This is a genomic window from Tissierella sp. MB52-C2 (genome assembly GCF_030931715.1).
Classification (GTDB): domain Bacteria; phylum Bacillota; class Clostridia; order Tissierellales; family Tissierellaceae; genus Tissierella.
Window position 1 is genome coordinate 2768233 of sequence record NZ_CP133261.1, and the last position, 115343, is coordinate 2883575.

Here is a 115343-nt window from a genome sequence, read left to right on the forward strand (position 1 = left end):
CATAGCATCATCTACTATTACTCTTTTATTCTTATAAGTTTTCATTACTACATTACCTTCTGAATCTCTTATAGTTTCAATTTCATCCTGTTTAACTAGATGATTCTCTACCTCAGAGTGCATCATAACACCAGTTAGTAACTCTTTAGCATCCCCCATTAATTGCTGTGCATCTAAGAATGAATGTGAGTTCAATATAGCCTTTGCACCTAATCCTGCTGTTATATCATGCACCTTTTCTTTCATTGAAGTTGATGAAAATACTCCATCTAATATAGAAATTAAAATTGATTGATAAGTTCTATTCCAGTAAGCTCCAAATCTATCTGCTATTACTTTCATAGGATCATCACCTGCTAAATGTCCTGCTAAAGCGTTCGCACCAAATGACTTAACAAATGCCAGCTTTCTAGCTATATCTTGTCCAGTCGTTAATTTACCTGGAATAGTTTCCCCATCATCATCCATTATTTCTACTTCACCAGTAAGATCATTCCAAAATGGCATATGAATAAGTACATTAGGGCCACTTGCTAGTGCATCAAACTCTGGGTCATTCTCTGCTATTCCTGATTGAATTAACTCTGATAATTCCATTGTTCTTTTAACTACATATGGAGTAAATACTTCTGGTTGTATTACATCAGCTACTTTAGTTGTAGTAGATGCGAATAATTGTAAATTCATTTTAAGACTTTTGTTCTTCATAAACTAATCTCTCCTTTTAAATTATTTAGCTGCAGCTTTTAATTTTGTTGCAAGCTCTGGATCTTCTCTTAGTATTTTGCCTTGTTCTGTTAAGTTGAAGTGCTCTTTACTGAATGGATTATTTTTATACTTTGGATCCATTGGGTCTGTTGGTAGTTTTGGATCTCCTCTTCCTCTTAGTGAATCTTCACCAAATAAATAAGACTCTTTTTCTTTAAGAGTCTTTAACTGTTCGTCTAACCCTATTAAGTTATCTCCATCTAATGAAACTCTTTCTAAATCTAACAAAGCCTTTACTGCTCTAATATTTTTAGCTTTTTCATCTTTGAGTTTTAACTCTATAGATGTTTCTTTCCTTAATGCTATAATCTTAGTTTCATATTCTTCTTTGGTTTGACTATTGAGAGTTTCTAATTCTGTAATCTTTGTTGTAAGTTCTTCATTGCCTGCTGCCTTAACCTTTAATTCTTTTAGTTGCTTATCTCTATCCTCTATTTGAGTCTTTAGCTCCTTCTTTTCTTCATTTACTTCGTTAAATCTTTCAATAGGTATAAACTTATCTTTCAATGAGTCTTGATAGGCCTTTAATACCTTCTTAGCTGTTTCCTCATCTAGCCCCATTTCCAATAGCTGTTCTAAAGTCATTTGTACATTCCTCCTTAATATTCCTATTCGTTTTTTACAAGTAACCGCCCTTGTGTGGTCTCGTTCTTTTACATCTTCGATACTAAAAAGATGATTTTAAGCATAATAAAAAGACTTATTCCTAAGCCTTAAACAGTTCTGGGTTATCTTTAATCACTTGATATAATCCTTTTGAAATTTGATCTACAATAGTTTCCTCTCCATCATTTTGAAAATCTAATTCTCTATCATATACAATCCCATGTATTACTTCATGTAATAAGGACTGTTGATGACCCTGAGTATCTTGCAATCCTTCATCTATAGATATCTCTTTGCTCTCGTAATTAATATGGGCATATGCCCTTTGGTTACTACAAAACAAGGGCTTATCTTCTAATTTAATTTTATATTCCATTCCACTAATAACTAATTTATCTGGTATATTCATATTTTCCTCCTTTTATTAGACCACATGCTCTTTATACCAATCCTTATATTTCATATCCCCGGGTACATAGTATCCTTTACCAGTCTTAGGGTCTCTTGCCCATCTTTGCTTAATATTACCTTCAAAGCATGGAACTACTGTACTTCTACACCATACATGTAAAGGAGGCCAATTAACTCCTATTTCTCTTTCTGATAGTTTAAATATCCTTAAGTCCATATCTTGACATATATCAGAGGTTCTCATATCCAATGTAGCGAGGAATTGATATTCCTCTACTCCTAACTCCTTAAAAGCCCTAGCCCTAGATTCATTAGCAAAGAAAGCACTCTCAGTCATAACTAATCTTCCTGCTGCCCTCTTAGATACTTCCATCTTCTTTGATATATTCCTTATGGCCATATCTGGACCATCTCCTCTAATAAAAGATTGAGCTAATTCCTTTTGTAATTCATTCATAAGGACTTCTCTATCTCTCCATACCCTTTCAGAGAAATTGGAGCCATCTGGTACCCATGGCTTAGCAATAATTGATTCTACTGTTCTGGTATCTAATACTGTGAATGTGTCTCCTATACCAAAACCCTTCTGTACCTCATATATTGACCTATAGTAACTCTCTCTGATTAACTCCTCTGATAATCTAGTTAATCCCTTTAATCTAGTGGCTGATATAATGTCTATCTGCTGCCTTATTTGATATTGTAAAGAGTGGAGCCTGCTTATTCTCTCTCTATCTGCTACATCCATATAATCGCCCATATTTAGCTTGAATTCTCTTAGTTCCTGAGGAGTTAGTAGCTTTTTAGTATCTGCATAAGATATATCTTCACCATATCTTCCATAAAAATCTCTTAAATCCTTTTGTATACTAGATATAGCTCTCTTGTATTCTATTTCTAGATATTGATAATATCTTTCACCCTTTTTAAGCAAGGATTCGGTCAATAAAGTAAACCTATCATTCCAATACTTATTCGTCCTGGTCATCTTCCTCACCTAAATTCTCATAATTACTATATTTATCTATTTCTGTTTCCTCTTGCTGCTTTAATCGTTGCTGTTCAACTGCTACATCTTCAACCCATGGATGGTTAGCTATTATTGTTTCATCTGATATTATTCCCTTTGAATCTTTAGCTATCTTTACATCTTCCTCATCATTGGTAATCATAGTTTTTCTAAATGTAACTTGGACCGTTGTATTGTCATAATCTTTTTTATCTATGATATTGATATATTCAGTAGTAAACCATAAGAGCCTTTTAACTGCCTTTCGAAACTTTCTTTCCATAATACTAGCCTTTAAGTCTAGTAAAGAATATAAAAATTTTAAAGCCACACCTGATGGACTGTTTCCAAATTTATCAGTTTTCATATTTACGCCTTGTCCGAAAATGAATATATTCTCTTCTAATCTGTCTAGCATTTCCTTTTTAGCTTCTATAGGTATATTTAGTTCTACTTTGTCAACTCCACACCCTTCACCATATACAGTTAATGCTTTGTAATATCTTATGTTTTCCTTAAACTTGTCTAAATCTTCTCCTTCATATCCCTTTAGCACCATTATTATCTCTTGCACTTCATCAAGGTTATTACCTAGATCTGATACATTCAAATCATAACTATCTATTAACGCTTTATAGAATTTTAAGTCTGATACTCTTTTTTCATTATTAGGGAACTCAATAAATGGAACTTTAGTCCATCCATAGCCAGCATCATTATAGTAAAAATGATAATCTGGATTACTAAGCTCTGTATCATCTAATACAAAATTTCCTCCCTCATCCTCTATATAGAAGGTTACGTTCTCCCTAGTCCACCATTCAACTCTAATTCTTTCCTCTCCGTTTACTTCTATCAAATAATGTCTTAATACGGCTTCTAAATTTTCCTGGAGGCTTGTATCATAAATGGGTATTATTTCCTCTGCTGGAATTACAATAAACTTGAATAGTCCCTCTTGGTTAATATATACATGTAGCCATTCAGTCCCTTTATTAGATGAATTCTTTGCTAATTCATTTAAACTATCGTGCCATTCTTCTCCTAATATAAGGTTAAGCCTATCTCCATACTGTTTTTGTCCTTCTTCCGCCTGTAGCACTGGAGGCTTACCTACCAAATATCCTACCTTCTGGTCTACTAATAATTTGTGCCAATTATGAGGTATTTTATTATTAGCCTTTGTCTCATCTTCAGTCCTGACTCCTTCTTTGTAGTAATATTGTTTTCTGTCTAGGATGTCATTTTCATTATAATAGTACTTTTCACCTTCTCTCATATGACTAATGTTATGCCCATTTATTAAATCTCGTATAATGTTAGAGTCCATTATCCTCCTGTCATTTTTTAATTTCTGTTTCTGCAATTTATTAAATGTTATCAACTTATCACCTTCTTATTTTAAGAATCTTATTCCATTTTTATTGAATAATATTGTATTAACAAAGTATCTATCTCCATCCATGTGATGGTCATTCTTTTCTATAGGTTTATCTTCTCCCCTATCAGCTGCCCTTTCATCCCATACATAGGAACTGAATTCCTTAAATGTTTCTTTACAGCAATCATTATACTTAATTAATCCTTTATTTAATGCTGCACCTACATTCCTAATTCCGTCTACCACATCATTATTAGCACTCCTTATAATATGCCCTCTTTTTTTTAATTCTGCTATAAAGGATGCAGCACTAGGATCTACTATAATTGTTCTAATCTTAAGGTTGCCTATAAATTTTTCTAAGTCATCTGCATATTCTGTATCTGTTTTTTGCTTATTCTTCTCTCTGCCTGAATAGTGATATTCTTTGACTTTGTACCATACCCCATCAAAAAGACCCCACAATCCAAATGTTGTAGGGTTTTGAGTTCCATAGTCTATAGATATATGGTATCTTGTATAAGCTCTATTCTTAGTCTTAGCAATATGTTTATCCTTGTCAAACATATCATATATAATTCCCTGGGCCATTACCCATAGGCCCAAAATATATCTCTGAAAGAATACTCCACTATACATGGATCTATATCTAGTTTTCGTTTTTTCAGATAAACTTAAATTATCGTCCATAGTGAAGTGTAAATGTATTAGCTTTTTCTTATCTTTTTCATCTATCCAATTAACCTTAAACCAGTGATAAGGTCCGTCAGGGTTACAGTTGAACCAAAACTTAGAACCATCAACTGAACATCTACCAGTAGCCTGGTTAACAAATGATTCAGGCATTAATGCTACTTCATCAAAGAACACTCCCGCTAATGTAATTCCTTGAATTAGGTCTTGTGAACTTTCATCTTTACCGCCAAAGATATAAAAATAGTTAGCAACTTCTCCTTTGCTAACTATAACTAAATTATCTGCCCTATGGTCTTTTACCTGGTATCCTCTAGCTTTTAGCATTAATTTTAACCAGAATAGTACATTTCTCCTAAAAGAGCCTATTGTTTTACCACACATTCCGAAGTTCTGTTGATCGAATGTCTCCATTGCCCACATGACAAAGGAGAGTGACATTGATAAAGTCTTTCCAGAACGAATAGCTCCATCTGCAATTATTCCTTCTTTATCAGATACTGGAGATTCCGGCAGCCACCAAGTCAATACCTTTAACTGTTTCTTGGAAAATGGTTTGAATTTGAACACAGCTTTTTTAATCTTCTTCAGCATCTTCCCAAACCTCACTTACTTGACCTTTTAATGCTTCTAAGAATCCATCATCTTCATATTCTTCATCTTCCCCTTGTACTCTAAGTTTTTCTAACTCTAGATTTTCCTTCTTAAGCTGCAACTCTATTTCTGTTTTATATTTATTGAATTCAAATTTTTCTTTATCAAGTTGTAATTTTTCTGTATCTCCTAGAGTTTTAGCTTTTGTTTCTATCAATTTTCTAAGTTGGTCCATACAAGCATTAATACCTGACACTCTATCTTCTTCTGAAATATCTTTTTCAACTTTAATTCCAAACATATTATAAAAGAAAGTTTTTTCTCTATTAATAAGTCCTGCAATCTTTAATCTAAGCAACCTTATTTCATCATCTACATTTATAGAAGGTTGTATCATATTAAATAATATTTTATCTTCTGTATTTAACATATCTGCATATAAGGATTGATAGGCTCCATGTTTAATTGCATTAATATTACCTGGTGGAGCTCCTCCATCATTTCCAACTGCATTTGTATTATTTAAGGGTGCACCCCTTTTCTTTTTGGGTGCACCCTTTTTATTATAGTTTTTCTTTTCCTCAGACCATCCATATCTTTTTATCCAGGACTTTAAGGTATTTATTGAAATATTGTATTTATCAGCTATATCCTTCTGTCTCATTCCCTCTAAATAGTCCTGCTTTGCTTTTATCCTGATTTCATCCAACAATCACCACCTACTTATTTGAGTTGTTTTATTTGTGTGTTTTTATATGAAAAAAGACACCCTTGTGGATGTCTATATATTACTTATTTGTCTCTTCTCTTAATTTGTTAATAAATTCAGCTATTTTTTCAGCCGTTTTTTCGTTACTATCTCCCGTGTACAATTTGCCTTCTTCGATTAATGCTATAGTAATTTCCTTTATTTGTTCATCAGTCATACTTTCCCCTCCTTCAATCTTCCACTTTTACATTTATACTGTTAAAGTTCCCACAATTTGGACAGTACGCATTTACTTCTAAAGGTATTCTATATCCATTCTTTTTTATAGCTTTAACTACTGTATTTACCACTACTTTATTTTTAGGAACCGTCTCTACATCAAATAAATAACCACTATTCTCCTGGGTAACTTGGTGCCACCACTCATATTCATGATTACATTCTTCGCACTTATGTTTTCCCTCTATTTTCATCTAGTCACCCCTTCCCTTTGTATATACTTCTACAGAAAGGGAAAAAATCCTTCTATAATTGTTCGACATTTTCCGACAATTAGCAGGATTTTTAAAACTTATATCTAATTATATATTTAAAGGTGAAGGGATATAAAATATATCTGAGGTGATTTAATGTCCGATTTTAAAAAACCTGGTGAAAAAGCTAATTATTCTGGCCAGTACGAAATTGTCGGTCCTCGTGGAGGGAGAACCCCACATGGTGAGCGAACTGTAGTTAAAAACGAACCTCTTCCACCAACTCCTGATAAGGGATTGAAGTATAAGCTTGTTGATAAAACAAAACATAAGAACAAATAAATAGTAGAGAGTCCCTTCACCTTTTACCATATTTAAAATATTCTACTATCTTTTAATGTTTGATATAATCCTTTTGCTAGTTGATCTACTATGGTTTCCTCATCATCATGCTTAAGATTTATTTCTCTATCATATACTATCCCATGAATAATTTCATGGATTAACGTTTGAATATGCCCTTGGCTATCCCTTAATGTTTTATCAATCAATATTTGTTTTTTATCAAAGTTAATATGTCCATAAGCTCTGATATTATCGCAAAATAAAGGTTCATCTGTGATTATTACCTTATATTCCATACCACTAATAACAATTTTATCTGGCAAGTTCATATTTAGCCTCCTTCTAATTATTTAATCTGTTTCATCTTACCCTTATCCCTCTTATAGCTTCTCTCCCCCATGCATTCCTTTAGAGAGTCGTATGCTCCGGTTACTATAATCTTTCTATGTTTACCATGCCGAGGGCAAGTTATATATTTACCTTCTTTTTCATCATGCTTCACTTCACTGGCAAGAAGAATAAAACTTCTATTACAATTTAAACATTTATAGGCTATGTACTCTTTTGAATTCATCTTCTCACCTCATTTTTTAATTATCATTTATAAGTATATTTGTTTAGATTAAATAAAAAATCCCACCGGGGAACTTGGTGAGATTTCTTGTAATCCTATTCTTTTCTTACACATGATCATAGAAAAATCTGTATATGCTTACATTTTCTTCCATGATACCATTATATCATGTTATTTTTTTAAAAAACTTCACTTTTTCTTCACTTTTTTATTTTTTTACCCACTTCTGCTGATTTTTTCGTAACATAACTATCACTATATTTTACTTCCTCTGCTATCTGATTGATAGACTTGCCTTCTACAAATCTTTTATATGCTATTTGATATTCTAAGCCTTCAAGTTTACCTAGCTTTTCTAATAATTGTTTTTGTGTCTCTTTTTTGTCCTCAATGATCGATTGTAATATGGCTGCCTCATTGTTTACTTTATGTTTTCTATCTACATATATATTTAAGTCTATATTATTATATTCAATTCTTCTAAGTGCATAATCTTCTCTATATAAATCCTCTAATCTACTTTGATATATTTCTATCTCTCTAAGTAAATCTTGATATGTTGATATAAATAGCATAATCTACTCCCCTTTCCTCTCTGCCTCATCTATTTCATAACTCTGTCTATATTAAGCTTAGGCTTGTATACAACCCGCCTACTCCTCCTCATATAAAATTCCATATACATGATACTTGTTTCCGAATGTATCTCTACCTATTGCATGAGCTTCTGTATGATGTTCTCTACATAGCTGTATCTTTCTTAAGTCACTATCATCTATTTTACTTCTGTCTCTCCCCATACCTATAGCGTTCCAATGGTGCATTTCTCCTTTTCTCCCACATATACAGCACCTGCTATATTTCAAGCACCCCCAAAGATAACGATCTATATCATCAGTTCTATTTAAGGCTTCATCACTTAGAGGTATGCCATGTTTTAATATAAAATCTATAATAAATGTAATGAATTCTCTTGCCTGGCTTATACTGCAATTACTTAAAGAAAAAGGTATCTCCCCTGTTTCTATACAATAATCGTATAATAACCATGCCCTTAATTCCTCTGGATGCTCTCCTGTAAGTAATGCTATATCTTTTACAGTTGCAAATATCTTCTTTCTTTGATCTGCTGTAATAGTTCTTCCATCATCTATTCTTATTTCTGCATTAATTTTATTGTTGTTTCTATATTTAATTATTTTTGATTGGACCCACTCTCCTGGTATATGTAATATTAGGTCCGTTCCTTTTTCCGTTTCTCTTATTCCCGTTATCTGTGAGAAGTACTGCATATCCTCCCTCCTTGGTTGACGAAAAACCTATATTTTCCCCTTTTAGTTGACATCATTGTTCCTATTCAAAAAAGAGAAGCCCAGGGGTTTTACTTCTCCCTGGGCTTCTAGAGCCTCTACTGTTTTATTGAATATAATACTTGTTATGCGACATAAAAATACCGTAAAATTCTTTTCTGAATAATACGGTATCTTTACTAAATATTTAATTCTATTAATTATGACGTTTAATATAGAGCTTGTGTCATAACTGACACTAAAATTATGTTACCTCAGCTTTATAAACTGGAATTTATCCTATTATCCTTTTGTCTATATACTTTTAAAGATATTTCTCCTTTAAGTAGACTAACAAGGTTATTTGTTTTTCTTAATTCTTTTCGAAGTCCCCTGAATTCTTCCTCCCCCACTAATAGCTCATATTCTGTATTTCTGCCACTTCCATCTTCAAATAGTTCCCCTCTTTGTATTTCAAGCAATAATTGGCGTCCTTTTTCAATATCATCTTTACGATAAGTGAGATTGTCAATTCTTGATTCTGCTATAGCATTATAATCTCTTAATTTTCTAATACTGTCATTTATCATTTCCTTTACTTCCTGTTGTGTCATACTTTGTCCACCCCTCCCAAATTCCTATTTTATCAAATTATTCAAACCATTTATCTGTCGCATAATACTACAACTACGACCTACTTATATGATAATTGTAACATACATATCATATAACACCAATAAATCGATGGAATTATTTTACTTTTTAATACCGTATTATTCAGTTTTCAAAGTTCGATTTCATGTAAATGATTAGCTATTTTTCCCTGTGTCAAATTTGTTCTTAGTTTTACACCTGTGGCATATTATTTCTGCTCTCCCTTCAAGTTCAAGAAGTAATTTCCCACATTTTTTACATCTGATTTTCTTCATTGTTTCACGCTCCACTTATCTGCTGAATAAATAGCCTTGTCCCAAATTTCTATATAACGATTTTTCTTTACTTCTCCCTCTACTATCTTTGTCATTTCTTTAAAATTCTTATAAGGTATAGCTTCAGCTACATTGATACTTAATTCTTTAGAGGATTCTATTAGCTTGTCCAAATTTATCCCTCCTTATAAGGAGAGGGTAGTTGTCCTACCCTCTATATTATGAAATAATCTCAATATGTTTTAGTTCTTCTAAACTTCCAGCTAGAAACTCTTTTATTCTTCTCATAACCTCATTCTTCCACGCTCCACCATCTGCTTCATAGAGTGCTGCTCTTGAACCTTCTTGCATTCTGAATATAAATTTACTTTCTACTTGTTCTATCTCTGGGAATGTTCTATATGGGGCCAATATAACTGGATTAGGTACTACTGCTTCGCCTACTGTTGTAATTCCTGTTTTAATAGTTACCTTTTGACTTACGCCATTATCTCCAGTTTCTTTTACTGCTTCATCTCTTATAAGCCCAGTAAATTTTAATAGTAAATCCTTATCATTATTGTCTGCAAAACTAGATTGAAGCATAATGTTAAACATTTCTGTATCAATGAATGAATCGTATCTAATATTGTTTGGTAATATTGCTACTGCTCTTAATATCTCATCTCTTTCTCCTTCTCTTATAGGAGTTAATACTCTTACTTCTCCAGGACTAACTACTTGAATTAATAGTCTTACATCATTGTCATCTATATTTGTTTTAATAAAGTCAATAACACTGGTTAAATTGCTTACCTTTAGAGTTTCTATCTTGGGAAGCTTAACTCTAGTTAAAGGTACCTTTGTAAATAATCCGTTTTCTGTTGATACTAAAACCTCTTCTTCATAACCTAATCCAACTAAATATTCTAAAGCATCTTTATTTAACATTTTCCATTCCTCCTAAATTTTATTATTTTACTAATTTAATTCCTGCTTTTTCTAATTCATTAGGGCTCAATATTTCCCCTGTATCTTCATCTACTTGTAAATACTGCTGTCCTTTAAGCTGATTATTATATTCACTTGCTATTATTCCGCCTTGGCCATCTCTGTCTATTAATATCTTTGTTGCAACTGATTTCGTAGCTGCTAACTTAGTTTTAGTGTCAATGCCTACTATACTAAGTTCTCTGTCCTCACTTGGTACAAAGGTCAATTCTAATGTTAACTTTCTTTTTGTTTCAGGTTTTGTATTAGGGTCTGCTATGTTTTCTAATACTTCTTTTAATGCTAAATTAAATTTCTCTGCTAATGCTCCTCCTGCGAATTTCTCTAAATTAATTGCGTTATTCATCCTTATCCCTCCATTTTTATTCCTTCTAAGTAATCTAGCATTATTCCATCTCTAGATTTTACTTTCTTACAGTTGCATTCAAATTCATTAAAAGCTATACTTCCAAATCCTCTCTTCCCTTTATTTTCTTGATACTGTTTCCAATACCAACTTAAAGTCAACCAATCCAATCTATAAACCTTGTCAAACTTAGTAAAGTTGATTAATAGAAATGTTATTCCTCCATGCTCATACCAATTTTTCATGAAACTTATTTGATGTTCTTGAATATTACTAAGAGGAAATCTATTTTTTTCCCTGGTCTCCTTTGCATCAAAGGCTATTGGTGTACCTTGGTATACTCCAATAAAATCTAATGTGCTTTTTTCTTCATAGTAGGCAGAGATAATTTGCCCTCCTCTCTGAATCGGTTTCATTGGAGTAGATATTTTTTGCACTAATGCTATCCCTTTTCTCTTATAAGCTTTATTTGATATGTTTACTATTTCTTCAAATACATCTCCTCTGTGATAACCCATAAATACCTCCTATCGCAAAATACTACTTACTATAAATTCTTTAAGTAATGTTCCTCTAATTAGCTTTTTTAATATTTTCATTTTCATTAGCTACCATCTCCTTTGCTTTAGCTATAGCTTCATTAAAATTACAATTCAAATCAAGGTACATTATCTCAACTTCTTTAGATATTTCTAATGCTTCTTTATGAGTCATTTCAGGATTCTCCTTTTTTATTTCAGCTGCTATTTTATATTTATCTATTTTATTCAAGTGGAGTCACCTCCAATATTTTAATAGCTCTATCTAACGCTTGTCTGTCTTTTTCAGAAAGATATTTATCTGCACTTCTTTTATATTTCAAACTCATCAACCTTCCTACAATCTCTTCCTTATTCATAAGAATCCTCCTTCGTTCCCATCTCATGAAACACATTTGCAATGCTATACATCTCCTGGTCTTCTTCTTTCTTTTCTCCGAAGTATTTATATAAATCTTTCATAGCATCAATTCCGTTCATAGCTTTCACTCCTGTTTAGAAACTTTGTATATTCTTCATACCAAGTCAATTTAGTTCTTCCAACCCTTCCATTTCTATTTTTAGCTATCACTATATCTGCATCTCTTTTTATTTCTATATTTGTTCTATCATAGTAGTATTCACGATGTAAAAACATAATCACATCTGCATCAAATTCTAATTGTCCCGTTTCTCTTAAGTCACTCATTACTGGTATCTTTACATCCCTCGTTTCATTTGCTCTAGATAAACTAGATACTACCAATACAGGAACATCTAACATTTTAGCCATGTTTTTTATGTCATTTGATACTTGCTCTAATTGTTCTCTCTTAGTTCCCTTAGAGTTTGACTTAACTTTTTGTAGGTAGTCTACTATGACTAGATCTAAGCCTTCTTGTCTTTTTAACTTTCTACACATTGATTGCATATCTGATACCATTTTATTAGGGTCATCATCTATTAATAAGTTTTTATTTAATAAGTAATTAGCAGTATTCTGGAGTTTAGTCCATTCTTTTACGTCCATTTCTCTTTTATATCCTGTTTGTACCAATGACATGGATTTTAATAATCTTTCGACTAGCTGCTCTTTGCTCATTTCATAACTGAAAAATGCTATTGTTTTTTCTTCGGTTAATAAATTTCCTGCTATATTTATAGCTAATGCTGTTTTACCTATGGAAGGCCTTGCACCTAATAAGATATATTCTGAATTTCTTAATCCGCCGATTATATCATCTAGCCTGTCATATCCTGTTTTTAACCCCATTTCTAATTCCCCAGATGATACTTTTTCTATACGTTGATATACATCTAGTAGTATTCCATCGAGTCTTGTAAATTCACTTGTAGATGTTTCCTCTCTAAGTTCAAATATCTCTTTTTCAGCTAACTCTGCTAATTCTTCTCCAGTTTTATTTGGATCCCTGATTCCATCTGCTAATTTATATAACTTTCTTTTAAGTGATACATCTTTTAGTTGCTCTACATACTGCTTAAAGTTTGCTGTAGTTGGTAGTGATTCACTTAGTGTAGCTAAATATGATACATCTACTTGCTTATTTAGTTCTATATATAAAGTTAGATAGTCAACTTGTTTTTCTTTTTTAACTATATTTTGTATTCCTATGAATATTTTTTTGTGTAGCCCATCTGTAAAGTCATCTACGTTTAAAAGACCATAGTCTAAGCTACATTCACCATCAATTATCATACAAGCTAATACCGCTCGTTCTGTCTCTATATCCTTATACATCTAGTAAACCTCCATTCCAGCATATGGATTGTCCCCAGGCTTGGCTTTTTCTACATCCTTGCCTTCCGTCTTCCACTTTTTTAATATTCCTTCTACATAAGTTAATCTCCTTGCATTACTCTTTACTGCCACCTCGATTGCTTCTAAGACCCACTCATCTGTAAAATTATCAACTAAACCTACTAGCATATCTCTAGTCATCATATTTATAGTTCCAAATCCATTTTGTTCAAAAGCTTGTACTATTTTTCTAAAACTATCATCACCATCTTCTGTAGTATTAGTTGTATTATTAAATAATGTATTATTATCCTTGACGTTTTCGTCAATAGGGTCAATGATGTTTTCATCAATAGGGTATTGATTATTTTGTTCATACCTATTGATGTTTTTATCAATAGGGTGGCTACCTATATATATTCTTCTTTCTTTTACTGATTTTGTTCCTTCATGATAGATTAATTTAGTTTTTATATAGCCTAATTCCTCTAATTTGCTAACCCATCTTGATACTGTTGCTTTAGATACGTTATATAATTCTGCAAAATAACTATTATTTGCCCAACAATAACCTTTTTCATTACATAACGCAGTTATCTCTCCGTACAACAATTTTGCATTAGGAGCTAGTTCTTTGTCATACCTTACATTTGCAGGTATTATTGCATAATATGCCTTATTCATAAGTTCACCTCCAAATTTGAGGGGAAGAAATCCCCCTCAATCTAATTATCCTCCTAGTCCCTGCAACATTTCTATGACTTCACTAGCTTCTTTTTTAGTTAGTGCTTTGCTACTGTCTTTGTTATAAGCAGTCTTTATATACTTCTTCATTGCTTCAGATCCATAGTTTTTATCCTCAACTAACTTATACATAAAATTAAGTTGCTTATCACTTGCTAGGCTATTATCTACCATAGCTTGCTTGTCCGGATCTGTTTTATTAGCAGCCCCAGAAGTCACTGGTACTTGTTCATCTTCTTCTCCTAATTCTTCAAATGCTGTCATACCTACATTTGTTAGATCTCTCAGCGCTCTAGCTTTTGCTCTAGTGCTTGCCATTCGGATTATGTGAGGTCTTATCATAGAATTAGTGGAGTTAGGACCTGCATCTCCTATATCTATAAATGTTTCTTTCTCTGTCTTAGCTGTAGCTTTCACTATTGCTATCATTTCATTTTCATTAGTGGGTATCTGAAGTAACTCTACTTCCATAGAAATTAATCCTTTCTGATGTGCAAGATCTAGTAATCCTTCATAAGTTACAAACTGCTTTCCTTTTAAATTTACAATAAACCTTTCATCAATCTTACTCATATTTATACCTCCACCTTAAACTCAGGAGCTCTTTCAACCACTTCTACACCTTCTACTATCTCCCCCTCCTCTGTAACTACTTGTCCATTTACTACTTTAGTAGCTGCCTTTAATTCTCCCCATTTTGCCTGCTTTTTTATCTCTACAAATTCATTCATACTATTACTTTCTAGCCATTCTGTTAACTTAGCATCATCTCTCTCAAAATTAGGTCCAGGGAATTTCTTAATTAATTCTACAGAAGGTAATCTATATTTAGATTGTGTTTTAGTTTTCTTTAACTGCTTTTCATCTATAGATTCAAAATATTCCTGTAGATAAAAATCTCTATTCTGAATGATATTTTTCTCTTCATTTTTAACTGCTTCTAGTTTTTCCTTCAATATTTCTATTTTGTTTTCTAAAGATATTTTAAATCTTCTAACCTCTATAAGGTCCTCTTCCTTCTTATCAATCCACCACTCAGCTTCTTCATCTGACTTAATTCTCCATCTATCTTTTTCTACTTCCTCTAAGTGTTCATCTATGGTATTTTCTAATATCTCTGACATTTACTTTTCCCCCTTATGATTTTTTACATCTGCAACTACTAATTTTTTATATATTTCAACTGCAATAAGTACTGCTCCGCATCTGCAGTTGAACAAATTATTCTTTTTAATATTTACATCTCGACCGCATTTAGGACAGTTCACATCGCAATTCTCTCTTCATCTTGCATAGTCAAGTGAGTTTCAAATAACTTATTAAACATCCTAAATCCTGTAGATCCACTTATATCGCAATGTTTTGTTACCATTAACAACGCTTCTCTAGCTTTGTATACCGACTTATTGGCAGCAGTATAGCTTATTTGATATTTCTCGCTATATATTAGTGGAAGAGCTTGTCTCGATGTTTTCAATATATTATCTTCCACAACGATGCTCCTACACTCCTGCTTACCTCTCTTGACGGCTCTATCATATGTTTCTTTAACTATGAGTTCTTCTTCTATCCATCCATCAGCATGAGTTGTATATGCCTTCATCTTAGTGTAGTATTCTTCACCTTCTAATATATATTTAAAGTATTTCACCCATCTTAGTCTTGCTCTATTATCCTTCGCTCCTGCTCTTGAAAATTTAATCATTGTGCATACCTCCTTGATTGTGGTATAATAATAAAAAGTATTTTTTTAAACTGTTGAGCTTTTCAGATGGCCGTCTGATAGCTCTTTTTCTTTATCTATCAAAGTTAAATCCTTTCCATTACTCCAAATACAACAAATCCCTAAAGGATAATACTCTTGACAATCCTCTACGCATATTCTACTTGCTACATTTTTAAACAATTGCATCATCTCCTACAAAACAGAGTCCTTCAAAATAGAGATTAATAATGTTACTCTTAGTATGAATATCTAATTTATTTATGCGATTCATTGCCTTCTTTTTACTTTCTTCTACTTGCTTTTGAGTTTTAAAGAACTTACAATCCTTACAATTTTTAGCCCTTAAAACTATACAACTCCTACCATTGTCTGCAAAACACTTCTCCATAATATCCTCCTCTATTTCTATTAATATCATTGGGTTATTAGATTTTTTTCTTTTATCTAACTTTCTTCTATAAGCTTGTGTTTTATAGTAAGCTATAGTATCTTTTCTTACTTCTAATTGATTAGCTATATCAGAAATAGTACCTATAGATAAAATGTCTTCCCCTTTATAAAGAGCAAATTCCTTCATTGCTTGTCCACTCCTTTACAGCGAATTGGATTCAAATTTCTTTTATTTGTTAATGATTCAAATTCTGCTGCCTTTTCTGATGGAATCTGAACCCCAACAACTCCAAACCTTTCAAAAACTGAACTTTGTGCTTGAAATAAATTATCAGCATAAACTACCTGGTAATGATTTATTAGTTGCGGAACTTCTGGAAACGTAAATATAAATTTTTTCATCTTATATTGCTCCTCCCTTCACATATCCTCTTTGTCTGCATTTCTCATTATGTTCTGCTATCATTTCTTTCATATCTATAAATCTATTTAATGCTATCTTAAAGATTTCTATAGTATGTTCTGTGTCTAGCAATTCATGAACATTTTTTTTTAGCTTTTCTAACTCTTTATCTGTAAAATCTTTTATACTTTTTTTATTAGTAATTAAGATTAATACCTCTGCCAATACCTCATGGGATTCTCTATGCTCTTCTAATAGCTTCAAAGCTATATTGCTGATATTTAAGTCAATATTATCAAGGATTTCATAACTATATGCCTGTCCTATAGCACAATTGTGCTTACAATATCTTTGAGTTAAGAAAGGTTCTTGATATATTTCTGCAAATTCTACAACTATGCCCGGTGAAGGATCTCTTACTCCTCTTTCATAACATCCTAGACTTTCAGTACTTATCCCTATGCCTTTATCTGCTAGTAGTGAAGCTACATTATCCCTAGTTAATCCTTTATTCTCACGTGGTGTTTGGTAATCAATTAGGTAGCTTGAGTACATTCAATTTCACCTCTTTTCGTGTTAGAATTTAATTAATGAAGAAACTAAGCTGTTTTCTTTTCCTTTTCTTTTTTAATCTTTTCTAACTTTTCCCATTCCTCATTTAGCCTAGGAATTAGGTCTTCTGCTTTACACATGAAACCAATTAATCTAATTTGTTTCATCTCTTCCTTTTCTCCTTCCTTTCTTCAACTTTAATTTTCTTCACTTTCCTCTTTCTTTTTGTTGATTTTCTCTTTAAAATCTTCTTCTCTCATAATTCCAGCTAAGACCTCACGCCAGCCATCAAAACACGTATCACATAAATAAGCTAATTGTTTAGCTGTCTCCCCTCTCTTTCTTCTTGCAAGAATTGCAATCATTTCACTTTTTAAATCAATCTTTTTACAAGATCCACAGCTTGAATATAATCGCTTATAAAGTGCTGTATTTCGAGGAATCTTTTCTAGCTGTTTTAATCCATCTGGAAACTCTTGTATAAACTCTTCTCCCATAAGTTCTCTTAAGCTATTTTTCAATAGTATAGGTATTCCAGATTCTCTACCTTGCTCCATAAGGGTAGTAATCCATTCTTTTTTAGGAACTACTTTATCTTTTCTATTTCCTGTTTCAGCTCCTATGATTATCCAATCTACTTTCTTAACAACTGATGAAGCACCTGGCCATGACTGTAAAATTGGTTCAATACTGACAAATGTATTTAGTTGATCATAACTAAAAAATATATCTTCTGGTGCTGTAGTTGTTGTACCATACCAATAATTACTTCCAGTTCTTAATATCTTTTTCTCAATTAATTCAACATATCTTTTAGGATTCTTAGTTAGAAATAAATAATTATGTTGCGGAGACTTCTCACTTGCTTTAAATACTTCTTCAATCCATTCATCCGGAACCCATTCACCAAATAAATCCGCCATAGATCCTACAAATATATTCTTTGATTGCTTTAACTTCTGCGGTACATCCATGCGGTATCTGTGTAATGTAGGTTCAAATCCGAATGGATAATTTAATGATCTATCTGATCGTGTTATAAAAGGTTTGTCTAATATATATAAATCTCTTTCTTCGTCATACTCATATTCGTCGGATGCTTTATTTAATCTAATATCTCCTGAAAACCTCTTAGACATAGTTCTTGCATAACAATAAGGGCATTCATGTCTACAACCGGTTACTGGATTCCAAGTATGATCAGCCCAATCTATCTTGGTCTTATTCATTTTCTTCTCTCACTCCCTTCATGATATTTTTCTCTTGCTCTTAGATCCTTCTTCCTCAAAGTAGAATTTTTCTTGAAAGTATTTCTTAGGTACTCTACCAGCTATAGTAAAATATCCTTTCTCTTTAAGTTCTTTATTCATATTCTGCATTACTTTATAAGATTTAGATTTAGAGAGCCTTAATATTCTCATTACATCTTCTACAAAATAAAAATCCACTATTCTCACCTCCTATAATTAATCGTTCTATGCTGTGTGGTTGTCACCCTTGTGGCTCTTTGTATCATTTGTATTTAAAAAAATAATTTCTTCTACACTTACATTAAAATATTTTGCAATTTTTTTTGCTATATCTACTCTTGGCATCCTAATGCCATTTTCATAATGTGAATATAAGGCTCTATTTAATTCTATGGCTGTTGATACCTGCTCCTGTGTTTCACCTTTCACTTCCCTTAATTGCTTTAACGTATACTTTTCCATTTTTCCACCTCCGTGATACATCTTGTATCTTAATATTACTATACACTCTGTATCATTGTCAAGTCTTTTTTAAAGATAAATATACTTTTTGTATCATTTGTTTCTTTTTGTATCATTTCATTATAATATATAATTGAGGTGTTAAATATGTCACTATCTGAAAATCTTAAAAAGTTAAGAAGTTGTAAAGGGCTTACCCAAGAAGAAGTGAGTAAGGATTTAAATATGAATAGGGCTACTTATGCTCATTATGAAACAGGACGGAGAGAACCTGACGTTGGTACTCTGAAATTATTAGCCAATTATTTCAATGTAACTACAGATGAATTATTAGGGGAATATAGTTCCATTAGTAAAAACAATTCTCTTGTTACGGAAAGTAAACTTGCAAATAGAATTAAAGAATTAAGAACTGAACTAGATTTGACACAAGAAGAATTTGGAAAAATATTTGGAATAGTTAAATCAACTGTTTCATTATATGAAAGCGGCAAGAGTACTCCTGATGATGAGATAAAAAAGGCTATAGCAGAATATTTTAATGTATCATTAGATTACTTAATGGGTGCTTCTAATGTAAGAAACCCATATAAGGATAATAAAGAACAACAGTTACCAGATAGCTTTGAAACTCCTGAAGAAGCCATAAAATTTCTATTAGAACAAAATGTAATCATGGGATTTGGTGGCTTTGATGTGGATAAGCTGGATGATGATGAAAAGGTAGAATTTGCCAATTCTTTATTGGAACATTTAAAGTTGTTGAGTTTGAAATACAAGAAGTAGGAGGGAGACCAATTGGATAGCGATATTGAAATTCAAATGAAATCATTAGATTACTACGATTATTTTGCATATGTAGATGCTTCTGGTGATGACGGTTTTAAATTTGAAGAATATGGACAAGGTTCATCAAGGTGTTATGCGGTAGCTATGTTTGTAGTAAAAAAAGACGATATAGAATACAATATAGATAAATTAAATAAAATTAAAAAGTTAGTAGGATGTAAGCCTGAACACGAAGCTAAATATACAACACTTAGACGTCATAGAAATAAAGATGAGGTACATAAGATAGTTTCAGAATTAAAAGGTACTTTAGTTTCATGGATAGCTTTCAAGGAAAAGATAGAAGACCCTTATTTCCTAGATATAAAAAATAAGGCTTTATCACAACTTTGCCATGTATTTCCAATCAAAACTGCACATGATGTGTTAAAAGATGAAGTTGGCTCTAATCTCTTTATAGCTGTGGATGTAATGAAGAAAGTTGAAATGGATGGATTAAAAGAATTATTAGAAGACAATTTTATGCCAAGTTCTAATGAATCTAATAAACCAATTAATAATTATAATTTGAAATTTAAAGATTCTAAAGATAAAGACTTTCAATTAATACAAGTTGCAGATATTTTAGCTGGTATAATAAGAAATAGTTTTGAGAGTTGGCCTTTTGATCATGAGATTTGGAAGCGATGTAAAATTTGTGATTCATTAGTGAATACAAAGAAATTAAAAAACCTATGTAAGTATAAAAACAAAGGAATACATTTAGAAAACAGTAATAATTTATTTAAAATATTGCCACTATTTTTAAAAGATGAGGACCATCATCAGGTTGTATTATCTGGAATTTGTCCATTCCCATTAGAGTTATATAATGATATGTCATTTGTAGATTGTCTTTTAAATAAGGACTATAAATTAGGTAAAATTAATCCACGGATTAGAAAAAAACAAAAAAATAATTAATGTGGTCCCTTTCCTCCCAGGTGATAACTTTACACCCTGCCCCGAACTAGCGGAACGAACCACATTAACATTAGTACATATTATGTATCTTTATACACATAATATACCTTAAACTAGCAAAAAGTCAACTTCGTTAGTGTTTTTTATGATTTTATTTACATTTTGTAAACATTATGTTGATAAGTAGGTGTTATAATGAATAAATTTTCTGATAGGCTAAGATACTTAAGAGCTTCACATGGATTAACTCAAGAAAAACTCTCTAAAGACATTGAAGAAGTCTTTGGGTATCCCATCGCAAAAGCTACTATATCTCAATATGAAAATGGCAATAGAGAACCAAGTATATCTATGTTAATTAATTTGGCCCAATATTTTAATTGTTCCATAGATTATTTAGTCGGAATATCGGACCATATATCAATCATAGATAGCTCTGAATTTATGAATAAAATGTTGCTATTAAAAACTATTGTTGATATACTTCCTAAAATGGATTATGTCCAATCTCATAACTTAAATAAATTGATCTCAGAGTATTTAGGATCTAACGATTTAAAATAAATTATAATTCAAACTAATCACAACAAGGTAATATGACTAGAACGAGAGCTATTAATAGACACAAATTAAGCAACAATTAATTTTTGTGTCTTTTATTTCAATACATAACAGAACATAAGTTTTAACGAGGTGATATTATGGATTTATCATGGATTGACCAATATATAAATGGAGTCATAGAATACTGTGGCTCCAGTGACATATATGAAATATATAGTGCATTAAACATTGAAATAAAAAGAATTGATAAAGATGATCCATTGCTCAAAGGAAATGAGGCTATATATATTAGAAATTACTTTGGAATAGAAGTAGTATTTATTAGAGATGATCTTCCTTACCAATATGAGAAATTTGTTTTATCCCATGAGTTAGGACATGCAGTACTGCATATTGAAATTACTACTGCTGCTTATAATAACAAGTTAGTTAATAAGGGGAAATTAGAACGTCAGGCTGATTATTTTGCCTTAAAATTGCTTAATATCTCTATAGATAAGGATTGTTATGAAGGATATAATTTTGAGCAGTTAGCAAAGGAATTTTACGTTACAGAATCAAGTTTACAATATAGCTATTAAGCTTTATTATTTTTTACACCCAATAGAACATAAGTTTATTTATAAAGGAAGGTGGTTAGATGCCTGCATATAAAGATGAAGACCGTGGAACCTGGTATTGTAAATTTTATTATACAGACTGGAAGGGAGAATATAAACAAAAGAAAAAAAGAGGATTTAAGCTAAAGCGACACGCAGAAGATTGGGAACGTGAATTCCTTCTAAAGAACGCCGGAAGTCCCAATATGACATTTAAAACCTTGGTAGATTTATATTATGATGATTCAGATCTTCGAATAAGAAACTCCACAATAAAAACAAAGATGAGTATAATTGATACTCATATATTACCTGTTTTTAAATCCAAAATTATTTCGGAGATTACAAAGGGTGATATAAGGCGTTGGCAGAATCTTATGCTAAAAAAGAAAAATCCACGTAACGGTGAACCTTATAAGCCTACCTATTTACGTTCAATCAATAGTCAATTGAGTGCGATATTAAACTATGCGGTTGAGTATTATAATCTGCCCCAAAATCCTTGCTCCCGGGTAAAATCCATCGGGAAAAAACGGGCTGACGAAATGAAATTCTGGACACTTGATGAATTTAATGAAGTAATCGTCCATGAGGAGTCACCAGCATATCGTATTGCATTTATGACTCTGTTTTGGACGGGAATACGGAGTGGAGAATTATTAGCCCTCACTCCTAAGAAAATACTTGATGATATAGAGTCACTTGACATTTGCGAAACATATAAGCGAGAAGATGGAGAGGATGTTTTTGACGAAACTAAGAATGAAAATCCTCGTATCGTATCAATGCCCGATTTCTTATATAAAAAATTTAAACAATACATGAACTCTTTATATGGCTTAGAAGCAAATGACCGTATATTCTACTTTACTCGTACAGCACTTAATAAGGAATTAGACCGATTAATAGAGAAAGCAAATATAGAACGTATACGAGTACATGATCTAAGACATTCTCATGTAGCTTTATTAATTGAGCTTGGATATAGAACTCATGCTATTGCAAAACGAATTGGAGATACTCCAGAAGAAGTGGATCGCACTTATGCTCACCTCTATCCAAACAAAGATCAAGATATTTCTAAAGAGCTCAGTCGACACAAAGATGGTATTATTGGAAAAGCAAAATTCGATGAACAGGACTCAGAAGTTTATAATGACAAAGAGATTGCTGAAAGTCTTAAAGCTGAACGTGTTTTCCATGATTTAAAAGCTGTTTAGATTTTTTAGTACCAAATTAGTACCACAGCCTAAAAAAACAAGCCAGAATCCTCGCTAATGCAAAGGGTTCTGGCTTTTTCATGATTATTCCCACTCAATTGTCGCAGGTGGCTTATTAGTCACATCAAATACCACCCTGTTTACTTCCTCCACTTCATCTGTAATTCTTTCTGAAATCTTTCCTAATATATCTAATGGAATTGGGTACCATTTTGCTACCATTGCATCTTTAGTAGTTACGGCTCTTAGGCCTATTGTATGACAATAAGTTCTCTCACCATTTATAACTCCTACAGATTGGATATTTGGTAATACTGCAAAGTATTGCCAAATTTCCTTATCTAGTCCTGCTTTTTTGATTTCATCTCTGTAGATATAGTCAGCTTCTCTTAGTATGTCTAGTTTTTCTTTAGTTAACTCTCCTAAGCATCTAACACCAAGTCCCGGTCCTGGGAAAGGCTGTCTGCTTACTAGTTCTTCATCAATACCTAATGCTCTACCTACTTCTCTAACCTCATCCTTATATAGTTCTCTAAGAGGCTCTATAAGCTCAAAATTTACATCTTCTGGTAATCCACCTACATTATGATGAGATTTAACTGCAAGTTTTCCATCTTTATTTACACTTTCAACTATATCTGGATAAATTGTTCCCTGAACTAAAAATTCTATATCTTGAAGTTTTGATTGTTCTTCTTCAAATACTCTAATAAATTCTTCTCCAATTACCTTTCTCTTTTGTTCAGGATCAGTAACTCCATTTAATTTACCTAAGAATCTTTCTTCTGCATCAACTACAATTAAATTCATATGAAATTTATCTCTAAATACTGTCTCTACTTCATATCTTTCATTTTTTCTTAGAAGTCCATGATCTACAAACACGCAAACTAAATTATCACCTATAGCTTTATGAACCAATACTGCTGCCACAGAAGAATCCACTCCACCAGATAATGCACATAATGCTTTTTTATTTCCAACTTTATTCTTAATTTCTTCCACTTGTTTACTTATAAAATCTTGCACTATATCACTCCTTAGCGTCTACTATAATTTGGTGCTTCTTTTGTAATATGAATATCATGTGGATGATTTTCAATTAGAGATGCTGATGTAATTTTCATAAACCTTGCCTTATCTTGTAATTCTTCAATATCTTTAGCACCAACATAGCCCATTCCTGATTTCAATCCACCAATAAGTTGATAAACTACATCTCCAATTGGTCCTCTATAGTGAATTCTACCTTCTACACCTTCCGGCACATATTTTTTAGTATCTTCTTGGAAATATCTATCTTTACTACCTGAATCCATGGATGCTAGAGAACCCATTCCTCTATATTCTTTATATCTTCTGCCTTCATATAAAACTTCTTCTCCAGGACTTTCATCAGTTCCCGCAAATAAGGAACCTGCCATTATTACACTTGCCCCAGCTGCTATTGCCTTTGTTATATCTCCTGAGTACTTTATTCCACCGTCTGCAATAACAGGAATACCATATTCTTTTGCTGCCTCAGCACAATTAATTACTGCCGTTATTTGTGGTACACCGATACCAGTTACAACTCTAGTAGTACAAATAGAACCAGGTCCTATACCTACCTTTACAGCATCTGCCCCTGCTTTTATTAAATCTACAGTAGCTTCAGCAGTTGCCACATTTCCAGCAATTACTTGTAGATTAGGATATTCTCTCTTTATCTTAGTTAATGCATCTAATACTCCCTTAGAATGTCCATGAGCTGTATCAACTACTATAACATCTACCTTAGATTTAACTAATGCAGCTATTCTCTCTAACATATCTGCCGTTACTCCAACCGCCGCTCCTGCCAATAATCTTCCTGTATGATCTTTAGCAGAATTTGGATATTGAATAGATTTTTCTATGTCCTTAATAGTTATAAGTCCTGATAACATAAATTCATCATCTACTAAGGGAAGTTTCTCTATCTTATGTTGTTTCATAATATCTAAGGCTTCATCCATAGGAATGTCTATTCTTGCCGTAACTAAATTTTCTTTAGTCATCACTTCATGGATTTTCTTTGAGGTTTCTTTTTCAAATCTAATATCTCTATTAGTTATGATTCCTACTAATTTTCCAGTTTCATCCGTTATTGGAACTCCTGATATATGGTATCTTTCCATTAATTCTAAGGCATCTGATACGATATGTTCTGGAGATAAAAAAAATGGATCAGTAATTACACCATGTTCTGACCTCTTTACCTTATCTACTTCTAATGCCTGCTCCTCTATAGTCATGTTTTTGTGAATAATACCAATTCCGCCTTCTCTAGCCATGGCTATTGCCATTTTAGACTCAGTTACTGTGTCCATTCCAGCACTCATTAGAGGTATATTTAGTTTTATATTCTTAGTTAAATAAGTATTAATACTAGTTTCTTTTGGCAATACTTCAGATTTTCCTGGAACTAACAAAACATCATCAAAAGTCAAACCTTCTCCTACAAATTCCAATATAAACTCCTCCTTAATTATACTTATATCCTTAGTATGTGAAATATATATATTAATAATACTTCGCTATCTTAATACTATATTTTAATTTATAAATCTACAAAAAACAAGTTAAAAGTAAATTTGGAATTTTTGAAAAACAATATGCTTATCCTATTCTAAACTTGCTTTTCGGAAAATACTATTATATCATATAACTAAAACTTTAAATTAGGGGGTATAGTTATGAATTATGAGTTTTGGGTAGAAGCTGAAAAATTCTTGTATGATGCTTTCTTTCTTCGATTAATCTTACTAGGTATTGTCCTCACATTTATAATTATCAGATTAACATTCATAGGAAAAGAAAATAGTAAGGTATCAAATATCATACTCTCCATCTTTATTGCTTTTTTCATTATTTTTGGTATAGACACTACAGTAAAGTTTAACAAATACAAGGAATTGTATAATCATAATATATCTGTTAATTATGGCATAAGAAATAATAGAAAAACATTTTTCAGATATGATTACCCTGGTCATTGGGAAAAGAATATCTATAGCACATTATATTTAGTAGATAGTTTTAGAAGTGTTGGAATATATGAAGAGGAAATATTAACTCAAGACGTTGAATTTCTTGGAAGAGATGATGACAACTTCTACTTTCAAGACAAAGATCAGATAATATCTAGAAAATTAGGAGATCACTTGGAAATTGTTGATGATATTTCAACTCCATTAAGAGAAGGAGTAATATTTCATTTAATAGACCCACGATTTGAAAATATTGGTTTTAAGCTAAAATCTCCTTATACCTATCTACTAAATTATAAAATACCTAAAAGCGAGTCAAATAAAAAATTTGAGAATATTGAAAATCTAAAAGTTGCAATGGAATCAGAAGTTACCTCAGGTTGGCTAAACCCTCTGTTCTCCAATATACTTCAAGTCGATAAAAGAGATTAATAAATTTATTTCTTTCAAAAATAACTCCGATTTCTAAAGCCTGGCTTCAAAAATCGGAATTATTTTATTCTATATAATTTTCATATCTATAATTTGTTTCTTCTGAAACTCTTACTTTAATATAATCCATGATTCCTGTTTCTACAAATCCATATATACATATATTTACAAATAGTACTACCATTACTATAAACATAGAAAATATATCATACCTTATTAGGAAGCTTTCATTTTCCTTTTTCTCTTTAAAGCTAACCCAAAGAATCTCACCGCCTAATACTATTAATGTCATTGGCCAAAATTTTACTGCTAATTCTACAGCTGATAGACTGTTTATTTGTGATATAAATATTAGTATTCCAAACCCAATGAGAACTATGGCCATAGATATAGTACCTACCCTTCTAGTTTTCATGGTCCTCATCCTCCTCTATAATTTCTACTTCTCTCTTCTTTAACATCTTTATACCAGCAAATATAAATATTAGAGATACTATAGATGTTTGAATATAATTTACTATATAATCCTCAATATATTGATTTAATAGGGGATGAATTATTCTTTGGAATCCAACGATAATTCCTATTCCAATCAAACCCATGCCTATATACTTGGTTTTAACAACTGGTATTAGTTTTTCTATATCTATTTCTTCCACCTTGTTTCCGTTTAATGTATGGAAAGCATCAAAGAAAGAGTAGAACCAAATCAAAGGTAGTAAAAATAACAGAAAACTTAGATTAAGCCATCCCATAAAAAATATTGCAAAGAAGAATCCGCCCATTAATACTAAGCCTTTCCTCTGATATCCTAAATACATATGTCCTGCTCCTGGAATTATAGATAATGCAAGTGTAATAATCTTTTTATTTGAGTCCTTTGTTTCTTCAGAATTCCAGCCATCTTTTATTTCTGCACTATTATTATATCTTAAGCTATTAGCAACAGAAAAAGCATCTACTAAAGCTACTAGCCAAAGGACACAAGCACCTGTCATTCCTATGATTACAGGTCCTTCATTACCTAACATAATAGTCAACCCTATAGAACCTGCTCCTAACATCCCAAGAATTATTAAATAAATAAGCCCCCTATCTGCATATCCTAAATAGAAGTGAGATAGTCCAGGTAAAAATGATAATATAAATGTAATAAACTTACTTTTTTGTCTCATACTATGCCTCCTTATTTCCTATTGAATTTAAAATCGTTTATAAAACTTGATGTTCTATTAGTAATCTTTTCTGACATATTGTATATTGTATTTGCCTTTAATCTACTATCTTCCATAGTTATATTTGAAGCTATTTGAGGTACAGCCTCTACCATTCGTCCAAAAAAGCCGTTTGCCGTTAAAATAATAGCTACAGATGCTACTGCCACATAGTACATAAAGAAATCATTAGTTAATTTTATCTTTTTCTTCACAGGCTTTTTCATAGGCCTAATTACTTTAACATTATCCATTACCTTATCGGTGAAATCTTCTGGTACTATGGATGCAGCTATTTGGATTTCTTCTTCATCTATAAGGGAGAGAAAGATTTGCATACATTCATCACATAGGTAAAGATGTTCTTCCATCTCTTCACGGATTCCATCGTCAAGAAGATTATTTTTATATAAAACCCATTCTACATAATCATAGTGTTTCATAACCTTTCCCTCCATTTCTCTTTTAACATATTTCTTCCTCTATATAATCTTGAGGCTATGGTTTTAACTGTAACCCCTTCTTCCTCTGCAATTTCCTCGTAAGATTTTCCCTCTAAATAAAACTTTTTAATTACATCTGAATATATAGGTGGAACAGATTTACATAGATTAGAAACTTCCTCTGTTTTTTCCTTTTCTATTAATATCTCCTCTGGAGTATGATTATGGCTAAATCTAGGATTATTCATTAACTCCTCTTCATTTTCCATTGCTTCTTCTCTAAACTTAGCCTTTTTCTTTCTAAGAAAATCTATAGATTTATTAGATGCTATTCTGCTAATCCAACCTTTAAAATTATCAGATTCATAGTTAGGAAGGGAGAGGTAAATCTGTAAAAATACTTCTTGGGCCACATTTTCTACTTCATTATAGTCTTTAATAAAATTAAGAATAATTGCAAATATATAATTTTTATATAAATTTATTATTTCAGCAAAGGAACTTTCGTCTCCCTTTGCCGCCTTTTCAATCAGTACTGATTCCTTATTCATTTCTCCCCTCCTTCCTCTTATTAATTATAACGAAAGTAAAAATAAAAATACTGCAAAAATAATTCCTAAATATTTTATTTATATTATTTTCTTTTTATAATGATATATTTAGAAAAATTTTCATTTCTTAATCTTTTACGATCTGGATCATTAAAAAAATCCTTTGTTAACTTTCTAACTACGCCACTTAAAGCAATAAGAGCGATTAGGTTAGGAATAGCCATCATTCCATTTAATAAATCCGCTAACTGCCATACAAGCTCAAGTTCAGATACACATCCAACAAATACTACTCCAGTAAATGATATTCTAAAAGGAATAATCCCCTTTCTACCAAATAAAAATTCAACACATTTCTCAGCATAATAATACCAAGCAATTATTGTAGCAAATGCAAATAAAACAAGACCTATTGATACAATATAACTTCCACCTTTAAATGCATTTTCAAAAGCTAATGATGAAATAGTATTGCCATCTAGGCCTGAATCAGTCCACAATCCAGATGTTAATATTACTAGAGCAGTAACAGTACACATTATCAATGTATCGAAAAATACTTCAAAAGCTCCCCATAATCCTTGTCTAGCTGGATGATCTGTATATGCTGCTGCATGAGCAATTGGAGCACTACCTAATCCTGCCTCATTTGTGAAAATTCCACGTGATACGCCTATTCTAGTGGCATACATTGAAGTTGCTCCTGCAAATCCACCTACTGCTGCAGTTCCTGTAAATGCATCCCTAATAATAGACATAAAAGCAGCCGGAATATTAGATGCATTAACTATCAGTGCTATAGCAGCACCTAACATATATAATACAGCCATTAGTGGAACCAATATTTCTGCCACACTAGCAATTCTACCAATTCCTCCAATTATAACAAGCCCTACTAATATTGCTAAAACAATGCCAGTTATCCATGTAGGAATACTAAATAAAGATTCAAGACCACCAGCCAATGAATTAGCCTGCACCATATTTCCTATACCATAAGACGCAAGAAATCCAAATATACAGAATAAACAGGCAAGAGTTTTACTCCCCATACCTTTAGTCATATAATACATAGGCCCTCCTACTATCTCATTCTTATTATTCCTACCTCTATAAGCAACCGCTAATGTAACTTCAGCATACTTTGTAACCATACCAATAAGAGCAGATATCCACATCCAGAATATAGCACCTGGTCCACCTAGCTGAATCGCTACAGCAACACCAACAATATTTCCTGTACCCACGGTTGCAGCAAGTGCTGTAGATACAGCTTGAAATGGAGTTATAGTACCTTTTTCTTGATAATCATACCTTTTAAAAATTGTTCTTAATGTATGCTTCATTACTGTACCAAATCTTGTAAAAATTACTCCATTAGTTATAAAAGTTAAATAAACTCCTGTACCAATCATTAATATAAGCATGGGCATATCCCATACAACATTATCATTTAACCATGTGATAATTGACATAAATATTACCTCCTAGCGAAATACTGGGCTTTAATTATCCTAGTAACTTTGCGATTTTAAAATCTTAAGCTATTTTATCTCCTTAAATAATTCCTTTATTTTTTTCCTCCTTTCCTAATACTTTATTAATCTCCCCATCAAAAAATAGCTTAATTTCATAAGTTAAAATTTAGGTACAAATTAACACATGATGAAATAATGTAAATTATAAGATAAAAAAACTCTAAAAATATTTTTTATATTTTTAGAGTTTCTAATAATTATTAATATATATATGATTGCTTTAAGCTATAATCTTGTAAACTCCCCTCATATACAAGATTTAATTCTCTGCATTCTCTAAAGTCTCTCGGTGATGTTAATCCAGTCTCTTTGTTGATTAGTTTTATACCACTACTTTTAAGTAATGAGGATACGAATTGGGAACAAAAATAGTTATATTTCCTCTCAATAGGATAATTTACCATCACACCTAGCAGACCTATTAAATTATAGCCATATTTTTCTCCATCCTTTTTGAACTTATTTAGTTCTCTCATCAATTTCTTATACTGAAGATTATTTATTTCTAGAGAATATAAAGCACACATTGTATTAGGAAATCTTGCATAAGTTCCATTTATTATATCTTCTTTCACAAACCCAGCAAATATTGGATTATTTGGTCTTAATCTTCCAAAACTATATAATTCTTTTAATTCCTCATCAAAGGCTATTGATACATGGGTATATGGCTCCTTTGTATAAACATTAATGCATTTTGAAAGTAATGAACCACTGTGGGTTAGTAAAATGTAAATTATACGCTTTTTTATAAGGATACACCCCCTCTAATATATTATATATATCCTTTCTATCATATTACATCCTTTTAGGAGTTTTTACAATAGAAATATATACTATAAGTTACAATAAATATAACGAAATAAAAATAAATTTTACTGCAAAAAAGAACTATCTTTTTAAAACTTTGATAGTTCTTTTCCATCTAATCTTTAATTTTCTGCTAAGACTTCTTTCATTTCTCCATCTTCTAGTTTATTCTCTCTTTTCTTTCCTATATCTTCTTTATTTATAAAATCAGTTATTATATCTGTTATATCTAATCCTGTTAAATCCTTTACTGTCTGAAATCCATTTGTAGTCACATCTGCCACTAGCTTTGTTAGCTTAGATGCTCCTTCTTTACCACCATTGTCTATTATTGTAATCTTATCTACCTGCTCCATTGGTTTAGCCACTGCGGCCATTATTTCCGGTAATCTATTTACTACTAGTTCTACTACGGCAGCATCTCCATATTTAGCCATTGCCTCTGCCAGCCTATCCTTTGATTCAGCCTCTGCTATACCCTTGGCCTTAATGGCATCAGCCTCTGCTGTTCCTCTTGCTCTAATAGCATCTGCATCTGCCATTGCAGCAATTTTCAAAGCATCTGCCTCTGCTATGGCTCTAATCCTTATGGCCTCTGCCTGAGCTTCAGCTTGTTTTATAGATTTAATCTTTTCTGCCTCTGCATTTACTTCAGTTTCATATTTCTTTGCATCTGCTGGTTTCTTAATTTCTGCCACAAGTCTTTCTTCTACTACAAAAGCATTTTTCTTAGCCAAAGCAGCTTGTTGTTCTGCCACTAAGGATTCATTTTCTATTTCTTTTAATTTATATGCTACGTCGGCATCTGCTTTTGCTCTATCCTGTTCTGCTCTATAGCTTTCAACCTTAATTAATTTATCCCTTTGACTTTGGGCTATTTCCGTTTCAGCTAATAATTTAGCTTTTTCTCCTTCCCTTACAGCATCTGCTGTACGAATTTCAGTATCTCTTTTTCTTTCAGCTGTTGCTATATCTGCATCTGCTTTTGCAGATGCTATTTGAGGTATAGCTCTGTTTTCTAAGTAACTGCCTTGAGTAGATATTCTAAGGATAGAATATGATATTAATAATAATCCCATAGAATGCAATTCTTCCCTAATATCGTCTTCTATTCTCTGTTCAAAGGCAGCCCTATCTTCGTTTATCTGTTCCACAGTAAGAGTTGATATTATTCCTCTTAATTTACCTTCAAGAATCTGTTCTACCATACTACTAATAACTGATACAGTATTTTTTGCTCCCCCACTACAAAATTGCTCTACTGCCTTAAGTATACTTTCGGTTTCATTGTTAACTTTCACAATAGCTGTACCTATAATATTTACAAATATTCCCTGTTTTGACGGTGCTTCATTCACATCTGTTGTCATACTAATATTTTCTAAAGAAATTGTACAAGAAGCCTCTAAGAATGGTATCATAAACCCACCCTTACCAGATAATACTCTTTTCTTTAGTCCTGTAATTACCATTGCCTTATCTGCTTGCACTTTTCTCCAGAACAAAAGCAAAATAGCTAAAAATCCCAATACTCCACCTAGTACAAATATGTATGCCATATCAAAACCCCCTTTTTAAATTATATTAAAACTTATACCCATTATATACCTATATATTCTCATCTTAAATAATATATTAACAAACTTAATTAAATGAGGGTTATTAGGAATTGGGTCAATAAATGGTGTAAAGAAAAAAATAATTAAATATACAAAGCTTTATAACGAAAAAAGATTCCAAAAAATTAAGATGCATGGCTTCTTTAGAATATCGAAACCATGCATCCAGAGGTATATAATATTTTAATCAAATTAACTGTCTACTTGGCTAAGCCAGTTAATAATAGATTCTTTTTTTATATATTTTTATTTTTCTACTCCATCATAGCAAAGACCAAATGCTTTTCCTGGAACAAATTTTCCTTGTCCCTTTTCCCCTATATATTTTCCTTCATTTACTATTAGTTGACCTCTTAAGAATACTTTTTCTGGTCTTCCTATTTGCTCCATTCCTTCATAGGAGTTATAGTCAACTCCTTGTAAACTCGTTTCGTTTGATATTACTGATTTGTGGTTTGGATTATATAATACTATATCAGCATCATATCCTACTCCGATATGACCTTTTCTATCTCCAAGACCATTGATCTTAGCTGGTTTAGTTGCAAATAAGTCTACTAATTGTGATCTTGTTATTTTTCCTGTTTCAACTCCAGTAGTCCATAATACTCCTAATCTATTTTCAAGTCCTGGTGCTCCATTTGGAATATTTCTGAAGTCATCTTTACCCATATGTTTTTGTTCTGCCCAGTTGAATCCACAGTGGTCTGAACTTATTGCGTTTATCCAGCCATTTTTAACTGATTCCCAAAGATAATCCATATCATCTTGTTCTCTTAACGCTGGTGAACATACATATTTTGCTCCTTGGAAATTAGGTTTTGCAAGGTTTTCTTTATCAAGAGTTAAGTAGTGAGTACAAGTTTCACCATATATTGGTAGTCCTTCATCTTGTGCACGTTTAATAGCATCTACTGCACCTTTAGTGGATACGTGAACTACATATAAAGGAGCATCCATAAGTCTTGCAATATTAATTGCTCTTTCTGTAGCTTCTACTTCTACCATTGGTGGTCTAGATACTGCATGATAATATGGTTCAACTTGTCCCTTTTCTACACATTCTTTTTGTAAAACATCTATTAAGTCAGCATTTTCAGCATGAACCATTATAGTAACTCCTGCATCTTTTGCTTTTTGCATTGATTTTGCAATTACATCGTCATCACAGTGGAAGAACATTCCTTTATAAGCCATAAATAATTTTACTGTTGGATATCCTGCTTCAGGAAGCTTTGGAATTTCATCAAATACTCCAGTTGAGGAGTCTGTTATTACACCATGGAATGAATAGTCTACCATTGCTATACCTTCAGCATTTTCTTTTCTATAGTCATCTATGGTATCGATTAGTCCTTTTCCTTTTAATTGGTTAACGAACTCGATTACTGTAGTTGTTCCACCCACTGCTGCTGCATTAGAAGTTTCAAATCCTCTTACTTTTGATCCATTAAATTCAAATGAGAAGTGAACGTGTTGGTCAACTCCACCTGGTAACACATACATTCCTTTAGCATCTACTACTTCATCAGCTTTAGCATCTAAATCTTTTCCTATTGCTACTATTTTTCCTTCCTCTACTAAAATATCTCCTTTATACTCTTCCATTGCAGTTACTATAACACCATTTTTAATTAATAAACTCATTTAAATTTCCTCCCTTATCTTTTATATTATTAATTTTATACTTCACACTTTATACTACTTCTTTCTTTAAAATAATTGTATCAAGAAAAGCACCAAATTTTACAGATATTAGACCTATTATTAGACCTATTGATGTAACTACTATTGCATGAAATAAATTATTTCCTGATGCAAAATAGATATTAGCCCCTATAAATGTAGCAGATGCTACTTGGAAAATTGGAAAACTTTGAGCAATTGTCATAGCAAATCCAAGACCTACTACTACAATAGCAGATGTTATTCCTGAAGTTTCCAATGTGGTCTGAGTAAGGACAGTTAAATATGCTAAAACTGGCCCTAATACTAAACATGGAAAGCTCAATTTACAAGCCTTTAGGTCTCCTCCTGTAAAGAAGAAGATAGACCAACCAATAAATCCAGGCCATGCAGGTACTCCAAGCTTTTCAGCAATTAAAACCCATAAACCAGATAATAATCCTACTGATATAGAGATTCCTAAGTTTTTCTTAATTTGAAACACCTCCTTCTACTATTATCAAATATAAATTTTTAAATCATTAAATTAGATTTTCCTAGCTTAATTACTGTACCTAATAGTAAATCACAACCTAATTTTATATCTTCAAATTTAGTATCTTCCTGTGGAGAATGACTTAGACCATCTATACTTGGTACAAATATCATTCCAACATCAGTTATTTCTGTTAACATTGCTGAATCGTGAACTGCACCACTGTTCATTTTCTTATATGCATATTTCTTCTCTATGGCAACCTCTTCAATAGCACTTATAACTTTAGGCGATAGTTTTACACAATCTGACTCACCTACTAAATCTATAGAATATTTAAGACCTCGTTTTTCTGCTACTTCCTTTGTCTTATCTATTAATTCTTTAGCTACTATTTCTATTCCTTCTATTTCTACATCTCTAATATCTACATTAAATTCTACTTGCCCTGGTATAACATTTGATCCATTAGGTTGACAATGAATTTTTCCAACTGTTGCAACTGTATCCTTTAATGCATTTTCTTTCGCCACTTTTTCCATATAAGTAATTATTTCAGCAGCTCCAACCATAGGGTCTTTCCTTAGATACATTGGAGTAGAACCTGCATGATTTGAAACACCCTCTAAACTTACTTTGTAAGTCTTCATTCCAACTATTGCTTTTACTATACCTATAGGAAGGTTTTCTGAATGAAGTATACCACCTTGTTCTATATGAAGTTCCACCATAGCTTTTGATTCTTCTTTCTTCAACACTTCATTTTCTACATTATCTACATCCAGTCCAAAATCCTTCATAACTTGATATGCAGTAACTCCATCATCATTTTTCAGTTTATTTAAGTATTTTAACTTATATGTTCCAGATAAAAACTTACTTCCAACCATTGTCGTACCAAAGTTTGAACCTTCTTCTTCTGCAAAGATAATTAGTTCAATTGGATTATCCAGTTTAACATTATTTTCTTTCATTACTCTAATTACTTCTAAACCCGTTATAACTCCAGTAAGACCATCAAATTTTCCGCCATTAGCAACTGTATCTATATGAGAACCCATCATTATAGAAGGTTTATCTTCATTGTTATCTATATATTTAGCTCTAATATTTCCTACGCCGTCTATCTTAATGAATAATCCTAAGTCTTCCATTTCTTTAATTAAATATTCTCTGACCTCTTTATCTTCCTTACCATAAGAAAATCTTGTACATCCCATATTGGGAGTAGCCGTTATCTTTGTCACATTTTCTATATCGTTTTTTATTCTTTCAATACAGGACTCCAATTTTGTGCCTCCTTCTATTTTTCTTTGCCATTATGTATTGCAAACTCCGTGCCAAAATAGAAATATTAATTATATAAATTCTTTTTAAAGTCGTTTTTTCTTATCTTATACATAAAATAATATGTTAATTACACGCTTTTCAATGGTTTCAAAATAAGGAGTATTGATAAAATTAAAATAATAATAGTTTTTAATATTCTTAACATTAATAGTTTCTTATAAGATTTTCACATAAAATAAGGTTTTGATGATTTTTGTCATCAAAACCTTATGATTTATTTCATCAACAATATTTTATTTTCAATTTCTTTGCTTTTTTTACTACTGTTGATTGGTCTATTTTTAATACCTCTGCGACTTTTCTAGTTGTTTTATATTTATCAAATGCTGATATTAATATTTTACGTTCTAAATCCTCCACTGCCAATTTTAAAGGAATTATTTCATCAGTATAATTTTGCTCCTGAGGAATATCTATTATTTCTTTAACGTTTGTATCTTCAATTATATTTCCAAGGGTAGTTATTACAAGTCTTTCAACTATATTGCCAAGTTCTCTAATATTTCCTCTGTAATCATAATTTATTAGAATATTGTAAGCCCCCTGAGAGATATATTTTTCTGTATTATGTTCTTTATTATACTTATCAAGCATTTTTTTTATTAATCCTGGTATATCTTCTTTTCTTTCCCTTAAAGGAGGAATAGTTACTGGCACTACATTTAAACGATAATATAGGTCTTCTCTAAACTTCCCTTCACTAATAAGCTTCTTCAAATCCTTATTAGTTGCAGCAATTAGCCTTCCTTCAATCTTTATAGGCTTCTCTCCTCCTACTCTAAAAACTTGCTTTTCTTCTAAAGCATGAAGCAGCTTTACTTGAAGTTTCATAGACATATCTCCTATTTCGTCTAAGAATATGGTTCCTTTACCTGCAATTTCAAATAATCCTTTTTTTCCACCTTTATTGGCACCAGAAAAGGCTCCACTTTCATAACCAAATAACTCTGATTCTAAAAGATTTTCTGGTATGGCACCACAGTTAATAGGAACAAAAGGTTCATCTTTTCTAGTACTACTTTCATGAATTACTCTTGAAATATATCCTTTACCTACTCCTGTTTCTCCTAGTAACAAAACTGTAGCGTCTAAATCTGCTATATGTAAAATTAAATCCATTATCTTCCTCATTGAAGGACTTTTATAACTTACATCAGAACTGTCTATTCCCTGTCTCTTATTTAATTCTTTTTGAAACCACTGTAACTTGCTTTGCACTTCTTTAAGTTCTAATCCTAGATTTTGATTCTCCGTTATATCTCTAGAGATATTTATTATTTTAACTATATTCTTATTTTCATCTAATATGGGGATTCCTGTTACCATAAGGATTTTATTAGCACCAGTTTTTTGTATCAAAGTCACCTTTTTACCTTTTCTTATGACTTCCGCTGTAACTGAAGTATCAAATACTCCTTGTTTTTCTAGTTCAAAGGCACTGATTCCAATTAACCCCTTTTCCTGAACTCCAAAATAAGGCTCACATGATTTACTTACTCTAGTAAATACTCCATTTCCATCTGCTATGGTAATCTGGTCGTAGCTTATATCCATTAATAATTTCAATTCTTCATAGGCCTGTTTATAGAATTCTAGTAGTTCATCATTATTCATTAGTATCGCTCCTGTCTAGAATAAAAAATCTTATATATATAATATCATTAGTTTATATATTTGTACAAATCTACTATATTATACTTTAGTTTATTGTAATTACTCTCTGGTTTAGATATTATAAGGTATAAAAAAATGGATTCAAAAGAATCCATTTTTTTATACCTTAAATTGTTTTACCTGATCGTTTAATTTTTCTGCAATCATTGCAAGCTGTTCACTGGAGTTAGCGATTTCCTCCATAGCTGCTGTTTGTTCTTCTACAGATGCAGAAGCTTCTTCTGTTCCCGCCGCATTTTCTTCAGATATAGCTGATAGATTTTCCATTATATGAATGATATTTTCTTCTTTACTAGTTATTTCATGGCTGGAATGATTAACTTCATTAATAACTATCTTCATATCCTCTATGGCTTCAGCAATTCCAATGAATTTACTGTTTGTTATACTTACACTTTCAGTTTGAGATAAAACTACTTCTTCTAATTCTTCCATAGTTTTTACTGCTGTTAATGTTTTATTATTTAAATCCTCCACAATAGTGCTTATTTCTTCTGTAAATTTATTGGATTGTTCAGCTAATTTTCTTATTTCATCTGCAACTACTGCAAATCCCCTTCCTGCCTCTCCTGCTCTAGCCGCCTCAATAGCCGCATTCAATGCTAATAAATTGGTTTGACTTGCAATGCTCTTTATCATTTCACTGGCATTAGCAATTTTCTCTGCACTTTCATTTGTATTTATAATAACCTGTTGAACTTCTTTAGAAGATTTACTACTAACATCTGTTTTCTCCACAAGAATCTTAAGTATATCTAATCCTTCATCCTTCAGACTATTTACTTTTTCAGCAGAATCGTTTAGGTTTCCTATATAATATTCATTCTTCACCACTATATCTCCAAGCTCAGATATGGATAACACTCCTCTTTCAGTATCCTTAGCCTGCTCAGTTGCTCCAGTTGCTATTTCTTCAATAGCCCTGGCAATTTCATCAGCCGCTGTGGCAGATTGTTGGCTAATAGCTGTAAGTTCCTCTGATGAAGTAGCTAGATTATGAGATGTATCAAGTACATTTCTAATTATACCTCTCATTGAGTCCTGCATTATATTTATGGCATTAGATATTTCTCCTAATTCATCATTTTTATTTATTAAATCCTCTGGCATCTCCTTAGAGAAATCACCTTCTTCCATGTACTTCATTTGTTCCTTTAGTCTAGCTATGATTTTCACAGCATAGTTAGAAGCATTAAATAAGATGAATCCTAAGACTACAAAAGATATAATCATCATTATAACAACAAAAATAATATTTCTACTAATAGTCTCTTGAACCTCATCTACAGAAAATCCTACGGACACAGCACCAATATGTTCTCCATTGATTACAACTGGGTATGAAATATCTAAAACATTAACACCCTCTTCTTCATAATACCATTCTTGAGTAAAAGGAACACCATCTATTGCTGCTGATTTGCTGCCTTCATCATCAAGTATTGTACCTATTTTTTCTTTGTTATTATGAGCCATGATTTGTAAGTTTTTATCTATAAATAATCCATAATAAATCTGTTCATCCTGTGATATTTCGTCTAAAAAACTTTGGTAACTAAAAGAATCTGTTAGTTCCTGAACTTTATTCGCATTTATACCTATTTGTACAAAGGTTCCTTTTGGTCCCTTTAAATATCCATACTTTAAATAATTTTCAGACTCTGAATCTTTTCTAATCTCCTCTATTAATTCCTTATCACTACTTGTCATAAAGTTATGGACAGCATGTCCTTGATTGGCTTTCCAACCTACGTATCCATCAGTATTGGAATAGAGAGTTACTCCATCTGAACTATAATAGTTTATTTGTTCTACTTCTAAGTCTTCAGCTAGATTTTTCATAAGTTCATTGCTTAACCTATCTTCACTACCTATTACCATTTTTGCAGCAGATTTGATTTTATTGTCTAAAGAATTATTGATTATTTCCAATGACCTATAGTTGTCCTCTATATTTGCTATAAATCTTTCTGCTAGGTAGACTCCGTTATGCTCCATCTCGTTGATCAAGCTTGTTCTCAAGAAATAAGAAGAAAAAACGCCTATAGTTGTAATTACAATAAATACTACAATTAATGGAATTACAATTAATTTTGTCTTTATAGAGCCTTTTTTATTTTTTACAATTCCCTTCATAAACTCTCCTCCCAAATTATCTTTTGTGATTTTTATTCAGAACATCATATGAAAATTATAATTACGGCTATTCATACCCAGATTTATCCTTTAAAAACATTTTTCATCATAATTCTACAAATATCTACAATTATTACATTATTTACCTTCCATGGGGAAAAGCTCTTGTATTTGAGATAGATATATAAATTCAATTCCTTCTTCCTTTAACTTCTTAGACATCTTATCTATGGCATCCACAGTAATCTTACCACCTTGACCTCCTACATGGCCAATACCTACAGCATATCCTTTTTCTAATGCTATTTTTCCAAGCTGATTCATAGCATTTGAAATAGAGTAGTCATTTCTCTCATTATCTAAAAAAACATCTCTTTTAAAATATACTATTCCTAGTTCTTTACTTATATCTTCTGTAACTTTAGTTTCGTCAGTTCTACTATTTAAGAAATAAAGGTTTCTCTCTTTAACTACATTTAAAATTTCTCTCATAATTACTTTATCTTTCATAATCTTAGAACCCATATGATTATTTATTCCCTTTGCCCATTTTACTTGGTCTAAAGCATCATTAACTATTTCTTTAATCTCATCATCACATAGATTATCTCGTATTGCCCTAGGTCCCAACCATTTTGGGTCTCCCTTTTCAGGTTCCATGGGTAAATGAAGTATTATTTCCATATTAGCATCATATGCCTTTTTTGCATCAATCTCTGTATATTCTAAAAACGGCATTACCGCTGCAGTAATTGGTATATCAAGCTTAGCCAGTTCATCTATACCTTCTCCGTTGTTTCCAAAGTCGTCTATAACTAAGGCTACATACCCTGTTGGAGTAGTATTAGCTGCAAGATCTTTTTCCAAAAGAATAAATTTAAAAATAAGAAAAAATATAATAACAAGAATTAAACAAATAAGAGCTATTGTTTTTTTATTTGTAACAATAATCATATAAAATACCCCCTAAAAATATTATGAAAAAATAATTCATACATTAATATATGAATTATTCCCTAGTAATATTAAAGAAGCAAACAGCAAAATTCAATTAAATATTAATTCATAGCTGCTTATTAGTTATTGTATTACTACACTTTCGTCATAAAAAAAGAGGCCTCACATAAGTTCTCTAAACTTATGTGTAGCCTCTAATGTTTGTGTTTTGGCAACAAAATGGCAATAAATCAATTCCATCTTGTTTCAAACCTAGTAAATGTAGCAGGTCTGGGGTTTACTACATCATACCGCCCATGCCACCCATGCCACCCATTCCTCCCATGGCTGCCATTGGATCTTCTGTTTCCACATCTACTACTGCACCTTCTGTAGTAAGTACCATTGCCGCTACAGATGATGCATTTTGTAATGCTGATCTAGTTACTTTAGTTGGGTCTGCTATACCTGTTTGAATCATATCTACATATATTTCATTTAAAGCATCAAATCCAGTTCCTGGTGCTTCTGCTTTAACTTTTTCTACAATAACAGAACCTTCTAATCCTGCATTAGTTGCTATTTGTCTAACTGGTTCTTCTAATGCACGAACTATTATACTAACTCCTGTTTTTTCATCTCCATTTGTAGTTTCAAGTAATTTAGCAACAGCTGGTATTGCATCTATTAATACTGTTCCACCACCAGGAACCATACCCTCTTCAACTCCTGCACGAGTTGCAGCTAGAGCATCTTCAATTCTAAGTTTTCTTTCTTTAAGTTCAGTTTCAGTTGCAGCACCTACTTGGATTACTGCTACTCCACCTGATAATTTAGCAAGTCTTTCTTGAAGTTTTTCAGTATCAAATTCTGAATCTGTTTCTTCAAGTTGAGCCTTAATTTGTTTAACTCTATTTTTAATTTCTTCTTGATCGCCTTTTCCATTTACTATTACAGTTGTTTCTTTATCAACTTTTACCTTATCTGCTGATCCTAGCATATCAACAGTAGCTTCTTTTAGATCATATCCTAACTCTTCTGATATTACTGTTCCACCTGTTAATATAGCTATATCTTGTAACATTTCTTTTCTTCTATCTCCAAATCCTGGTGCTTTAACAGCAACACAGTTGAATGTTCCTCTTAATTTATTAACTACTAATGTAGCCATTGCTTCTCCTTCAATATCTTCAGCAATGATTATTAGTGGTTTGCTCATTTGTACTATCTCTTCAAGAATTGGAAGGATCTCTTGTATATTTGTAATCTTCTTATCTGTGATTAAGATATATGGATTATCATATTCCGCCACCATTTTTTCAGTATCAGTTACCATATAAGCAGATACATATCCTCTATCAAACTGCATACCTTCTACTACGTCTAAAGTTGTTCCCATGGATCTTGATTCTTCTACAGTGATTACTCCATCTTTACCTACTTTTTCCATAGCTTCAGCTATTAATTTACCGATTTCTTCATCCCCTGCTGAAATTGATGCAAGTTGAGCTATAGCTTCTTTAGAGTCAACAGTCTTAGAGAATCTTTTTATTTCTTCTACTGCAGTATTTACAGCAGATTTAATTCCTTTTTGAAGAATCATTGGGTTTGCACCTGCAGCTACGTTTTTAAGTCCTTCTCTAATAATTGCTTGAGCAAGTAAAGTAGCTGTTGTTGTTCCGTCTCCTGCTACATCATTAGTTTTTGTAGCTACTTCCTTAACAAGTTGAGCACCCATATTTTCATATTTATCTTCTAATTCAATTTCACGAGCTATTGTTACACCGTCATTTGTAATAAGTGGTGCACCAAATTTTTTATCTAATACAACATTTCTGCCTTTAGGTCCCAATGTAACTTTTACAGTATCAGCTAATTGATTTATTCCTCTTTCCATAGCACGACGTGCTTCTTCGCCAAATTTAATTTCTTTAGCCATTTACATACACTCCTTTTCGAATTTACTCCACAAATTTAAAGTTGATAATTTTTCCTACTCTACTATTGCTAATATATCGGATAATTTTAATATATTTAATTCTTCGCCATCTACTTTAATTTCAGTTCCTGCATATTTTGAAAATATTACTTTGTCGCCTACTTTAATTTGGTCTTTTTTCTTTTCGTCATTTGTAATATCTGCACCAATCGCAACTACTTCAGCCATTTGTGGTTGTTCTTTAGCAGCACTTGGTAAAACTATACCTGATTTTGTTTTTTCTTCTGCTTCAACCTTCTTAATTACAATTCTATCACCTAACGGTCTTAGGTTCATAATTAACTACCTCCCTATGTTAATAGTAATATTTTTCATTTTATTAGCACTCATTGTCGTCGAGTGCTAATATGTACAATATATATGTTACTTAATTAAATTGATGGAATCAAGTTCCAAATTTTACCGTTTTTGACCATTATATGTAATATTTGCAGATTAGCTATCTCAATCTCTCATTTTCTCCAAATTCCTCTATTTTTCCTTACAGAGCAACTAATTCAATTAACATATAGTAAATCAATGGTATAAATACAGCTGGAAGCATATTTCCTATCTTTATTTTCTTTATACCTAGTATATTAATTCCTATTGCTATGATTAAGATACTTCCTACTGCTGACATTTCATTTACAACTTGTGGAGTTAATAATTCATTTACTAAATTAGCTAAAAGAGTAATACTACCTTGATAAATAAATACTGGAATACTAGCAAAAGCCACTCCTATACCTAAGGTTGATGCAAATATTATGGATGAAATACCATCAATAATTGATTTTGCAAATAAAGTCTCATACTTCCCCTGTATACCTGCTTCTAGAGATCCAACTATGGCCATAGCACCTATACAAAATACTAAAGAAGCAGTTACAAATCCTTTAGAGAAATTGCTGTCTTTTTTATCAAACCTTCTCTGTAAATTATTACCTAAATTTTCAAGCATATTCTCTATTCCAATTATTTCTCCTAATAGACTTCCTAATACGATACTTCCTATGACTAGAATAATATTTTCTGACTTTATTCCTCCAGTAATTCCAATAATAATTACACAAAGCCCAATTCCATCCATTATAGTATCCTTATATTCTTCCTTTATTCCTTTTCTTAAACCTATACCCAATAAAGATCCTAATATAATTGCTAAACTATTTACTATTGTTCCTAACATAATTCATCTACCTCCTTTACTTCAGTAAATGGTGAATAACCGAGAATGGTAGTTAAAAAACACAAAATCCTCACTCAGATCTATCCACTTTTACTATATTTAAATAGAATACACTATTTTAAGAATCTTTTCTATCAAAAAAATGGAATCCTTTTAAAGAATTCCATTTTTACTCTATTTTTAATTATATTTCACTTTTCTTATATACATTGTCCTTATTATAATAAAATAAATCATCTGAAATACTAAATATCCCAATGCAACTACAAGACCATTTGTAAAAAGATTTTGTTGAAGTAAATTAGAAAGGGATTTCAATGCAAATAAAGAATGTGTAGTACTAACCACAAAGGGTAAAAAGAATATAGTCCCTATTTGCTTAGTTATTATCTTATTTATCTCCTTCTCCGTTGTTCCAATTTTTCTAAGTATATCGTATTCTACTTTATCCTGTTTTACTTCGTTGAATAGTTTGAAATATATTATACTGCCTGAAGCTATAAAGAATAAAAAGGCTATGAAAAATCCTATGAATAATGTAAACCCGAAATTATTTCTAATACTTTTATATGGAATTGCTTTGGCATAATAGCTGTATTGGTATTTATTGCCCAGCATCTCCTTTATTTCAACTGAAGCATCAAAGGAATTCTTCCATTTATCTAGTTTTATTCCATTGTATATAACCACATCATCATTTTCTGCTATTTCCAGCCAGTTTTCATAGTCTTTGTCATTTAATATAAATGTATCAAAATATCCTAATTTATTTAAGGACATTACATTATCATGTAATTCACCACTTACCTTATATTCTTTTATTTTGTCCTTTAGTTTTAATTGTGCTGTTTCTAGAGGATACCTCTTAATTTTTTCTGGTTTACCATCATAGCCAATTGTCTCATAAGGGAAATTATATACTACCTCATTCTCTTTTACTGTAATTTCATCCTTTCCCTGATAAATTGCTAGCTTATTATAATCTTCATTAGATATAAGTAAAATCTCTTCTCTAATACTATCATTGATTTTTTTAGATTCATTTTTAACCTTTATATTTTTAACTGTATGAAACTCATCTATTTTTAAATCATGTTTCTTTAGGATTTCTTTTGCTTTATCTATACTCTGATTATCCTTTAATGTTTCTCCTTTTTGTATTATTCCAATATCCTCCGGTGTATCAATTCCTGATATACTAGATATTTCTGTAAAAAATGAATATATGGTTTCTGTAGCAGTAAAAGTAATTGCACCTAAAATAGCTGCTGCAAATAATACCTTAGCTGTATCCTGTAATTTAAATATCATTTGAGAATAGGATATCATATTAACCTTTTTATAAAGGATATTTTTATTTTTTAAAATTTTATTAGCCACAGCTATACTAAATTGAGTAAATGTAAAATAGGTACCAGCTACAACTATAAATATAACTGGAAGCATAGCCAAAGGTACAAAAGCACCTTCTACAATCCAAGCTATGCCATATCCTAACGCCAATAAACTAACACCAAGAATTGACTTCTTTCTTGAAAAGTTTGGTATTTCTTTAGGTATCTTACTGCTTTTAATCTGCTGTATTATTTCTTTATTCTTTATTTTAAAAAGCATTAAAGTACTTACTAGCTCAAATAAGGCAAAGAATAATAAAATAGTAAGTCCTAAAGCTTTAAAGGATATGTTAAATGGAAGACTGATATCCATAAATGCTTCCATTGCCATGAGAAATAATTTTGAAAAAGCTATTCCTGATAATATACCTGTTCCTATAGATAAAAGAGATATTATCGTACTTTCTATAAATACATATTTCTTTATTTGCTTTCTAGTCATTCCGTATAAAGAAAGAAGTCCAAACTCCCTTCCCCTAGATTTTAAAAATATAGAGGTAGAATAGCCTACAAATAATACTGAAAATATTACTATTATTACTTGACAAGCTATCATACCGTTAATTACACCCATCTGCGCTACTGGATGTCCTCCTATATTCTTATAATTTAAAGAGGGATGAAATACAAAATTAGCAAATATAAAAAATGCTGTAACAGCAAATGCATTACTTAAATAATACATTACATACCTATATAAATTTCCTTTAACATTGCTAAGAGCCATATTAGATATTTTCATTATACCCACCTCCAAGAAGTGATAATGAATCTAATATTTCCTTGAAGAACAATTGTCTATTGCCGCTCTTTGTTATTTCTAGAAAGAATCTTCCATCCTTTATCATTATTATTTTGTTGCAAAAGCTTGCAGCAAAGGCATCATGAGTTACCATTACTATTGTTGCTTTTCTTTCCTTATTTATCTTCTCCAAGGAACTCATAAGGTCAAAGGATGCCTTTGAATCTAAATTCCCTGTAGGCTCATCAGCTAATATAATAGCTGGCTTATTTATCATAGCTCTAGCACAAGCAGTCCTTTGTTGCTGTCCTCCTGATATTTCATAGGTTCTTTTATTTAGAATGTCCTTAATATTTAATATCGTTGATATCTCTTCTAGCTTTTCTTCAATTTCTTTGTTTTTAAACTCTTCCAGCACTAATGGTAAAATTATATTTTCCCTTACAGATAAGGTGTCTAGTAAATTAAAATCTTGAAATATAAATCCTAGATTATTTCTTCTAAATATGGCCAAATTATCTGGCTTTAATCTATGAGGGTTTTGTCCATTTATTAGTACTTCACCAGAAGATGGTGAGTCTATTGTGGCAAGGATATTTAAAAGAGTAGTCTTTCCACTACCTGATGGACCCATAATTCCTACAAACTCTCCTTCTTTTATACTTATATCAAATTCATCTAAGGCCTTAACAGATAATCCCTTTCCCTTACTTCCATATATCTTAGATAAACCTTTTGTTTCTAATACTGTCATTTTTTTTCCTCCTATAATCAATCTTATGATTATACTATATAAAATTAAGGGAAATCTTCATATTGATTTCCCTTTCAAATTTAATCTTTATCTTACAACTTTGTCATATTAACTATTTTCTAAATTATAAATGCTTTTTCCATTATAAAATGTAACCTTTACTGTAGTTCCTTCCCCTTCCCTAGACTTTATATCTAAGCCGTGTCCCAGTCTTCTACATATATCCTTTGAAAGATAGAGTCCCATTCCTGTAGACTCTAAATACTTCCTGCCATTTTTCCCAGTAAAAAATGGATCAAATACCCTTTCTAAATCTCCACTGGCTATTCCAACACCTCTATCTTTTATGGAAAGTATAATATCATTATTCTCCTTATAGATCTTTATTAATATATCTTTGTTCTCACTTTCTTTAACTTTTGAATACTTAATACTATTGGATAGTATTTGACTAAGAACAAATTTTATCCATTTCTTATCCGATATTACAATTAGATCATTTTCTGAAAGAATTTTAGGAAATATAGAATTTACTATGAAGGCAGATCTATTTTCATTGATTACATTTCTTATGACTTCCAGCAAAGACACTTCCTCTACTTTAAAATCCAACTCAAATTCATTTACTCTAAGAGTATGTAGAGCCATCTCTAATCCATGGGATAATTTTTCTATCTCTTCCTCTATGCTTTCATAGCTTTTTCTCGTAGTTTCATCTATCATCTTATCCTTTTCATTTTCTAACATTAGCTTTATAACTGATACTGGAGTCTTCATTTCATGAATCCATCTATTATTAAAATCCATTTGAGTTTTGGCATTTCTTTTATATTTCTCAAGTTTATCTATGTAAATAGTATAATTTCTAACTAGAGCTTCTCTTAAAAATTTATATTCATTATTTATATTATCTGGAATATTAAATATATATTGTAGATGTTCGTCCTTATCTATGCTGTAATTAATTGGACTATAAAATTTCTTTTTTTTCATATAGTTAATTAATATTATTACTCCTAAGGCTATAAAAGACAAAACAAATCCATAGATAATATTTGATATATTAAGTCTTTCTTTTCTAATTATTAAATCAAGCATCATTATAGTTATAACTAGAAAAATACTAATAAAATATATAATAATATACAATAATTTATCTTTTAAGTAATCTTTAAAATTCATTTCCATCTACTCTCATTTCTTTATCATCTACAAAATCACACTCTGATGATGTCTTTTTTCTTTTTCTAGAAATAAAATCAAATAATGTAAAACATCCTCCTACTATAATACCAAAATAATACTCTATAAATCTAGATAATATCATAATAAATGTTAAAATGTTTTTAGGCAACATACTACTATAAAGAATATAGAATCCCCCCTCAGAAGCCCCTACAGTTCCAGGAGTGGGCATAAAAGAGACTGCCATATAAAGCAATGATTGTATACTCACTATATGAAAATAAGGCACTTCCCTAAGACCAACAGATAAATATACAAAATATGTTATTGAAAAATAGAATGTTAATTGAATAAAGGTTGTTAAAATCAATATAAAAGTAGTCTTTCTATTTTCTTTCATTCTATTTATACTAATGGTAAAATCCAAAATATACTTATCTAATTTATTTTCCAGTTTTGTAATATCTTTTACTATCCTTAGCTTATAACCAAATATAAAAAGCTTAGTAAATATTCTTTTAAATAATCTTTCGTTAAAGAAAAAGCCTACTATTATCAGCAGCATAAAGGCATTTAATAAACAGCCCATTATTATGAAAGGAAATGCTAATCTTCCTTTTCCTGATATTAAGTTAAAGTTTATTATAAACATAAATGCTGAATAAAATGTAACTACAATTTGATAAATTAAAAACTTAGTTAACATTAATGAAGAAGCTGTACCTACATGAACACCATCATTTACTAAAAGATATATTTGTGCAGGCTGCCCTCCCGTTGCAAATGGTGTAATAGCACCATAATATTGGCCAATCATAACAAGATTAAAAGAAGATAAGAATCCACCTTTAATATTTAATATCCTTTTCATTTTATGAATTATATAAGCATCACATATCCAATATAAAATCATGCAAAAAAAAGCTAATAATAAAAATCCCTTGTTTACCTTCCCCATTAATATAGGAAATTTAGAAAAATCATTATTAGAAATTAATATATAAGCAGTTGCTCCTAGCAATGATATTAGAATGACATAATTTATTATCTTTTTCATGCATCAGCACCTGATAGGAAGCTTACTTCTACCTCATTTCCTATTCCTTTGTCTAATGTTTCAAATTTAAATCCTCTTTCTATTAAAATTGGTAAAACTATATTTAAAGCTTGTATTGTATTTCCAGGGGCTCCATTATCACTATTATTGCTATGATTACTATCATGAAGAACAATTATATCTCCTTTACTTACATTATTAAGAATCTTATTTACAATCCTATATACATTAGCCCTAGGGTTCCAATCACTGGTGATTATTGACCATAGTACAGTTTTAAGTCCAAATTTATTTGAATAATAGTGAGTAAATGGATTAAAGAGCCCCCATGGCGCTCTATAGTATCTTACTTGATAATTAAATTCTTCAAAAACTTCCATAGACTTCTGAAAATCTCTTTTAGTCTGCCAATAGGTTCTTAAACACTGGTTCTTATGGCTATTAGAATGTAGTCCCAAAGTGTGACCGTCTTCTATCATTCTATAAATTATATCACTATGCTCCTTAGCTTTTTTAGCGATTACAAAAAAGGTAGCTTTAATTTCATACTTTTTAAGTAAATCTAATATCTCTAATGTATATATTGGACTTGGTCCATCATCAAAAGTTAAAAATATATTTTCTGAATTAGAAACTTTTCTTTTTACACAAGGCGAAAATTTTCTAAAATATAGACTTGCTAAAATAGTGTGTATTAAAATTATAAAGATTATAAAACCTATTATACTGTAATCATTCATTCAATCATCCTTCTCTGTCAATTTCGTAATAAATCAATACACTGTTCTGCTAAGATATCCATGTTTATATTTTTTCTAAGCTCAGTTAGGTTCCTTTTATATTCGTCAATTCTGTTTTTATTATTAGTTAAGTCTGTAATAATAAACTTTAATTCCTCAATTGTTAAAGCAATATCACCTATTGATTTTTCACAGACAAACTTAGAATTCTCTATTTCCTGTCCCAATTCCGGTTTATAAACAATAAAAGGTAACTTCGAAGCTATAGCTTCGAACAATGTAATACCCCCTGCTTTACTTACTAATAAATCTGATTGTGCCATAATTGAAGGTACCTGATCCGTATATCTAAGTGGTATGACATTTTCTAATTTTAGTTTAGATATTGATTCATATAATTCCTCATTCTTTCCTGCTAATACTACAGTTGTAGTATTATTAAGATTATCAATCCAATGATAAAAAGCTTTATCATTTGGTATTAACCCTACACCTCCGCCCATAATCATTATTATCATATGTCCCTTCGGTAAATAACAACTAGTTAAAGGCCTTGGTAACTCTAAGAATTCCTTTCTTAAAGGAATTCCCGTTACAACAATTCTTTCATCCTCTATACCCATGTCTATCATTTTACTTTTAATATACTTGGTTGCCACAAAGTATATATCACAATTAGGTGTTATCCACTCCCACCCGTTGACTACATCTGTAATACAGGTAATCAATGGTATTGAAATTTCGGATTTATCTTTTAATCTTGAGAGATATTGTGATATAGTTGGAAAGGTTGAAATAATTAGCTTAGGATTAATATCCATAATATAATTTTTCAACCTATTTATAATATATTTATTTGAAAATTTGCTAGTGCCAGATTTAGGCTTTTCATTGTCCTTGTAATGAAAATGATTATATATTCTCGAACCTTTCCGAATTAAAATATTATAACCCTTATACATAGCCTTTGATAATCTAGGTATTAATATTTGAAAGGCATCTGTAACTTCAATGCCTATGGTCCCATCTATTTTTTGTATATTTTCCTTAATTCCTATGGCTGCTGATAAATGTCCAGCTCCAAATCCAGCCGTCAAAATTAGTATATCTACCTTATGATCCATAGTTTAAATCCATTTTATAATTACAGTTTTCAATCAAATTTTCACTAAGATAAATAATATTATCGAGGCAAGACTTATTGTACATTTCCTTCATATTTTCCTTCATATTATCAAGAATCTTGGGATTCTTCATCATAGATTCAATTAGCTCCTTAATAGAGTCTATCTCAGATACATAAATGGCTAGTCCTTTTTTTAGCAAAAAATCAAGGTTTTCTTTTTCTTGACCTGGTATATAATAAGGGATAATCATAGGAAGTCTCTTTGCTATTGCCTCAGAAATAGTCAATCCTCCAGGCTTTGTTATGATTACATCTGAGTTTTCCATAATAACTGGAATGTTATTTGTAAATCCATAAAGAGTAATCTTATGGCTTTTTATCAGTTCATCATATTCTCTCTCTATAGATCTTTTCAGCCCTTTATTTTTTCCACAAACTACTACAATGTTGTAATTACCTTCCATATCAACAATATTTCTTAATACCTTTTTCATCCCTTTAAGGCCTAAACTACCTGCAACAAGTAAGATCTGGAAGGAGCTTGGCTTCAAAGAAATAGATTCTAATCTTTTTAGGAATTCTTCTCTAATTGGTATTCCATAAGGAAATATCTTCTCTTTATCTATCCCTTGTTTTATCAATCTTTCACTTGTATAGTTACTACCTGCAATATATGCATCTACATTTTCATCTATATAAGTTCGATGGGCTTCATAATCTGTTACCACCGACATAAAGGGTATATTTATTAATCTTCTTTTCTTCAAATGTCCTATTACCCCCACCATAAAAGCATGGGTCGAAATAATTAAATCAGGTTTTTCTTGCACTATTATTTCATAAATTTTTTCCTCGGAAATTCTTGAAAGAGAGTGGGTAATCAGTTTATTAGACCTTTCTCTATTACTTATATCATATAAACCTCCATATAACTTAGGGAAATTATTAATTAATATCTTACAAGAGCCAATTATGAGCGCATCTAATGTTTTATTTATCTCCAGCAATGCATCTAATTTCTTTACTATAAATCCATGTTTCCTAAATTGATTTTCTAAACATGATGCAGCTTCATTATGCCCACCACCTATAGATGCTGTGAATATCAGTATCTTTTTCATATTTTGTCCTCCTTACATTAAATCACAGAACAATTACTATATATTGACTATAACGAAATTAAAATATAAGTTACTGCATTATTCGACATTTTCAGTAGCTCTTGCTTCTATTATAAAAAACAAAGGGAAATCATCATATTGATTTCCCTTTCAACCTAAATATTTATCTTACAATATTGTCAGGTATAAGTCATTCCCATGTCTTTGTCATGGAATAACCTTGACCTCTTTTAGTTTGAATAGCATCTATTATCCCTATATCCTCTAACCTTTTTCTAAGTCTGGTAATATTAACAGATAAAGTATTATCATCAACAAAGTCTATATCATCCCATAATTCTTCCAATAAAATTTCCCTTGATACTATTTCATCTAAGTGGGAAATCAATATATATAATAGTCCAAATTCCTTTTTACTTAATTCAATTTTCTCCCCTTGCCATTCTACTATAGATTGATTTTTATGTAAGTAGACACCTTCTACTTCGTATATATCTTTAGAACTATTATCTGCATATTCTCCATATGTTCTCCTTATGGCTCCCCTCACCTTCGCTAGTAATAAGTCAAAGGAGAAAGGTTTTATTATATAATCATCTCCACCATTTTCTATAGCCATTACTTGATCCATATCTGAAAATCTTGCTGAAATAAATATAATAGGAACTTTAGATATATTCCTTATTTCCCTACACCAAAAGAAGCCATCATAGTTTGGAAGATTTATATCCAAAAGGACTAAATGGGGACTTTCTTTTATGAATTCATTTTTTATATTGGAATAATCATTGACTGTGGATACAATATATCCATATCTTTCTAGCCTGTCTTTAACAAGGTTAACAATCTTTTCATCATCTTCTATAACTAATATTTTGTACATTTCTTCACCTCTTAAACTCTTCACCCTTCACTCAGTTACTCCCATTGGGATAAGGTATTTCTCCTTTTCCGTCTCTTATGAAGGAATTTGTCCACTGTGGCATAGGTGGCTGATTATTTTCCTTAATCATTTCCTGCCATTTCTCATCTGTTAATCTCTCACTAGATATAAATTCATGATAACTAAATATAGCTCCTCTTGTAAGATATAGATTGCCATCTATAGGTACAACTACATATATTTCATAGGCAGGGCCTACTCCAGCTTCTGCATATCCACCATTACTATATTGATTTGGTGCTAAAGTTTGAAAATCAGCAATAACTGCCATATTCTTATCTGTTTCAGAAGTTATCTCAAACCAACGAATATAATCCCCTGCAAAAGAGGCAGTCAAATCCTCTAAGATACCACCAAAAATATTAATTCGTTCATATTCTTCTGTAGTTAAGCTTTCATTTCTAAGCTCTTTAATAGAACAATTAATTAGAAATTCTAATATATCTTCAAATTTCTCCATTTTCACATGAAGACTTTCTACAGTAAGTCCCCTTGCGGATAAATTCTTCCTTGAAAACTTTGTAAGCCAAAGAAGTTTTTCATATACTTCTATATTAGGTTCAACATATCCTTTTGGAATGTTCTCTTCATATCCATCACCACATTCTGCCCCTATTTGTTTTCCATATAGAATTGTATCGTGTTTAAGTTCTGACCAAGACCCTAATGCTGTGTTTAAATCTTTATCATTCCAAGCTTCACTAGTCATAAAAGATGGATAACCCTCATCAAAAGGTTCTAAAAATCCCTTTAATACCCACAACCAGCCTTGATACATATTGGCTCTCCAAGACTTATCTGATAATTTGTTGAACTTTTCTTTTAAATTTTGGAATATGACAGGATAATCCTCCCATTGTTGATTTTCTTCCTTAGTCAATTGGATTGCTTTAGCTCTTTCTGACCCTAATACTCCCATTACATCAAGTCCCGATGCTATTGGTCTGGCGAAGGGCTCTACCAATTCCTGCATTATTTCTGCATCTATTACATATCTTTGTCCCATAAGCCTAAATTGTTTGCCTGTTGGAGTAGATTCAGATGTATACTTGGCCTTTATCTGCGGTTCTGGTAGTTTATCAGCTTCTTTATAGAATTCCTCTAGTTTTTTCTTATTATTTAATTCGTTTATATCAAAATGCTTTCCATATACTTTAGTCAATACTTCTCCATATTGATAGATGTTTAAATCATCAGAACTTCCCACAAAGAAATTAGTTGGCTCATATATATTTTCCCATTTAGTATAGCTTTCCTTATCTGAGTATAGGCTACAAGTAATTAAGAGAGCCTGTAGGGTTTGTTCTATATTTCTTTTCTCTATATCTTTATTTGCCCTTTCGAAATACAATGGAAATGGAGCTTGCCCATACCACATCATAGCCCTAAAATACCTTTCTAAATCCTTGGACCTTGTATAATGTCCCCTTATAGTATACTGACTATAATCTAGTTTGTAAGGGAATATATTTGACTCCGAAAAACCACTACTATTTTTAATTAAATTCCATTCAGCCTCTGCCATTTCCTTTGATACCACAGGAATATTATTTGGTAAATCCTTTTCTAAAGCAAGCTGTGCAGTGGCAAAATATGCAATGTTTTTAAGCTGAATTTCTTTTAGCTCCTTATTTGTTAAGTCATTATATAGTTTAATAGAATTATTCAACATACTATTTGTCATTTCTTCAACTAAAGCTAATAGCTTATCATTTTCCAATGTTCTTAAAGTATAGTCATAGAATATGTGATATACCTGCAGTACTGAATCTGTGGTAATAAAAGATGGTATTTCTAGATATTCATTATTTTCGTAAATATAAAATAACTGCTCTTCCTTAGTAGGATTTACTACAAAATTATTCTTAGCCAATAGTTCTAACTGTTCTTTAGAAAAACTTCCAAACTTCTCAGCATTTAAAACATTAGTCATATTCTCATTAATCTTATATGGCTCTACTAAGGATTCAATGGTTCTAGGTTCATAGGGAACTTCTATATTTATCAATCCATGATTTATTTCAATATCGATTTCCCTCTTTTCACTTTTATCCTGTTCATCCTCCTTTAAAGGGTTATTCATTTCTAAAGGATTATGCACCTCTTTACCAACACATCCAGTCATTATAATAGACAGAACTAAAATCAAAGCAACAATTGAATACATGGTTCTTCTCTTCACTCTAATCCTCCCTTTCCACTTTTATGTGATTTTCTGCTATTTTTATTAAAGCTTTATAGCTTTTTCTCTGTTCTTTAATCTTAATAAACAACTGGTTATCTTTTGTAATTAGGTCACTTATATCTTCATATCCTTCTGTTTCCAAATATGCTTCAAATCCAAACCCTTTCCATTTATATGTATTGATTACTTTTCTATTATCTTCTAATATTTCTATGGCTACTATTTCGTCTACTTCATCTTCATCTATATCAAGAAACACATAGTCTAAAAAAGGTTTGGATAATCTAGAACCTCGCCATTTTGGCTCCAGTTTATTGCCCTCAAAGGAATATATAAATGGTCTTTTAGCCATTACAGGATGAAGCGGTGATGTTTTATATACTCCTATGGATATTTCCTCTTTACCATCTCCATCTATATCTCCTATGACTATTTTCCATGGATTATAAGCTGAGTAATCCTCCCGATATATTTCCTTTTTATCTTCTATGGAATATATGATTACTTCTTCTCCAAATTCCCTTCTCCTGCTTCCTGTAAGTACAACTAAATATTCCTTATTATCTCCCCTTATATTTCCTATGGCAAAATCCTTAATTTTTTCATTTATTTTTATAGGAAGTTCCTCTGTCTTATGAGAAAAAAATAATATTAATGACATTAAAAATAATATAAAAATAACTCCATATCTGATTTTAAATATATAGTTAGGTTTATTTGTTTTTATTTTAACCATCTTTCTTCCTCTAACTTCCTATTATTTAAATAAAATATATCACTATTATATAAAGGAAAGATTACAAATAACTTACAATTACTTACCTATTCCCAGTTCCCTAGCATAATAAAATAAGTATTGCTGTGCAAATCCCGCTAGATTACCAAATATTCTAGCACCATGTTCTCCTATATGTTTTACATTAGTTTCTTCCTTTAGATAAAAATGTTCCATTACCCTTTTAACCCATACATCTACTGGAAAAGCTTCATCTTTATTGAAGGCAAATAATAGTATACAGTCACTTACCTTTGGTCCTACTCCTGGTAAAGTCATTAAAAGTTCCTTTCCTTCATCTCTATTTAAATTGAATATGCTGTCTAAACTCAATTCTCCTTTAGCTATAATTTTTGCTGTTTCTACTATTCTTTCTCCCCTAAATCCTACTTTGCAAATCTCTTTTAATTCCTCTGGACTTACTTTAGATAGACTTTCTGGTGTTGGGAAACTATAGTATTTTTCATCTATCTTTTCTCCGTAATTTTTTGACATCAATTCTATAGATTTCTTTATTCTTGGTATTTGATTATTAGCTGATGTTATGAAGGATATTACCATTTCAAAGGGCTCTTGATTAAGAATTCTCAATCCTTCTCCAAATTTTATGGCTTCAGCCAATATAGGATCTTTCGATAACTGTTTTTTTATCTCATCATAGTCCCTTCCTAGATCAAAGTAATTATACCAAATATTGTTAAAGTCCTCCATATTAGTATTAGACAATATTATATCATTTCCTTCATTTTTTACATTTAATACTTTTCCATAGGCAATTGTTGTATAAGAATTATCCTCTTCTACATACCATCTAAAGGCTTGACCACATTCAAATATATGTTTAGGATCAAAATTTTTTATATCTTTAATTATTATTTTTCCTTGTTCTTCAATTATATTATATTTCATATCATTTCTCCTTTTCCCTGATTTAAAAGTTCTATATTTCTAATAATAGTCTACCCTTATTTTATATAAAAAAACTGGCAATAGCCAGTTTTTAGTTTAATGCTTTTATAAGTATTCTATATGCCGTATCCATGGCATCCTTCATACTTATATCTTTATATAATTCTTTATTATTAATATAATTAGCAAATCCTGATATTGTACCACGTACAGTCATTAATCGATAATAATCAGATTCTTTAGTAGAAATTATGCTTTCATTAAAGCCTAATTCTAATAAATTGCTCACCTCATTATTAATAACAGATATAAATTGAGACAAATCATATTTCTCATCTACTATATATTCGTAAAATTCTTTAATACCTCCAGCAGATAGTAACATATTAAACGTAGATAAATTGTTTTCCAAACTCTCTGCTACAATCTGTAGTATTTCATAAAACTTTTCCTTAAAGTTTGATTTAGTTACTACCCTTGAAAATCCATTCTTTATCTCATTAATTATATTATAGATAATAGACTTTGATATTGCCTCTTCCTTTGAATCAAAATAATCATATATAGTTCCCTTACCTATGTTTGCTGCCTTTGCTATATCTGATACTTTTATGGAATAAGGGTTAGCACCTTCCTTCATTAATCGAGTCAATCCTTCGTATATGGCAATTTCCTTTTCCGAATATATTTTACAATCCATTTTACTCATCTCCTTCTATAGAAAATTTTCTAATTGGTCTTTTATGCAAAATATCATACATAACTGGAACTACTAAAAGAGTAAGTATTGTAGCATAAGTCAGACCACCTATGGCTACAATTGCCAAAGGCTGAAGCATTTCAGCTCCTACGCCTACTCCTGCAGATAATGTTGACAATCCAAGGATCGTAGTTATGGCAGTCATAAGTATTGGTCTCATACGAGTCTTTCCTGTTTCTATTAGGGCCTCTTTTTTATCCATTCCTCTTTCCCTTAACTGATTAGTATAATCTACAAATACTATACCATTATTTACTACAACCCCTGATAAAACTAAGAATCCCAGCATTGCAATTAAAGATATTTCTCCACCTGTAAGGGCTAATGCAAGTAATCCTCCAGTAAATGCTAAAGGTATTGTAAACATTACTATAAATGGAGATAATAATGATTGGAATTGAGCTACCATTATTAAATATATAAAAGCTATGGCTAATAATGTCATATAGATTAAATCCCTTAAAGAATCTTTTATCCTCTCATTCTCTCCAGTTAATTCAATGGAATATCCTTCTGGAAGTTCGTAATCCTTTATCTTATTTTCAAATTCTCTACTTACAAGACCTATATTATGATCTTTTGCAATACCTGCCTTTACAGAAACATATCTTTCTTGAGATTTTCTTCTTATGGATGACAACCCCTTATCTTCTGTAATCTTAGCTATATCTCCTATTTTTATTTCTTTTTCTTCACCATCTTTATGAACCTTGATACTTAAATCTTCTAGATCATCCCTTGCAATCTTTTGACTTTCTCCATCTACTACTATCACAGGATAATCTCTATTAGATAAAGTTAGAGTAGTTGTAGACTTATCCTTTGCTATAAGTGAGTTAATTTCACTAAATACTTGTGCCACAGTTAAACCATTTTCCATGGCCTTTTCTTTATTTACTATAATTCTGGTTTCTCTAGAATTTTCATCAATCCCTGTACTTACTTCTATTGTCCCCTTTGTTTCCTCTAGTATTTTTGATATATCAAGGGATACATCTCTTAAAGTGTCTAATTCTCTACCTTTAACTAATACTTCTATACCACTTCCACCCATTGAACCCATGTCCATATTAGAAGTACTTACTGATATTTTACAATCTAAATCCTTAATTTCTTTTTCTATTTCTTTCTCTATTTGGCTATTCTTAATCTTTTTATTTTCATCTAGGATTAAATACATGGACATGGAATCACCTTTACTATTTCCCATTATCCCACCTAGACCTGAGCTTTGGAAAGCTCCTATGGTTTCTACCCCATCTATTTTTATAATCCTATCTAGTACTGTATCTGACATATTTATCAAATCTTCATGAGTACTACCCTCTGGCATCTCTACAGATAAAGACATTTGAGGAGTTTCCATTTCTGGTATGAAAGCTGTACCCATGTTCATTGCCATAACTCCGCTAAGGGCTAATAATCCAACTACTGCTGACATTACAATAATCTTATACTTTAATGACCATCTTAAGATTCCTTCATATACATTAATAAATTTATTAAATAGTTTATCTTCTTTTTCCTTAGTATTTTTTAACATAGTTGATGCCATAGCAGGTACTAAAGTTAAAGCTACTATAAGACTGGCAAATAAGGAGTATGCTATGGTTAAACCCATATCAGTAAACAATTCCTTAGATATTCCTTTAGTAAACACTATAGGTAGAAATACACAGGCCGTTGTTAAGGTAGATGCAAATATGGCTCCTGCCACTTCCCTAGCCCCTTCTATTGCTGCCTTTATAGGAGACATTCCTTCATTTCGGAGTCTATATATATTTTCAATTACAACTATGGAGTTATCAACTAGCATACCTACTCCAAGGGCTAAACCTGCTAATGATATAATATTTATAGTAACTCCTGTAAAATACATCATTGCAATAGCAAATATTATACTTATTGGAATAGATACTGCTATTATAAATGTTGGCTTTATATCCCTTAAGAATATTAAAAGTATTACTATGGCAAGTATTCCACCATAAATTAAATTATCTAATACTGAGTCTACAACCACATCTATATAGACCCCTTGATCCATTAAGGCTGTAAAGTTTAGACCTTCATTTTCTTTAGATAAGTCTTCCATCTTTTTCCCTATGTTTTTTGATACTTCTGCTGTGGAAAAATTACTTTGTTTTTGGAAATTTATAATTACTGCATTATTACCATTTACCTTTGCATATATATCATCTCTATTATCTTTGTAATCAACATCTGCCACATCTTTTAAATAGACTTTGCCTACGCCTTCCTCTCCTGTATCAAATAATAATAAATTCTTCATTTCATCTAAATCTTTTATCTTATCTCCAACTTTAACTAGATAATCTGTACCCTCTTCATTTACATATCCAGCAGGCATGGAGAAATTTTGTGCCCCAAGAATACCTGAAATCATCTTCTTAGTTATTACACCTTCTAAGGAGGCTTTCTTAAAGGCATCCTTCCTTGCACTTTCAAACTCATCTATCTTATTATTTAAAGTTTTTTCTCCTTCATTTAATTGAGACTTTGCCTTATTCATTTCAGTGTTTAAGATTTCCTTACCCTTTACAATTTGTTCTTCTTGTAAGCTCAATTCTTTATTTTTAGCTTCTAAGTTAGATTTTTCTTCTTCTAATTCTTCTATTTTAGAATTAACAACACTTAAAGCTCCCTTTGTTTCAAATATTAACTTTTCATCTTTTTCATCTATTTGTTCCAAGGCTTTTTCAAGATTATTTTTATTTTCCTTTAACTCCACTAATCCTTTGTCTATTTGCTCTATTCCTTGAAGTATTTGTGACTTGCCACTTGTTAGAGCTTTTTCTCCTTCTACTAATTTATCTTTTTGTTTCTTTTCTTCTGCTGCTAATTTACTCTTACCATCTGCTATTTCTTTTTTAGCTTTCTCCAGTTGTTCTCCTACTTCACCAAGTTTATTGTCTACTTTATCTAGAATCTTTTTATTTAGACTCTCTATTTTATCTGGATTAATATATACTTCAATATTTTCTTCAACAAGTCCTACTGCTGAAACAGAGGCAACTCCATTTATACCTTCTAGTTCAGGAATTATTCTCTGGCTCATAAGATTAGAAATCTGAGATACATCCATTCCTTCTACATCTACTGATGACACCATTACCGGAAGCATATCTGGATTTAATCTTATTATCATAGGTGAGCCTATGGAATCATTCCATGCCCCTTTAATCATATCAAGATTTCCATTGATTTCTATAATGGCAGAGTCCATATTCACATCATTGTTAAACTCCATTATAACTACTGATGAATTTTCCTGTGATATTGAACTAATATTTTTTATATTGCTTGTGGTGGCTACTATCTGCTCTATGGGTTTAGTAACTACCATTTCTACCTCCTCCGGACTGGCTCCAGGGTATGTAGTCATAACTACTAAATAAGGTAAATTTATACTAGGTAATAAATCAGTTTGTAAATTTATAAAGGATACTCCTCCCAATATAAGTACTAATATTACTGCTACAACTACAGTATAAGGTTTCTTTACACTAAATTTCGATAACATATTATCCTCCCCTATGTATAATCTCTCCGACCGACTGGTCGGTCGTCTATTTAGTATAAGAAATATTATATGATTTGTCAATAAAAAAGATGCACTAGATTAATCTAGTGCATCTTTTTTATATTAGTACCATCCTCTTAATTTCATTACTTCAGCAACTTTTTTAACTGAAATCATATAAGCTGCTTCTCTTACTGTTACATTGTATTCATTTTTAAGTTTCCATATTTCGTTAAATGCTTTAACCATTTCAACTTCTTGCTTCTCTTCAACTTCTTTTTCTGACCAATAATAACCTTGAAGGTTTTGTGCCCACTCAAAGTATGAAACTGTAACTCCACCAGCATTTGTTAATATGTCTGGAGTAACTGTAATTCCTCTTTCTTTTAGGATAACGTCTGCACCTGGAGTAATAGGTCCATTAGCAGCTTCACAGATTAACTTAGTTTTTACTACTTTTGCTACGTCTTCTGTAATAGCATTTTCTAAAGCAGCTGGAATCAACATATCTACTTCTAGACTCCAGAATTCATCTAAGGAAATCATTTTTGCCTTTGGATAATCTACTAAATTTCTATGCTCATTGAAGTAAGCTTCCATTTCATAGAAATCTAATCCATCTTCATTATATAATGCATAAGTTCCAACAGATGGTGCCCACTCAGCTATTGCAACAATTTTAGCACCTTGTCTTTGAACATTTTTAACTGTATATCTACCAACGTTTCCGAATCCTTGGATAGCAACTGTTGATTTAGCCATATCTATACCTAACTCTCTAGCTGCTTCTCTAGCTATAACTGCAACTCCAAATCCTGTTGCTTCGTTTCTTCCTTCTGATCCACCCCATGCAACTGGTTTTCCAGTAAGTACTCCTATATTCATATTATCGTTGTTTAATTTAATGTACTCATCTACCATCCAAGCCATTACTTGTCCGTTAGATCCTACGTCTGGAGCTGGTACGTCTATTTTTTCTCCTAAGTATTTATGAAGACCTTGCACATATCCTCTAGATAATCTTTCTAGTTCTCCTTGTGATAATGTAAGAGGGTCAACAGTAATTCCACCTTTTCCTCCACCATAAGGAACTCCCATAACTCCACATTTAAAAGTCATCCAGATTGATAATGCCTTAACTTCATCTGCGTTAACTCCCGGATGGAATCTAATTCCACCTTTAGCAGGCCCTATAGCTGTATTATGTGATGATCTATATCCTTTAAATACCTTTACTGAGCCATCATCCATTTTAACTGGGATTGAAACCTCAATAATTCTTTGTGGTTCTTTAAGTAATTCATAAACTGCTGGTTCTAGACCTAATGCATCGCAAGCATGTTTAACTTGTAACTGAGCACTTTCTAATGGGTTTAGATTTTCTTTTGACATTATACAAAACCTCCCTTTATTTTAATTGGTGAATTCTATCACCAATAGATTATCTTTCCAATGAAATTATAACATATTGATTAGACAAGTTCAATCAGTCTAATTATTAATTGTTAATTTTAAATTATAAATTGAATGATTAAATTCTCTATTGTATTCCATTGAAGGAAATACTGTCAAATTACTTTAATCTTTTAAGATTATTTTAATGCGAAAGCTTCTATTATATCGTCTACATTATCCAAAGACTCTATAAGAAGTGGTAATATTTCATAAACATCTCCAATAATACCATAGTCAGCAACTTTAAATATAGGTGCATCTTTATCCTTATTTATGGCAACAATAACTTTAGATTCTTGCATACCTGCCAAGTGCTGAATAGCTCCTGAAATACCACAAGCAATATAAAGGGAAGGTCTAACAGTTTTACCTGTTTGTCCTACTTGGTGTCCCTGGTCTATCCAACCAGCATCAACTGTAGCACGAGAAGCTCCTACTACTCCACCAAACTTCTTTGCTAAATCTTGAATTAACTTAAATCCTTCTGGATTTCCAAGACCTCTACCACCTGATACTATTATTTTTGAATCTTCAAGTTGTACTTCTGCCTTTCCACCTTTGACTACTTCCATAACTTTAGCCCTTATATCTTCATCTTTTAATTCTGGAATAAATTTAACTATATTACCTTTTCTACTTTCATTATACTTTGCCTTTTCCATAACCCCTGGTCTAACTGTAGACATTTGTGGTCTATGATCTGGACAAATAATAGTTGCCATTAGGTTTCCACCAAAGGCTGGACGAGTCTGTAAAAGTCTTCTATTTTCTATATCAATATCCAGCTTTGTACAATCTGCAGTAAGTCCTGTATGAACTCTTGCAGATATTCTAGGTCCTAAATCTCTACCTATATTTGTAGCACCTATCAACATAATTTCAGGCTTTCTTTCCTTAATTAAATCATAAATTACTTTAGTATATCCATCAGTTGTATATACACTTAGTAGCTGATGGTCTGCATATAGAACTTCATCTGCTCCATATTTAACTAATTTTTCCGCTAAATTATCTATATCCTTACCCAATAGCACAGCAGTCAAAGGAACTTTTAGTTCATCAGCTATTTTTCTTCCTTCTCCTACTAACTCTATGGCTACATTAAGCAGCTCCTTATCTCTTTGCTCTGCAAATACCCAAACTCCCCTATATTCATCTACATTTACTCCGCCAGCTCTATATTTTTTTTCTTCTTTCTCTATTGCATCTACTGGACAGGCCTCTACACATTGTCCGCAAGCCGTACACTTTTCATTGATTTTAGCCTTTTTATCTATCATGTCTATAGCATCAAAGGGACATACTCTAACGCACTTTCCACAGCCAATACATTTCAACTCTATAACTTTAACAGCCATTTAAATTCCTCCTTTATCAGATGATATATTAAATAAGATGTTTTTCTCTTAATCTTAGTATCAATGATTCAACTGCCTCTTTTCCACTTCCCTGTAATATTTCTCCCTCACCTGATCTTCCTGATGGTGTAAAAGATTTATTTACTTGGGTAGGCGATCCGTTTAGTCCTAGATTGTCAAAATCTGCATCTACATCTTTTGCTGATAAAACCTTAACATTATCACTATTGTAGGCATTATAAATGCCTTTAATGGAAGGGTATCTTGGTATATTTAATTCTTTTATAGCTGTTAAAAGTACAGGCATTTTAGATTCCACAACAAAATGTCCATCTTCCAATGTTCTTTTAGCTATAACTTTGTCTCCTTCAATTTCTAATTCTTCAACATAAGTAATTTGAGGTATATTTAAATGTTCTGCTATTTGAGGTCCAACCTGTGCCGTATCTCCATCTATTGCTTGTCTTCCACAGAATATAATACTATAGTCTCCAATCTTTTTTATACCCGCAGCAAGAGCAGTAGAGGTAGCCCAAGTATCAGAACCTGCAAAAGCTCTGTCGCTTAAAAGTATAGCTTCATCTGCTCCCATGGCTAAAGTTTCCCTAAGGGCAACATCAGCCTGAGGAGGCCCCATGCTTAAAACTATTACTTTTACATCTTTTAATTTATCTTTAATTTTTAGAGCTTCTTCCAAAGCATTTCTATCATCTGGATTTATAATACTTGGTACTCCTTCACGAATAAGAGTTCCACGTACTGGGTCTATTCTAACTTCATTAGTATCTGGTACTTGCTTTATACATACAATAATATTCATATCCTAACCTCCCTAGTCCTATTTTAATACAGCGGCTGATATAACCATTTGTTGTACTTGTGATGTACCTTCATATATCTCAGTAATCTTCGCATCTCTCATCATTCTCTCTATTGGATAATCCTTTGTATATCCATATCCACCAAATAATTGAACACATTTAGTAGTTACATTCATAGCACATTCTGATGCAAATAATTTAGCCATTGCTGCTTCTTTACTATAAGGTAAGTTATTTGCTTTATTATAGGCTGCCCTATAAACAAGAAGTCTAGCTGCTTCTATTTCGGTTGCCATATCCGCTATCATCCATTGAAGTCCTTGGAATTTAGATATAGATCTACCGAATTGTTGTCTCTCTTTTATATATTTAATCGTTTCATCTAAGGCACCTGCTGCTATACCTAAGGCTTGGGCAGCTATACCAATTCTACCTCCATCTAGGGTAGACATGGCAATTTTAAAACCTTCTCCTTCTTTGCCTAATAGATTTTCCTTTGGTACTATACAATTTTGAAATATTAGTTCAGCAGTTGCAGATGCCCTAATACCCATTTTTTCTTCAATTTTTCCGATACTAAAACCAGGGAAGTCTTTTTCAACTATAAATGTAGATATTCCTCTAGTACCTTTACTTTTATCAGTCATGGCAAATATTATATATGTATCTGACTGTCCGCCATTTGTTATAAATATCTTTGAACCGTTTAAAATATAATTATCACCATCTAAGATAGCAGTAGTTTGTTGTCCTGCTGCATCAGTTCCAGCATTAGGCTCTGTTAAACCAAAAGCTCCTAAATGTTCTCCCTTTGCCAACGGAATTAGATATTTTTGTTTTTGTTCCTCTGTACCATATTTATATATAGGCCAACATCCTAAGGATGTGTGAGCGGAACATATAACTCCTGTAGTACCACAAGACTTTGATAATTCTTCTACAGCTATGGCATAGGATAATTCGTCTCCTCCTGCCCCACCATACTCTACTGGAAAAGGTATTCCTAACATATTATATTTTGCCATTTTTTCTACAGTTTCTGTTGGAAATCTTTCTGTCTCATCAATCTCAGCTGCAATGGGTTTTACCTCTTTTTCTGTAAATTCTTTCATTACATTTCTTACCATTTGTTGCGCTTTAGTTAAATTGAAATCCATATATTATTTCCCTCCCTAATATATTAGCTATATCTGTATCTATCTTTCATTATAATATATTTAATATGTAATTTCCACTGATATTGTTAATTTTTTATCTTTTTTCCACATAAAAAAAGGCAGTCCTTAAAGATTATATTAAGAAAGCCTTTTGTCTTTTTTATTATTATTTATGATTTTGCTTTAAAAAATATGAGAGTGCAAATAAAGATTCATTTAAACGCACATTTTCCACTATTATATTATCAGGCACATTTAAGTCAGTCGGAGCAAAGTTCCAAATTCCTTTCACCCCTGCCTTAATAAATATATCCGTTATATCTTGAGCATACTCCTTTGGAGTAGTAATTATTCCTATGTCAACATTATTTTCCCTTATAAATTCAACCATATAGTCAACATCTCTTATTTCGATATCTCTAATTTTTAAACCTATTAATTTAGGATTTTTATCAAAAAGGGATAATACTTTAAAACCAGCATCTTCAAATCCTTTATAATTTGCAATAGCTTGACCTAGGTTTCCTGCACCTGCTATTACTGCTTTATATATAGTGTCTAATCCAAGAATCCTTCCTAGTTCTCCATGAAGTTCTTCTACGTTATATCCATAACCCTGTTGTCCAAATCCTCCAAAGTTGTTTAAGTCCTGTCTTATTTGAGAAGCTGTAAATCCAGTCATTTTACTTAACTCTTGAGATGAAATTCTGTTAATTCCTCGATCTATTAATTCACCTAAATATCTATAATATTTTGGTAATCTTCTTATAACTGTTATGGAGACTTTACTATATCTATCCATTATTTCACCACCTAAATAATATTTTTATATACCATTATATCATTCTGACATTAATATGTCAATTTTCAAAAAATATATTATTTGAATATTTAATCGTATTTTTGATACAATAATTACTGAAAGGAGTGATTGGCATGGCAAGCAAGGAACAATTAAGAAAAGTGGCCTTGTATTGTAAAGAATATGATCCATCAAGAAACGAACTGACATCTTCTGCTCGTACTTATGAGGATAAATATGAGAACTGTGTCAATTGTAACCATTATAATCAAGAAGGAAGATGTACATTAAATTTAATCGACCCTATATTATCTTCCATGGCAATGGAACTGAATTTAAAATCTTAAAATACTCCTATTCTTAGGAGTATTTTCTCTTATAATGCTTTTATATACTTATACCATCCACTGTTAAAGATTTTATCCATAGTACTTTACTAAGATCGATTTTTAGTTCGTCATTTCTAGTTATTAAATTTTGTGCAAAATATACTTCTATATCTCCTACATTGTATATGCGAAATCCACTTTCATTACTTGGTCTTCCCACCTTAACAGATGGTTCATACCTAGCACATCAACCTCCCCCAACTTGTACTGGCTTAATCTGTATCGAATTAGATTTCTTCTTTATATACTCCTTCGCCTTGTCACTAATATATATATCCATATTTCCACCTTTTCTAACAATGTTTTTTATTAATTATACCATATAGGGGTATTAAAGACAATGGAAATGAGTTTATTTTTTTGATACAATATACATATTATGATTATAAGGGGTGAAATATTATGTTAGTCCTTTCATGTAGTAATCTAACTAAAACTTATATAGTAGATACTATTTTAGATAGCATTAGTTTTACAGTAGAAGATGGAGATAAAATTGGAGTAATTGGATTAAATGGTTCAGGAAAAACTACTCTTTTTAATATTTTAAATGGAGATACCCCGCAGGATAGTGGAGATATATATATTCAAAAAGGTGTAAGAATTGGATACTTAAAGCAGCATACAAATATAGAAAGCACCAAGACCGTATTTGATCAGTGTTTAGAAGTATTTTTACCCCTAATAAAGATGGAAGAAAATTTGAGAAAACTTGAACATGAAATATCTCTAGAGGGTTCCAAGGGGGAAAGTGAAAATTTAAATATTCTAATGGAAGAGTATGCAAATATGTCTGAAAAATTTTTGTCCTTAAATGGATATGGATATAAATCAGAAATTAAAGGAACCCTCAAAGGCTTAGGTTTTAAAGATGAAGACTTAGAAAAGGAAGTTAATGTTTTAAGTGGTGGACAAAAGTCTCGACTATCTTTGGCTAAATTACTTTTAGAAAAGCCTGATATTCTATTACTAGACGAGCCTACTAACCACTTAGACATAGATGCCATTGATTGGTTAGAAAAGTTTTTAAAAGATTATAAAGGTGCAGCTTTGATTATATCCCATGATAGATATTTCTTAGATAATGTTGTAAATAGAATATTTCATATAGAACATCTAAAGCTAAATATCTACAATACAAATTATACTAATTTTATGAGTAGAAGAAAAAAGGATTTAGAAATTTATCAAAAACATTTTGAAAATCAGCAAAAAGAAATAAAAAGACAAGAAGAAATTATTCAAAGATTTAAGGCTTATGGCGGAGAAAGATACCATGGTCTTGCTGAAAGCAGACAAAAGATGTTGGATAAAATGAAACTACTAGATAAACCTATGGGAGAACAGCAAAGAACAAAGATCAAATTTGAACCTAAGATTAAGTCTGGAAGAGATGTATTAAGAGTTGAAAACGTGGAAAAATCCTTTGGAGACTTTAAACTTCTAAAAGATATAAACTTTAATATATATAAAGGAGAAAAAGTAGGTCTTATAGGAGCCAATGGTATAGGAAAGACCACTTTATTTAAAATAGTCTTAGGTGAATTGTCTAAGGATGGTGGCGAAATAACTTTAGGCCATCACGTTGAAAAAGGATATTTTGATCAAGAAATGACCAAGCTCAACTTGAATAAAACCATTATAGATGAGATTTGGGATGAAAATCCAACCTTTGATCATTATCAAATAAGAAGTATTCTTAGTCAGTTTATGTTCATAGGTGACGATATATTTAAACAGATTTCAGATTTAAGTGGTGGAGAAAAAGGTAGATTATCTCTATTAAAATTAATGCTTTCTAATGCTAATTTCTTACTAATGGACGAGCCTACTAACCACTTAGATATAGATTCTAAAGAGGTATTAGAGGAATCTATAATCAATTATGAAGGTACTTTATTTGTCATATCTCACGATAGATATTTCTTAAATAAGGTAGCAGATAAAATCTTGGAATTAACTAATGAAGGCATAAAAGAATATCTAGGAAATTATGACTATTATTTAGAGAAGAAAAATGAAGTGTTATATGAAGAAGATGAAGAAGATGAGAAGACAAAGACTCAAGTAAAATTAGAAAAAAGAAAAGAAAAAGAACTGTTAAAGGAAGAGAAATTTAAAAGAAAAGAAATCAAGTCTTTGGAGGAAGAAATATCAAGAAAAGAAACTCAATTAGAAGAATTAGATAATATTCTCTGTGATTCTTCCATATATGACAAACCAGAAAAGGTTGTCGAATTAACTAAAGAAAGGGAAAGTATACAAATAGAGCTGGATAATCTTTATAATCAATGGATTCTGTTGACAGAAGAATAATTCCACATATAATTCACACATTATACACAATACCCACAACCTTATCCACAGTACAAGGCCTATATTTTAAGGTTCTTTACATTTTTTCCACATTGTCCACATATTTTCATAGTAAGTCATATTTTTATATGTGGACAATTTGTGGAGAAAAATGTTGTTTTTTATTATTTTAAATCTAAATTTGGTATAACATTAAGGTAAAGATCTGATTTGTTCCCATTTTTATAATTGAAATATGCTGCGGCACCAATCATAGCTGCATTATCTGTACATAATATCCTTGACGGATATAGGATTTCTATACCTTCCTCTTTCCCTCTTTCTTCCATCATAGTCCTCAAGCCTTGATTAGCAGCTACTCCGCCAGCTATTACTATCTTTTGAGATTTTCTTTCTTTAGCCAATCTAAAGGACTTATCCACAAGTACATCTAATACTGCTTGTTGAAAAGACGCAGCCACGTCTTCTACTATAATTTCTTCAGATTTCTGGTGTTTTTGGTTTAAGCAGTTTAACACTGCTGTTTTTAATCCACTAAAACTAAAATCATAAGACTTTGGTTCTAACATTACCCTTGGAAAGTCTATGGCAGTTTTATTTCCCTTTTGAGCTAATTTATCTATAACTGGTCCTCCAGGATATGGAAGTCCCAAGGCTCTAGCTACCTTGTCAAAGGCTTCTCCTGCAGCATCATCCCTTGTTCTGCCTACTAATTCATAATCTGTATATCCATTTACTTGAACTAAATAGGTATGTCCACCTGATACTATAAGACAAGTAAAAGGAGGCTCTAAATCCTTATGTTCAATATAATTTGCACATACATGACCTTCAATATGATTCACTCCAATAATAGGCTTATTAAGTCCATAAGCTAAAGCCTTAGCTGTTGATATTCCAATAAGTAAGGCTCCAACTAATCCTGGTCCTTTAGTTACTCCTATTAAATCTATGTCATCGAAGCTGATTTTTGCTTCATCTATTGCTTCTTGAACTATATTATTTATACTTTCTATATGTTTTCTTGAAGCTATTTCTGGCACTACTCCACCAAATTTCCTATGAATATCTATTTGAGAAGATATTATATTAGATAAGACCTCTCTACCATCTTTAATGACAGCAACTGAGGTTTCATCACAGGAAGTCTCTATGGCCAATGTTAACATAATAAACACCTCTTAATTCTATAATTTTTTCCACATAATAAGTGCATCTTCATTGTCATCTTGATAATATTTGGGTCTAATTCCAGATTCTATAAAACCATATTTCTTGTATAAGTTTTTTGCCACTGTATTAGATACCCTAACTTCTAAAGTCATTCCCTTAATATCTAGCTTAGTACATAGGAAAATAAGTCCCTCAATTAAGGTATTTCCCACGCCTAATCCTCGATACTTACTTTTCACCGCTATATTAGTTATATGTCCTTCGTCTAGTATAAGCCATATACCGCCATATCCTACTACTACGCCATCTATTTCAGCAACGATATATTTTGCCAATTGGTTTTTAGTAATTTCCATTAAAAATGATTCCCTAGGCCATGGAGTAGTAAAAGCATCTTTTTCTATTTCCATTACATCATCTAAATCATTTTCGTCCATGTTGCGGATAATAATATCCATTATTTTTCTTCCCTTTCTCTTAGTTCTCTTTGAGCCTGAGACTCTCTTAAATATTCAGGAACTAATGTATAGAAGTCATTAGTTTTCCCCTCATTATATTTCTTTAGTGCTAACTCTCCTATACTGGTAGCCCTACAAAAGTTTTGACCGTTAGTTGAAAACTGTACCTTTTCTCCTAATTTCTCTTTAATTATATTCCTATGAAGAAGCCCTCCGTCTCCATTTACTATTAATCTATCATATTTATTAAGAATATCTAAAAGATCATTTATATCTAATACATCTGGCTCCATTATAGTCTCTAAATTATTTCCTTCCCATTTATATATCCCTGTATAGACTCTATCCCTTCTTGCATCTATCATTGGTACAATTATATTGTTGTAAGGTAGATTAAAAGCCAGTCCCTCTAAAGTAGATATACCTACTACAGGCTTATTGAATAAATGAGCAAAAGCTTTGACTGTTGCTACTCCAATTCTAAGTCCAGTAAATGAACCTGGTCCCAATGCAACTCCATAAAGATCAATATCACCAACCTTTAGTCCTAAACTATCTAGTAATTCCTTAATCATTGGAACTAATTTTTCTGAGTGAGTCTCTTCTTGATTTAAGGAGTATTCTCCCAATATTCTATTTTCATCTAATACTGCACAAGTTGCCATCATAGTTGATGTGTCTAAAGCTAATATTTTCAATTCTTCTCCAACTCCTTAGTTATCTCTGTATATCTATTACCAGAACCTGTAATATTTATCCTTCTCTCATCTATATCTTTACCCTTTTCTATATCTAATACTATTCTTTCCTTAGGTAAAAGTCTTTCTATTTTTTCTGCCCATTCTATAATACAAACTCCTTTTCCATAGAAATACTCATCAAATCCTAAATCATAAAGCTCCTCTACATTTTCTAATCTATATACATCAAAATGATATACTGGTATCTTTCCAGTATATTCATTGATTAAGGCAAATGTAGGACTAGTTATATAATCATAAACTCCAAGACCTAAACCTATGGATTTAGTTAAAGTAGTTTTCCCTGCTCCTAGGTCTCCATTTAAACAAAGAATATCTCCTTTTCTCAAAAGATTACCTAATCTAATACCAAACTCTTTAGTTTCTTCCAATCCATTTAATCTTATTTCCAAAAATATCAACCTTTCATTTGTATTGATAAAATTATTATAGCATAATTATTTTCACAATGCATATTCTACCCCTATTTATAGCAGATTTATTATTAAAAAATAGTGATAAATTTAATTTATAATTAGGGCTAAATTTAATTAATGTTTCTCAAGATTTTAAGGTATTTTACTTCTTATATTAAAATTATTAATAATAGTAAAATTACTATCAAATAGTTTAATTGTTATAGTCTCAAAATACACTATATAATGATTTATGAGATTTAGATTGTGAATTAATCCTCAATGATTATTTTATATTAATATGGAAAGGAGATTCAAGTGAGAAAAGAAGAAATGACCCCAAGAGAAAGAATGGATGCCTTTGCTAAAGGGCAAGAAATCGACCGTATAATCTGTGTACCAGATATGGGCGCTACTATGACACCCTTCATAGGTGTAAAAACAAGTGATTACTATCATTCAGCAGAACTTATGGCAGAGTTGGAAATATCATTATTTCAAAGGCTTCGCCATGATAGCGTAGGAATATCTACAAGCCTTAGAGGCGTGGCTGAAGCCATGGGTGCTAAGGTAGCCTATCCTGATTACAATATTTCCTATTTATTAGAACCAGCTATAAAATCTATAGATGAGATAGAATCCCTTAAAATTATTAATCCTTTAAAAGATGGAATTTTACCAATCTTACTTAAAGCCATAAAACTAACAAGAGATGCACTTATAGATAAAGTAGATGTAGGTGCTGCAATGTCTGGACCTTTTAGCGTTGCAGCCTCTGTAGTAGGAACAGAAAATCTACTTAAATGGATGATTAAATACCCTGAAAGGGTTCATACCCTAATGGACATAGTAGCTGAATCCAATAACAGATATATAGAAGAGGTTGCAAAATTAGGTATATCTATTAGCTTTGCTGATCCAGTTTCCTCCACTAGTCTTATAAGTCCAAAACAATTTAGAGAATTTTCCTTGCCTGCTCTTCAAACAAATATAAACAAAATTAAAGAAAAAACAGGAAGTGCTCCAGGCATCCATATATGTGGAACAAGTAAGGAAATCTGGGAAGACGTAGTAAATGCTGGAATTTCTAATTTCAGTATAGATAATATAGAGGACTTAGAAGAAGCTAAGGAATTAATGGGAGATAGAGTAATAATTACTGGAAATGTTCCTCCCGTTGATGTAATTCATGCTGGAAATAGAGAATCTATTTTTAAATCAGTTAAAGAATGTATTAGAAAAGGATATGATTCCAAAAAAGGATATATCTTGAGTACAGGTTGTCAAATTCCAATGCATACCCCAATTGAAAATATTGAGCTGTTCATGGAAGCAGGCAGTTTCTATGGAAAATATCCAATGGATTTAGAATTACTAACAAATAACTAACTAGGAGGACCTTATAATGGAAAAACTAAATGAAAAAAAAGGTAATGGAATAGCTTTATTGCCCTTTCTTATTTTTGTATCTGTATATTTAATTTCAGGAATTATACTACAAATTCAGGGAGTTGAAATGGCATTTTATCAATTTCCAGCTCCCGTTGCAGCAATTATAGGAATAATATTTTCTTTTATCTTAACAAAAGGTTCATTAGATGAAAAATTTGATATATTCATTAAAGGTTGTGGGGATGATAATATAATAATTATGTGTATTATATATTTATTGGCAGGAGCTTTCTCTTCTGTTTCTAGCACTATGGGTGGTGTTGAATCTGCTGTAAATTTAGGACTGACTTTAATACCAGCTAAATTTATTACAGTAGGAATATTTATAATATCTGCATTTATTTCTATTTCCACAGGAACATCAGTAGGTACTGTAGTGGCTCTAGGACCCATAGCAGTTCAATTAGTAGAAAAGGGTGGCTTAAACTTACCTTTAGTATTAGGTGCACTAGTAGGTGGTTCTATGTTTGGAGATAATCTATCTATTATTTCTGATACTACTATAGCTGCCACAAGAACTCAAGGAGTATCTATGAAAGATAAGTTTAGAGCAAATATTGGATTTGCAATACCGGCAGCTTTAGTTACGGCTATTCTTTTATTAATCTTTGGTAAACCAATAAATATTCCTGAGACTCAAGAATATGCTTTTAGTATAATTAAAATTCTTCCATATATATTTGTCCTAGTAGCTTCCATAGCTGGAATGAATGTGTTTGTAGTTTTAACTGGAGGTATTATTATATCTGGTGTCATAGGGCTAAGCTATGGAGACCTTAAAGTATTACAGTTTGTGCAGGAAATATATTCAGGATTTACAAAAATGTTTGATATTTTCTTATTATCTTTATTAACCGGTGGGCTAGCTAATATGGTATCTAGTGGCGGAGGACTTGATTGGTTATTATATAAAATAAATAAAAAAATAAAAGGCAGAAAATCTGCTGAATTAGGTATAAGTGCATTAGTAGCTCTTACAGATATGGCTACAGCTAATAATACAGTTTCTATAATTATAAATGGACAATTAGCAAAAGAAATATCAACAGAGCATAATGTAGACCCAAGAAAAACGGCTTCACTTTTAGATACATTTTCATGTATAATGCAAGGCATAATACCTTATGGCGCTCAATTATTGATAGCAGGAAGTTTTACCAATGGACTGGTAAGCCCTGTTCAATTAGTACCATATATATGGTATTGTTTCATATTGGCAGTATTCGCAATAACATCCATATTAACTCCTTTTGGAAATGGATATTTAAAAAGTAATTCTAAAATCAATTCATAAGAACTTATAATTATATAAATTCTATCTAAAAAGCTCTATATTTTGATTTAAGCATTTATCAAAATATAGAGCTTTTTCTTTTTATTTACTTATATTCAGCTATTTCCAATTTTAATTTTATTATTTATTGAATTTCAATGATGGCCTCATTTTCTAATATAGTTTTTTCATCATTATATTCTATTTTTTTCTCTTCTTCTATACTAGATATGGAGTATTCATCTATACTTTTCTGAAATTTATTCTTTTCTTCTGTAATTGTTTCTATCTCTTTCTTTAGCTGCTTTATTTTCACACCTTGCTTTATTTGTTTAATAAGGCCTAATAAAAGTACAATTAAAGCTCCTATAATAGCAGAACCTAAGATTACAACAGCTTGAGAAATCGTAAACTTAGTAAATAAGAAATTGATCTCAACACTCTTTGCATTTTGAATAGCAAATATTGCCACTAAAACAGAAAATAATAGCGATATTATGAATTTGAATTCCATGTTTACTTTAAGCTTCATCAAAATCTCCCCTAATCTAATACATCTCCTAGTTATAATTTATGACTATTATAATATAAATACTTTATTCCCACAAGTACTTATCTATCTATTTTGTTCTTTATAACTATGATTTGATATTTAAGTATGAAAGATATAAAGTCTATAAGGTTATTATTTTTTTGGTATTCAGATATATAGAACCTGTCCATATATTTCTATAGACAGGTTCTATTAATTTAATTACTTAAATAATTATATACATATGAAGTAATTATATCTTTAAATATATTGCTTCTTGAAATTCTCTCCTATGGCATCCGCAGTTAATATTGCTGCATATACATCTTCTGCTGTTACTTTAAATGGCATATAGTGAATAGTTTCACCTTCTACACAACTTAATTTTGCTGCTTCCATTAATTTTTCCTTTGGAACATTAGATATATTTAGATCTGCCAACGTAGTTGGAAGACCTACTTCATTACAGAAATATAGTACCTCATCTAATTCTTTCATAGGTACATTCTCTAATACTAATTGAACTAATACTCCAAAAGCAACTTTTTCTCCATGATAAAGATCATGAGCTTCCTCTATGACAGTTAATCCATTGTGAACAGCATGGGCAGCACCAAGTCCACCGCTTTCAAATCCAAGACCGCTTAGAAGTGTATTTGCTTCTACTATTTTTTCCACTGCCTTAGTTACAACCTTTTTTTCTACAGCTAACTTTGCCTTTAGCCCTTCGTTTATCAAAGTATCGTAACATAAATTAGCTAAAGAAATAGCCGCATCTGTAGCAAGTCCACCAGCCATAGTAGTAGAACTTGATTGTAAACTAGCTCTAGCTTCAAACTTTGTAGCAAGGGCATCACCCATTCCTGCAACAAGCAATCTTACTGGAGCAGATGCAACTGCTTCTAAATCAATCAATACAACATCTGGATTTTTCGGTAAAAGTAAGTATTCATCAAATTCTCCTTCATCTGTATACAATACAGATAATGCACTACATGGCGCATCAGTACTGGCAATAGTGGGAACTATGACTACTGGGAGATTTTGATAATAAGCAATAGCTTTTGCAGTATCATGAATTTTCCCTCCACCTATACCTATAATAGTATCTGCACCTATTGATTTCACTTCTTCTTCAAGTCTCTTTATCTCTCCTTTTGAACATTCACCATTAAATTTTGCAAAATGAACATTAGCAGAGTCTCCAAAACTTTCTTTCACAGTCTCTCCAAATCTTTTATAACCTGATTCACTAATTATAACAAAAAATGATTTTCCTAAATTACCTGTATGCTCCTTAATTCTCTTTAATTCTCCAGTACCTTGTATATATTTTCCTGGTGAAATTATAATCTTTGTCATAAGTAACACTCCTTTATCATTTTTAATTAATATACCCTTGTTTGGCAATTAACTAACAATTTATAAATATGTTTTATATGAAATTCTATAAGATAGATAATATAAAGGCTTTTATTCCTAATGATACAAAAACGACTTAATTTAAATTTAATCAAATTCATTACTGTTAAGGAAAGATGCACGTCAATTAAATAATAGTTTATATTTAAAACATCTATAATTTTGAAATATAATTCCTTAATAAGTTATGAAGGTGAAAGAAATTCTAGAGAAGCTAGCTGAGAAGAGGCATTAGATTATGTTGCCGATGGATTTTTGAAAGTAAAGGAAAACCATGAACCAGAGTCTCTAATTGGGCAAAGTCCAATACCAATGGTTTAACTGATGATGAAAATTGTAACTATATCTCTGGGTTTCCTATTTACAAAGCCTTATTGTGTGATGTGAAAAAATTAAACCAAGAGAAGGAATGATATTAAAGATTTTTATAAATTTACTCACTATATAAAACTTCCTAAACAAATAGATACTATAGTATCTATTTGTTTAGGAAGTTAATTAAAAACTATATGGAAATGATAACTTTGAACCAGTTGTAATACCTAATAGGACTAGTACCATTTTCTTTAGATATTTTAAACATCTTTTCTCATAAATCTTCTACCTTATCCCCAAAACACCCAATAATACAATCATAGAAGTTTTTCTTTCTTCTACTCCTCTATCATTTCCCATCCTCTAATCATACAAATATTTTCGATCTCACCTATAATCTCTTTAATCCTACTTATTTCAGCTCCCCAAGTAGAACTCAATAAGCCTTGACCTCCACCACCAGCAACTATATCAATTACACAATTATTCTCATCTTCTAATTTCAATATTAAACATACCATCAATTGGGAATTGTTTCTGAAATAATATTTTTCACTCATAAAAATGTAAATATTTTCTGCTGGTTTTAAATCATAATATCGAATATCATTACTTAATAATTCAAGCATTTTACCTATATTATTACCCTTTACTACTAATCTTTTACTATCCATAGAATCTCCCCTTTCCCAAAATTATCCTCCATATAATTTTATAGCATACTATGATAAAATATAATTAAATAATTTCCGGAGAAGTAATCCATATACACCAGTCCTTGGAAAAATTACAAATAGTAATAATAAAAATAATATTATACTTTTCTTCATATTCTCACTAAATAATTCTACTATTCATTGTCAATTCTACATCTTTTAAAATGCAACCCTATAATACACATTATATCATAAAAACAACCTATTACGATAATTAATCAAACTAGATACGTTTAATGTTCTTCACTTGTTCTTTTTACTTTAGGAATAAATGCCGTCAAGATTACCCTTACTATTAGATTTAATTTTTATTTACTTTATAGCTTAGTGCATAATAGATAGCTTTCTTTTGACATTCTCTTTCATCTCATCTAGGGATTCTCCATAGTAACTTTTTGATAACTGCTTTATATTTGCTCTTCTATTCTTGATATTCTCACTTAAAGAGTATAAAATTGTATACGAGGTGATTTTGTGGATATTTATGAATCTCTTAAAACCTATTTTGGATATACAGAGTTTAGAGATGGCCAAGAAAAATTAATAAATGGAATATTAAATGGAAAAGATGTCTTAGGTATAATGCCTACTGGTGGTGGAAAATCCCTTTGTTATCAATTACCTGCAGTTTTATTAGATGGTATTACTATAGTTGTTTCACCTTTAATATCTCTTATGAAAGACCAGGTAGATTCCTTACAAGAAGTAGGAATATCAGGTACCTTTATTAACAGTACCTTAGATGATAGAGAATTTAATTATAGAATTCAGGAAATTAAGGAAGGAAAATATAAGATAATCTATGTGGCTCCTGAAAGATTGAATGTTTATTCCTTTCTCTCCTTACTTAACGATATAAAAATATCTATGGTTGCCATTGATGAAGCCCATTGTATTAGTCAATGGGGTCACGATTTCAGACCTTCTTATAGAGAAATTCCTAAATTTATTAGAAATCTTTCCCATAGACCTGTAGTATCCTGTTATACTGCAACTGCTACTAAGGAAGTAATTGAAGAAATCAAGGAATTAATAAATCTTAGAAACCCTATCGAATCTATCATTGGGTTTGATAGACCTAATTTATTTTATGAAGTAATTAAAATAAGTGATAAATATACTTATTTGAAAAATTACATAAAAAATAATCACTCTGATGAATCAGGAATCATCTATTGTGCAACAAGAAAAACTGTAGAAACCTTGACTCAAAAATTAGCCAATGATGGATTTTCAGTAGTAGCCTATCATGGGGGAATGACTGGAGATACCCGTCAAGAAAATCAAGATGATTTCATATTTAATAGAGTACAAATAATCATAGCAACTAATGCCTTTGGTATGGGAATAGATAAACCTGATGTTAGGTTTATAGTCCATTACAATATGCCTCAAAATATGGAATCCTACTATCAGGAAGCAGGTCGTGCAGGAAGGGATGGAGAAAATAGTCGCTGCACCCTTTTATATTCTCCGCAAGATATAGTAAAGCAAAAGCTTTTAATTCAAAATAATCCTATATCTTTAGAAAGAGAAACTCTACTTTATAAAAACCTTCAATACTTGGTGGATTACTGCCACACTAATGATTGTCTTAGAAATAATATACTGGAATATTTTGGAGAAAAAATCTCCTATGATAGCTGTGGCAATTGTGGAAACTGTTTAGATCAATCTGAAATGATGGATATTACCATAGAATCACAAAAAATATTATCTTGTATATATAGAATTCAAGAAAGATACGGCTTGACTACAGTAATTCAAGTTCTTAGGGGTTCAAAAAACAAAAGACTTCTTGAGGCAGAACTAGATAATGTATCTACCTATGGAATTATGAAAGAATATGGAGAAAATACATTAAGAGAAATAATCATGACTTTAGTATCCATGGGGTATATCTATATAACTACAGATAAATACCCTGTTTTAAGGCTAACAGCAAATGCTGGTAAAGTATTAAAAGGTGAGGTTAAAGTCCACCATAAAAAACATCTAATAGAAGTGAAATCCTCCATTGAAAAGAAACTTCCTATAGGTGACGTATTAGAAAACTTTAATGAAGAATTATTTAAGGAATTGAAGCTACTACGATATTCGTTATCTCAAGAAAATGGACTAGCTCCCTTTATGATATTCCATGATTCCACATTAAAGGAAATGGCTTCATTTTTTCCTCAAAATAAAGAATCTATGCTTATGATAAAAGGAGTAGGGATTAAAAAATATGAAAGCTATGGAGAAAGCTTTATAGATTTAATCAAAAATTATTGTAACAACAATGATATAGAATCTATAGAAGCCCCAGAAAAAATAGTTAGAGAAGATTTAGTAGATAGATATGAACTGACTTATAGCTGTTATCTAGAAGGGCTCTCCCTAGAAGAAATATCTATAAAAAGAAACTTCACTAAAAACACCATAATAGAACATCTTGCGAAATCTCAAGAGCAAGGAAAGATAGTGGATTGGCTAAGATTCATAGATGATCCCAGTAAAGAAGAAAAAATATTATCTGTAATAAACCAATTGGGATTAGAAAAATTAAAGCCTATTAAGGAAGCCTTACCTGAGGAGATTAGTTATGAAGATATAAAGCTGATAATAGCTAAAAATGAACTTAAATAAAGAATAGGAACTGCAAATTAATCTGTTCTTTTTATAAAAACAAATGCTCTTTTCTGGCAAGAGTCAAAATAAGATGAACGTCAGAAAGGAGCATCTTTATGTCAACATTATTAGAACTAATCAAAGCGGAATCTTAATTGTAACCAATCCTCCACCATTTACATCGTTGGATAATACAATATCTCCATAGTATTTTTTAATAATGGTATTAGCTATATATAAACCTAATCCATGATGTCCATTTTTCGTTCTACTTTCATCTCCCATTATTAGTTGTTCTTTTCCATGTCTTAGCATCTTTGGAGAAAATCCCTTACCTTCGTCTATTACTTCAATAATCAGGTGATAATTATCTATAAAACAATTAATCTTCACCGTAGAGTTATTTGGAGAAAAGTCTGCTGCATTTGCTATAATATTCATTATTCCACGCTCTAACTCATTTTTATATCCTTTTATATATAAATCTTCTTCAATCTCTATTTTCCAAATAATTTTAATATTTTTTGTTTTACCTAGGGCATTTCCTTGATTTCTCAAATGTTTTAACATCTTCACTACATAGATATTTTCATTTTGAGTACTATTTTCTGTCTGGTTTCTTGCAATAGCCAATAGACTTTGTATATATTCCTCCATCTGCTCACTGCTTTCTTCAATATAATTGCAATAGCTTTTCTGCTCCTCTGTTATATCGGTTTCCATGAGTAATCCCACATTACCTTTAACTATTGTAAGAGGAGTTTTTACATCATGGGCTAATGCAGAAATTTGTGCTCGTTTTTGTTGTTCTATTGCCCATTGTTCTTCTAATGCAATCTTTAAGGAATTTTTCATCTTATCAATTCCTTGAAGAACCATATTGATTTCTCTTAAATTACTATTTTCTATAGGGAAATCTAAATCTTGTTCTTCTATTTTTTTAGTTGCAGATAAAAGTAATTTTAATTCTTTATTAATCTTTTTAGCAAATCTATTTGATAACAAAAGTAGTACTATAATAAATTCTATAATAAATAATATAATTATTGTAATTTCTCCATTAGGTAAAATTGACCTTAGTTTTTCATTTTTATATTGTAAAGTAAGAGGATATTTTATTAGTAATATACCGTCTTCTCGTTTAATGCTAACTATATAATTCTTTCCCCCAGAAGACATCTTACTATTATTATAATTATCCCAAATTAGTTCTTGATCCACCTTAGAAAAATTTCCATACAAATAATCTCCATTATTTGAATAAACTCCAAAACTACACATAGGTGTAAGTAAATCTATTGTTACCTTAGGAGATTCTCTTAATTTCTCAAGATTATTTTGAATGATCTTCTCTGAATAATTAGCTGGATATACTCCAAAGGAAACTATAAAAATTAGATAATAATTAATTATTAGTAAAATTATAATAAAAATTCCAAGAGAGAATACATATTTTATAAAAGTTGACCTAAGTTCTTTTCCTTTTTTTAATCCCATTTGTACCCTACTCCCCAAACTGTCTTAATTGGCTCTTCATTAAATTTAAGGAATTTAGCCCGAATATTTTTTATATGTTCCACAATTGCACTTAAATTACTTTCCTTTTCAAATCCAAAAACTCTTTCAAATATTTGTTCCTTTGAAAATATCTGACCATGATTAAGAGCTAAGTATTCACTGATTTCATATTCACTTTTGGTAAGCTCTACTTTATCTTTCAATACGAAACATTCTTTACTAGTAATTAAAAATCTAATATTTCCTATACTCATAGAATTTATTTTTTCTCTTTGCTCTCTCCTAAGATGAGCATCTACCCTTGCACGTAATTCCTGAACTCCAAAGGGTTTAGTCAAATAATCATCAGCCCCTAAGCCTAAGCCTTTAATTATATCTGATTCTTCTACTTTTGCTGTAAGAAATAGAATTGGATAATCAACTTGCTCTCTTATTCTAGAACACAATTCAAATCCATCAATATTAGGCATCATAATATCTAGTATTATCAGATCATAGTAGTTTAAATTTTCATATAAAGCTTTTTCTGGTTGGTTTATTTTTTTAATACAATGACCACTTTTACTTAATATATTATCTACTAGATCTAGTATCCCTTTGTCATCATCTATTACCAAGATTTTCGCCATAAAATCCTCCTATTCTTCAGCTTTATTCCCTTCCCACTTTGTAAACCACATTAATACCATTATAAAAGCCATAATTGTTCCAACAAAAGCAATCTTAATACCTAAATTCAAAGATGGATCTACATAATTATTAAAGTTTTCATATTTTATCAGCAAAGAGTTAATAAATCTGATACTCCAAGCACATGGAAAAAATGGCCATCTTCCATCCCCCATCCCAGTTAGAAACAAAGCTGATATAAGTGATTCTACAATTCCAACTCCAATGGAAACTCCTTTTGAAAACCTGAAGCTTAGAAAAAAATGAAAAATATATTCAAATAGATTACTCCCAATCAATATACAAATAATAAATAAATACATATTAAAGGAAAAAATATTATTTCCTATATATGAAAAACCTATATAAAATCCAATGACAGATAGTATAGTACTTAGAAGCCCTAATCCTAAAGCCAATATATATTTACTTGCAAAGGATAAATTTTTAATCTCCGAACTAACTAATATATTTTGGAATCCTCCTGCCATATGTTCCTGTTCTGCTATTATTGAGGTAATTATTCCAATTAATATTGGAAATATCATACATAATACCTGTAAATATGCAGATATTTTACTAAAATCTGTCCATGAAGTATAAGAGTAATATCCTAAAAAAACAATCAAACCTAATAGGGGAACACAAAGATGAATCCATAATAATCCAGTGGATTTTAATTTTATTATATCAGTTTTTAATAGTCTTTTTAAATCATTCATTTAATTTACCTCCTTTTTCTTAAACCATATAGTGGTTAATATAGTTAATATAAGGAAAGCAACAATATTAATAAATATATCTCTTAATATAGTATTTCCATTTAATAGAGGACTATTTTCTGGAACTGGAAGTCCATTTGGTAAAATTTTAAGTATGGGACACATTAACGAAGATATTATTCCATAGGGAGAAAACTTCAAAAATGAATTAGTTCCAAAGTTTACTACTCCAAATATAGTCATTCCTATATTAAAAAGAACAGTAACAAACATATTAAACCTTGCAGTCAAGAATAAACTCATTGGAATCTGAAATAAAAATGTAATTATCAATATAATTGTAGCCAATATATTAGCCTTTAATGGTATTACAGGTTCATCTACAAATCCTATTATTATAATTCCCATCATAAATATTAAGCTAGTAATTATAGTTAGTATACTTATATATATTATTTTTCCTAACCATATATCTTTTTTGTCTGTAGGATATAATAAAATCCCTTTATATCCAACTTTTTTCTCCATTATAATTACTTGAGATGAAATAATAGCTAACATACCCGGAAGAAACATAGTATACCACCAATTATATGCTCCATTTTGACCTCCACCCCATGAAAATGAAAATAGAAGTGCAAGTAATGGTGTTATTATAATAAACTTATTTATTGATGTTCTTTTACTCTTTTGAAATTCTGATTTAATTATATCTATCATATATTTTCACCTCTATTTCTCTCTACAACATCTAAAAACAACTTCTCAAGATTATCTTCCTTATTGACCTTTCCATTGTATCCAAGGATTCCATTGGATATAATTCCTATTTCATCAGCTACTTGCACTACCTCTGATAAAATATGGCTAGATAAAATTACTGTAATACCTTTAGAAGGAAAGGATTTAATTAAATTTCTTAATTCTTCTATTCCAATTGGATCTAACCCATTAGTCGGTTCATCTAGTATAAGTAACTTAGGATTATTGACTATAGCCATTCCAAGACCTAATCTTTGCTTCATTCCCATGGAGAAATTCTTTACTTTCTTTTTACCCGATTCTTTAAGACCAATAATTTCTAATACTTCATCTGCCCTTATATAAGGAAGTCCATAAAGGGTGCAAGCTATTTTCAAATTTTCCATTGCAGTTAAATTAGGATAGATTGCAGGACTTTCTATTAATGCACCTATATCCTTTAAATTCTTTCTAGACCATAGATTATTTTCAAATAATATTTCTCCAGAAGAAGGTTTCATAATTCCTGTAATCATTTTCAAAGTAGTAGATTTTCCTGCTCCATTAGGTCCAAGTAGACCAAATATAGAGTTTTTTCTTATGGACAAGGAAACGTTCTTTACAGCTATTTGAGTTTTGAATTTTTTAGTTAAGCCTTTTATTTCTAAAATATAATTTGACATACTCAACTTACCTCCCATATTTTAATTTAATCAACAATTAAAGTATAGGAGGTAATTATAAGGAATTTATAAGGAGATATAAAAATAATCACCTTGGATTAATCCAAGGTGATTATTTGTCTCATAACTTATTAATTAATTACCAAAAATATCATAAAAATCCTTAAACGCTTTCTTGCTCTTAGCTATTTCTGAGGCTTTCACTCCTAATACCGATATTGTTATACTATCCGCAGATTTTCTATCTATATTAGATACGGCTGTATTTCCTTTTCCATCATCTATAAAATATTTAATATAGTCTAAGTTATCAATAAGCGAAAATAATATTAATGATTGAGATTTCCATTCCTCATCTAAACTTACTATATTTCCTTTAAAATTCACTTGTAATCCGTAGGGTTCTTCCTTTGTGAATAATTCAATTCCATTTCTAGTTAAGCTCTCTGGAAATTCTATTAGACTTAATATTTTAGAAACCTTTGAATTATCTCCTATTTTAGTTCCTTTCATCTCATATAATCTGCTCATATTATCCGCATCTTTATTTTCTATTAATTTAAATTCCTTTCCATTATATAATATATCCATTGATGTTGCTGTATCTATATAACCATAGAATTGATTCTCAAATATAATATTATCTGCTACTAATTCTTCTTTGCCTTTATTTGATTTAATTAAACTATATTGTTCATCTTTATATCTAATAAATAATATAGTGTTTTTAGATATACTTGTAGGCATGAAATCAAAGCTATCACCATCAGTAACCTTCTTCACTTCAGCTGTATTTAAATCATATTCATAAATATTGTGAGGCTGATTATACCAATCTTCAAAGGCTTTGTTATAGTCTTCTATATTAGAAGGATCTATGCTGGAAGTTGCAGAATATAACAGTTTCTTTCCATCTTTTGTAAAGCTTGGAGTCATGGCTACTAGATTTTTATCCATAAAATTAATAGTTTTATATGTTTTATCCTTATTTATATCAAGTAAAATTACTTCCTTATCTAAGACCATTTCCCTGCCGCTGCCCTTAATTACACTAACCAAATTATTATTCGTCGGATTTATAGCTATATTGTTTTTTCTAGGAAGTACTATTAAATCCTCTTCCTTGCCACTTCCGTATATATCACTAAAATCTGTATGGTTCTTCTCTTTTACATCGTATACTCCTATACCACCTATATCTGCACTTAAGGAACCTGATGCAAACCTCTCCATAATATAGATGTCCCTTCCATCATTACTTATATCCCATATAGTAGGGTCATATCCAATCATTTCATCAGTAGACTTTTTTCCTTCTATTATAATATTAGTTGCGCCAGTTTTAAGGTCTATTTCTACAATACCTTCAGTATATTGAAAATCTCCTTCACTTGTAGACCATTTACTTATTCTTTTACCATATAATTTATCCTTTGAGGATTTAAAATTATAATAATAGTAATCATCTTTGAGGGCTACCCCTTCCTTATTTTTATAATTGAATTTGGTAAACCCACTCTTATTTGTAGAATATACTAAGGACTCATTATCAATCCAATCATAGGATGCTATTTCTTTATCTATTTCTTCAAATTTATCATTTTCTATATCGTATATATAAAGATTATTATCTTTCGTATAAGCTATATAGTCACCAGTTTTTGAAATAATTGGATTACTAAATCCACTTCCTTCATGTATCTTAATCTCTTCATCATCTAAATAAGTAAAATACAAGCCATCAGTTTTAATATACGATATAATAGGACTATATTTAGTTGCTATACTTTTTGGTATTATACTACAGCTAATAATAAAACCCGACATTAATATAATTGCTAATACAAATATAGATTTTATATATCTCTTTTTTGAGTCTTTTCTAAAAAATATTATATTTTCAAGTCTAGATTTTAATCGTTTTCCATCTGTACCCATGGAAGTAGTCAAAGTTCTACCTATAATAGAATTATCCATCAGCTTTAGAATAGCTTCACAGTAATATTTTCTTTCTTCTTTTCCCATTTGACCTACTACTTTTTCATCTATGGAATATTCACAGTACATATCCATTTTCTTTAATGCAATATAACTAATTGGATTAAACCAATGAATTATATTTATAAGAAATCCAAAATGTTTTATTAAAATATCCTTTCTTCTATAATGATTTAATTCATGTAAGAATATCATTCTAAGAGTTTCCCCATCTTTATCTATATTTGGAATTAATATAATAGGATTAAGTATTCCCATTAACATAGGTGAACTTATATTAGCACAATATCTTAGTGGTATCTTCCTTTTAATTTTTAAATTAGACCTACATATATTAAATATTTCCAGTATATAAGCATCCTTTATTTCTATACTATCTCTTAAAACATTAGTTTTAAATTTGATATAAGAATTCATTTTCAATAAAAACAAAGTAATCATTCCAACTATCCAAGCATAAAAAATTATATTTTTATTAAAATTAAAACTAAATTTATTTTTATTACTATCTAACTTATTGTAAACTTCATTTCCTATTTTAGTAGAATCTTCATATTTTTGATCTTTAGGTTGTTGTACCTTTATATTTTCGATTTCTTGTGTCTTTTTTATATCTTCACTTTGAGTTATATTTGTTTTAATCGTTTCTACTGGAATCAAAGATTTCCTTAAAGTAGGAGGAATTTCTATAAAACTTCCTATTGGTAAAATAAAAAATACTAAAATAATAATAGATATTTTATAATGCCAAGATGAGTTGAAATTCTTCTTAGTAAATGGATTTATAGATAAAAATATAAAAAATATAATACTTCCCGTAATAGACATTCCAGTTATATATTTTAAAAATTCCATTTTATATCCTCCTTATCCAATCCTTCAATTCATCTATATCTTCTTTTTTAATCTTTTTAGTATTATATAATGAAGCTATTAAAGATTTTACACTTCCGTCATACATATCCTCAATAAAGTCATTAGCTTGATATGATTTATATTCTTCTTTACTAATATTAGGAGAATAGTAGTTAATTCTACCTTCTTTTCTCAGACTCAAAACATTTTTATCTACTAATCTATTTGCTAGAGTAAGTATAGTTGTCAATTTCCAAGAATTATCTTCCCCTAATTTTTCAACAATATCTGCTGTTGTAACTTCTCCTTCTTCATTCCAAATGATTTTCATAATTTCATATTCTGCATCTGAAATTTTAGCTATTTTCAAATTAAACACTCCTTTATATTCTACATGGTGTAGAGTCGACGTTGTTTTTATTTTACATCTTGTAGAATATAAAGTCAATAGATTTAATTTTAAATGGTATAATGTTAACTCCGGATATTATATACATAAAAAAATGAAAAGTGAATAAATACTCACTTTTCATTTTTAATTTTTCACTTATTCTATTTATGAAGTATTGGTGATACCCTTTTATATACTAATAATGTTATTGCAGTTACTATAACTCCCTTTAATAGATTAAATGGTACTACTGAAATTAACATTAAAGATCTTAAATCTGTAATATTTTTATTTATAGCTGTTCCCATATCGATAAATACTTGTATATTCTGTCCCATTAATTTTGCATATAATGGAAACATTATAAAGTAGTTTGCAAGAGTAATAACTATGGTCATAGCTACAGTTCCTAGGCTAAGTCCTATTACAGCCCTGCCAAATGTTTTTTTCTTGTAATATACAAATCCTGCAGTGTATGCAAATACTGAACCTACTACGAAATTTGCTACCTCTCCTACCCCTCCAGTTGTACTTCCTTCCACTAAAAGGTTTAATACATTTTTCAAAAGTTGAATAATTACTCCTGCCATAGGTCCTATGGCAAAAGATCCAATAAGTGATGGTAGATCACTAATATCAAATTTCATAAAGGTTGGTGCTAAAAATGGTAATGGAATTTCAAAAAACATTAAAATAAATGAAATTACTCCTAATACTGAAATCTTTACCATGGTTTTAGTGTTCCATGACTCTCTGCTTAATGTGTACATAAAAGATCCCTCCAAATTTTTATTTTCTCGGGATTATCATTGCCTTTGACCTACATCAACTTAACTTAGTTCGCTAAGTTAGGTCATATCACGTAGTCTCACTGCACAAATTCATTTGCTCACTATTGTTCGCATGAATTTGGCGTTCGTTACGTTTGACCTACATCAACTCACTATCGTTCGCTGTGTTAGGGCATAAAAAACCCCGAAGAAAATCTTCGGGGTACAAAAATAGACAAGGTCTATTACATCTTCTTCCATCCAGACTGTAACTGTCGGCCTTGGAATCTAACCAAGTCAACCGATTGCTCGGCTCGCGGGCTTTACCGCCGGTGAGGATTTTCACCTCCCCCTGAAGATATATCTCAATTTCATTATATTCTCATATCTAATAGATGTCAAGTTCTATCTATAGTCCTTCCACTTTTTCTATAGATTCAGTGTAGTATGTGTTCAATACTTTCATATAGCCATTAAACATACTATTTACTTCGTCATTTCCGGTATCTACTAAAAGTGGTCTTCCTTCTAAGGATAAAATTTTATTCTTTGGTGCTACAATAAAAATATTTTGTTTTCCTACTCTTTTAATTACTTCTGCACTGATTTGTTGATTACCTCTACCAAATATATAGCCTTGACCACCTATTATAGTGACTACTATTTTTGCCTTATGTCCATCTATTATATCTAGTATCTCTTTTTCGTTTACATCAGATCCTATTAACTCTTTGTTCTTTACTATATCAATACCCAATAATGTATTAGGTAAATCTAACTTTTCCATTATTGGTCTAGTGGATGTTCCAGAACCTATGATAAAGAATATATCTGGTGCTTCTTCCATTTCTTCTATTATCCTATCTGCAATTCCGTCTAAAGCAGCCTCCTCTGTACCTAACCCACCTGATTTAGTTGCTTGCATTAGTTCTGGTTCCAATGGAATATTCATATATCCATATAGTTTTGCCGTAACTACTCCATCCCTAAAAGCCTCTTCGTCTATATCCATTACTTCTGCCTCTTTTATTTTCATATCTTCATTTTGAAAATATTTAAGAGCTAACTCTCCACCAGCCTTTGGATGATTTGCATATACTCCAGAGTGGATTTTTACTCCTGCTGGTATTCCTACCACCGGAATTGTTGTACCTACGGCATTATAAATATTTCTAGCAGTTCCATCTCCACCTGCAAAAAGAATTAAGTCTACTCCACTTGCTATCATCTTTTTAGCAGCTTCCTCTGTATTTTCTGGACCAAAACCTTCCTTATCTTGTTTCAAAACTATTGGTTGGAATCCTAATTCTATGGCTTCATCCTCTCCCATAGCCCCTGGATAAGTGTAAATTTCCAATTTATCTTTAATAGGTAATAATTCCTTTAATGCTTTTTTTGCCTTTTCTGGTGATTCAGGTGTTGCACCTAGACTTTTTGCTTTTTCTAGAACTTCTGGACCATCAGTCCCCTTAAGTCCTACTCTCCCCCCCATTCCTGCAATGGGATTAACTATAAAACCTAATTTCACAAAAGCACCTCCTTAGGTCAATCTATTATCTTTTATCTTTTATAAACTATTTCTCCATTGATTATTGTAACATAAGTCTTAGCGTCTATATCTTTAATAGGGTTTCCATCAAATATTGCTATATCTGCATCTTTTCCTACTTCTATACTTCCTATTCTATCTTGTAATCCTACTATTTCTGCTGGATTTATTGTAATTGCCTTTAATGCATCTATTTCAGAAAGTCCTGCGTTATGAGCTAATCCTGCACATAATGGTAGGTGTTGTAAAGGAATTACTGGTGAGTCTGTAGTTATGGCAACCTTAACTCCTGCTTCAGTTAATACCCTTGGAGTATCAAAGGATTTATTTTGTAATTCAAATTTAGATCTATTGCCGAATGTTGGTCCTACTATGGCTGGCTTTCCTTCTTTCACTAGTTCATCAACTATTAAATGCCCCTCTGTACAATGATCTAATGTAATATTTACATCAAACTCCTTAGCTATTCTAAGGGACGTAAATATATCATCAGCTCTATGAGCATGGGCCTTTAAAGGAATTTCTTTTTTGAGTACTGGTATTAATGCTTCCATTTTTATATCGTAATCAGGCATCTTTGACGTTTCTTCTGCTTTTTCCTTTTTTTCCATATAAGATTTTGCCTTAAATAATGTATCCCTAAGTATGGCAGCTGTTGCCATTCTAGTCATAGGAGTTTTATTTTGTCCATTATATACTCTTTTTGGATTCTCACCAAAGGCAATTTTCATAGCAATAGGATTTTTTATAATCATATTATCTATTCTATTACCATAAGTCTTTATGGCTACAAAAGTACCACCTATTACATTAGCACTACCTGGACCAGTTACGGCAGTAGTTACTCCTCCTTCATAGGCTTCCCTAAAGGAAATATCCATAGGATTAATCCCATCAATAGCTCTCATATGTGGAGTTACAGGATCTGTCATTTCATTTCCATCACTACCTTCAAATCCTATGCCTTCTTCCCACATACCTAAATGACAATGGGCATCTATGAATCCCGGAGTTACCATCCTGCCTTCTGCATCAATTATCTCTGCATCTAATGGAGCAATAATGTCTTTCCCTACTTCTACTATCTTACCCTCTTTTATAAGGATTGAACCATTTTCTATTACTTCTCCTGCCATAGTATATATTGTACCATTTTTAATAAATACCATTATAATTTCCCCCTATTTTTTATTTCGTTACTCTAAGTAATATTATATATATAATATTTCGATAATTCAATAATTATTTAAAAGACAGGAAAAACATCTGATCCTTCGTTACACTTAGGATAGCAAACCTTCTTCACTGTCTTTAACTATTCACTGCTTTTAAACTTCCTTCATACTTAATGCAATTCTACCTCTTTCCATATCTACTTCTATTATCCTAACCTTAACCACATCTCCTACTTTAACTACTTCCTTAGGATGTTTTATAAATTTATTGGAAAGCTGTGATATATGCACTAATCCATCCTCTTTTACTCCTATATCTACAAATGCACCAAAATCCACTACATTTCTTATGGTTCCATTTAGCTCCATGCCTTCTTTTAAGTCCTCAATCTTAAGTACATCCTGTCTTAAAATAGGCTTTGGCATCTCATCCCTTGGATCTCTCCCTGGTTTTTCCAATTCCTTGATTATATCCTCAAGAGTAGGTACTCCTACATTTAACTCTTCTGCTATTTTTTCTATTTCTTCCTTAGTATAATCCATCTTTAATAGTTTTTCTGCTACTTCATAAGACTCTGGATGGACTCCCGTATTATCCAATGGATTATCTCCGCCTGGAATACGCAAGAACCCTGCACATTGGATAAATGTCTTTTCCCCTAATCCTTTCACCTTAAGAAGTTCTTTTCTATTACTAAACTTACCCTTTTCTTCCCTAGCCTTAACTAAGCTATTGGCAACCCTAGTGGATATTCCAGCTACATACTTTAGTAAAGATGAACTGGCAGTATTTAGATCTACTCCAACAGTATTTACACAATCCTCAACAACTCCAGTCAAAGCCTCATCAAGTTTGCCTTGATTTAAATCATGCTGATATTGACCTACCCCTATATGTCTTGGTTCTATTTTTACTAATTCTGCCATTGGATCTTGTAATCTTCTACCAATGGATACTGCCCCTCTAATAGATACATCTAAGTCTGGAAATTCCTTTATACCTACTTCTGATGCAGAATAAATAGATGCACCTGCTTCACTGACTATTATATAAGATATTTCTTTATCTATTTCTTTTAACATTTCAGCTACTACCATTTCAGTTTCACGAGAAGCTGTACCATTTCCGATGGAAATCAATTCTACATTATATTCTTTAATTAGATCCTTTAATTTAGATTTTGTTTCTTCCACTTTATTTTGAGGCTCTGTAGGATATACTGTAGTATAACTCATCATCTTCCCTGTTTCATCTACTACTGCAACTTTACATCCAGTTCTAAATCCCGGGTCTATGGCCATTACATTTTTCCCCTTAATAGGTGGCTGCATAATTAATGGTGTTAGATTTAATGCAAATACTTTTATGGCTTCTTCTTCTGCCCTTTCAGTTAAATTGTTCCTTATTTCTCTTTCTAATGAAGGAAATAAAAGTCTCTTATATCCATCTTCTATGGCTCTTTGTATATATGAGGCAGTGTCCTTGTTTTTATCCTTCACTAATCTTTCGATTAATAGTTCAGCCAAATCTACTCCATCCATATCTAAACTTACCTTTAGCTTCTTATCCTTTTCTCCTCTATTTATGGCCAATATTCTATGGTTAGCCACTGATTTTACAGGCTCTTTATAATCATAATACATCTCATATACAGTTTTTTCTTCTTTATCTACTGCATCTGTAGTTAAAATCCCCTTATTATTTATGATTTTCTTAATAAATTCCCTATTATTAGCATCATCTGATACTATTTCTGCAATAATATCCATGGCTCCTGCCAAGGCCTCATCTTCGTTATTTACTCCTTTTTCTTCATCTACGAAAGCAACAATGGATTCTCTAAATTGTTCACCATTTAAAGTTTGATTGAAAATAATATCTGCAAGAGGTTCAAGTCCCTTTTCCTTAGCAATAGTTGCCCTAGTCCTTCTCTTTGGCCTAAATGGTCTATATAAATCATCTATTCTTTGTAATGTATCTGATGTTAGAATATCATTTTTTAGTTCATCTGTTAATTTTCCTTGTTCATCAATTAATCTAATAACTTCTTCTTTTCTGGCTTCTAAATTTCTCAAATATGTAAGTCTATTGGATAAATCTCTAATAACCATATCCTGTAATTCTCCAGTTTGTTCCTTTCTATATCTGGCTATAAAAGGTATGGTATTACCTTCATCTAATAATTCCACTGTGTTTTTTACCTGAAAAGGTTTTAGTTTAAACTCATCAGTAAGTACTTTTAAAATATCCATATCCATCTTCCCTTCAATTAATTTACTATATCTATTATTCTCCATAAAAGTCAAAATCCCTTCTATGAAAGGGATTTTTGTTTTAAATATTCATTTATAAAAATATCTATATCTCCATCCATTACTCCATATACATCTCCAACTTCCATATTTGTTCTATGATCTTTCACCATACTATAAGGATGGAATACATAAGATCTTATTTGAGACCCCCAAGCTATTTGGCTATAGCTTCCCTGTAAGTCTTCAATCTTTTCTTTTTGTTCTTCTTCCTTTAATTGAATAAGCTTAGCCTTTAGCATATTCATAGCTGTTTGTCTATTTGTAGTCTGTGAACGTTCATTTTGACATTGAACTACAATTCCAGTAGGAATATGAGTTATCCTTACGGCAGAATCTGTAGTATTAACGTGCTGCCCACCAGCACCACCAGCCCTATAGGTATCTATCTTTAAATCGGAAGCACTTATTTCAATATTTACTTCACCTTCTATTTCAGGGTATACATCAATACTTGCAAAGGAAGTATGTCTTTTACCTGCTGAATCAAAGGGGGATATTCGCACTAATCTATGGACTCCCTTTTCTGACTTCAAATATCCATAGGCATTATATCCTTTAATAAGAAGAGTCACAGATTTTATACCGCCTTCTGTATCAGCTAAAAGGTCTAGTGTTTCAACTCCAAATCCTTTACCTTCTGCCCATCTTCTATATAGCCTTAAAAGCATTTCAGCCCAATCTTGAGCCTCAAGTCCTCCAGCTCCTGAATGTATAGAAAGAATAGCATTGTTTTTATCAAATTCTCCTGAAAGCAAAGTATTTAACTTAAATTTGTCTGCCTCTTCAGCTATGTCATCAAGCCCTTTTTCTATTTCTTTATACATATCATAGGCTTCTTCTTCTAGGACTAAATCCATAAGGGCTTCTAAATCCTCTATGGAATTTATCAACCCTTCATATTCTTCTATCTGATTTTTAAGGGCCTTAATTTCTTGCATAGTTTTTTGTGCAGTATCCACATCTTTCCAAAAATCCTCTTCATAGGATTTCTGCTCCAAATCAAGCCCTTTCTCCCTTAGCCCCTCAATGTCAAAGTGAAACACCTAATTCTTTAACCATATCTTTTATATCATGAAGTCTTTCTTTATCTAAATAAATATCTTGCAATATATCACCTCATTTTTTTAGTGAACTACTGATACCTATTCACTATTTACTACTTTTTATTGTCCACAACATTTTTTATACTTCTTGCCACTGCCACAAGGACAAGGATCGTTTCTGCCTATTTTTGATTCCTTATTCACTATAGTTGTATTTATTTGATCAGCATTAGTAGATATAGGCTCTGCTACTTTCTTTCTTTGAACTTTTTCTGGACTTTGTACCCCATATAAAAGCCTTACTGTGTCTTCCCAAATACTATGAGTCATTTCGTTAAACATATCATAGCCTTCATTTTGATATGCACGAACTGGATCCTCTTGTCCATAGGCTCTAAGTCCAATTCCCTGTCTAAATTGATCCATGGCATCTATATGATCCATCCACTTACTATCTACTATTTGAAGCAGAATTACCCTTTCTACTTCTCTAAATCTTTCTTCACCAAATTCCGTTTCCTTAGCCCTATATTTTTCTTCAGCTATTTCCATTATCTTATTTATTAAATCTTCCTTAGTAAGGCTTTCTATGTCATCAAATGATAAAAATCCTTTATCAAAACTAAAGAGATTTATTAAATAATTTTCTAATCCTTCCATATCCCACTCTTCTGGATATTTACTTTGACTAGTATACATCTCTACATTGTCTGTTACTAAGGATTTAATCATTTCTTGAATATGAGAACGAATATTCTCTCCTTCTAATACCTTTCTTCTCTCTCCATAGATAACTTCTCTTTGCTTATTCATTACATCATCATATTTTAATACGTGTTTTCTAATGGCAAAGTTGTTGCTCTCTACTTTTCTTTGAGCATTTTCTATGGATTTAGTCAACATAGAATGTTCTAGCGGTTCGTCTTCAGGCATCTTCAGGGTAGTAATTAAATTCATTATTCTTTCTCCGCCAAATAGCCTCATTAAATCATCTTCTAAGGATATATAAAATCTTGAAGAACCAGGGTCTCCCTGTCTACCAGCACGACCTCTTAACTGGTTATCTATACGTCTTGACTCATGTCTTTCTGTACCAATTATATGAAGTCCACCTGCTTCTATTACTTTTTTATTTTCTTCATCAGTTTGAATCTTATATTTATCATATAATTTTTTATATATATCTCTTGCTTCTAAAATTTCCTCATCATCACCATAGTAGAAACCATCTACAATACCTAGGATTTCATCATTAAATCCTTTCTTTTTCATCTCCAGCTTTGCAAGGAATCCTGGATTACCACCTAAGGTAATATCTGTACCTCTACCAGCCATATTAGTAGCTATGGTAACTGAACCATATCTACCTGCCTGAGCAACTATTTCTGCCTCTCTCTCATGTTGTTTAGCATTTAATACTTCATGAGGTACTCCTTCTTTTTTAAGAAGTTTTGAAAGTATTTCAGATCTTTCAATAGATATGGTACCAACTAATATTGGTTGACCAGTGGCGTGTTTCTCCTTTATCTCCCTAACTACTGCTCTGAATTTAGCTTCTTCATTACGATAAATAACATCAGCTAAATCTGCCCTAGCTATTGGTCTGTTAGTAGGGATTTCCACTACGTCCATATCATATATTTCTCTAAACTCTGATTCCTCAGTTTTAGCGGTACCAGTCATACCGGATAATTTGTCATACATTCTAAAGTAGTTTTGGAATGTAATAGTTGCTAAAGTCTTTGATTCAGATTTTACATTTAATCTTTCCTTTGCTTCTATGGCTTGATGAAGACCATCACTATATCTTCTACCATACATAAGTCTTCCTGTAAACTCATCTACTATGATTACTTCTCCATCTTTTACTACATAGTCAATATCTCTTTTCATTACGGAGTTAGCCTTTAATGCTTGGTTAACATGGTGAGCTACTTCCATATTGTCCATATCTGATAAGTTTTCTATACCAAAAAAGGACTCAGCTTTTTCAGTACCTTTTTCAGTAATAGAACAGGACCTAGCTTTTTCATCTATTAAATAATCTACAGTTTCTTCTTTAATCTCTCTATTAAATGGATCTGGTTTGTCTTCATTTGGATCTAATTTTCTACTAGTTAGAGTTCTTACGAAATTATCGGCAACTTCATAAAGCTTAGTAGATTTGTCTCCAGCCCCTGAAATTATAAGAGGAGTTCTAGCCTCATCTACTAAAATACTATCTACCTCATCTACTATGGCATAATATAAATGTCTCTGAACCATTTCCTCTTTATAGATAACCATATTGTCCCTAAGATAGTCAAAACCAAATTCATTGTTTGTACCATAAGTAATATCACAATTATAAGCTGCTTTTCTTTCTAGGTTATTTATACCATGGACAATACAACCCACTGTAAGGCCTAAGAATTCGTGAACCTTACCCATCCATTCCTTATCTCTTTTGGCCAAATAATCATTTACTGTGATTATATGAACACCTTTACCTGTTAAAGCATTTAGATACGCTGGTAAAGTAGCCACTAAAGTCTTACCTTCACCAGTTTTCATTTCTGAAATTCTACCTTGATGTAGGATAATACCACCTATTAACTGCACTTTAAAATGTTTTAGGCCTATTACTCTATAAGATGCTTCTCTTACTACTGCAAAAGCTTCTGGTAAAATATCGTCCAAAGTCTCACCATTATTTAGTCTATTCTTAAATTCTATAGTCTTTCCTTTTAGTTGTTCGTCTGTTAATTTTTGCATATCCTCATCTAAAGATATTATCTTATCTACTAGATGGTTAATCTTTTTTATTTCCCTATCACTGTACGTTCCAAATATTTTATCAAATAGGCTTGCCACTTCAAACCACACCTTTCAACCTTCAATATAATAACCATCATATTATTTTAACATTTATTTAATTTTCTTTCAACTATTAAGATAGACATAGAAAAAGCAGGATATACTCCTGCTTTTCCCAATCTATATTAAATTTCTGGTTCTATTATTCCATAATTTCCATCTTTTCTCTTGTAAACCACTCTTACATCTTCATTTTCTCCATCCATAAATACAAAGAAATTATGTCCCAGTAGTTCCATTTGCAATATTGCCTCTTCAGATGACATTGGCTTTAGTCCAAATTTTTTCCTTCTAACTAGCTTTGGCTTTTCAATATCATCTTCACTCTGCAAAGGTACTATATTTTCAAATCTAATGGTTTCATTATTGTAAAGTCTTTTTTGTAGCTTTGTCTTATGCTTTCTTATTTGCCTTTCTAATACATCTACAGATTTATCAATAGATGCATACATATCTTCTGTTGCCTCTTCTGCCCTAATAATAGTGCCAGGTAGGTTTATGGTTACCTCAATAATCTTTCTGTTCTTTTCTGAACTGAATGTTACATTACCTTCGATATTTTGTTGGAAATACTTGTCCAATTTACCTAACTTTTTCTCTGTCACATCTCTTAAAGCATCTGTTATTTCCATGTTTTTTCCAGTAAATTTTAATATCATAAACCCAACTCCTTTCATATAAGCTATATGCTTATATTGTCTATAGTATTATTATACCCGCAAAATTAATATAATAACAAAATTAAAAATTATTAAAATTAAAAATTAATCAAGTTTATCCACAATATGTATAAATAATCAACATTTTGAAATCAATAACCAACAATTAACATGATGTTTTCTGTGGATAATGTGTATAAACCTGTGCAAAACTGTCTATAATCTAATTTTAACTGTTTTTACCTGTGGATACATTATGGACAAGTGGTGGATAAATTGATAAAAAAATAGAAAGGCTAACCTTTCTATTTTTTTTCATCTATTAGCATACTTCCCACTGCTTCGTAGTTATATCCCTTATACGCTCTTTTAGCTTCCTTTACCTGTTTTAAATCTGACTTTATCTTATCCACATTGGATTTCATCTTTGTTGTATTATTCTTATCTATAATCGATATATTATTTAATATTGTATTTATTTCTGAGACAATCTCTTTTAAAGATTTTATATTGGAATATTTTTGTATATCGATTTTATCTAAGCTGGTTATCTGTTCTTCCATTTTTATTTGATTATATAGATTTAGAAATTCCTTATCTATAATATCTATTTTTTCTATTAACTTCTCTTTTGTTAATAGTGCTTCATTTAATTCTTCCATTTGTTCATTTTCAATGAAATCCTTTTGTAATTTAGTAATTTCTAGAATCTCATTTAAGATAGATTTTTTTTCTTTTGAAAGTTCTATCATTCTTTTTACATTATCATAAGTCATTTCCACACCTACTTAGCCTGATAAACTTTTTGTTTTATCTGTTTTACAACTTCTCTCCATGTATCTCGCATTTCACTTACTATATCAAGCGCTTCATCTATAGGTTTGATATCCTTATTTATATTTGCATCTACCAACTTTGATAAAACAAATTCATATAGCTCCCTTAATCCCTTAGATATTTCTTGATTCATATCTAAAGAATAGTTTAATTCTATAATTATATCCTGTGCTCTTACCAGTGAAGTATGTGCCTTTTCTAATTCCTTATTTTCTATACTATACTTCCCAATATTCATAAACTTAATTGCACCATCATATAACATGAGAGTAAGTTCTTCTGGAGTCGCTGTCAATATACTATTTTGTTTGTACTTATTTAATGCATCATATGACATTATCTTCTCTCCTTAATTATTTCATTAACTGCTGCCCTATCCAGCCACTTTGGCTATTCATTTGAGCCAGCGCCTTTTCCATACTTGCAAATTTAGCATAATATGATTGTTCTTTTCTTGCAAGTAATATATTTAAATTGTCTATTCTCCTATCCATTTCACTTACTTCTTTATCTAAGTCTGATATACTTGATTTCGAAGTTACAAAATCTGTCAACATAAATGGATTTACAGTTCTAAGTAAATCAGCATCTTCTCCTGGACCAGACTTGTTTATGATAGATTTCATTCCATCTATTAGATTATCGTAGACAGTAGTGAATATACCATTATTTTTCTTCAAATATTCTTTATTCTCTTTTTCATATTTACGTAATGCTTCATTGTATAATTTTAAGTCCTTATTATAATCCTCCATAGCTTTAGCAAGTTCTTCCTCTGATAATCCTTCTTTTTCAACAGGATTCGGTTTATTTGGTTTGCCAGGCTTTGACGGGACTTCCTTAAATAGCAACTCCATAACTCCCTCTGGATCTTCCATAATTGCTTTTCTAAGCTTATCTTCGTCTATTTGAAGTTTACCACCTGCTGATCCTTTAGCGTACTTTTCAGTGCTTATACCTATTTGTGTAATATGTTTAAAGTTACCCTCGGTCTCTAAAGTCCTGTATAAATCATTTCTTACAGTTTGAAGAATTCTAGTAAGGTTTTCATCTCTATTTAGCATACCTGATTTTGCTTTTTCTGTCCATAGCTTTACATCATCTTCGTGCATTGCTTTTTTCTCGTCTTGAGATAAAGGCTGATAGTCTGAGTATCTTTTTTCACTTATGGCACCTGATGCCATATCCACTAGATTGTTATAATCATCTATAAGCTTTGTAATTTTATCGAATATACCATCTACATTGGTATCTACATTTATATTAGTAGTACCTTCTGCTTTAAGTTCGATATCTAACCCGTTTAAATTTATATTGTTAGAAGAGTACTCTAGTGTTACTCCATTATATTTGATTTTAGCATTTTCACCATTTAAATTTTCTAAATTTGCACCTTCAAATACTTTTCCATCTATCGATTTAGCGGTAGTATTTTTAAGTGCCTTAACGAAACTTTCTCCATCAGTATCAGTAGTTACTTCAATGTCAATTGTGCTATCTTTTCCAGTTGTTGTATTCTGCATAAATATTCTTCCATTATTAGAATCATAAAAAGCAGTTACTTTTGTGTCTTCTGTTTTAGCATTAATTGCCTTTACAACATCTGACATTGTAACATTTTCTCCAGATGCGTTTACTTTAATCTCTTGTCCATTTATTGTAAAAGTCATTCCATCCACAAGTTTATCTTGTTCATCTTTCATATAAGCACTGGCAAAACTGCCCGATGAAGCTAGGCTCTCCACCTTAATACTATAGCTTCCATTAACAGTATCCTTACCAGATTTTACAGTAGCCACATTCTCATTAGATGATATAGCTTTTCTAACATAATCCAAATTTTTATAAGAACTTCCAAATATTGCTCCTGTACTAGTTGTCTTATTTAAACCCAATTCCTTCTTAGTATTCAATATAAAGTTAGCAAACATCTTGTTCATACTATTGTATGCTTCTTGTCTCCATAAGGATATTTGTCTAGATTGTTCATATCTGCTGACCTTTAATCTCTCTGCTTTCATCATACTTTCAACCATCATATCTGTATCCATACCTGATGCTAATCCTGGTATTCTTAAACTCATAAAATCACCCCTATATTTTTTTATCCACTATTATCCCAGCAACTTCCCACATAGATGCTACAATATCTAGTATCTTCTCTGGTGGAAGTTCTCTAATTACTTCATCTGTTGTTACATCTATGACTTTAACCATTATTTGTTTAGTCTTTTCATGTATTGAAAATTCAAATCTTCTATCATATATTATAAAATCTTTATTTGCCTTTTCTATTAAACCTATTACATCTTCCTCTGAAATACTTTTATTTCCCATTTGAACTGGTTCGTCAAGCTTCCCTTTTCTTGCCGCAATGTCATTGCTGCTATTCATGGTTATATTATTTTGCATCTGATTAGTTCTTTGACTTACATTAGATATTTGCATTGTATTTCCCCCTCTTATCCTCTTCTATTTACTATATCGGCTAATAAAAGCCTTTACTTTAACAAATATAAGGAAAATAAATAACTCCGATTTCTGATATCAAACATCAAAAATCGGAGCTATCTATTATATTAAAAACTGCTATCGTCTACGCCATCTAACCAATCTTTAATAGGACCTACTACTCTTTTAATTGTTCCGTCTCTAAAAGGATTTTCTAAATTAGCTAAGTCTACTAATTCTAGGAAAGGCTTACTTCCTCCAGCTTTGCAAAGTCTTAGATAATCTTCCCAAGCCTTTTTCTTATCCTCTCTTATTTTTATCCAAAATTGGAATGCACATACTTGAGCTAAAGTATAGTCTATATAGTAAAATGGACTGCTAAATATATGCCCTTGTCTAAACCAATATGTTCCTTTGCTTAGAAAATCATTATCTGCATAATCCCTAAATGGTAAGTACTTACCTTCTATATCTCTCCATTTAGCCTTTCTCTCCTCTGATGTTGCTGTTGGATTTTGATATACATAATGCTGGAACTCATCTACAGTTACTCCATATGGTATAAATGTAACTGCTCCTGATAAATGACTAAACTTATATTTTTCTACTTCATCTTGGAAGAAAAGTTCCATCCATGGCCATGTGATGAACTCCATACTCATTGAGTGAATTTCACAAGCCTCCAATGTTGGAAATCCATATTCAGGAAGTTCTAATCCCATGCTCATATATGTTTGGAATGCATGACCTGCCTCATGGGTCAATACATCTATATCTCCAGATGTACCATTAAAATTTGAAAATATAAATGGTGATTTGTAATCTGGGATAATAGTACAATATCCACCTGCCATTTTTCCATTCTTGCTAACTAAATCTAACAATTCTCTATCTAACATAAAATTAAAAAATTCATCTGTTTCAGGAGATAACTCCTTATACATTTTCTTTCCATTTTCTATAATCCAATCTGCATCTCCCTTTGGAGTTGCATTTCCCGTTGTATATTCCAATGGTTCGTCATAATACTTCATTTCCTTAAGATCTAATCTCTTTCTCTGTCTATCCTTTAATTCTGCCGCCACTGGAACTAAATCTTCATATACTTGCCTTCTATAGTTACTAACCATAGCTGCATCATAATCAGATCTACCTAATCTTTTATATCCCATTTCTACATAATCTGTAAAACCTAAGGCCTTAGCCATTTTATCTCTTACCTTAACTAATTCATCATAAATTCTATCGAATTCAGCTTCATTGGCTTTAAAAAATTCTGTTGTAGTTTCTGATGCCTTCTTTCTCATATCTCTATCCTTTGATTCTAGGAAAGGTTTCATTTGACTTAGGTTTCTTATTTCTCCTTCAAAGGAAAGTTTAGCTGAAGCTATTAATTTATCATATTCTGTTACTAATTTATTTTCCTTCACAAGGTCCTCTATTATATCTTCTGAAAATGTTTGTAGCTGAAGTTCTGCTAAAGTGAATACTTGTTTTCCCCAATATTCTTGTAATTCCTTTCTAAATTTGGAATTAATCAATTCCTTATAAAACTTAGAAACTAAATTTTCAAACTTTGGTCTATTTTCGTCTATAAAATCATTTTCCTTTGCATAAAATTCATCTTCTGTATCTATGGAATGTCTAATGCTTACTAAAGTTGACATAGTATCCACATGATTTCTTATCTTATTGATCTCTTTCATCACCTGATTTTGCTCTTCAAAAGTTTTGGATTCATTAAATCTTTGTAAGGCTTCATTAAATTCATCTGTGATCTCACCTAGGTCTGGTCTTTCATATTTAAAATCTTTAAACTTTAACATACTTTTCCCCCTCTCAATAGTTATAATTATTATTTTACCAAATATTACATAAAATTAGTATATTAATGTTTTATTTCTTGATTTTTACTCATAAAAGATTTAATATTATACTTATATTTAAAATAGTAGATAAATCATAATAGGGAATAATATTATCTACTATATTATTTATTAATAATAATTTGGAGTGTGATAGTATTGTCTGGTGATTCGGTTGGACAAATTATAGTTTTATTTATTCTTATCGGGCTTTCTGCCTTTTTCTCTGCATCTGAAACTGCCCTTGTCTCTTTGAGTAAAATTAGATTAAGAAAAATGGTTGAAGATGATGAAAAAAATGCAAAGCTAATCAATAAGCTTGTAGATAATCCAAATAAATTACTAGGTGCCATTTTAATAGGCAATAATATAGTAAATATTGGAGCGTCTGCCTTGGCTACTACCATAGCTGTTGATATTTATGGCTCCAAGGGAGCACTAATATCTACTATAGTTATGACTATATCCATACTTATTTTTGGAGAAGTAACTCCAAAATCTTTAGCAGCTCAAAACTCAGAAAAAACTTCTATTAAAGTTGCTAAGCCTATACATTTAATTACCATAATTCTAATGCCTTTCATTACCGTTCTTACTTTTATAACAAATGGACTAGTTAGATTGCTAGGTGGTACTATAAATTCTAATCAACCTTTAATTACAGAGGAAGAATTAAAAACTATTGTGAATGTAAGTCTTGAAGAAGGTGTATTAGAAGGAGACGAAAGACAGATGATTTATAATGTTTTTGAGTTTGGCGACTCTCAAGCCAAAGATGTAATGACTCCACGAACTAATATGGCTGTAGTAAATGTCAATTCAACCTATGAGGAATTATTAGAATTTTTACAGGAAGAGAATTTCTCTAGAATTCCAGTATATGAAGAGGATATAGATGATATAATTGGTATAATGCACGTAAAAGAACTTATACTTTACTTAGATCATAAAGATAATTTTAATTTAAGAGATATAATTAGACCCGCATACTTTACTCATGAGTTTAAGTCTACAGCAGAACTATTTGATGAAATGAGGCTAAAACGTATTCCTGTGGCCATTATTTTAGACGAATATGGCGGTACTGCTGGTATGGTAACTACAGAGGATTTAGTTGAGGAAATTGTTGGAGAAATTAAAGATGAGTACGATGAAGAACATGAAGAAATAGAGGTAATTCGTGAAGACGAATATTTAGTAGATGGAAGTACAAAGCTTGATCTTCTTAATGAAATGATAGGAACTACTATAGAATCTGAAGACTTCGATTCCATAGGTGGTTTTATAATTGGAATCCTTGACCGTTTTCCTGAAGAATATGAAACTATTGAATATGAAAATATTAAATTTATAATAGAGAACGTCGATAAAAATAGAATCGAAAAAGTGAGGATACTTACTTAAAGTAGGAATATTGTTATTGACAAAATAATAATATTAAAATATAATGGTAAAAACTGTACATTGAACTAAAGCTTTAATTGAATAACTTACAACTTTGAACAATATGAGCCCTTCTTTCTTAGTAGGGCTATTTTTATAGAAATTTTTTTAATTAGAATTTTCAGAATGATTGTCCTATTCTGTCTAATTATGTTTTTTTGATTATTTATCTCCTTTTATGGAGTTAAATATATAAAAAATAAGGGGGAGATATTATGAAAAAGACGTTTATTCTTTTATTAGTTGCTATTCTAGTATTCACTGCTGGCTGTGGAACTAAACAACCTGTATCCAGTGGCGGAGACACATCTTCCGATGTGGATTATAAAATTGGTATAGTAACTGGAACTGTCTCTCAAGGTGAAGAGGAGTTCCGCGCTGGTGAGAATATGGTTGCTAAATATGGCAAAATGATTAAGCACATTACTTATCCAGACAAGTTCTCTCAAGAGCAAGAAACAACCATATCACAGGTTGCTACCCTTGCTGCTGATCCAGATGTTAAGGCTATAGTTTTTGTTCAAGCAGTTCCTGGGGCTGCTGCAGCTATAGACAAGGTTAAAGAAACTAGGCCAGACATATTATTTATTCTAGGTGTACCTCATGAAGATCCTGATGTGATTGCAAGTCGTGCAGATATTGCACTGGAGCTTGACCAACTTCAACGTGGTGAATCAATAATTCATACTGCTCAGCGAATGGGAGCTAAAACATTTGTACATTACTCCTTCCCAAGACATATGTCTATGGAATTATTATCTGCTAGGAGAGATGCTTTCAAGGAAACTTGTGATAAGTTAGGTATTGAATTCGTAGAAGTTGATGCTCCAGATCCAACATCTGATGCAGGTACATCGGGTGCTCAACAATTTATATTAGAAGATGTTCCAAGACAAGTGGAGAAATATGGAACAGATACTGCTTTCTTTAGTACTAACTGTTCAATGCAAGAGCCTTTAATTAAACAAGCTCTCGAAACAGGTGCAATCTATCCTGAACAATGCTGTCCATCACCATACCATGCATATCCAGGTGCTTTAGGTATTCAAATACCTAAAGATAAGGCTGGAGACTTAGATTACTTATCTGAGCAAATAGCTGCTAAAATAGGCGAAAAAGGTGGTACTGGAAGATTCGGTACTTGGAATCGACCTGCAAACGTAGCTATAATCGAAGCTGGTGTAGAATATGCTAAAGCATATGCTGAAGGTAAAATAGAAAAATTTGATAAAGATGCAATGATTAATTATATGAAAGAAGCAACTAATGATACAAAAAATGAGGTTAAAGTTACAGAGTTCAATGAAGCTACTCCAAACTTCTTATTATTTGTACTAGGTTCACAAACATTTTAAGACTAAGGAGTCGTGAAAGCGACTCCCTTATCTTTAACTAAAGGAGGGTTAAAATGAGTTTACTCCAAATGGAAAATATATCTAAAACTTATTCAGGAAATCAAGTCCTTAAAGGAGTTTCTCTTAATATTAAAGAAGGAGAAATCCATGGTCTTTTAGGAGAAAATGGAGCTGGTAAATCCACATTGATGAATATATTATTCGGTATGTCTGTTATTCATTCTACGGGAGGCTTCGAAGGCAATATGACTTTTGATGGACAACCTTATTTGCCTAAGACTCCCATGGATGCTATGAAAATGGGCATAGGTATGGTACATCAAGAATTTATGCTTATACCTGGATTTACCATTACAGAAAATATAAAACTTAATCGTGAAAATACTAAGGATACATTTTTTTCTAAAATTCTTGGTCCTAAGCTAAAAAAATTGGATTTGCCTAAAATGAAAGAAGAATCCAGAGAAGCATTAAATAAATTAAATATGACAATAGATGAATACCTTCCAGTAGCGGGGCTACCTGTTGGTTATATGCAATTCATTGAAATTGCTAGAGAAATTGATAAAACAAATCTAAAGCTTTTAATATTAGATGAACCAACAGCTGTACTTACAGAATCTGAAGCCTCACAGTTTTTAGAAGTAATAAAAAAACTATCTGATATGGGAATAGCAATTCTTTTCATTACCCATAGACTAGATGAAATCAAACAGGTAACAGATTCTATTACTGTTCTTCGTGATGGTTCCTTAGTCAAATCCATCGAAACTAAGGATGTAGATATTTTGGAAATGGCTAGACTCATGGTAGGTAGGGAAATATCCTTCGAAACCTCAGATAAAAACACTGTTAATCTAGATGATAAACCATTTCTAGAATTAAAAGATTTATATGTAAATATGCCTGGTGAAAGAGTTAAGGGGATTAATCTCAAGATACAGAAAGGTGAAATCCTGGGCTTAGGTGGACTAGCAGGCCAAGGCAAAATAGGTATTGCCAATGGAATTATGGGACTATACCCGACTCAAGGAAATATATTAAAAGATGGAGAAGAAATGCCTTTAAACAACCCTAGGGAAATGTTAAACCATTCTGTGGCTTTTCTTTCCGAAGATAGAAAAGGTGTTGGTCTTTTATTAGATGAGTCAATTGATTTTAACATAGCCTATACTTCCCTTGAAATTAAAGAAAAATTTATAAAAAATATTGGTCCTTTAAAACTAGTTAATGGAAAAGAAATCAAATCCCACGCAGAGCAAATGATAAAGGATTTAGATATTCGCTGTACAGGACCCAATCAATATACAAGATTTTTATCTGGTGGCAATCAACAAAAGGTGTGTATTGCCCGTGCGCTTACGTTAAACCCTGAAATTCTTCTAGTATCAGAGCCTACTCGCGGAATTGATATAGGTGCTAAGAAATTAGTATTAGATACATTGGTTCGATTAAATAAGGAACTTAACATGACTATAATCATTACTTCCAGTGAATTAGCTGAACTAAGACAAATATCAGATAGAATCGCCATAATTGCTGAAGGAAAGGTACAGTCCATCCTTCCACCAGATGCATCTGATGAAGCCTTTGGTCTAGCCATGGCTGGAAAAGATTTAAGTGAGGTGGTGAATTAAATGGATATAAAAAACATATATAAAAAAATAGGTTTTCCGAGACTAATTATTTCCACATTTTTAATAATATTATTAATTACAGCAGCCACTTTAAAACTTCCCATGTCTGGTATATGGCAAGATATTTTTACTAGATTTGGTATGAACGCTATTTTAGTTTTGGCCATGGTGCCTTCTATCCAATCAGGTATAGGTGTTAACTTTAATCTACCCCTTGGAGTAATCTTTGGACTTATTGGTGCTTTAGTAAGTATCGAACTAGGTCTTTCTGGCTTTGCTAGTCTATTTGTGGCTTTAGCAATTGCCATTCCCCTAGCTATTATTGGTGGATATTTATATGGATTGATGCTAAATAAAGTAAAGGGACAGGAAATGACTGTAGGTAACTACTTTGGCTACTCTATTGTATCTTTTATGTGTATATTTTGGCTAGTGGCTCCCTTTAAAAACCCAGAGCTAATTTGGGCCATGGGTGGAACAGGTCTTCGTGTTACTCTTTCTATGGAATCTTCCATGGGTGGAGTTCTTGACAAATTCTTAGCTTTTAAAATAGGAAATATAGTCTTTCCTACAGGACTAATCCTTACCTTTGTAATCCTCGCATCTATTGTATGGATTTTCTCAAAGAGTAAAAAAGGTACTGCCATGAAAGTAGCAGGTAGTTCTGAAGCCTTTGCTGCTTCAAATGGTGTAAATGTAGATAAACAAAGATTATTAGGTATAATCTTATCTACAGTACTTGCTGCAATTGGTATTATAATATATAGCCAGTCCTTTGGCTTCCTACAATTATACAATGCACCTTTATATGTGGCTCTCCCTGCTGCTGCATCTATATTGATTGGAGGTGCTACTTTACACAAGGCAAAGATAATCCATGTAATCATAGGAACTTTCCTGTTTCAGGGGCTATTAGTTGTAGCACTTCCTGTAATTAATATACTTTCAGAGGGAAGTATGGCTGAAATCATAAGAATTATCATAAGTAACGGTATAATCCTTTATGCATTAACTAGAGAGGCAGGTGAAGCCGCATGATGGTTCCAATAGTATTCTTAGTCCTTTGCTTAGGTGGTTTCTTTTTATCAGGACTTCCAGTTAATTTTCTTTTTAATGAAATGGTCTTTAGGCTTTCTAGGAACTTGATCTTAGTTCTTTCCCTTATAATACCTGTTATATCAGGTATGGGGCTAAATTTTGGTATAGTTTTAGGAGCTATGGCTGGACAAATAGGGCTTATAGTTATAATGAATTATAATATAGGTGGAATTGGAGGACTATTTCTTGCACTGCTGATTTCCACTCCTGTGGCCATACTCTTCGGTTATTTAGTTGGGAAAGTTCTTAATAAGGCTAAGGGAAAAGAAATGATTACATCAATGATTCTCGGATTCTTTGCCAATGGTATATATCAACTGGTTTTCATAGTATTAGCTGGTAGAGTTATACCTTTTAGTAATCCAAATATGTTAATGTCTACAGGAACTGGTCTTAGAAATACAATAGATTTAAATATAGTTAGAAAATCCTTCGATAGCTTTATATTTGGTAACTTTACAACATATCCCATATTTACATTTATAATAACTTTATTGTTATTTATTGGTCTTTACTTCTTCCTTAAAACTAAATTAGGCCAGGAAATGAGGGCTGTCGGACAAAGTATGCATATAGCAAGTGTTTCTGGTATTGATGTAGATAGAACTAGGATTATATCCATTATAATTTCAACAGTATTAGCAGCTTGGGGACAAATAGTTTATCTTCAAAACATGGGCACATTAAATACCTATAGTAACCATGAGCAAGTCGGATTATTTGCTGTCGCCTCCCTTTTAATAGGTGGAGCCTCTGTAGATAAAGCTTCTTGGAAAGAGGCATTTATAGGAACTTTCTTGTTCCATCTATTATTTATTATATCTCCCCTTGCAGGTCAAAACCTAATGGGTAATGCTCAAATCGGTGAATATTTTAGGGTATTTATAGCCTATGGAGTCATAGGAGTAGCATTACTTCTCCACGCTTGGGAGAAGAACAAGTCCATGACCCAGTTATCAGATATTTAACCATAATTAAAAAAATCTTCTTTTTTAAGAAGATTTTTTTCTTTTGACTTACAATTCAAAATTTATAATTAACATTTTTATTGTGCAATTCTTCTTTTAATAGTATATAATATATTCTAACAAAGGATTATTGGTAAGCAAATTTTGGGGGGAAATATGACGGAGTTTAATTATAAACAAATACAAAAAATTGATATGTCTGCAACTAAAAAGTTGTTAAATTATATATCAGAAGAAATACAAGATGAAACCATATTAGATACACTGGAGTTTTTCTATCCTGATTTTGGAGAACAAAAGCACAGTATAGCCTTTAATGTATGGATAAGTATAGATTTCATAGGTAAAGATGGCAAAACCTTTATTGAAAAATTTCTAAAGGAAAAATCTAATAAATTAACACCACAAGAAAAAGAAGTATTATATGAAAGAAATAGATCTAATATCTCTCTTTTTGAAATCCTTGATACTAAAGGGGAGTTTATTGAAGTAGCTGATCTATTTGAAAATAAAACATATAACATTTGGGAACCAGACCTTGTATCTAATATATCTGTCGGTGACTTAGCCCTAGCTAGAGTAGGAAATCTTTTAGGGCATATTACATTCATAGGAGATATTAGCTTCTTACCTTCTTCTATAAAGTCTACATTTTTAGAAGAAGTATTTATTGACTTCAATAGAATAAGACTAAGCTCTACAAACCTTACTATGAATAAATATCTAAAAAAACATAGTATAAATCTATATAGAATATATACAAACTGTATCTTTAAGGCGATGGAAATGGATGAAGATATTTTATCTATTCTATATGACGAAATAGATGAATTTGAATCTTACTTAAGTTTAAAAACATCTAAGACCATGATAAAGAAATATGTGGCAAATCTAATCGACTTCTTTGAGTATTATTTAGCCGATGAAGACTTGACACTATATGATTTAGATCAAATAGACCTAAATTTCTTTTTCACTGAAGCCATAAATGATGGATTTATAATGTCACAGGAGGATTTAAACTCATATATATCTACATTTAAGAACTATTTAAGGTTTCTAAGTATCAAAAGTGTAGATTATAAAGAGGCATATAAGGAGCTATTAAGTATCAGTGAGTCTAGATTTGACTTTATAGATAAATTTAAAATGATAAAATCTCCCTTTGTAATAGATAGGGAGTTATCCAATACTCTATCAGATTTTCTAAATGAGGATTCCATCTCTCTTGTAATGGACTATGATAAATTCATTCTTTATATGTTAGATAGACCCCTGGAGCTGACGGAGAAAAATAAATTTATTAAGAGGAAAAACCTTATAGAAATAAACAAAATTCTAGAATTAGGTAATTATACAGATAAATCTTCGCCTAATCAACAGGACTTTCCCTTAATCCATATGTTTTATAACTTCTCCATTTATTTAGGGCTAATGTCTATTGATGGAAATAAACTATTGGTATCTAATAAAGGATCTAATTATTTAAGGCTAAGAGACGAAGATAAATATACATTGTTCTTCCAATATATTTGGAACAATAATTTTATATCTCACGTTTCCAATATAAATAATTCATCAGCCTTAGAAAATATTAAGAAAAATTTAATTAAATCCTTATCCTCACTAAAGGAAAATATTAATTATGAAATAAGCAATATACTAGGATTCTTTACGAATTATCCTGGTTTCTTCTTTGAATATCATATGTATTTACAATTCTTAGGAATTATAAAATGTAATCTTTATCCACATTATGAAATAAAATTAACATCCCTTGGAAAAATCATATTAAATTTCCTAGAGGTGCGAAACAATAAAAAACATGAATGTAGTATAATACACTTAGAATCCTTTAAAAAAAGCTGATAACCATCGGGACTAAATGTCCCAATGGTTATCAGCTTTTTGATTGGATCATCTACATATGATTTATTTAGATTTTAGTCAAATAGGATAATAATATCTTTGAGCTCATTATCTTACTGAATAAGTTTTTGTTCCTTTTACAGTATCTGATAAATAATATTTCACACCGTCTATATTTCCTGTAAAAGAAAATCCTGGAATATCTATACCAACAGAACCATCCATAGTTGTTTGTACTTCAAAATAAACTATACATTTTAATTTGTTTTGATTGAATTTAATGGAATTGTTATCAGTTCATCATTGACACTTACAGTAACAGACACATCTTTATAGTTTTTTTCTAAATATTTAATAGAATTGAAATTGCACTTATATATACCAAATTGGGAAAAATTATTATCTTCTATTTCTAATTTATCGGTGTATACACTTTTATCTTTAACCAAAATATCGACAAAAATTTCAGATGGTGGTTCAAATTTCTCTGTTGTCAGTGTAATCACTAATTCATTATTATAGCCTATTTGCATATTTAATGATGCTTTCCACATATTATTATTTCCGACTATATCAATAATGGTATTTCTCATAATGCTAAACCTTATCATATAAATAAACAAAAATATGACTATAATTATGCCAAACATTGTAATCCTTGAGTAACTTTTTTTCATATCTATACACGCTCCTTTACTACACTATATTACATATATTAAAAAAAGCAGATAAAATTATCTGCTTTTTTATGTGACTAAAAAACTCTCTTCATCTATTACTAAATCGGCCACTTGAGATATAATTGTCTGAAATTGTGTTTCATCTAAGCTTAACTTATCTATTGCTACAGAAGATAAGTTATAAGATAATCCATCAAGTCCAAGACCTATTCCCATCATCATAGTAATAGCATCAGCAATATGAACTATTGAAACTAAAAGTGGATTTATATTTGCTAGTTCTGGGGTATGATGATAGCATATTGCTTCTACTAACTCCTTAGGGAAATCCCATTTTTCAGCTATCTTCTCACCTATTTCTGTATGCCCAAAACCTAAAACTTCCTTTTCAGCATCTAAAAAAGATATTTTATTTTCTTCCATCTTTGATAACACTTTCATATATTCCTTCTCCATATGTTGATTCAATACAGTCTTACCAATATCTCTAAGTAGTCCTGCAATATAAGCCTCCTCTGGATTAGAATATTTTATACTTTTGGCAATAAATCTTGATATTATGGCACAGGTTTGAGATTGTGACCATAGTTCATTTTTGTCTAGAGAATATCCTCTTAGCTCATCCACTAGATATGTTCTTACTGTAGAAGCAAGAGCTATACCCTTTATAGCTTGAAATCCTAACAAAATAGTTGCTTGGGATACAGTAGAAATCTTTCTTGCATATCCATAGTAAGCAGAGTTAGCAAGACGAAGGATCTTGGTAGTCAATACCTGATCTTGTAAAATTACCTTCTCCATATCCTGAACAGTGGAATCTGGATCATCAGTTAATGCTATTAGTTTATTTATAATTTCAGGCAATGCTTTCATATCGTCAACTTTATTGACTATATATTCTAAAGTAAGCTTTGTCATATTAATCTCTCCAATCAATATAGCTTTTTATTTAATTATATAAAAAATTCTCTAAATAAACTATAGACTAAAAGACTCAAAATTATTTTTATAATAAAATTCTGCTTATATAATTCATTATATATTTTAAATTTCCTACAAATTAAAAAATATTTCAAATTCTCCAATAAATGGTATATAATATTATTTAGATACACTAAAGAAATTATTGGAGGGATGTCCGTGGAAAAATTAAAATTAGATGATTTTACAAAGTATAAATTTTTATCAGGCATTAAAGCTTCACCCAATGGCAAAAAAACCGGTTTTGTACTCCACGAAATAGATGTAGATGAAAACAAATATTTATCCAATATTCATATCTATGATGAAGACAACAAATCAGAGTTAAAATTAACATCCTTAGATGAAGAAAGATCTTTTATATGGAAAGATGATAATACTATTATTTTCCCTGCCATGAGATCTAAAAAAGATAAAGAAAGAAAAGAAAAGAAAGAAGACTTCACTTCATATTATGAAATCAACCTTAGCGGCGGAGAAGCTACTAAATCATTTGAAGTTCCCCTTAATGTAAATTCCATAGAGTTTATAGACGAAGACAATCTTTTACTTACTGCTACATTTCAATATAATAAGCCAAACCTTAAAGAATTATCAGGTGAAGATAAGGAAAAAGCCATAAAACAAATGGAAGAAGATAAGGATTACGAAGTATTAGATGAAATTCCTTTTTGGGGAAACGGTATGGGATTTATAAATAAAAAGAGAAATAGACTTTATCTATATAATTTTAAGGATGAAAAACTTACTCCTATTACAGATGAATTTACTGATATAAATAGTGTAAAATTAAATAAAGACAAAACTAAATTAGTTATGATCTCTAACTCCTATACAGATAAAGCTTCTAGAAGCTCTGATATATCTATATGTAATATCAGGGAAAATACTTTAGAAAAATTAAACCATGAAGAAACATTTAATTATTCATATGCTGATTTCTTAGGAGACAAAATAATCTTTGCTGGAAAGGATATGAAATCCTATGGGCTAAATGAAAATCCTCATTTCTTCCTAATGGAATTAAATGGTGAAAATTGTCATAGAATATCTTCTGATGATTTTGATTACGGGCTTTGGAATTCCGTTGGTTCTGACTGTAGATACGGTGGAAATACTTCCATTAAGGTAGATGAAGATTATTTATATTTTACCACTACTGAAGGAAGCAATTCATATATTAATCGAATAGATAAAGATGGACATATAGAAAAACTTACAGAGAGTAAAGGCTCTATAGATGGATTTGATGTGAAAGATGGAAAGATTAAATTCATAGGTCTTAGAGGCCTTAGACTTCAAGAACTATATGCCTTGGAAAATAAAACAGAGACCCAATTAACTTCTTTAAACGAATGGGTAATGACAGATAAAAAATTATCTCAACCAGAGCATTTAAGCTTTGAAAATGATAACCTTACTATAGATGGTTGGATAATGAAACCTGTAGACTTTGAAGAAGGTAAAACTTAT

The 115343-nt window shown here is 31.2% G+C and carries 117 protein-coding genes, 1 pseudogene and 1 riboswitch (2 of these 119 only partly in view); of the genes and pseudogenes, 19 read left to right on the top strand and 99 right to left on the bottom strand.

Features of this window, described 5'->3' with window-relative positions:
- The 9 genes from RBU61_RS14135 to RBU61_RS14175 form a co-directional block, all read right to left on the bottom strand.
- Positions 1-708, bottom strand: partial view of a major capsid protein gene (locus tag RBU61_RS14135; RefSeq protein WP_308876108.1) — the 5' portion only. The gene continues 315 nt to the left of window position 1, outside the view; the window shows 708 of its 1023 coding nt (coding positions 1-708); it begins with the start codon at positions 706-708; its stop codon lies beyond the left edge, outside the window.
- Positions 709-729: 21 nt separating this feature from the next.
- On the bottom strand, positions 730-1353 hold the full coding sequence (locus tag RBU61_RS14140; protein ID WP_308876109.1) for a phage scaffolding protein: 624 nt from the start codon (positions 1351-1353) through the stop codon (positions 730-732).
- Between the two features lie 121 nt (positions 1354-1474).
- A complete protein-coding gene (locus RBU61_RS14145; RefSeq protein WP_308876110.1) occupies positions 1475-1783 on the bottom strand; it encodes a hypothetical protein in 309 nt (102 codons plus the stop codon).
- Between the two features lie 15 nt (positions 1784-1798).
- A complete protein-coding gene (locus tag RBU61_RS14150; protein ID WP_308876111.1) occupies positions 1799-2773 on the bottom strand; it encodes a minor capsid protein in 975 nt (324 codons plus the stop codon).
- Complete coding sequence (locus RBU61_RS14155; RefSeq protein ID WP_308876112.1) at positions 2757-4124, bottom strand: phage portal protein; 1368 nt, start codon at positions 4122-4124, stop codon at positions 2757-2759. Before RBU61_RS14155 ends, RBU61_RS14150 begins: the two co-directional genes overlap by 17 nt.
- A 66-nt stretch (positions 4125-4190) precedes the next feature.
- Positions 4191-5462, bottom strand: coding sequence for a PBSX family phage terminase large subunit (locus tag RBU61_RS14160; protein ID WP_308876113.1), 1272 nt, complete (start codon positions 5460-5462; stop codon positions 4191-4193).
- Complete coding sequence (locus RBU61_RS14165; RefSeq protein ID WP_308876114.1) at positions 5446-6171, bottom strand: helix-turn-helix domain-containing protein; 726 nt, start codon at positions 6169-6171, stop codon at positions 5446-5448. The genes RBU61_RS14160 and RBU61_RS14165 overlap by 17 nt, the downstream gene beginning before the upstream one ends.
- A 79-nt stretch (positions 6172-6250) precedes the next feature.
- Positions 6251-6388, bottom strand: coding sequence for a hypothetical protein (locus RBU61_RS14170; RefSeq protein ID WP_308876115.1), 138 nt, complete (start codon positions 6386-6388; stop codon positions 6251-6253).
- A gap of 13 nt (positions 6389-6401) precedes the next feature.
- Positions 6402-6644: a hypothetical protein gene (locus tag RBU61_RS14175; RefSeq protein ID WP_308876116.1), complete on the bottom strand. Its 243-nt coding sequence runs from the start codon at positions 6642-6644 to the stop codon at positions 6402-6404.
- 156 nt (positions 6645-6800) lie between these two features.
- On the opposite strand from RBU61_RS14175, the gene RBU61_RS14180 reads away from it, so the two are divergent.
- On the top strand, positions 6801-6986 hold the full coding sequence (locus RBU61_RS14180; protein ID WP_308876117.1) for a YjzC family protein: 186 nt from the start codon (positions 6801-6803) through the stop codon (positions 6984-6986).
- 32 nt (positions 6987-7018) lie between these two features.
- Here RBU61_RS14180 and RBU61_RS14185 read toward each other — a convergent pair whose 3' ends face one another.
- The 25 genes from RBU61_RS14185 to RBU61_RS14305 form a co-directional block, all read right to left on the bottom strand.
- Positions 7019-7318 (bottom strand): hypothetical protein, encoded by a 300-nt coding sequence (locus RBU61_RS14185; RefSeq protein WP_308876118.1) that lies wholly within the window; start codon positions 7316-7318, stop codon positions 7019-7021.
- A gap of 17 nt (positions 7319-7335) precedes the next feature.
- Entirely contained in the window at positions 7336-7563 is a 228-nt protein-coding gene (locus RBU61_RS14190; protein ID WP_308876119.1) for a hypothetical protein, read from the bottom strand.
- A 200-nt stretch (positions 7564-7763) separates the two neighbouring features.
- On the bottom strand, positions 7764-8138 hold the full coding sequence (locus tag RBU61_RS14195; RefSeq protein ID WP_308876120.1) for a hypothetical protein: 375 nt from the start codon (positions 8136-8138) through the stop codon (positions 7764-7766).
- A 78-nt stretch (positions 8139-8216) separates the two neighbouring features.
- Positions 8217-8855, bottom strand: a complete 639-nt coding sequence (locus tag RBU61_RS14200; RefSeq protein ID WP_308876121.1) for a putative HNHc nuclease — start codon at positions 8853-8855, stop codon at positions 8217-8219.
- Between the two features lie 278 nt (positions 8856-9133).
- Positions 9134-9466 carry a hypothetical protein gene (locus tag RBU61_RS14205; protein WP_308876122.1) on the bottom strand — a complete coding sequence of 111 codons (333 nt, stop codon included), beginning with the start codon at positions 9464-9466 and terminating at the stop codon, positions 9134-9136.
- Between the two features lie 311 nt (positions 9467-9777).
- Positions 9778-9954, bottom strand: coding sequence for a hypothetical protein (locus RBU61_RS14210; RefSeq protein WP_308876123.1), 177 nt, complete (start codon positions 9952-9954; stop codon positions 9778-9780).
- A 46-nt stretch (positions 9955-10000) separates the two neighbouring features.
- Complete coding sequence (locus RBU61_RS14215; RefSeq protein ID WP_308876124.1) at positions 10001-10711, bottom strand: hypothetical protein; 711 nt, start codon at positions 10709-10711, stop codon at positions 10001-10003.
- Positions 10712-10733: 22 nt separating this feature from the next.
- Positions 10734-11117, bottom strand: coding sequence for a replication terminator protein (locus RBU61_RS14220; protein ID WP_308876125.1), 384 nt, complete (start codon positions 11115-11117; stop codon positions 10734-10736).
- A 2-nt stretch (positions 11118-11119) separates the two neighbouring features.
- Positions 11120-11635, bottom strand: coding sequence for a Holliday junction resolvase RecU (locus RBU61_RS14225; protein ID WP_308876126.1), 516 nt, complete (start codon positions 11633-11635; stop codon positions 11120-11122).
- Between the two features lie 55 nt (positions 11636-11690).
- Positions 11691-11888, bottom strand: coding sequence for a hypothetical protein (locus RBU61_RS14230; RefSeq protein WP_308876127.1), 198 nt, complete (start codon positions 11886-11888; stop codon positions 11691-11693).
- On the bottom strand, positions 11881-12015 hold the full coding sequence (locus RBU61_RS14235; RefSeq protein ID WP_308876128.1) for a hypothetical protein: 135 nt from the start codon (positions 12013-12015) through the stop codon (positions 11881-11883). Before RBU61_RS14235 ends, RBU61_RS14230 begins: the two co-directional genes overlap by 8 nt.
- The gene (locus tag RBU61_RS14240; RefSeq protein ID WP_308876129.1) at positions 12008-12136 is read right to left on the bottom strand and encodes a hypothetical protein; all 129 of its coding nucleotides are present in this window, start codon (positions 12134-12136) and stop codon (positions 12008-12010) included. Before RBU61_RS14240 ends, RBU61_RS14235 begins: the two co-directional genes overlap by 8 nt.
- Positions 12123-13394, bottom strand: a complete 1272-nt coding sequence (locus RBU61_RS14245) for a replicative DNA helicase (RefSeq protein ID WP_308876130.1) — start codon at positions 13392-13394, stop codon at positions 12123-12125. Before RBU61_RS14245 ends, RBU61_RS14240 begins: the two co-directional genes overlap by 14 nt.
- A complete protein-coding gene (locus tag RBU61_RS14250) occupies positions 13395-14078 on the bottom strand; it encodes a helix-turn-helix domain-containing protein (protein ID WP_308876131.1) in 684 nt (227 codons plus the stop codon).
- Between the two features lie 45 nt (positions 14079-14123).
- Positions 14124-14711: a hypothetical protein gene (locus tag RBU61_RS14255; protein WP_308876132.1), complete on the bottom strand. Its 588-nt coding sequence runs from the start codon at positions 14709-14711 to the stop codon at positions 14124-14126.
- 2 nt (positions 14712-14713) lie between these two features.
- Positions 14714-15262 (bottom strand): host-nuclease inhibitor Gam family protein, encoded by a 549-nt coding sequence (locus tag RBU61_RS14260; RefSeq protein ID WP_308876133.1) that lies wholly within the window; start codon positions 15260-15262, stop codon positions 14714-14716.
- Positions 15263-15406, bottom strand: a complete 144-nt coding sequence (locus tag RBU61_RS14265) for a hypothetical protein (RefSeq protein ID WP_308876134.1) — start codon at positions 15404-15406, stop codon at positions 15263-15265.
- Positions 15403-15843: a hypothetical protein gene (locus tag RBU61_RS14270; protein ID WP_308876135.1), complete on the bottom strand. Its 441-nt coding sequence runs from the start codon at positions 15841-15843 to the stop codon at positions 15403-15405. Before RBU61_RS14270 ends, RBU61_RS14265 begins: the two co-directional genes overlap by 4 nt.
- Before the next feature lie 45 nt (positions 15844-15888).
- Positions 15889-16044 (bottom strand): hypothetical protein, encoded by a 156-nt coding sequence (locus RBU61_RS14275; protein WP_308876136.1) that lies wholly within the window; start codon positions 16042-16044, stop codon positions 15889-15891.
- Positions 16037-16441 (bottom strand): hypothetical protein, encoded by a 405-nt coding sequence (locus RBU61_RS14280; RefSeq protein WP_308876137.1) that lies wholly within the window; start codon positions 16439-16441, stop codon positions 16037-16039. The genes RBU61_RS14275 and RBU61_RS14280 overlap by 8 nt, the downstream gene beginning before the upstream one ends.
- Positions 16438-16656: a hypothetical protein gene (locus RBU61_RS14285; RefSeq protein ID WP_308876138.1), complete on the bottom strand. Its 219-nt coding sequence runs from the start codon at positions 16654-16656 to the stop codon at positions 16438-16440. The genes RBU61_RS14280 and RBU61_RS14285 overlap by 4 nt, the downstream gene beginning before the upstream one ends.
- A 1-nt stretch (position 16657) precedes the next feature.
- Complete coding sequence (locus tag RBU61_RS14290; RefSeq protein WP_308876139.1) at positions 16658-17212, bottom strand: hypothetical protein; 555 nt, start codon at positions 17210-17212, stop codon at positions 16658-16660.
- A 194-nt stretch (positions 17213-17406) separates the two neighbouring features.
- Positions 17407-18438: a DUF5131 family protein gene (locus tag RBU61_RS14295; protein ID WP_308876140.1), complete on the bottom strand. Its 1032-nt coding sequence runs from the start codon at positions 18436-18438 to the stop codon at positions 17407-17409.
- 18 nt (positions 18439-18456) lie between these two features.
- Positions 18457-18657: a DNA-binding protein gene (locus RBU61_RS14300; protein WP_308876142.1), complete on the bottom strand. Its 201-nt coding sequence runs from the start codon at positions 18655-18657 to the stop codon at positions 18457-18459.
- Positions 18658-18684: 27 nt separating this feature from the next.
- Positions 18685-18921 (bottom strand): helix-turn-helix transcriptional regulator, encoded by a 237-nt coding sequence (locus RBU61_RS14305; RefSeq protein WP_308876144.1) that lies wholly within the window; start codon positions 18919-18921, stop codon positions 18685-18687.
- A 147-nt stretch (positions 18922-19068) separates the two neighbouring features.
- Here RBU61_RS14305 and RBU61_RS14310 point away from each other — a divergent pair, with 147 nt between their 5' ends.
- The 5 genes from RBU61_RS14310 to RBU61_RS14330 all read left to right on the top strand — a co-directional run bounded on the left by RBU61_RS14310 (position 19069) and on the right by RBU61_RS14330 (position 23056).
- Positions 19069-19707: a helix-turn-helix transcriptional regulator gene (locus RBU61_RS14310; RefSeq protein ID WP_308876146.1), complete on the top strand. Its 639-nt coding sequence runs from the start codon at positions 19069-19071 to the stop codon at positions 19705-19707.
- Between the two features lie 12 nt (positions 19708-19719).
- Positions 19720-20673: a DUF3800 domain-containing protein gene (locus RBU61_RS14315; RefSeq protein WP_308876147.1), complete on the top strand. Its 954-nt coding sequence runs from the start codon at positions 19720-19722 to the stop codon at positions 20671-20673.
- Between the two features lie 195 nt (positions 20674-20868).
- Positions 20869-21237 carry a helix-turn-helix transcriptional regulator gene (locus tag RBU61_RS14320; protein ID WP_308876149.1) on the top strand — a complete coding sequence of 123 codons (369 nt, stop codon included), beginning with the start codon at positions 20869-20871 and terminating at the stop codon, positions 21235-21237.
- Positions 21238-21374: 137 nt separating this feature from the next.
- Entirely contained in the window at positions 21375-21818 is a 444-nt protein-coding gene (locus RBU61_RS14325) for an ImmA/IrrE family metallo-endopeptidase (protein ID WP_308876151.1), read from the top strand.
- Between the two features lie 59 nt (positions 21819-21877).
- A complete protein-coding gene (locus RBU61_RS14330) occupies positions 21878-23056 on the top strand; it encodes a site-specific integrase (protein ID WP_308876153.1) in 1179 nt (392 codons plus the stop codon).
- 84 nt (positions 23057-23140) lie between these two features.
- On the opposite strand, the pseudogene guaA reads toward RBU61_RS14330, so the two are convergent.
- Both guaA and guaB read right to left on the bottom strand, forming a co-directional pair.
- Positions 23141-24085: pseudogene (gene guaA / locus RBU61_RS14335) on the bottom strand (glutamine-hydrolyzing GMP synthase); the annotation flags it as partial.
- An 11-nt stretch (positions 24086-24096) separates the two neighbouring features.
- Positions 24097-25548 (bottom strand): IMP dehydrogenase, encoded by a 1452-nt coding sequence (gene guaB / locus RBU61_RS14340; RefSeq protein ID WP_308876155.1) that lies wholly within the window; start codon positions 25546-25548, stop codon positions 24097-24099.
- A 225-nt stretch (positions 25549-25773) separates the two neighbouring features.
- Here guaB and RBU61_RS14345 point away from each other — a divergent pair, with 225 nt between their 5' ends.
- Positions 25774-26499: a hypothetical protein gene (locus RBU61_RS14345; RefSeq protein WP_308876156.1), complete on the top strand. Its 726-nt coding sequence runs from the start codon at positions 25774-25776 to the stop codon at positions 26497-26499.
- Between the two features lie 64 nt (positions 26500-26563).
- Here RBU61_RS14345 and RBU61_RS14350 read toward each other — a convergent pair whose 3' ends face one another.
- From RBU61_RS14350 to RBU61_RS14515, 34 genes are all read right to left on the bottom strand, one after another.
- A complete protein-coding gene (locus RBU61_RS14350; protein WP_308876158.1) occupies positions 26564-26914 on the bottom strand; it encodes a hypothetical protein in 351 nt (116 codons plus the stop codon).
- A complete protein-coding gene (locus RBU61_RS14355) occupies positions 26904-27674 on the bottom strand; it encodes a hypothetical protein (RefSeq protein WP_308876160.1) in 771 nt (256 codons plus the stop codon). The genes RBU61_RS14350 and RBU61_RS14355 overlap by 11 nt, the downstream gene beginning before the upstream one ends.
- 11 nt (positions 27675-27685) lie before the next feature.
- On the bottom strand, positions 27686-28156 hold the full coding sequence (locus RBU61_RS14360) for a hypothetical protein (RefSeq protein ID WP_308876162.1): 471 nt from the start codon (positions 28154-28156) through the stop codon (positions 27686-27688).
- Positions 28153-28707 carry a sigma-70 family RNA polymerase sigma factor gene (locus RBU61_RS14365; RefSeq protein ID WP_308876163.1) on the bottom strand — a complete coding sequence of 185 codons (555 nt, stop codon included), beginning with the start codon at positions 28705-28707 and terminating at the stop codon, positions 28153-28155. The genes RBU61_RS14360 and RBU61_RS14365 overlap by 4 nt, the downstream gene beginning before the upstream one ends.
- 83 nt (positions 28708-28790) lie before the next feature.
- Positions 28791-30182 (bottom strand): sodium:alanine symporter family protein, encoded by a 1392-nt coding sequence (locus RBU61_RS14370; RefSeq protein ID WP_308876165.1) that lies wholly within the window; start codon positions 30180-30182, stop codon positions 28791-28793.
- A gap of 263 nt (positions 30183-30445) precedes the next feature.
- Complete coding sequence (locus tag RBU61_RS14375) at positions 30446-30820, bottom strand: hypothetical protein (RefSeq protein ID WP_308876166.1); 375 nt, start codon at positions 30818-30820, stop codon at positions 30446-30448.
- A gap of 357 nt (positions 30821-31177) precedes the next feature.
- The gene (locus RBU61_RS14380; RefSeq protein ID WP_308876167.1) at positions 31178-32614 is read right to left on the bottom strand and encodes an SPFH domain-containing protein; all 1437 of its coding nucleotides are present in this window, start codon (positions 32612-32614) and stop codon (positions 31178-31180) included.
- A 306-nt stretch (positions 32615-32920) separates the two neighbouring features.
- A complete protein-coding gene (gene hydA, locus RBU61_RS14385) occupies positions 32921-34321 on the bottom strand; it encodes a dihydropyrimidinase (RefSeq protein WP_308876168.1) in 1401 nt (466 codons plus the stop codon).
- Between the two features lie 49 nt (positions 34322-34370).
- The gene (locus RBU61_RS14390) at positions 34371-34844 is read right to left on the bottom strand and encodes a DUF1097 domain-containing protein (protein WP_308876170.1); all 474 of its coding nucleotides are present in this window, start codon (positions 34842-34844) and stop codon (positions 34371-34373) included.
- Positions 34845-34873: 29 nt separating this feature from the next.
- On the bottom strand, positions 34874-36124 hold the full coding sequence (locus tag RBU61_RS14395) for a M20 family metallo-hydrolase (RefSeq protein ID WP_308876171.1): 1251 nt from the start codon (positions 36122-36124) through the stop codon (positions 34874-34876).
- A gap of 283 nt (positions 36125-36407) precedes the next feature.
- Complete coding sequence (locus RBU61_RS14400) at positions 36408-37799, bottom strand: sigma 54-interacting transcriptional regulator (protein WP_308876173.1); 1392 nt, start codon at positions 37797-37799, stop codon at positions 36408-36410.
- A gap of 159 nt (positions 37800-37958) precedes the next feature.
- Entirely contained in the window at positions 37959-39995 is a 2037-nt protein-coding gene (locus RBU61_RS14405; RefSeq protein ID WP_308876174.1) for a methyl-accepting chemotaxis protein, read from the bottom strand.
- A gap of 138 nt (positions 39996-40133) precedes the next feature.
- Positions 40134-40949 (bottom strand): divergent polysaccharide deacetylase family protein, encoded by an 816-nt coding sequence (locus tag RBU61_RS14410; protein WP_308876176.1) that lies wholly within the window; start codon positions 40947-40949, stop codon positions 40134-40136.
- Positions 40950-41232: 283 nt separating this feature from the next.
- Positions 41233-42870 carry a chaperonin GroEL gene (gene groL, locus RBU61_RS14415; RefSeq protein WP_308876178.1) on the bottom strand — a complete coding sequence of 546 codons (1638 nt, stop codon included), beginning with the start codon at positions 42868-42870 and terminating at the stop codon, positions 41233-41235.
- Between the two features lie 54 nt (positions 42871-42924).
- Positions 42925-43206 carry a co-chaperone GroES gene (groES, locus tag RBU61_RS14420; protein WP_308876179.1) on the bottom strand — a complete coding sequence of 94 codons (282 nt, stop codon included), beginning with the start codon at positions 43204-43206 and terminating at the stop codon, positions 42925-42927.
- Positions 43207-43411: 205 nt separating this feature from the next.
- The gene (locus tag RBU61_RS14425; RefSeq protein WP_308876180.1) at positions 43412-44101 is read right to left on the bottom strand and encodes a DUF554 domain-containing protein; all 690 of its coding nucleotides are present in this window, start codon (positions 44099-44101) and stop codon (positions 43412-43414) included.
- 180 nt (positions 44102-44281) lie between these two features.
- Entirely contained in the window at positions 44282-46237 is a 1956-nt protein-coding gene (locus RBU61_RS14430; protein ID WP_308876182.1) for an ABC transporter permease, read from the bottom strand.
- On the bottom strand, positions 46224-46991 hold the full coding sequence (locus RBU61_RS14435) for an ABC transporter ATP-binding protein (RefSeq protein WP_308876184.1): 768 nt from the start codon (positions 46989-46991) through the stop codon (positions 46224-46226). The genes RBU61_RS14430 and RBU61_RS14435 overlap by 14 nt, the downstream gene beginning before the upstream one ends.
- A 108-nt stretch (positions 46992-47099) precedes the next feature.
- Positions 47100-48173, bottom strand: coding sequence for a sensor histidine kinase (locus RBU61_RS14440; RefSeq protein WP_308876185.1), 1074 nt, complete (start codon positions 48171-48173; stop codon positions 47100-47102).
- Complete coding sequence (locus RBU61_RS14445) at positions 48163-49233, bottom strand: lysylphosphatidylglycerol synthase transmembrane domain-containing protein (protein ID WP_308876187.1); 1071 nt, start codon at positions 49231-49233, stop codon at positions 48163-48165. The genes RBU61_RS14440 and RBU61_RS14445 overlap by 11 nt, the downstream gene beginning before the upstream one ends.
- Positions 49230-49973, bottom strand: coding sequence for a polysaccharide deacetylase family protein (locus RBU61_RS14450; RefSeq protein WP_308876189.1), 744 nt, complete (start codon positions 49971-49973; stop codon positions 49230-49232). Before RBU61_RS14450 ends, RBU61_RS14445 begins: the two co-directional genes overlap by 4 nt.
- A gap of 17 nt (positions 49974-49990) precedes the next feature.
- Positions 49991-51097: a glycosyltransferase gene (locus tag RBU61_RS14455; RefSeq protein ID WP_308876190.1), complete on the bottom strand. Its 1107-nt coding sequence runs from the start codon at positions 51095-51097 to the stop codon at positions 49991-49993.
- Positions 51087-52220, bottom strand: a complete 1134-nt coding sequence (locus RBU61_RS14460; RefSeq protein WP_308876192.1) for a glycosyltransferase — start codon at positions 52218-52220, stop codon at positions 51087-51089. The genes RBU61_RS14455 and RBU61_RS14460 overlap by 11 nt, the downstream gene beginning before the upstream one ends.
- Positions 52221-52410: 190 nt before the next feature.
- Positions 52411-53103, bottom strand: a complete 693-nt coding sequence (locus tag RBU61_RS14465) for a response regulator transcription factor (RefSeq protein ID WP_308876194.1) — start codon at positions 53101-53103, stop codon at positions 52411-52413.
- Positions 53104-53134: 31 nt separating this feature from the next.
- The gene (locus RBU61_RS14470; RefSeq protein WP_308876196.1) at positions 53135-55345 is read right to left on the bottom strand and encodes a DUF3160 domain-containing protein; all 2211 of its coding nucleotides are present in this window, start codon (positions 55343-55345) and stop codon (positions 53135-53137) included.
- A 1-nt stretch (position 55346) separates the two neighbouring features.
- Positions 55347-56084, bottom strand: coding sequence for a hypothetical protein (locus RBU61_RS14475; RefSeq protein WP_308876197.1), 738 nt, complete (start codon positions 56082-56084; stop codon positions 55347-55349).
- Between the two features lie 78 nt (positions 56085-56162).
- Positions 56163-57032, bottom strand: coding sequence for a DNA glycosylase (locus RBU61_RS14480; protein WP_308876199.1), 870 nt, complete (start codon positions 57030-57032; stop codon positions 56163-56165).
- A 91-nt stretch (positions 57033-57123) separates the two neighbouring features.
- Positions 57124-57732 carry a TetR/AcrR family transcriptional regulator gene (locus RBU61_RS14485; protein WP_308876201.1) on the bottom strand — a complete coding sequence of 203 codons (609 nt, stop codon included), beginning with the start codon at positions 57730-57732 and terminating at the stop codon, positions 57124-57126.
- A gap of 1 nt (position 57733) precedes the next feature.
- Positions 57734-61336 carry an efflux RND transporter permease subunit gene (locus RBU61_RS14490; protein ID WP_308876204.1) on the bottom strand — a complete coding sequence of 1201 codons (3603 nt, stop codon included), beginning with the start codon at positions 61334-61336 and terminating at the stop codon, positions 57734-57736.
- Between the two features lie 123 nt (positions 61337-61459).
- Entirely contained in the window at positions 61460-62728 is a 1269-nt protein-coding gene (locus RBU61_RS14495; RefSeq protein WP_308876206.1) for a Glu/Leu/Phe/Val dehydrogenase, read from the bottom strand.
- Positions 62729-62928: 200 nt separating this feature from the next.
- Positions 62929-64149, bottom strand: coding sequence for an electron transfer flavoprotein subunit alpha (locus RBU61_RS14500; RefSeq protein WP_308876207.1), 1221 nt, complete (start codon positions 64147-64149; stop codon positions 62929-62931).
- A gap of 28 nt (positions 64150-64177) precedes the next feature.
- The gene (locus tag RBU61_RS14505; protein WP_308876210.1) at positions 64178-64969 is read right to left on the bottom strand and encodes an electron transfer flavoprotein subunit beta/FixA family protein; all 792 of its coding nucleotides are present in this window, start codon (positions 64967-64969) and stop codon (positions 64178-64180) included.
- 18 nt (positions 64970-64987) lie between these two features.
- The gene (locus RBU61_RS14510; protein ID WP_308876211.1) at positions 64988-66127 is read right to left on the bottom strand and encodes an acyl-CoA dehydrogenase; all 1140 of its coding nucleotides are present in this window, start codon (positions 66125-66127) and stop codon (positions 64988-64990) included.
- A gap of 166 nt (positions 66128-66293) precedes the next feature.
- Positions 66294-66929, bottom strand: coding sequence for a redox-sensing transcriptional repressor Rex (locus RBU61_RS14515; protein ID WP_308876212.1), 636 nt, complete (start codon positions 66927-66929; stop codon positions 66294-66296).
- Positions 66930-67063: 134 nt separating this feature from the next.
- On the opposite strand from RBU61_RS14515, the gene RBU61_RS14520 reads away from it, so the two are divergent.
- Positions 67064-67276 (top strand): hypothetical protein, encoded by a 213-nt coding sequence (locus RBU61_RS14520; RefSeq protein ID WP_308876213.1) that lies wholly within the window; start codon positions 67064-67066, stop codon positions 67274-67276.
- A gap of 40 nt (positions 67277-67316) precedes the next feature.
- Here the strand turns inward: RBU61_RS14520 and RBU61_RS19630 are convergent, their stop codons facing one another.
- Positions 67317-67598, bottom strand: coding sequence for a CC/Se motif family (seleno)protein (locus tag RBU61_RS19630; RefSeq protein WP_374212450.1), 282 nt, complete (start codon positions 67596-67598; stop codon positions 67317-67319).
- A 122-nt stretch (positions 67599-67720) separates the two neighbouring features.
- Here RBU61_RS19630 and RBU61_RS14530 point away from each other — a divergent pair, with 122 nt between their 5' ends.
- The gene (locus tag RBU61_RS14530) at positions 67721-69634 is read left to right on the top strand and encodes an ABC-F family ATP-binding cassette domain-containing protein (RefSeq protein ID WP_308876215.1); all 1914 of its coding nucleotides are present in this window, start codon (positions 67721-67723) and stop codon (positions 69632-69634) included.
- 164 nt (positions 69635-69798) lie between these two features.
- Here the strand turns inward: RBU61_RS14530 and tsaD are convergent, their stop codons facing one another.
- From tsaD to tsaE, 4 genes are read right to left on the bottom strand one after another with little or no spacing between them, the layout of a single operon-like run.
- On the bottom strand, positions 69799-70803 hold the full coding sequence (gene tsaD / locus RBU61_RS14535; RefSeq protein ID WP_308876217.1) for a tRNA (adenosine(37)-N6)-threonylcarbamoyltransferase complex transferase subunit TsaD: 1005 nt from the start codon (positions 70801-70803) through the stop codon (positions 69799-69801).
- A gap of 18 nt (positions 70804-70821) precedes the next feature.
- The gene (gene rimI, locus RBU61_RS14540) at positions 70822-71265 is read right to left on the bottom strand and encodes a ribosomal protein S18-alanine N-acetyltransferase (protein WP_308876219.1); all 444 of its coding nucleotides are present in this window, start codon (positions 71263-71265) and stop codon (positions 70822-70824) included.
- Positions 71265-71963, bottom strand: a complete 699-nt coding sequence (tsaB, locus tag RBU61_RS14545) for a tRNA (adenosine(37)-N6)-threonylcarbamoyltransferase complex dimerization subunit type 1 TsaB (protein WP_308876221.1) — start codon at positions 71961-71963, stop codon at positions 71265-71267. The genes rimI and tsaB overlap by 1 nt, the downstream gene beginning before the upstream one ends.
- Complete coding sequence (gene tsaE / locus RBU61_RS14550) at positions 71960-72418, bottom strand: tRNA (adenosine(37)-N6)-threonylcarbamoyltransferase complex ATPase subunit type 1 TsaE (RefSeq protein ID WP_308876223.1); 459 nt, start codon at positions 72416-72418, stop codon at positions 71960-71962. Before tsaE ends, tsaB begins: the two co-directional genes overlap by 4 nt.
- A gap of 321 nt (positions 72419-72739) precedes the next feature.
- Between tsaE and RBU61_RS14555 the strand changes: the two genes are divergently transcribed.
- Both RBU61_RS14555 and RBU61_RS14560 read left to right on the top strand, forming a co-directional pair.
- The gene (locus tag RBU61_RS14555; protein ID WP_308876225.1) at positions 72740-73810 is read left to right on the top strand and encodes a uroporphyrinogen decarboxylase family protein; all 1071 of its coding nucleotides are present in this window, start codon (positions 72740-72742) and stop codon (positions 73808-73810) included.
- Positions 73811-73826: 16 nt separating this feature from the next.
- Positions 73827-75167 carry a Na+/H+ antiporter NhaC family protein gene (locus tag RBU61_RS14560; RefSeq protein WP_308876227.1) on the top strand — a complete coding sequence of 447 codons (1341 nt, stop codon included), beginning with the start codon at positions 73827-73829 and terminating at the stop codon, positions 75165-75167.
- Positions 75168-75291: 124 nt separating this feature from the next.
- On the opposite strand, the gene RBU61_RS14565 is transcribed toward RBU61_RS14560, so the two are convergent.
- The 3 genes from RBU61_RS14565 to RBU61_RS14575 form a co-directional block, all read right to left on the bottom strand.
- A complete protein-coding gene (locus tag RBU61_RS14565) occupies positions 75292-75678 on the bottom strand; it encodes a LapA family protein (RefSeq protein WP_308876229.1) in 387 nt (128 codons plus the stop codon).
- 261 nt (positions 75679-75939) lie between these two features.
- Positions 75940-77040 (bottom strand): glycerol dehydrogenase, encoded by a 1101-nt coding sequence (locus tag RBU61_RS14570; RefSeq protein WP_308876230.1) that lies wholly within the window; start codon positions 77038-77040, stop codon positions 75940-75942.
- A 713-nt stretch (positions 77041-77753) separates the two neighbouring features.
- The gene (locus RBU61_RS14575) at positions 77754-78089 is read right to left on the bottom strand and encodes a hypothetical protein (protein WP_308876232.1); all 336 of its coding nucleotides are present in this window, start codon (positions 78087-78089) and stop codon (positions 77754-77756) included.
- Positions 78090-78605: 516 nt separating this feature from the next.
- Between RBU61_RS14575 and recQ the strand changes: the two genes are divergently transcribed.
- Positions 78606-80759 (top strand): DNA helicase RecQ, encoded by a 2154-nt coding sequence (gene recQ / locus RBU61_RS14580; protein WP_308876233.1) that lies wholly within the window; start codon positions 78606-78608, stop codon positions 80757-80759.
- Between the two features lie 120 nt (positions 80760-80879).
- Here the strand turns inward: recQ and RBU61_RS14585 are convergent, their stop codons facing one another.
- The 19 genes from RBU61_RS14585 to RBU61_RS14675 form a co-directional block, all read right to left on the bottom strand.
- Complete coding sequence (locus RBU61_RS14585; RefSeq protein ID WP_308876235.1) at positions 80880-82238, bottom strand: HAMP domain-containing sensor histidine kinase; 1359 nt, start codon at positions 82236-82238, stop codon at positions 80880-80882.
- Positions 82229-82888 carry a response regulator transcription factor gene (locus RBU61_RS14590; RefSeq protein ID WP_308876237.1) on the bottom strand — a complete coding sequence of 220 codons (660 nt, stop codon included), beginning with the start codon at positions 82886-82888 and terminating at the stop codon, positions 82229-82231. Before RBU61_RS14590 ends, RBU61_RS14585 begins: the two co-directional genes overlap by 10 nt.
- Positions 82889-82897: 9 nt before the next feature.
- On the bottom strand, positions 82898-83650 hold the full coding sequence (locus RBU61_RS14595) for a lantibiotic immunity ABC transporter MutG family permease subunit (RefSeq protein ID WP_308876239.1): 753 nt from the start codon (positions 83648-83650) through the stop codon (positions 82898-82900).
- Positions 83651-84370 (bottom strand): lantibiotic immunity ABC transporter MutE/EpiE family permease subunit, encoded by a 720-nt coding sequence (locus RBU61_RS14600; protein WP_308876241.1) that lies wholly within the window; start codon positions 84368-84370, stop codon positions 83651-83653.
- Positions 84367-85074, bottom strand: a complete 708-nt coding sequence (locus RBU61_RS14605) for a lantibiotic protection ABC transporter ATP-binding protein (protein WP_308876243.1) — start codon at positions 85072-85074, stop codon at positions 84367-84369. Before RBU61_RS14605 ends, RBU61_RS14600 begins: the two co-directional genes overlap by 4 nt.
- Positions 85075-85209: 135 nt before the next feature.
- Positions 85210-87927, bottom strand: coding sequence for a M56 family metallopeptidase (locus tag RBU61_RS14610; RefSeq protein WP_308876244.1), 2718 nt, complete (start codon positions 87925-87927; stop codon positions 85210-85212).
- 1 nt (position 87928) lies between these two features.
- Positions 87929-88297 (bottom strand): BlaI/MecI/CopY family transcriptional regulator, encoded by a 369-nt coding sequence (locus tag RBU61_RS14615; protein ID WP_308876246.1) that lies wholly within the window; start codon positions 88295-88297, stop codon positions 87929-87931.
- Positions 88298-88479: 182 nt separating this feature from the next.
- Positions 88480-89088 carry an ECF transporter S component gene (locus tag RBU61_RS14620; RefSeq protein ID WP_308876247.1) on the bottom strand — a complete coding sequence of 203 codons (609 nt, stop codon included), beginning with the start codon at positions 89086-89088 and terminating at the stop codon, positions 88480-88482.
- 245 nt (positions 89089-89333) lie between these two features.
- Positions 89334-89452: riboswitch (FMN riboswitch) on the bottom strand.
- Between the two features lie 45 nt (positions 89453-89497).
- The gene (locus tag RBU61_RS14625) at positions 89498-90616 is read right to left on the bottom strand and encodes an ATP-NAD kinase family protein (RefSeq protein WP_308876248.1); all 1119 of its coding nucleotides are present in this window, start codon (positions 90614-90616) and stop codon (positions 89498-89500) included.
- Between the two features lie 32 nt (positions 90617-90648).
- Positions 90649-91806 (bottom strand): amidohydrolase, encoded by a 1158-nt coding sequence (locus RBU61_RS14630; RefSeq protein ID WP_308876250.1) that lies wholly within the window; start codon positions 91804-91806, stop codon positions 90649-90651.
- A 159-nt stretch (positions 91807-91965) separates the two neighbouring features.
- The gene (locus tag RBU61_RS14635) at positions 91966-94065 is read right to left on the bottom strand and encodes a Tex family protein (protein ID WP_308879829.1); all 2100 of its coding nucleotides are present in this window, start codon (positions 94063-94065) and stop codon (positions 91966-91968) included.
- A 62-nt stretch (positions 94066-94127) separates the two neighbouring features.
- Positions 94128-95235 (bottom strand): peptide chain release factor 2 gene (gene prfB, locus RBU61_RS14640; protein WP_374212451.1). Its coding sequence is split into 2 segments (ribosomal slippage): positions 94128-95159 and positions 95161-95235, totalling 1107 coding nucleotides; the frame shifts between segments, so codons are not numbered across the junction.
- 56 nt (positions 95236-95291) lie between these two features.
- The gene (secA, locus tag RBU61_RS14645) at positions 95292-98024 is read right to left on the bottom strand and encodes a preprotein translocase subunit SecA (protein ID WP_308876252.1); all 2733 of its coding nucleotides are present in this window, start codon (positions 98022-98024) and stop codon (positions 95292-95294) included.
- A 128-nt stretch (positions 98025-98152) separates the two neighbouring features.
- Complete coding sequence (hpf, locus tag RBU61_RS14650) at positions 98153-98686, bottom strand: ribosome hibernation-promoting factor, HPF/YfiA family (protein WP_308876254.1); 534 nt, start codon at positions 98684-98686, stop codon at positions 98153-98155.
- A gap of 305 nt (positions 98687-98991) precedes the next feature.
- Complete coding sequence (locus RBU61_RS14655; RefSeq protein ID WP_308876256.1) at positions 98992-99462, bottom strand: flagellar export chaperone FlgN; 471 nt, start codon at positions 99460-99462, stop codon at positions 98992-98994.
- Positions 99463-99470: 8 nt separating this feature from the next.
- The gene (fliS, locus tag RBU61_RS14660; protein WP_308876258.1) at positions 99471-99860 is read right to left on the bottom strand and encodes a flagellar export chaperone FliS; all 390 of its coding nucleotides are present in this window, start codon (positions 99858-99860) and stop codon (positions 99471-99473) included.
- Positions 99861-99876: 16 nt separating this feature from the next.
- Positions 99877-101607: a flagellar filament capping protein FliD gene (fliD, locus tag RBU61_RS14665; RefSeq protein WP_308876260.1), complete on the bottom strand. Its 1731-nt coding sequence runs from the start codon at positions 101605-101607 to the stop codon at positions 99877-99879.
- Positions 101608-101617: 10 nt separating this feature from the next.
- Positions 101618-101971 carry a flagellar protein FlaG gene (locus RBU61_RS14670; protein WP_308876262.1) on the bottom strand — a complete coding sequence of 118 codons (354 nt, stop codon included), beginning with the start codon at positions 101969-101971 and terminating at the stop codon, positions 101618-101620.
- A gap of 131 nt (positions 101972-102102) precedes the next feature.
- Entirely contained in the window at positions 102103-103800 is a 1698-nt protein-coding gene (locus RBU61_RS14675) for a M3 family oligoendopeptidase (RefSeq protein ID WP_308876264.1), read from the bottom strand.
- Between the two features lie 198 nt (positions 103801-103998).
- Between RBU61_RS14675 and RBU61_RS14680 the strand changes: the two genes are divergently transcribed.
- From RBU61_RS14680 to RBU61_RS14705, 6 genes are all read left to right on the top strand, one after another.
- Entirely contained in the window at positions 103999-105243 is a 1245-nt protein-coding gene (locus tag RBU61_RS14680; RefSeq protein ID WP_308876266.1) for a hemolysin family protein, read from the top strand.
- Between the two features lie 254 nt (positions 105244-105497).
- Positions 105498-106637: a DUF3798 domain-containing protein gene (locus RBU61_RS14685; protein ID WP_308876268.1), complete on the top strand. Its 1140-nt coding sequence runs from the start codon at positions 105498-105500 to the stop codon at positions 106635-106637.
- Positions 106638-106690: 53 nt separating this feature from the next.
- Positions 106691-108274: a sugar ABC transporter ATP-binding protein gene (locus RBU61_RS14690; protein WP_308876270.1), complete on the top strand. Its 1584-nt coding sequence runs from the start codon at positions 106691-106693 to the stop codon at positions 108272-108274.
- Positions 108275-109312: an ABC transporter permease gene (locus RBU61_RS14695; RefSeq protein ID WP_308876272.1), complete on the top strand. Its 1038-nt coding sequence runs from the start codon at positions 108275-108277 to the stop codon at positions 109310-109312.
- Positions 109309-110340, top strand: coding sequence for an ABC transporter permease (locus RBU61_RS14700; RefSeq protein ID WP_308876274.1), 1032 nt, complete (start codon positions 109309-109311; stop codon positions 110338-110340). The genes RBU61_RS14695 and RBU61_RS14700 overlap by 4 nt, the downstream gene beginning before the upstream one ends.
- 156 nt (positions 110341-110496) lie before the next feature.
- Positions 110497-112209: a hypothetical protein gene (locus RBU61_RS14705; protein WP_308876275.1), complete on the top strand. Its 1713-nt coding sequence runs from the start codon at positions 110497-110499 to the stop codon at positions 112207-112209.
- Between the two features lie 257 nt (positions 112210-112466).
- On the opposite strand, the gene RBU61_RS14710 is transcribed toward RBU61_RS14705, so the two are convergent.
- Both RBU61_RS14710 and RBU61_RS14715 read right to left on the bottom strand, forming a co-directional pair.
- Positions 112467-112886: a hypothetical protein gene (locus RBU61_RS14710; protein WP_308876277.1), complete on the bottom strand. Its 420-nt coding sequence runs from the start codon at positions 112884-112886 to the stop codon at positions 112467-112469.
- 69 nt (positions 112887-112955) lie between these two features.
- On the bottom strand, positions 112956-113807 hold the full coding sequence (locus tag RBU61_RS14715; protein ID WP_308876279.1) for an HDOD domain-containing protein: 852 nt from the start codon (positions 113805-113807) through the stop codon (positions 112956-112958).
- 222 nt (positions 113808-114029) lie between these two features.
- Between RBU61_RS14715 and RBU61_RS14720 the strand changes: the two genes are divergently transcribed.
- Positions 114030-115343, top strand: the 5' portion of a protein-coding gene (locus tag RBU61_RS14720) for a S9 family peptidase (RefSeq protein WP_308876281.1). Its footprint extends 684 nt past the window's final position; the window shows 1314 of its 1998 coding nt (coding positions 1-1314); the start codon lies at positions 114030-114032; its stop codon lies off the right edge, out of view.

Excerpts from the sequence above, each read along its gene's own strand:
- RBU61_RS14510 (WP_308876211.1), bottom strand. The coding sequence starts at position 66,127 with ATGGATTTCAATTTAACTAAAGCGCAACAAATGGTAAGAAATGTAATG.
- RBU61_RS14180 (WP_308876117.1), top strand. The coding sequence starts at position 6,801 with ATGTCCGATTTTAAAAAACCTGGTGAAAAAGCTAATTATTCTGGCCAG.
- RBU61_RS14585 (WP_308876235.1), bottom strand. The coding sequence starts at position 82,238 with ATGGGATTAAAAAAAGGAAAAGAACTTAGGTCAACTTTTATAAAATAT.
- RBU61_RS14610 (WP_308876244.1), bottom strand. The coding sequence starts at position 87,927 with ATGGAATTTTTAAAATATATAACTGGAATGTCTATTACGGGAAGTATT.
- RBU61_RS14150 (WP_308876111.1), bottom strand. The coding sequence starts at position 2,773 with ATGACCAGGACGAATAAGTATTGGAATGATAGGTTTACTTTATTGACC.
- RBU61_RS14485 (WP_308876201.1), bottom strand. The coding sequence starts at position 57,732 with ATGGATTGTAAAATATATTCGGAAAAGGAAATTGCCATATACGAAGGA.
- RBU61_RS14250 (WP_308876131.1), bottom strand. The coding sequence starts at position 14,078 with ATGAATAAGGCATATTATGCAATAATACCTGCAAATGTAAGGTATGAC.
- fliD (WP_308876260.1), bottom strand. The coding sequence starts at position 101,607 with ATGAGTTTAAGAATACCAGGATTAGCATCAGGTATGGATACAGATATG.
- RBU61_RS14570 (WP_308876230.1), bottom strand. The coding sequence starts at position 77,040 with ATGACAAAGATTATAATTTCACCAGGAAAATATATACAAGGTACTGGA.
- RBU61_RS14560 (WP_308876227.1), top strand. The coding sequence starts at position 73,827 with ATGGAAAAACTAAATGAAAAAAAAGGTAATGGAATAGCTTTATTGCCC.
- RBU61_RS14190 (WP_308876119.1), bottom strand. The coding sequence starts at position 7,563 with ATGAATTCAAAAGAGTACATAGCCTATAAATGTTTAAATTGTAATAGA.
- RBU61_RS14425 (WP_308876180.1), bottom strand. The coding sequence starts at position 44,101 with ATGTTAGGAACAATAGTAAATAGTTTAGCAATTATATTAGGATCTTTA.
- RBU61_RS14445 (WP_308876187.1), bottom strand. The coding sequence starts at position 49,233 with ATGAAAAAGATAATAAATTATGTCATTCTAATATCATTGCTAGGAGCA.
- RBU61_RS14440 (WP_308876185.1), bottom strand. The coding sequence starts at position 48,173 with ATGAATTTTAAAGATTACTTAAAAGATAAATTATTGTATATTATTATA.
- RBU61_RS14410 (WP_308876176.1), bottom strand. The coding sequence starts at position 40,949 with ATGATTATTGTTACAAATAAAAAAACAATAGCTCTTATTTGTTTAATT.
- RBU61_RS14240 (WP_308876129.1), bottom strand. The coding sequence starts at position 12,136 with ATGAACGGAATTGATGCTATGAAAGATTTATATAAATACTTCGGAGAA.
- RBU61_RS14630 (WP_308876250.1), bottom strand. The coding sequence starts at position 91,806 with ATGGTATTTATTAAAAATGGTACAATATATACTATGGCAGGAGAAGTA.
- RBU61_RS14270 (WP_308876135.1), bottom strand. The coding sequence starts at position 15,843 with ATGATTAAATTTTCAAGAGCAGGAGCGAAGGATAATAGAGCAAGACTA.
- RBU61_RS14305 (WP_308876144.1), bottom strand. The coding sequence starts at position 18,921 with ATGGAAAAGTATACGTTAAAGCAATTAAGGGAAGTGAAAGGTGAAACA.
- RBU61_RS14705 (WP_308876275.1), top strand. The coding sequence starts at position 110,497 with ATGACGGAGTTTAATTATAAACAAATACAAAAAATTGATATGTCTGCA.
- RBU61_RS14330 (WP_308876153.1), top strand. The coding sequence starts at position 21,878 with ATGCCTGCATATAAAGATGAAGACCGTGGAACCTGGTATTGTAAATTT.
- RBU61_RS14255 (WP_308876132.1), bottom strand. The coding sequence starts at position 14,711 with ATGAGTAAGATTGATGAAAGGTTTATTGTAAATTTAAAAGGAAAGCAG.
- RBU61_RS14620 (WP_308876247.1), bottom strand. The coding sequence starts at position 89,088 with ATGTACACATTAAGCAGAGAGTCATGGAACACTAAAACCATGGTAAAG.
- RBU61_RS14710 (WP_308876277.1), bottom strand. The coding sequence starts at position 112,886 with ATGAAAAAAAGTTACTCAAGGATTACAATGTTTGGCATAATTATAGTC.
- RBU61_RS14285 (WP_308876138.1), bottom strand. The coding sequence starts at position 16,656 with ATGAAAAAATTTATATTTACGTTTCCAGAAGTTCCGCAACTAATAAAT.
- RBU61_RS14520 (WP_308876213.1), top strand. The coding sequence starts at position 67,064 with ATGGCAAGCAAGGAACAATTAAGAAAAGTGGCCTTGTATTGTAAAGAA.
- RBU61_RS14530 (WP_308876215.1), top strand. The coding sequence starts at position 67,721 with ATGTTAGTCCTTTCATGTAGTAATCTAACTAAAACTTATATAGTAGAT.
- RBU61_RS14595 (WP_308876239.1), bottom strand. The coding sequence starts at position 83,650 with ATGAATGATTTAAAAAGACTATTAAAAACTGATATAATAAAATTAAAA.
- tsaD (WP_308876217.1), bottom strand. The coding sequence starts at position 70,803 with ATGTTAACATTGGCCATAGAGACTTCCTGTGATGAAACCTCAGTTGCT.
- groL (WP_308876178.1), bottom strand. The coding sequence starts at position 42,870 with ATGGCTAAAGAAATTAAATTTGGCGAAGAAGCACGTCGTGCTATGGAA.
- RBU61_RS14690 (WP_308876270.1), top strand. The coding sequence starts at position 106,691 with ATGAGTTTACTCCAAATGGAAAATATATCTAAAACTTATTCAGGAAAT.
- RBU61_RS14370 (WP_308876165.1), bottom strand. The coding sequence starts at position 30,182 with ATGTCAATTATCACATGGTTAAATGATAATGTTGTATGGGATATGCCC.
- RBU61_RS14170 (WP_308876115.1), bottom strand. The coding sequence starts at position 6,388 with ATGACTGATGAACAAATAAAGGAAATTACTATAGCATTAATCGAAGAA.
- RBU61_RS14490 (WP_308876204.1), bottom strand. The coding sequence starts at position 61,336 with ATGTTATCGAAATTTAGTGTAAAGAAACCTTATACTGTAGTTGTAGCA.
- RBU61_RS14455 (WP_308876190.1), bottom strand. The coding sequence starts at position 51,097 with ATGGATCATAAGGTAGATATACTAATTTTGACGGCTGGATTTGGAGCT.
- RBU61_RS14350 (WP_308876158.1), bottom strand. The coding sequence starts at position 26,914 with ATGAAAACTAGAAGGGTAGGTACTATATCTATGGCCATAGTTCTCATT.
- hpf (WP_308876254.1), bottom strand. The coding sequence starts at position 98,686 with ATGATATTAAAATTTACTGGAAAAAACATGGAAATAACAGATGCTTTA.
- RBU61_RS14200 (WP_308876121.1), bottom strand. The coding sequence starts at position 8,855 with ATGCAGTACTTCTCACAGATAACGGGAATAAGAGAAACGGAAAAAGGA.
- RBU61_RS14505 (WP_308876210.1), bottom strand. The coding sequence starts at position 64,969 with ATGAATATTATTGTATGTATAAAGCAAGTACCAGATACTAATGAAGTT.
- RBU61_RS14225 (WP_308876126.1), bottom strand. The coding sequence starts at position 11,635 with ATGGGTTATCACAGAGGAGATGTATTTGAAGAAATAGTAAACATATCA.
- RBU61_RS14480 (WP_308876199.1), bottom strand. The coding sequence starts at position 57,032 with ATGAAATATAATATAATTGAAGAACAAGGAAAAATAATAATTAAAGAT.
- RBU61_RS14400 (WP_308876173.1), bottom strand. The coding sequence starts at position 37,799 with ATGAATAATGATGAACTACTAGAATTCTATAAACAGGCCTATGAAGAA.
- RBU61_RS14590 (WP_308876237.1), bottom strand. The coding sequence starts at position 82,888 with ATGGCGAAAATCTTGGTAATAGATGATGACAAAGGGATACTAGATCTA.
- RBU61_RS14175 (WP_308876116.1), bottom strand. The coding sequence starts at position 6,644 with ATGAAAATAGAGGGAAAACATAAGTGCGAAGAATGTAATCATGAATAT.
- RBU61_RS14235 (WP_308876128.1), bottom strand. The coding sequence starts at position 12,015 with ATGAATAAGGAAGAGATTGTAGGAAGGTTGATGAGTTTGAAATATAAA.
- RBU61_RS14500 (WP_308876207.1), bottom strand. The coding sequence starts at position 64,149 with ATGGCTGTTAAAGTTATAGAGTTGAAATGTATTGGCTGTGGAAAGTGC.
- RBU61_RS14695 (WP_308876272.1), top strand. The coding sequence starts at position 108,275 with ATGGATATAAAAAACATATATAAAAAAATAGGTTTTCCGAGACTAATT.
- RBU61_RS14565 (WP_308876229.1), bottom strand. The coding sequence starts at position 75,678 with ATGAAGCTTAAAGTAAACATGGAATTCAAATTCATAATATCGCTATTA.
- RBU61_RS14430 (WP_308876182.1), bottom strand. The coding sequence starts at position 46,237 with ATGAAAATATCTAATATGGCTCTTAGCAATGTTAAAGGAAATTTATAT.
- RBU61_RS14675 (WP_308876264.1), bottom strand. The coding sequence starts at position 103,800 with ATGTTAAAGTTTAAAGATTTTAAATATGAAAGACCAGACCTAGGTGAG.
- RBU61_RS14435 (WP_308876184.1), bottom strand. The coding sequence starts at position 46,991 with ATGACAGTATTAGAAACAAAAGGTTTATCTAAGATATATGGAAGTAAG.
- RBU61_RS14380 (WP_308876167.1), bottom strand. The coding sequence starts at position 32,614 with ATGGCATACATATTTGTACTAGGTGGAGTATTGGGATTTTTAGCTATT.
- RBU61_RS14465 (WP_308876194.1), bottom strand. The coding sequence starts at position 53,103 with ATGTACAAAATATTAGTTATAGAAGATGATGAAAAGATTGTTAACCTT.
- RBU61_RS14145 (WP_308876110.1), bottom strand. The coding sequence starts at position 1,783 with ATGAATATACCAGATAAATTAGTTATTAGTGGAATGGAATATAAAATT.
- RBU61_RS14295 (WP_308876140.1), bottom strand. The coding sequence starts at position 18,438 with ATGAATAAGACCAAGATAGATTGGGCTGATCATACTTGGAATCCAGTA.
- RBU61_RS14460 (WP_308876192.1), bottom strand. The coding sequence starts at position 52,220 with ATGAAAAAGATACTGATATTCACAGCATCTATAGGTGGTGGGCATAAT.
- RBU61_RS14320 (WP_308876149.1), top strand. The coding sequence starts at position 20,869 with ATGAATAAATTTTCTGATAGGCTAAGATACTTAAGAGCTTCACATGGA.
- RBU61_RS14360 (WP_308876162.1), bottom strand. The coding sequence starts at position 28,156 with ATGAAACACTATGATTATGTAGAATGGGTTTTATATAAAAATAATCTT.
- RBU61_RS14700 (WP_308876274.1), top strand. The coding sequence starts at position 109,309 with ATGATGGTTCCAATAGTATTCTTAGTCCTTTGCTTAGGTGGTTTCTTT.
- RBU61_RS14605 (WP_308876243.1), bottom strand. The coding sequence starts at position 85,074 with ATGTCAAATTATATTTTAGAAATAAAAGGCTTAACTAAAAAATTCAAA.
- groES (WP_308876179.1), bottom strand. The coding sequence starts at position 43,206 with ATGAACCTAAGACCGTTAGGTGATAGAATTGTAATTAAGAAGGTTGAA.
- RBU61_RS14495 (WP_308876206.1), bottom strand. The coding sequence starts at position 62,728 with ATGTCAAAAGAAAATCTAAACCCATTAGAAAGTGCTCAGTTACAAGTT.
- RBU61_RS14185 (WP_308876118.1), bottom strand. The coding sequence starts at position 7,318 with ATGAACTTGCCAGATAAAATTGTTATTAGTGGTATGGAATATAAGGTA.
- RBU61_RS14475 (WP_308876197.1), bottom strand. The coding sequence starts at position 56,084 with ATGGTTAAAATAAAAACAAATAAACCTAACTATATATTTAAAATCAGA.
- RBU61_RS14325 (WP_308876151.1), top strand. The coding sequence starts at position 21,375 with ATGGATTTATCATGGATTGACCAATATATAAATGGAGTCATAGAATAC.
- RBU61_RS14195 (WP_308876120.1), bottom strand. The coding sequence starts at position 8,138 with ATGCTATTTATATCAACATATCAAGATTTACTTAGAGAGATAGAAATA.
- hydA (WP_308876168.1), bottom strand. The coding sequence starts at position 34,321 with ATGAGTTTATTAATTAAAAATGGTGTTATAGTAACTGCAATGGAAGAG.
- RBU61_RS14600 (WP_308876241.1), bottom strand. The coding sequence starts at position 84,370 with ATGATAGATATAATTAAATCAGAATTTCAAAAGAGTAAAAGAACATCA.
- RBU61_RS14450 (WP_308876189.1), bottom strand. The coding sequence starts at position 49,973 with ATGAATGATTACAGTATAATAGGTTTTATAATCTTTATAATTTTAATA.
- RBU61_RS14280 (WP_308876137.1), bottom strand. The coding sequence starts at position 16,441 with ATGAAGGAATTTGCTCTTTATAAAGGGGAAGACATTTTATCTATAGGT.
- RBU61_RS14670 (WP_308876262.1), bottom strand. The coding sequence starts at position 101,971 with ATGCAAATATCTAATGTAAGTCAAAGAACTAATCAGATGCAAAATAAT.
- RBU61_RS14345 (WP_308876156.1), top strand. The coding sequence starts at position 25,774 with ATGAATTATGAGTTTTGGGTAGAAGCTGAAAAATTCTTGTATGATGCT.
- RBU61_RS14365 (WP_308876163.1), bottom strand. The coding sequence starts at position 28,707 with ATGAATAAGGAATCAGTACTGATTGAAAAGGCGGCAAAGGGAGACGAA.
- rimI (WP_308876219.1), bottom strand. The coding sequence starts at position 71,265 with ATGGATATTATTATCCGCAACATGGACGAAAATGATTTAGATGATGTA.
- RBU61_RS14215 (WP_308876124.1), bottom strand. The coding sequence starts at position 10,711 with ATGTTAAATAAAGATGCTTTAGAATATTTAGTTGGATTAGGTTATGAA.
- RBU61_RS14635 (WP_308879829.1), bottom strand. The coding sequence starts at position 94,065 with ATGGATATTTTAAAAGTACTTACTGATGAGTTTAAACTAAAACCTTTT.
- RBU61_RS14155 (WP_308876112.1), bottom strand. The coding sequence starts at position 4,124 with ATGGACTCTAACATTATACGAGATTTAATAAATGGGCATAACATTAGT.
- RBU61_RS14245 (WP_308876130.1), bottom strand. The coding sequence starts at position 13,394 with ATGTATAAGGATATAGAGACAGAACGAGCGGTATTAGCTTGTATGATA.
- RBU61_RS14355 (WP_308876160.1), bottom strand. The coding sequence starts at position 27,674 with ATGAGACAAAAAAGTAAGTTTATTACATTTATATTATCATTTTTACCT.
- RBU61_RS14685 (WP_308876268.1), top strand. The coding sequence starts at position 105,498 with ATGAAAAAGACGTTTATTCTTTTATTAGTTGCTATTCTAGTATTCACT.
- RBU61_RS14140 (WP_308876109.1), bottom strand. The coding sequence starts at position 1,353 with ATGACTTTAGAACAGCTATTGGAAATGGGGCTAGATGAGGAAACAGCT.
- RBU61_RS14260 (WP_308876133.1), bottom strand. The coding sequence starts at position 15,262 with ATGTCAGAGATATTAGAAAATACCATAGATGAACACTTAGAGGAAGTA.
- RBU61_RS14715 (WP_308876279.1), bottom strand. The coding sequence starts at position 113,807 with ATGACAAAGCTTACTTTAGAATATATAGTCAATAAAGTTGACGATATG.
- RBU61_RS14575 (WP_308876232.1), bottom strand. The coding sequence starts at position 78,089 with ATGGATAGTAAAAGATTAGTAGTAAAGGGTAATAATATAGGTAAAATG.
- RBU61_RS14405 (WP_308876174.1), bottom strand. The coding sequence starts at position 39,995 with ATGAAGGGAATTGTAAAAAATAAAAAAGGCTCTATAAAGACAAAATTA.
- RBU61_RS14290 (WP_308876139.1), bottom strand. The coding sequence starts at position 17,212 with ATGTACTCAAGCTACCTAATTGATTACCAAACACCACGTGAGAATAAA.
- RBU61_RS14220 (WP_308876125.1), bottom strand. The coding sequence starts at position 11,117 with ATGAATAACGCAATTAATTTAGAGAAATTCGCAGGAGGAGCATTAGCA.
- RBU61_RS14655 (WP_308876256.1), bottom strand. The coding sequence starts at position 99,462 with ATGACTTATGATAATGTAAAAAGAATGATAGAACTTTCAAAAGAAAAA.
- RBU61_RS14515 (WP_308876212.1), bottom strand. The coding sequence starts at position 66,929 with ATGGATAGATATAGTAAAGTCTCCATAACAGTTATAAGAAGATTACCA.
- fliS (WP_308876258.1), bottom strand. The coding sequence starts at position 99,860 with ATGTCATATGATGCATTAAATAAGTACAAACAAAATAGTATATTGACA.
- RBU61_RS14205 (WP_308876122.1), bottom strand. The coding sequence starts at position 9,466 with ATGACACAACAGGAAGTAAAGGAAATGATAAATGACAGTATTAGAAAA.
- RBU61_RS14310 (WP_308876146.1), top strand. The coding sequence starts at position 19,069 with ATGTCACTATCTGAAAATCTTAAAAAGTTAAGAAGTTGTAAAGGGCTT.
- RBU61_RS14160 (WP_308876113.1), bottom strand. The coding sequence starts at position 5,462 with ATGCTGAAGAAGATTAAAAAAGCTGTGTTCAAATTCAAACCATTTTCC.